70 protein-coding genes are annotated in these 85,802 nt (G+C 67.8%); 32 read left to right on the top strand and 38 right to left on the bottom strand.

The window, feature by feature from the left end; genetic code table 11:
* Positions 1-149: 149 nt before the first annotated feature.
* Complete coding sequence (locus AC1DXX_RS11810) at positions 150-782, bottom strand: YiiX family permuted papain-like enzyme (RefSeq protein ID WP_478134377.1); 633 nt, start codon at positions 780-782, stop codon at positions 150-152.
* 1 nt (position 783) lies between these two features.
* On the opposite strand from AC1DXX_RS11810, the gene AC1DXX_RS11805 reads away from it, so the two are divergent.
* The gene (locus tag AC1DXX_RS11805) at positions 784-1,410 is read left to right on the top strand and encodes a putative glycolipid-binding domain-containing protein (RefSeq protein WP_478134376.1); all 627 of its coding nucleotides are present in this window, start codon (positions 784-786) and stop codon (positions 1,408-1,410) included.
* A gap of 9 nt (positions 1,411-1,419) precedes the next feature.
* Here AC1DXX_RS11805 and AC1DXX_RS11800 read toward each other — a convergent pair whose 3' ends face one another.
* Positions 1,420-2,418: a Bug family tripartite tricarboxylate transporter substrate binding protein gene (locus tag AC1DXX_RS11800; RefSeq protein ID WP_478134375.1), complete on the bottom strand. Its 999-nt coding sequence runs from the start codon at positions 2,416-2,418 to the stop codon at positions 1,420-1,422.
* Positions 2,415-3,335 carry a LysR substrate-binding domain-containing protein gene (locus AC1DXX_RS11795; RefSeq protein ID WP_478134374.1) on the bottom strand — a complete coding sequence of 307 codons (921 nt, stop codon included), beginning with the start codon at positions 3,333-3,335 and terminating at the stop codon, positions 2,415-2,417. The genes AC1DXX_RS11800 and AC1DXX_RS11795 overlap by 4 nt, the downstream gene beginning before the upstream one ends.
* 120 nt (positions 3,336-3,455) lie before the next feature.
* Between AC1DXX_RS11795 and AC1DXX_RS11790 the strand changes: the two genes are divergently transcribed.
* The 3 genes from AC1DXX_RS11790 to AC1DXX_RS11780 are packed head-to-tail and all read left to right on the top strand — an operon-like array spanning position 3,456 to position 8,556.
* Entirely contained in the window at positions 3,456-6,206 is a 2,751-nt protein-coding gene (locus AC1DXX_RS11790) for a tannase/feruloyl esterase family alpha/beta hydrolase (RefSeq protein ID WP_478134373.1), read from the top strand.
* The gene (locus AC1DXX_RS11785) at positions 6,203-7,549 is read left to right on the top strand and encodes an alpha/beta hydrolase family protein (RefSeq protein WP_478134372.1); all 1,347 of its coding nucleotides are present in this window, start codon (positions 6,203-6,205) and stop codon (positions 7,547-7,549) included. The genes AC1DXX_RS11790 and AC1DXX_RS11785 overlap by 4 nt, the downstream gene beginning before the upstream one ends.
* Positions 7,550-7,581: 32 nt before the next feature.
* Positions 7,582-8,556, top strand: coding sequence for a tripartite tricarboxylate transporter substrate-binding protein (locus AC1DXX_RS11780; RefSeq protein WP_478134371.1), 975 nt, complete (start codon positions 7,582-7,584; stop codon positions 8,554-8,556).
* Positions 8,557-8,795: 239 nt separating this feature from the next.
* Here AC1DXX_RS11780 and AC1DXX_RS11775 read toward each other — a convergent pair whose 3' ends face one another.
* Positions 8,796-9,599: an IclR family transcriptional regulator gene (locus AC1DXX_RS11775; RefSeq protein WP_478134370.1), complete on the bottom strand. Its 804-nt coding sequence runs from the start codon at positions 9,597-9,599 to the stop codon at positions 8,796-8,798.
* A 161-nt stretch (positions 9,600-9,760) separates the two neighbouring features.
* Here AC1DXX_RS11775 and AC1DXX_RS11770 point away from each other — a divergent pair, with 161 nt between their 5' ends.
* From AC1DXX_RS11770 to AC1DXX_RS11735, 8 genes are all read left to right on the top strand, one after another.
* Positions 9,761-10,636, top strand: coding sequence for an amidohydrolase family protein (locus AC1DXX_RS11770; protein ID WP_478134369.1), 876 nt, complete (start codon positions 9,761-9,763; stop codon positions 10,634-10,636).
* A gap of 7 nt (positions 10,637-10,643) precedes the next feature.
* Positions 10,644-12,158, top strand: a complete 1,515-nt coding sequence (locus AC1DXX_RS11765) for a sugar ABC transporter ATP-binding protein (RefSeq protein WP_478134368.1) — start codon at positions 10,644-10,646, stop codon at positions 12,156-12,158.
* A gap of 16 nt (positions 12,159-12,174) precedes the next feature.
* A complete protein-coding gene (locus AC1DXX_RS11760; protein ID WP_478134367.1) occupies positions 12,175-13,200 on the top strand; it encodes an ABC transporter permease in 1,026 nt (341 codons plus the stop codon).
* A gap of 34 nt (positions 13,201-13,234) precedes the next feature.
* On the top strand, positions 13,235-14,185 hold the full coding sequence (locus AC1DXX_RS11755) for a substrate-binding domain-containing protein (protein ID WP_478134366.1): 951 nt from the start codon (positions 13,235-13,237) through the stop codon (positions 14,183-14,185).
* A 22-nt stretch (positions 14,186-14,207) separates the two neighbouring features.
* Entirely contained in the window at positions 14,208-15,488 is a 1,281-nt protein-coding gene (locus AC1DXX_RS11750) for an L-fuconate dehydratase (RefSeq protein ID WP_478134365.1), read from the top strand.
* Positions 15,489-15,517: 29 nt separating this feature from the next.
* A complete protein-coding gene (locus AC1DXX_RS11745; protein WP_478134364.1) occupies positions 15,518-16,294 on the top strand; it encodes an SDR family oxidoreductase in 777 nt (258 codons plus the stop codon).
* 39 nt (positions 16,295-16,333) lie between these two features.
* Positions 16,334-16,663, top strand: coding sequence for an L-rhamnose mutarotase (locus tag AC1DXX_RS11740; RefSeq protein WP_478134363.1), 330 nt, complete (start codon positions 16,334-16,336; stop codon positions 16,661-16,663).
* A 406-nt stretch (positions 16,664-17,069) separates the two neighbouring features.
* On the top strand, positions 17,070-18,362 hold the full coding sequence (locus tag AC1DXX_RS11735) for a hypothetical protein (RefSeq protein ID WP_478134362.1): 1,293 nt from the start codon (positions 17,070-17,072) through the stop codon (positions 18,360-18,362).
* A 20-nt stretch (positions 18,363-18,382) separates the two neighbouring features.
* On the opposite strand, the gene AC1DXX_RS11730 is transcribed toward AC1DXX_RS11735, so the two are convergent.
* The 3 genes from AC1DXX_RS11730 to AC1DXX_RS11720 all read right to left on the bottom strand — a co-directional run bounded on the left by AC1DXX_RS11730 (position 18,383) and on the right by AC1DXX_RS11720 (position 21,186).
* Positions 18,383-19,540 carry an alpha-hydroxy acid oxidase gene (locus tag AC1DXX_RS11730; protein ID WP_478134361.1) on the bottom strand — a complete coding sequence of 386 codons (1,158 nt, stop codon included), beginning with the start codon at positions 19,538-19,540 and terminating at the stop codon, positions 18,383-18,385.
* A gap of 136 nt (positions 19,541-19,676) precedes the next feature.
* Positions 19,677-20,561, bottom strand: coding sequence for a LysR substrate-binding domain-containing protein (locus AC1DXX_RS11725; protein WP_478134360.1), 885 nt, complete (start codon positions 20,559-20,561; stop codon positions 19,677-19,679).
* A gap of 25 nt (positions 20,562-20,586) precedes the next feature.
* Complete coding sequence (locus tag AC1DXX_RS11720) at positions 20,587-21,186, bottom strand: TetR/AcrR family transcriptional regulator (RefSeq protein WP_478134359.1); 600 nt, start codon at positions 21,184-21,186, stop codon at positions 20,587-20,589.
* Between the two features lie 87 nt (positions 21,187-21,273).
* Between AC1DXX_RS11720 and AC1DXX_RS11715 the strand changes: the two genes are divergently transcribed.
* The 7 genes from AC1DXX_RS11715 (at position 21,274) to cynS (ending at position 27,317) form a co-directional block, all read left to right on the top strand.
* A complete protein-coding gene (locus tag AC1DXX_RS11715) occupies positions 21,274-21,696 on the top strand; it encodes a nuclear transport factor 2 family protein (RefSeq protein WP_478134358.1) in 423 nt (140 codons plus the stop codon).
* A gap of 43 nt (positions 21,697-21,739) precedes the next feature.
* Positions 21,740-22,927, top strand: coding sequence for a sensor histidine kinase (locus AC1DXX_RS11710; RefSeq protein WP_478134357.1), 1,188 nt, complete (start codon positions 21,740-21,742; stop codon positions 22,925-22,927).
* A 1-nt stretch (position 22,928) separates the two neighbouring features.
* Positions 22,929-23,597 carry a response regulator transcription factor gene (locus AC1DXX_RS11705; protein WP_478134356.1) on the top strand — a complete coding sequence of 223 codons (669 nt, stop codon included), beginning with the start codon at positions 22,929-22,931 and terminating at the stop codon, positions 23,595-23,597.
* A 148-nt stretch (positions 23,598-23,745) separates the two neighbouring features.
* Positions 23,746-25,101, top strand: coding sequence for a CmpA/NrtA family ABC transporter substrate-binding protein (locus AC1DXX_RS11700; RefSeq protein WP_478134355.1), 1,356 nt, complete (start codon positions 23,746-23,748; stop codon positions 25,099-25,101).
* A 3-nt stretch (positions 25,102-25,104) separates the two neighbouring features.
* A complete protein-coding gene (ntrB, locus tag AC1DXX_RS11695; protein ID WP_478134354.1) occupies positions 25,105-25,983 on the top strand; it encodes a nitrate ABC transporter permease in 879 nt (292 codons plus the stop codon).
* 22 nt (positions 25,984-26,005) lie between these two features.
* The gene (locus AC1DXX_RS11690; protein WP_478134353.1) at positions 26,006-26,833 is read left to right on the top strand and encodes an ABC transporter ATP-binding protein; all 828 of its coding nucleotides are present in this window, start codon (positions 26,006-26,008) and stop codon (positions 26,831-26,833) included.
* Between the two features lie 40 nt (positions 26,834-26,873).
* The gene (gene cynS / locus AC1DXX_RS11685) at positions 26,874-27,317 is read left to right on the top strand and encodes a cyanase (RefSeq protein ID WP_478134352.1); all 444 of its coding nucleotides are present in this window, start codon (positions 26,874-26,876) and stop codon (positions 27,315-27,317) included.
* 31 nt (positions 27,318-27,348) lie between these two features.
* Here the strand turns inward: cynS and AC1DXX_RS11680 are convergent, their stop codons facing one another.
* Positions 27,349-28,098, bottom strand: a complete 750-nt coding sequence (locus tag AC1DXX_RS11680) for an SDR family oxidoreductase (RefSeq protein ID WP_478134351.1) — start codon at positions 28,096-28,098, stop codon at positions 27,349-27,351.
* A 257-nt stretch (positions 28,099-28,355) separates the two neighbouring features.
* Between AC1DXX_RS11680 and AC1DXX_RS11675 the strand changes: the two genes are divergently transcribed.
* Complete coding sequence (locus AC1DXX_RS11675; RefSeq protein ID WP_478134350.1) at positions 28,356-28,967, top strand: DUF4337 domain-containing protein; 612 nt, start codon at positions 28,356-28,358, stop codon at positions 28,965-28,967.
* 179 nt (positions 28,968-29,146) lie between these two features.
* Positions 29,147-29,686, top strand: coding sequence for a nucleoside 2-deoxyribosyltransferase (locus AC1DXX_RS11670; protein ID WP_478134349.1), 540 nt, complete (start codon positions 29,147-29,149; stop codon positions 29,684-29,686).
* Here AC1DXX_RS11670 and AC1DXX_RS11665 read toward each other — a convergent pair whose 3' ends face one another.
* The 4 genes from AC1DXX_RS11665 to AC1DXX_RS11650 form a co-directional block, all read right to left on the bottom strand.
* Positions 29,687-30,277 carry an NADPH-dependent FMN reductase gene (locus AC1DXX_RS11665; protein WP_478134348.1) on the bottom strand — a complete coding sequence of 197 codons (591 nt, stop codon included), beginning with the start codon at positions 30,275-30,277 and terminating at the stop codon, positions 29,687-29,689.
* Between the two features lie 5 nt (positions 30,278-30,282).
* Entirely contained in the window at positions 30,283-30,630 is a 348-nt protein-coding gene (locus AC1DXX_RS11660; protein ID WP_478134347.1) for a DUF1161 domain-containing protein, read from the bottom strand.
* 13 nt (positions 30,631-30,643) lie between these two features.
* Positions 30,644-32,881: an NADP-dependent isocitrate dehydrogenase gene (locus AC1DXX_RS11655; RefSeq protein ID WP_478134346.1), complete on the bottom strand. Its 2,238-nt coding sequence runs from the start codon at positions 32,879-32,881 to the stop codon at positions 30,644-30,646.
* A 135-nt stretch (positions 32,882-33,016) separates the two neighbouring features.
* Complete coding sequence (locus tag AC1DXX_RS11650; RefSeq protein WP_478134345.1) at positions 33,017-33,937, bottom strand: LysR family transcriptional regulator; 921 nt, start codon at positions 33,935-33,937, stop codon at positions 33,017-33,019.
* 117 nt (positions 33,938-34,054) lie between these two features.
* On the opposite strand from AC1DXX_RS11650, the gene AC1DXX_RS11645 reads away from it, so the two are divergent.
* On the top strand, positions 34,055-34,906 hold the full coding sequence (locus AC1DXX_RS11645) for an oxidoreductase (RefSeq protein ID WP_478134344.1): 852 nt from the start codon (positions 34,055-34,057) through the stop codon (positions 34,904-34,906).
* Between the two features lie 9 nt (positions 34,907-34,915).
* Here AC1DXX_RS11645 and AC1DXX_RS11640 read toward each other — a convergent pair whose 3' ends face one another.
* The 3 genes from AC1DXX_RS11640 to AC1DXX_RS11630 form a co-directional block, all read right to left on the bottom strand.
* Positions 34,916-35,551, bottom strand: a complete 636-nt coding sequence (locus AC1DXX_RS11640) for an ABC transporter ATP-binding protein (protein WP_478134343.1) — start codon at positions 35,549-35,551, stop codon at positions 34,916-34,918.
* A 72-nt stretch (positions 35,552-35,623) separates the two neighbouring features.
* Positions 35,624-36,940, bottom strand: a complete 1,317-nt coding sequence (locus tag AC1DXX_RS11635; protein ID WP_478134342.1) for a CynX/NimT family MFS transporter — start codon at positions 36,938-36,940, stop codon at positions 35,624-35,626.
* Positions 36,937-37,617 carry a FadR/GntR family transcriptional regulator gene (locus AC1DXX_RS11630; protein ID WP_478134341.1) on the bottom strand — a complete coding sequence of 227 codons (681 nt, stop codon included), beginning with the start codon at positions 37,615-37,617 and terminating at the stop codon, positions 36,937-36,939. The genes AC1DXX_RS11635 and AC1DXX_RS11630 overlap by 4 nt, the downstream gene beginning before the upstream one ends.
* A gap of 223 nt (positions 37,618-37,840) precedes the next feature.
* On the opposite strand from AC1DXX_RS11630, the gene AC1DXX_RS11625 reads away from it, so the two are divergent.
* The 5 genes from AC1DXX_RS11625 to AC1DXX_RS11605 all read left to right on the top strand — a co-directional run bounded on the left by AC1DXX_RS11625 (position 37,841) and on the right by AC1DXX_RS11605 (position 55,762).
* Positions 37,841-38,860, top strand: coding sequence for a LysR family transcriptional regulator (locus tag AC1DXX_RS11625; RefSeq protein ID WP_478134340.1), 1,020 nt, complete (start codon positions 37,841-37,843; stop codon positions 38,858-38,860).
* A 461-nt stretch (positions 38,861-39,321) separates the two neighbouring features.
* Complete coding sequence (locus tag AC1DXX_RS11620) at positions 39,322-39,915, top strand: hypothetical protein (protein WP_478134339.1); 594 nt, start codon at positions 39,322-39,324, stop codon at positions 39,913-39,915.
* Between the two features lie 136 nt (positions 39,916-40,051).
* Positions 40,052-42,997 (top strand): beta strand repeat-containing protein, encoded by a 2,946-nt coding sequence (locus AC1DXX_RS11615; RefSeq protein WP_478134338.1) that lies wholly within the window; start codon positions 40,052-40,054, stop codon positions 42,995-42,997.
* A 251-nt stretch (positions 42,998-43,248) separates the two neighbouring features.
* Positions 43,249-50,451, top strand: a complete 7,203-nt coding sequence (locus tag AC1DXX_RS11610) for a hypothetical protein (RefSeq protein WP_478134337.1) — start codon at positions 43,249-43,251, stop codon at positions 50,449-50,451.
* A gap of 22 nt (positions 50,452-50,473) precedes the next feature.
* The gene (locus AC1DXX_RS11605) at positions 50,474-55,762 is read left to right on the top strand and encodes a beta strand repeat-containing protein (protein ID WP_478134336.1); all 5,289 of its coding nucleotides are present in this window, start codon (positions 50,474-50,476) and stop codon (positions 55,760-55,762) included.
* Between the two features lie 10 nt (positions 55,763-55,772).
* Here AC1DXX_RS11605 and AC1DXX_RS11600 read toward each other — a convergent pair whose 3' ends face one another.
* On the bottom strand, positions 55,773-56,657 hold the full coding sequence (locus tag AC1DXX_RS11600; protein ID WP_478134335.1) for a hypothetical protein: 885 nt from the start codon (positions 56,655-56,657) through the stop codon (positions 55,773-55,775).
* A gap of 231 nt (positions 56,658-56,888) precedes the next feature.
* On the opposite strand from AC1DXX_RS11600, the gene AC1DXX_RS11595 reads away from it, so the two are divergent.
* Positions 56,889-60,053 (top strand): UDP-N-acetylmuramoyl-tripeptide--D-alanyl-D-alanine ligase, encoded by a 3,165-nt coding sequence (locus tag AC1DXX_RS11595; protein WP_478134334.1) that lies wholly within the window; start codon positions 56,889-56,891, stop codon positions 60,051-60,053.
* On the top strand, positions 60,050-61,027 hold the full coding sequence (locus AC1DXX_RS11590; protein WP_478134333.1) for a hypothetical protein: 978 nt from the start codon (positions 60,050-60,052) through the stop codon (positions 61,025-61,027). Before AC1DXX_RS11595 ends, AC1DXX_RS11590 begins: the two co-directional genes overlap by 4 nt.
* On the opposite strand, the gene AC1DXX_RS11585 is transcribed toward AC1DXX_RS11590, so the two are convergent.
* Together AC1DXX_RS11585 and pbpC are read right to left on the bottom strand one after the other, a co-directional pair.
* A complete protein-coding gene (locus AC1DXX_RS11585; RefSeq protein WP_478134332.1) occupies positions 60,958-61,536 on the bottom strand; it encodes a M15 family metallopeptidase in 579 nt (192 codons plus the stop codon). The genes AC1DXX_RS11590 and AC1DXX_RS11585 overlap by 70 nt on opposite strands.
* 27 nt (positions 61,537-61,563) lie before the next feature.
* Complete coding sequence (gene pbpC / locus AC1DXX_RS11580; RefSeq protein ID WP_478134378.1) at positions 61,564-63,828, bottom strand: penicillin-binding protein 1C; 2,265 nt, start codon at positions 63,826-63,828, stop codon at positions 61,564-61,566.
* 264 nt (positions 63,829-64,092) lie between these two features.
* On the opposite strand from pbpC, the gene AC1DXX_RS11575 reads away from it, so the two are divergent.
* On the top strand, positions 64,093-64,302 hold the full coding sequence (locus AC1DXX_RS11575; RefSeq protein ID WP_478134331.1) for a thrombospondin type 3 repeat-containing protein: 210 nt from the start codon (positions 64,093-64,095) through the stop codon (positions 64,300-64,302).
* An 80-nt stretch (positions 64,303-64,382) separates the two neighbouring features.
* On the opposite strand, the gene AC1DXX_RS11570 is transcribed toward AC1DXX_RS11575, so the two are convergent.
* The 16 genes from AC1DXX_RS11570 to AC1DXX_RS11495 form a co-directional block, all read right to left on the bottom strand.
* Positions 64,383-65,009, bottom strand: a complete 627-nt coding sequence (locus tag AC1DXX_RS11570; protein ID WP_478134330.1) for a LysE family translocator — start codon at positions 65,007-65,009, stop codon at positions 64,383-64,385.
* A gap of 49 nt (positions 65,010-65,058) precedes the next feature.
* Positions 65,059-65,460 carry a GFA family protein gene (locus AC1DXX_RS11565; RefSeq protein WP_478134329.1) on the bottom strand — a complete coding sequence of 134 codons (402 nt, stop codon included), beginning with the start codon at positions 65,458-65,460 and terminating at the stop codon, positions 65,059-65,061.
* Positions 65,461-65,547: 87 nt separating this feature from the next.
* Complete coding sequence (locus tag AC1DXX_RS11560) at positions 65,548-65,832, bottom strand: DUF2277 domain-containing protein (RefSeq protein ID WP_478134328.1); 285 nt, start codon at positions 65,830-65,832, stop codon at positions 65,548-65,550.
* Positions 65,833-65,867: 35 nt separating this feature from the next.
* On the bottom strand, positions 65,868-66,362 hold the full coding sequence (locus AC1DXX_RS11555) for an N-acetyltransferase family protein (RefSeq protein WP_478134327.1): 495 nt from the start codon (positions 66,360-66,362) through the stop codon (positions 65,868-65,870).
* The gene (locus AC1DXX_RS11550) at positions 66,359-66,943 is read right to left on the bottom strand and encodes a GNAT family N-acetyltransferase (protein ID WP_478134326.1); all 585 of its coding nucleotides are present in this window, start codon (positions 66,941-66,943) and stop codon (positions 66,359-66,361) included. Before AC1DXX_RS11550 ends, AC1DXX_RS11555 begins: the two co-directional genes overlap by 4 nt.
* A 56-nt stretch (positions 66,944-66,999) precedes the next feature.
* Complete coding sequence (locus AC1DXX_RS11545) at positions 67,000-68,349, bottom strand: amidase (protein ID WP_478134325.1); 1,350 nt, start codon at positions 68,347-68,349, stop codon at positions 67,000-67,002.
* Positions 68,349-69,062: a DUF2848 domain-containing protein gene (locus AC1DXX_RS11540; protein ID WP_478134324.1), complete on the bottom strand. Its 714-nt coding sequence runs from the start codon at positions 69,060-69,062 to the stop codon at positions 68,349-68,351. Before AC1DXX_RS11540 ends, AC1DXX_RS11545 begins: the two co-directional genes overlap by 1 nt.
* Before the next feature lie 7 nt (positions 69,063-69,069).
* On the bottom strand, positions 69,070-70,380 hold the full coding sequence (locus tag AC1DXX_RS11535) for an MFS transporter (protein WP_478134323.1): 1,311 nt from the start codon (positions 70,378-70,380) through the stop codon (positions 69,070-69,072).
* A gap of 60 nt (positions 70,381-70,440) precedes the next feature.
* Positions 70,441-71,118, bottom strand: a complete 678-nt coding sequence (locus AC1DXX_RS11530; protein WP_478134322.1) for a hypothetical protein — start codon at positions 71,116-71,118, stop codon at positions 70,441-70,443.
* A gap of 144 nt (positions 71,119-71,262) precedes the next feature.
* Positions 71,263-72,180 carry a LysR family transcriptional regulator gene (locus AC1DXX_RS11525; RefSeq protein ID WP_478134321.1) on the bottom strand — a complete coding sequence of 306 codons (918 nt, stop codon included), beginning with the start codon at positions 72,178-72,180 and terminating at the stop codon, positions 71,263-71,265.
* Positions 72,181-72,614: 434 nt separating this feature from the next.
* Positions 72,615-72,743, bottom strand: coding sequence for a hypothetical protein (locus AC1DXX_RS11520; RefSeq protein WP_478134320.1), 129 nt, complete (start codon positions 72,741-72,743; stop codon positions 72,615-72,617).
* Positions 72,744-72,752: 9 nt separating this feature from the next.
* Positions 72,753-73,478 carry a penicillin-binding transpeptidase domain-containing protein gene (locus tag AC1DXX_RS11515; RefSeq protein WP_478134319.1) on the bottom strand — a complete coding sequence of 242 codons (726 nt, stop codon included), beginning with the start codon at positions 73,476-73,478 and terminating at the stop codon, positions 72,753-72,755.
* 116 nt (positions 73,479-73,594) lie between these two features.
* Complete coding sequence (locus tag AC1DXX_RS11510; protein WP_478134318.1) at positions 73,595-74,026, bottom strand: GNAT family N-acetyltransferase; 432 nt, start codon at positions 74,024-74,026, stop codon at positions 73,595-73,597.
* Positions 74,027-74,060: 34 nt separating this feature from the next.
* Positions 74,061-74,429, bottom strand: a complete 369-nt coding sequence (locus AC1DXX_RS11505) for a SnoaL-like domain-containing protein (RefSeq protein ID WP_478134317.1) — start codon at positions 74,427-74,429, stop codon at positions 74,061-74,063.
* Between the two features lie 86 nt (positions 74,430-74,515).
* On the bottom strand, positions 74,516-75,073 hold the full coding sequence (locus AC1DXX_RS11500) for a hypothetical protein (protein ID WP_478134316.1): 558 nt from the start codon (positions 75,071-75,073) through the stop codon (positions 74,516-74,518).
* A gap of 46 nt (positions 75,074-75,119) precedes the next feature.
* Complete coding sequence (locus AC1DXX_RS11495; RefSeq protein ID WP_478134315.1) at positions 75,120-75,662, bottom strand: protein-tyrosine phosphatase family protein; 543 nt, start codon at positions 75,660-75,662, stop codon at positions 75,120-75,122.
* A gap of 45 nt (positions 75,663-75,707) precedes the next feature.
* Between AC1DXX_RS11495 and AC1DXX_RS11490 the strand changes: the two genes are divergently transcribed.
* Positions 75,708-75,830 carry a hypothetical protein gene (locus tag AC1DXX_RS11490; protein ID WP_478134314.1) on the top strand — a complete coding sequence of 41 codons (123 nt, stop codon included), beginning with the start codon at positions 75,708-75,710 and terminating at the stop codon, positions 75,828-75,830.
* Here the strand turns inward: AC1DXX_RS11490 and AC1DXX_RS11485 are convergent.
* Positions 75,823-76,473, bottom strand: coding sequence for a hypothetical protein (locus AC1DXX_RS11485; RefSeq protein WP_478134313.1), 651 nt, complete (start codon positions 76,471-76,473; stop codon positions 75,823-75,825). The two genes, AC1DXX_RS11490 and AC1DXX_RS11485, sit on opposite strands and share 8 nt — an antisense overlap.
* 63 nt (positions 76,474-76,536) lie before the next feature.
* Positions 76,537-82,563, bottom strand: coding sequence for an alpha-2-macroglobulin family protein (locus tag AC1DXX_RS11480; protein ID WP_478134312.1), 6,027 nt, complete (start codon positions 82,561-82,563; stop codon positions 76,537-76,539).
* 362 nt (positions 82,564-82,925) lie between these two features.
* On the opposite strand from AC1DXX_RS11480, the gene opgC reads away from it, so the two are divergent.
* A complete protein-coding gene (gene opgC / locus AC1DXX_RS11475; RefSeq protein ID WP_478134311.1) occupies positions 82,926-84,065 on the top strand; it encodes an OpgC domain-containing protein in 1,140 nt (379 codons plus the stop codon).
* Positions 84,066-84,086: 21 nt separating this feature from the next.
* On the opposite strand, the gene AC1DXX_RS11470 is transcribed toward opgC, so the two are convergent.
* Together AC1DXX_RS11470 and AC1DXX_RS11465 are read right to left on the bottom strand one after the other, a co-directional pair.
* A complete protein-coding gene (locus AC1DXX_RS11470) occupies positions 84,087-85,103 on the bottom strand; it encodes a hypothetical protein (RefSeq protein ID WP_478134310.1) in 1,017 nt (338 codons plus the stop codon).
* Between the two features lie 123 nt (positions 85,104-85,226).
* Positions 85,227-85,802 (bottom strand): SGNH/GDSL hydrolase family protein (locus AC1DXX_RS11465; protein ID WP_478134309.1); only part of this gene is annotated, 576 nt, incomplete at its 5' end.

Here is an 85,802-nt window from a genome sequence, read left to right as displayed (position 1 = left end):
CGATGGGGTGCCTTGCGCAGCGAAATAAAGGAGGAGGCCTGCGGCCCTAGGCCGCGCCGGGGGACATTCGCGGAGCAAGGTACCCCGTCGGCGTGATTGCGCCCTGAACATCAGCACCCGACGTGGCTCCCAAATACGTGGAGAGGCCATCAGCGGCTCTCGACGGTCACGAGCAGCGGCGAGTCGAACATCGCCACCGGCGAGATCACCGGCTCGTCCATCGGCACCTTGTCGCCGTAGCGCTCGCGCATCTTGGCGCGCACCGCGGGGTCGCCCAGGTTGAACTCGCGGATCTTCTGCAGCTCGCCAATGCGCACGCCCAACGCGCGCTGGTAGAGCTTCCACACGAGCTCGGAGCAGTAGATGCGCCCGTCCGACCATTCGAAGGTCAGGTCGTAGGGCCGGCCCGTGAAGTCCGAGGTGCGGGCGTGCAGGCGGGCCACGGCGCCGGGTGTCAGCAGCCTGTCGGCATCGCGCAGCCGCTTCACCACGTAGTGCCCGCCGTTGCCGCGCGCCGTCCATTGCGCGAGCGGCGTGTAGCGCACGGTCGAGACCGCCTCGAACACATAGGGCTTGCCGCCCTGCAGCAGCACGACGCCCATGTGGCTGTAGCGCGAGCCGGTGGCGCGCTGCACCGCCACGCTCTGGGCCGAGCGCGAAGTGTGGAAGACGATGTCGCCGTCCTTCAGCGCGGCCGCCGCGTGGCTGGCGCCGCTTGTCAGGACGGCGAGGAGCGCGGCCAGCGCCGTGAGCACCGTGAGCACCGTGGAAAAGGCTTTCATCATGCGGGGCATTTTGCGCGATGCCGCTTGCGCACCGCGGCGTGCCGGTGCCATCATCCGCGCCATGCAGACCGTTGCTTCCATTCTCTGGCGCAGGCTCGATGCACCGGGCCACGACGCCTGCCGGCTCGAGCGCAATGCCAGCGCCTGGCAGCTCGATGGCGCCGCCGTGTTCCGGCAGGAAAACGGCCGCATCGCCCAGCTGCACTACCGCGTGCGCTGCGACCTGCACTGGCATACCCAATGGGGCACGGTGCGCGGCTGGCTCGGCGATTCGGCCGTCGACCTGTCGATCGCGCGCGACGCGCACGGCCGCTGGAAGCTCAACGACGAGGCCGTGTCCGACCTGTCGCACTGCGTGGACCTCGACCTGGGCTTCACGCCCGCCACCAACCTGCTGCAACTGCGGCGGCTCCATCTTGCGAAAGGCGAGGGGGCCGATGCGCCGGCGGCCTGGGTCGACCTCGACGGCGGCGGCGTGCTGAGCGAGCTGATGCAGCGCTACGAGCGGCGCAGCGAGAGCGAATACGCCTATGAGGCGAAGCGCTTCGACTACGAGGGGGTGTTGAAGGTCACGGCGGACGGCTTCGTGCGCGACTATCCCCGCCTCTGGATCGCGGAAGGCTGATTCGAGCGATCAGTCGAATTGCGACCGGTCCCCTGCCACCAGCGCGCGGTTGCGACGCCGGTCGATGGCGATCTCGTGCGCGAAGTCCTCGATGCTCCCGCCGGCCGGGAGGTTGTACGCGCCGCGCAGCCGCGCGCGCACGGTGTCGCCGCGCAGCACGCGGTTGATTTCCGCATTCAGGCGCTGCACCACCGCCGCGGGCGTGCGTGCCGGAGCGAAGATACCGAAGAGCGAATCGCGGTTCGCCTTCTCGTAGCCCAGCTCCGTGAGCGTCGGCACCGTGGGCAGCGCCTCGATGCGTGCCGGCGCGCCCACCGCCAGCGCCTGGAAGCGCCCGCCCTCGATGTACTGCAGCTGCTGCGCCGCGACGTTGGTCGACAGCACCTCGAACTGCCCGCCGAGTGCATCGTTGAGCTGCGGGCCGCCGCCGGCATAGGGGATGTGCGTGATGTCGGTGCGGCTTTGCATGCGCACCTGCGCCAGCACCATGTGGCCGACGGTGGCCACGCCCGACGTGGCCCAGCGCACCGCGCCGGGTTGGCTGCGTGCGAGCGCGATCAGCTCGTCGAAGCTGCGGCCCGCAAAGGCCGGCGTGCCGGCCACCAGCACCGGCGTGCGCATCACGCTCGCCACCGGCGCGAAGGCGCGCAGCGGGTCGTAGGGAACGCGCGCGATCAACGGATGCAGCGTGATCGGGCTGATGGCGGAGAAGGCCAGCGTGCAGCCGTCGGGCGTGGCGCGCGCGAGCGCGTCCATGCCGATGCTGCCGCCCGCGCCGGCGCGGTTCTCGATCAGCACCGGCACGCCCAGCGATTGCGAGAGCGGCTCGGCCAGCACGCGGGCCATGCCGTCGCTCACGCCACCCGGCGGATAGACCACGATCAGGCGCACCGGGCGGTTCGGCCAGGGCGCCGTTGYGGCCCATGCCAGGCGCGGCACGGCGCATGCCGCGGCGAGCACCGTGCCGGCGCGGTGCAGGAGGTGGCGGCGTCGAAGCAGAAGGCTCATGACCCCGGGTTCTCGTGCGCCAGCCTGCGCAGCAGCGCGGCGAAGTACTGCGCGGGCAGGTTGTCTTCTTCCAGGCGCGACACCAGCGTGAGCGGTGCGTCGAGCTGGCCGCCGTCGGCGAGCCGGGCGTAGGCGATGGCATGCGCGTGCACGCCGGTCATCGAGGCCGGCACCACCGACAGGCCGACACCCGCGGCCACGAGGTTCAGGTTGGTCATCATGCGGTCCACCTCGGCCACCACGCGCGGGCGCAGGCCCTTGGCGTGGCACAGCGCCAGCAGTTCGGCATAGAGGCCGGGCGCGCCCGGACGGCGCACGAGGATGATGCCTTCCTCGCACAGCCGCGCGAGCGTCAGGGGGCGCGAGGCCTTGTTGCGCGCGAGGGCAAAGCGGTGATCGCTGGGCATGGCGACCAGCACCGGCTCGCGCAGCAGCGTCTCGAACAGCAGGTTCTCGGGCCGCGCCACCGGCACCCGCAGCAGGCCGCAATGCAGGCGGCCGGCGGCCAGCGCCTCGGTCAGCTCGGCCGCGTTGTTCTCGCGCAGTTGCAGCTCCACGCCCGGGTGCTCGCGGCGGAAGGCGCGCAGCGCCTCGGGCACGAAGCGGTGTGCCGCCGCCGAGCTGGTGAAGCCGACCGCGAGCGTGCCGGCCTGGCCGCTCGCCACGCGCGTCATGCGCTGCTTCATGGCTTCCATGTCCTGCAGCATGCGAAGGGCTTCGACCTGGAACAACCGGCCCGCATCGGTGAGCGCCACGCCGCGCGGATGGCGCCGGAACAGCAGCACGCCCAGCTCGCGCTCGAGCGCCTTGATCGCCAGGCTCAACGGCGGCTGCTGGATGCCCAGCTGCTCGGCGGCCCGCGTCATGTGGCCGGTCTCGGCGACGGCCACGAAGTAGCGAAGCGGTCTTATCTCCATACTTTTTTTATATAGCAAGTGCCTCTTTATTTTATTTGACCCAAGGTCACCCGTGCACCTATCGTCCGGCCGCCCATTCAAAAAAGCGGTCCACCGAGGCCGCATGCCGGAGACAAGTCCATGCGCACACAGCGCCCCCTCTCGATGATCGATGTCGCCCTTCGTGCCTGCCGTTCGTTCGCTCCCGCGATCGGCATTTCGCTGGTTCTGGCCGCCTGTGGCGGCGGTGGAGGAGGAGGGAGCGGCACCGGCGCCGGCTTCTTCCCGATCGTGTCGACCACCCCGCCATCGAGCGATGGCGGCGGCCCGCCCGACGCCGATCCGCCCGACAACCTGCCACCCCTGCCCGTGCAGCCGCTGGTGGCCTGCGCAGACCTTGCCGGCAAGAGCCTGCCCGCTTCGCTCATCAGCTTGCCCACGCAGGGTGCCACCGTCACCAGCGCCACGGCCGTGACCGGCGGCCAGCTGGGCGACTACTGCCGCGTGCGCGGCACCATCCAGCCGGTAGCCCCCGCTTCGCAGGCCATCAATTTCGCCGTCAACCTGCCCGAGAAGTGGAACCAGAAGACCATCCACTTCGGCGGCGGCGGCTTCGACGGCGTGCTGATCGACGGCACCGAGGTCATCCGCTTCGGCCCCGCCGGCAAGCCCGCGCCGCTCGCGCTCGGCTATGCGACCTACGGCGACGACTCGGGCCACCAGTCGAGCAGCATCACCGACGGGCGCTTTGCGGCCAACGACGAGCAGTTGGCCAACTACGGCGGCCAGTCGCTCAAGAAGACGCGCGACGTGGCGCAGGCGCTGGTGCTCGCGCGCTACGCTACCAAGCCCAAGCACGCCTACTTCCTCGGCACCTCGACCGGCGGGCGCGATGCGCTCAGCTACATCCAGCGCTGGCCGGAGGACTACGACGGCGTGATCGCCAACGAGCCCGCGCTCAACTACACCGGCACGCGCCTGTCGAACGTGGCCGTGGGCCGCGCGCTCTACAACAACGGCGGCGAGGGCTGGATGAACGTGGCCAAGACGCTGCTGGTGCAGAAGGCCGCGATGCAGGCCTGCGACAAACTCGACGGCGCGGCCGACAGCATCGTGAGCAACGTGGAAAGCTGCCGGCTGCTCAATGCGCAGATCCTGGCTTCGCTGCGCTGCAGCGGCGGTGCGGACACGGGCGACACCTGCCTGTCGGACGCACAGATCGCCACGGTGCGCACCATCGAATCGCCGCTGGACTTCGCGACCTACTCGCTCGCCAACGGCGTGAAGCGCGCGGGCGGCTACAACATCCTCGAAGGTGCGCTCGTGGCGGGGCCCTACACCACGCGCGACCTCGGCACGCGCAAGGTGCCGGCCAACCCGGCCACATCGGCCGACGCCAACATGTACGTCACCGGCGACCAGTGGGTGAAGTATTTCGTCACGCGCATCGCGGACTTCGACACGCTGACCTTCGATCCGCTGGCCCCCGCCGGCTATGCCGCGCGGGTGACCGAGGTGTCGAATCTCACCGACGCGACCAACCCGAACCTCGCGCCGTTCTTCGCGCACGGCGGCCGGCTCATCATGCTGCACGGCCTGGCCGACGAGGTGATCAGCCCCAACTCGACCATCGACTACTACAGGCAGCTCATCGCCACCGTGGGCCAGTCGGCGGTGGACCAGAGCGTGCGCTTCTACACCGTGCCCGGCATGGGCCACGGCACCGGCAGCTTCATTCCCAACTGGGATTCGCTGGCGGCGCTCGAAGGCTGGGTCGAGGGCGGCCTCGCGCCCGCCACCGGCGTGGCGGTGGACGCGGTGGCCGGCACCTACGGCCGCACGCGCCCGCTGTGCCAGTTTCCGTCCTGGCCCAAGTACCGCGGCAGCGGCAGCCTCGATGCGGCCGTCAACTACAGCTGCGTGACCGAGGTCGGCGACCCGCTGGCCTGCCCGAACCTGCCGGCCGCTGTCACGAGCTACCGGGGCGGCAACAGCTTCGGCGAGGAACTCCGCGTGCAGATAGCTCCCGCCGCCATGACCTACACCGTGACCATCGATGCCAGCCTGCAGCGCACGGCCGGTACGCAGCGCACCGGCTCGCTGGTGGCGCAGGGCAACTGCAGCTATGCGAGCGCGGAGAGCGGGGCGGTCTTCAGCTTCGCGCCGGGCGGCGTGCTGCTGGGCGGTGTGAACGCACCGAGTGGCGGCGGCTTCGCGCCCTTGCTGGCCTTCCAGAACACCTTCGACAACTCGGCGACGCCCACGGTGTTCAACCCGGTGGCGAACATCTTCAATGCGGTGGGCGTGCAGCAGGGCACGGGCGGCACGGCGGCGCATGCGTCGTCGGTGCGGCTGCGCAATGCGGGCACCTTCCAGTACTGCCGCGATCCGGTCACAGGCAGCTTCATGACCTACGACGCCGCATGCACCCAGACCGAGAAGGGCTACATCACCTACAACGCGACCCGCGGCGCCTTCGACCTGCGCACCACCTTGCCGACGGGCGGCGCCGTCACCACCGGCGGCACGCTCACCGGTTCGATGGTGATCGGGCTGGTCAACGGCACGGCCGTGCCGCTGCACCTGGTGCGCGAGTCGGCGGCCAATGCGGGCCTGCGGATGTTCGGACCGCAGCAGAGCCTGGTGTCGGGCGCGGCCGATGGGAGCTACGCTGTGGCCAGCGTGAAGGGCGAGAGCCGCGAGGCCACGGTGGCGGGCAGCAGCTTCAATCTCGGCGGTGCGGCCGCGGCCCTGAGCTACGACACACCGGTGCTCGGCGTGGCGCAGGCCGATGCGGGCCGGCCGGGCAATTTCATCTTCAACAGCGGCGTCCTCGGTTTCATTTCCACGGCAGGAGCGAACGCGGCGCTGGAACTCGGAGTACGCCATTGAAAAAACAACTGTCCAGTCTGGCTGCATTCGCAATGCTCGGCATGGCGCCGCTGCTGTCCGCGCATGCGGCGCCCGCAGCGCCGAAGGCCACGGCCTGTCCGTCACCCGTGCCCGAGGCCGCGCGCTGCTACACCGGTGAGGACGGCACAGGCGCGCTCTACTGGATCGCCATCCCGAAGGACTGGAACCGCGTGCTCGTGATGCACGCCCACGGCGGCCCCGAGACCGGGCCGCCCAAGCTGGCGCGCAGCGAGGAAGACCTGAAGCGCTGGGCCGTCACCGTGAAGGCCGGCTACGCCTGGGCCGGCTCCACCTACCGGCGCGGCGGCTACGGCGTGACGATGGCGGCCGAAGACACGGAGCGCCTGCGCCAGATCTTCGTGCGCCACTTCGGCCAGCCGCGCCGCACGCTGCTGCACGGGCAGAGCTACGGTGCGGGCGTGGCGGCGAAGGCGGCGGAGCTGCATGCGCCGGTAGGTGAAACGAAAAGCCCGTACGACGGCCTGCTGCTCACGAGCGGCGTGCTCGGCGGCGGCAACAGCGCCTACGACTTCCGGCTCGACCTGCGCGTGGTCTACCAGTACGTCTGCCGCAACCATCCGCGGCCCGACGAACCGCAGTACCCGCTGTGGATGGGCCTGCCGATGGATTCGAAACTCACGCGCGCGGAACTCGCCGAGCGCGTGAAGGCGTGCACCGGCGTCGGCATGCCGGCGGCACAGCGCACGCCCGAACAGGCGGCGCGGCTCAAGACCATCCTGTCGGTCGTGAAGATCCAGGAGCGTTCGCTGCTCGGCCACCTGAACTGGGCGACCTGGCTGTTCCAGGACCTGGTGCAGAAGCGCCTGGGCGGCCGCAACCCCTTCGGCAACATCGGCGTGGCCTACCAGGGCTCGGCCGACGATGCGGCGCTCAATGCCGGCGTGCTGCGCTATGCGGCCGATCCGCAGGCCAAGGGCGCACTGGCCACGGACAGCCAGCCCACCGGCCGCACGTCATTGCCCACGGTGGGGCTGCATGCCATCGACGACCCGACCGCGTTCGTCGAGCTGGAAGATTCGTACCGGCGCATCCGCGACGCCGCCGGCACCGGCGGCAACCTGGTGCAGAGCTTCAGTGCCGAGCGCGAGCACAGCTACCTGAGCGATTCGGAATACCCCGCGCTCTTCGCCGCGCTGCTCGACTGGATCGACAAGGGCGAGAAGCCCACGCCCCAGAGCCTTGCGCAACGCTGCGCGTCGCTGGCGCCGCGCTACGACACCGACGGCAAGAACGGCTGCCACATCAAGCCCGAGTGGCAACCACCCACGCTCGAGAGCCGCGTGCCTTCACGCACCCCCTGATTCCTTCTTTTTCCAACCTTGACGGAGATCTCATGAAAAAATTGTTCGCCCTTGCGGCGATGGCCGTGGCCGTTGGTGCGCATGCGCAGGACTTTCCCGCCGGCAAGCCCGTGACCATCGTCGTACCTTTTGCCGCGGGCGGCCCGACCGATCGCGTGGCGCGCGACCTGGCCGAAGCGCTGCGCAAGCCGCTGGGCGGCGCGAGCGTGATCATCGACAACGTGCCCGGCGCGGGCAGTTCCATCGGCGCGGCCAAGGTGGCGCGTGCCAACCCCGACGGCTATACGCTGCTGCTGAACCACATCGCGATGGCGACCGTGCCGACGCTGGTGCGCAATGTGCCGTTCAAGGTCGAGACCGATTTCGAGTACCTCGGCATCGTCAACGACGTGCCGATGACGTTGATCGCCAAGCCCAGCCTGCCGGCCAACAACTACAGCGAACTCACGGGCTGGATCGCGGCCAACAAGGGCCGGATCAACATCGGCAACGCGGGCATCGGCTCGGCCTCGCACCTGTGCGGCCTGCTCTACCAGAGCGCGACGAAGACCGAGATGACGCCCGTGCCCTACAAGGGCACGGCGCCGGCCATCACCGACCTCATCGGCGGCCAGATCGACCTGCTGTGCGACCAGACCACCAACACCTCGCCGCAGATCGAGGCGAAGAAGGTCAAGGCCTATGCGGTGACCACGCCCAGGCGACTCACGATGCCGCTGCTGAAGGACCTGCCCACGCTGGACGAAGCGGGGCTGAAGAACTTCCAGGTGACGATCTGGCACGGCCTGTATGCCCCCAAGGGCACGCCGGCGCCGGTGCTGAAGAAACTCGGCGATGCGCTGAAGACCGCGCTGAAAGATCCCGACTTCATCAAGCGCGAAGAAGCGCTCGGTGCCGTGGTGGCCACCGACGGCCGCATCGAACCCGAGGGCCACAGGAAGTTCGTGGCGGCGGAAATCGCCAAGTGGAGTCCGATCATCAAGGCTGCGGGCGTCTACGCCGACTGAGCGGCGGTTGGGTGCTTTGAAGGCAGGACTGGGGTTCGGGGCGCGCTCACGCCGACGGGGTACCTTGCTCCGCGAATGTCCCCCGGCGCGGCCTAGGGCCGCAGGCCTCCTCCTTTATTTCGCTGCGCAAGGCACCCCATCGGCGTGATCGCTCAGCGCAGCGGTTGATCGGCCGGCACGAGAGCACGCGCCCCGAAAGAAACGAAACCGTCAACCAACCAACTTGCTGGTGCCGGCAGTCAGCCCGCCACCAGCGACAGATCACGCGCTGCCTGCAGCATCAGCTCGCGTGCGCGGTCCAGCGATGGAATCGCGTGGCGGTCGATGCGCCGGATGTACGGCGTGGTGAGCACCGCCAGCGCATGGCCGTGCGGCCCGAGGATCGGGCACGAGATGTCGATCACGCCGAAGTACTGCAGGCTCTCGCGCTGCCGGTAGCCCGTGGCGCGCACTGCTTCGAGCATGTGCTCGAGTTCGTCGGGCGGGATCTGCACCTCGCCGTCGAGCGCGACGTGCTCGGCCAGCATCTGCTTGCGCCGCGCGTCGGATTCGCAGGCCAGCAGCACCTGGCCCGAGCCGGTGTCGAGCAGATTCACGCGCGTGCCGGGGCGCACCGTCATGCTGCTGGCGGCCGGGCTGTTGACCTGTGCCACGATCTGCACATTGCCGCGGTCGTACACGCCGAGGTGGCAGGCCTGCTCGGCCTCCTTGGCATAACGGTCCATCACCGGCAGCGCCTGCGTGACCAGCCGGTGGTTCGGCGGGTAGCGGTGCGCGAGGTCGAACATCTTCAGGCTCAGGCTGTAGCGGTCGCCCGCCAGCGAACGCAGCACGTACCGCCGCGCCACCAGACGTTCGAGCATGCGATAGATCTCGCTCGGGCCGCGCTCCAGCGCCTTCACGATCTCGCCGCGCGTCAGGCCCTCGGGCTGGTCGGCCAGCAGTTCGAGGATGTCCAGGCCCTTGTCGAGGGCGGGTGCGCGGTAGCGGTCGGGATCGTCGGAAGGCTTGGCCGCGACTTCGGATTGAAGAGATTTGTTCACTGGTGAATTTCACCAGCAGCCTTTGCTTTTTGCAAGTTTCGTTCTACGGGTAAGCCCCGACGGATCGCGCTTGACGCTGAAAGTTCGTATGTAAATACTCTGTTCGTATATGGACTAGAGAGGCAAGGCGTTCGACGGCTCCAGGCTGCCCGCGACCAGACATGATCCAGCGCATCGACTCGCATCAGCACTTCTGGCGGCCCGCGCGCGGCGACTACACGTGGTTGCGCGCCGACGTGCCGGCACTGGCGCCGCTGGTGCGCGACTTCCTTCCTGAACACCTCGCGCCGACATTGCACGCCCACGGTGTGGAGCGGACCGTGCTGGTGCAGGCCGCCGAGTCGGAGGCCGAGACGGACTTCATGCTCGAACTCGCCGCGGCCCACGAGGTGATCGGCGGCGTGGTCGGCTGGGTCGACTTGAGTTCTTCCGATGCGGTGGCTTCGCTGGAGCGCATGGCGCGGCATCCGAAGTTCAAGGGCGTGCGGCCGATGCTGCAAGACCTGCCCGACGACGACTGGATCGCGCGCAGGCCGCATCCCGCTGCGGTGCAGGCACTGGTCCGGCTGGGCCTGCGCTTCGATGCGCTGGTGAAGCCGCGGCACCTCGGCCCGCTGCTGCATTTCCTGCGCGACTGGCCGCAGCTGCCGGTCGTGATCGACCATGCGGCCAAGCCGCCCGTGGATGCGCAGGCTGGCGAAGTCTTCGCGGCATGGCGAAGGCAGATGGCGGAGGTCGCCGCATTGCCGCAGGTCTGCTGCAAGTTCTCGGGCCTCTGGACCGAGTCGCCGCCCGCGATGCATCGCGACGTCGATGCCCTTGTGCGGGCCGTGCGCCCGGTGTGGGAGCCATTGCTCGAAAGCTTCGGACCCGCCCGCCTCATGTGGGGCAGCGACTGGCCGGTGCTCACGCTGGCCGGTGACTACGCGGGCTGGATCGCGGTCAGCGAGGCCTGCATCGGCCGCCTGTCGGCCGGCGAGCGGGCGCAAATCTGGCGCGGCACCGCGCAGCGCTTCTACGACCTTCCGACCGGTTGAACATCGCATGCAGCAACCCATCGTCACCATCCGCGACCTCTGCAAATCCTTTGCCGGCGTGCGCGCGCTCGACAAGGCGCAGTTCGACCTGCTGCCCGGCGAGGTGCATGCGCTGATGGGCGAGAACGGCGCGGGCAAGTCCACGCTGATGAAGGTGCTTGCAGGCGTCTACAGCAAGGACTCCGGCGAGGTGACGCTCGACGGTCGTCCGGTGGACATTGCGAGCCCGCGCGCGGCCCAAGCCTTGGGCATCGGGATCATCCATCAGGAGCTGAACCTGATGAACCACCTGAGCGCGGCGCAGAACATCTTCATCGGCCGCGAGCCCCGCGGGCGCTTCGGCCTCTTCATCGACGAGGATGCGATGCGCGCCGAGGCCAAGCGCATCTTCGAGCGCATGCACCTGCGGCTCGACCCGCACACGCCCGTGGGCGAACTCACGGTCGCCAAGCAGCAGATGGTGGAGATCGCGAAGGCGCTTTCCTTCGAATCGCGCGTGCTCATCATGGACGAACCCACCGCCGCGCTGAACAACGAAGAGGTGGCCGACCTGTTCCGCATCATCGGCCAGCTCAGGTCGCAGGGCGTGGCCATCGTCTACATCTCGCACAAGATGGACGAACTCAAGCGCATCGCGGACCGCGTGACCGTGATGCGCGACGGCCAGTACATCGCCACCGTGTCGATGGCCGACACGCCGATGGACACGCTGATCGCCATGATGGTGGGGCGCCAGCTCACCGAGGTGGAGAACGATTTTCCCGACACCGCGGGCAACCAGATCGTGCTCGAGGCCCGCGGCATCACGCGCGGGTCGATGGTGCGCGATGCGAGCTTCGTGCTGCGCAAGGGCGAGATCCTGGGCTTTGCGGGGCTCATGGGCGCGGGCCGCACCGAGCTCGCGCGTGCGGTGTTCGGCGCCGATCCCATCGACGCGGGCGAGGTGCGCGTGCATGGCAAGCGGGTGTCGATCAAGTCGCCCGAAGATGCGGTGTCGCACGGCATCGGCTACCTCTCCGAAGACCGCAAGCACTTCGGCCTTGCGACCGGCATGGACGTGGAAACCAACATCGCGCTGCCGAGCATGAAGAAGTTCCTGTCGATGGGCGTCTTCATCGACCAGGCCGCCATCGAGGCGGCCGGCGAGCGCTACGTGAAGCAGCTCAACATCAAGACGCCCTCGGTGCGCCAGCAGGTGCGGCTGCTCTCGGGCGGCAACCAGCAGAAGATCGTCATCGCCAAGTGGCTGCTGCGCGACTGCAGCGTGCTCTTCTTCGACGAGCCCACGCGCGGCATCGACGTGGGGGCCAAGGCCGAGATCTACCGCCTGCTGAATGCGCTGGCCGGGCAGGGCAAGGCCATCGTGATCATCTCCTCGGAGCTGCCCGAGATATTGCGCGTGAGCCACCGCGTGCTGGTGATGTGCGAGGGCCGCATCACCGGCGAACTGGCGGGGCGCGAAGCCTCGCAGGAAAAGATCATGCAGCTTGCCACCCGGCGCGAGACTGCTGCCGCCCCATGACGATCGGAGACACCTTTTGACGACCCCCACCGCCACCACCGCTGCCGCGCCCGGCTTCTCGCTGAAGGCACGGCTCTTTCGTCCCGCCACGCGGCAGAAGCTGCTGGCCTTTGCCAGCCTCATCGCGCTGATGGTGTTCTTCAGCTTCGCTTCGCCGCAGTTCCTGCAGACCGACAACCTCGTGAGCATCCTGCAGTCAACCGCGGTGAACGGCGTGCTGGCCATCGCCTGCACCTTCGTGATCATCACCGCGGGCATCGACCTCTCGGTGGGCACATTGATGACCTTCTGCGCCGTCATGGCCGGCGTGGTGCTCACCTACATGGGCATGCCGCTCGCGCTCGGCATCGCGGCCGCGATCTTCTTCGGCGCGCTGGCCGGCTTCGTCTCGGGCGTGCTGATCGCCAAGCTCAAGATCCCGCCCTTCATCGCCACGCTGGGCATGATGATGCTGCTCAAGGGGCTGTCGCTCGTGATCTCGGGCACCAAGCCGATCTACTTCAACGACACGCCGGACTTCCCGGCGATCTCGCAGGACTCGCTGATCGGCTATTTCATCCCCTCGCTGCCGATTCCGAATGCGGTGCTGATCCTGTTCCTGGTGGCGGTGGCCGCGAGCATCGTGCTCAACAAGACCATCCTCGGCCGCTACACCTTCGCGCTCGGCAGCAACGAGGAGGCCGTGCGCCTGTCGGGCGTGAACACCGACTTCTGGAAGGTCGTGGTCTACACGGTGAGCGGCGGCATCTGCGGCATCGCGGGTTTGCTGATCGCCTCGCGCCTCAACTCCGCGCAGCCTGCGCTGGGGCAGGGCTACGAGCTCGATGCGATCGCTGCGGTGGTCATCGGCGGCACCTCGCTCAGCGGCGGCACCGGCACCATCGTGGGCACGATCATCGGCGCCTTCATCATGAGCGTGCTGACCAATGGCCTGCGCATTCTCTCGGTCGCGCAGGAATGGCAGACGGTGGTTACGGGCGTGATCATCATCCTCGCCGTGTACGCCGACATCCTGCGCCGCCGCAGCGGCAGCAGGCATTGACCGACCCCATTTCTACAACCACAGGAGACATTGCATGATCCAGAGAAGAGCAGTCACGACCACGCTGGGCGCGGCCCTCATTTGCTTGTCGGGGTTCGCACAGGCGCAAACGCAGGAGATCTACATCCCGCTCGTGTCCAAGGGCTTCCAGCACCAGTTCTGGCAGGCCGTGAAATCGGGCGCCGAGCAGGCTGCGAAGGACCTGAAGGTGAAGGTCACCTTCGAAGGCCCCGAGACCGAGGCGATGGTCGACAAGCAGATCGATATGCTCTCCGCCGCGCTCGCGAAGAAGCCGCAGGCCATCGGCTTTGCCGCGCTCGACAGCCAGGCTGCCATTCCGCTTTTGAAGAAGGCACAGGCCGCGAAGATTCCCGTGGTGGCCTTCGACTCGGGTGTGGACAGCGACATTCCCGTGACCACCACCACGACCGACAACAAGGCCGCCGCGGCGCTCGCGGCCGACAAGATGGCCGAGATGATCGGCAAGTCGGGCGAAGTGGCGCTGGTGGTGCACGACCAGACCAGCCGCACCGGCGTGGACCGGCGCGACGGCTTCGTCAACCGCATCAAGTCGACCTACCCCAACATCAAGATCGTGAGCGTGCAGTACGGCGGCGGCGACCAGCTGAAGTCCACCGAGATCACCAAGTCGATCCTGCAGGCCTCGCCGAACCTCAAGGGCATCTTCGGCGCCAACGAGGGCTCCGCCATCGGCGTGGTCAACGGCGTGAAGGAGATGAAGCGCAACGGCAAGGTCGTGATCATCGGCTACGACTCCGGCAAGCAGCAGAAGAACGCCATCATGGACGGCAGCATGGCCGGCGCCATCACGCAGAACCCGGTGGGCATGGGCTACAAGACCGTCGAGATGGCGGTGAAGGCGATCAAGGGCGAGAAGCTGCCCAAGGTGGTCGACACGGGCTTCTTCTGGTACGACAAGACGAACATCGCAGACCCGAAGATCGCTGCGGTTCTGTACGACTGATTCTTTCGACGAAGACTTGTTCATGACCATCGTCCGATCCATGCGCGTCCTGGACGTGCGCTTTCCCACCTCTCAGCAGCTCGACGGCTCCGACGCGATGAACCCCGACCCGGATTACTCCGCGGCGTATGTCGTGCTGGAGACCGACCAACCGGGGCTCGAAGGCCATGGCCTGACCTTCACCATCGGCCGCGGCAACGAGATCTGCTGCGCGGCCATCGAGGCGATGCGCCACCTGGTCGTCGGGCTCGACCTGCAGTGGGTGGCCGAGGACATGGGCCGCTTCTGGCGGCACGTCACCTCCGACAGCCAACTGCGATGGATCGGTCCCGACAAAGGGGCCATTCACCTCGCCACCGGTGCGGTGGTCAATGCGATGTGGGACCTGTGGGCCAAGTCCGAAGGCAAGCCGGTGTGGCAGCTGGTGGCGGACATGAGCCCCGAGGCGCTGGTGCGCTGCATCGACTTTCGCTACATCACCGACTGCATCACGCCCGAGGAGGCGCTCGCGTTGCTGCGCGATGCGGCCGTCGGCAAGGCCGAGCGTGTGGCCACGCTGCAGGCCGAGGGCTACCCCTGCTACACCACGTCGGCCGGCTGGCTCGGCTACTCCGACGAGAAGCTGCGGCGGCTCGCGCAAGAGGCGGTCGATGCGGGCTTCGATCACATCAAGCTCAAGGTCGGCCGCGACCTGCAGGACGACATCCGGCGCCTGAGGGTGGCGCGCGAAGTGCTTGGCCCCGATCGCCACCTGATGATCGACGCCAACCAGGTCTGGGAGGTCGACCAAGCCATCGACTGGGTGCGGCAACTGGCATTTGCGAAGCCATGGTTCATCGAGGAGCCAACGAGTCCCGACGACGTGGAGGGCCATCGCAAGATCCGCGAAAGCATCGCACCGGTGGTGAAGGTGGCCACGGGCGAGATGTGCCAGAACCGCATCATGTTCAAGCAGTTCATCATGCGCGGCGCCATCGACGTGGTGCAGATCGACGCGTGCCGGCTCGGCGGCGTCAACGAGATCCTGGCGGTGATGCTGATGGCCGCGAAGTACAAGCTGCCCGTGTGCCCGCACGCCGGCGGCGTGGGCCTGTGCGAGTACGTGCAGCACCTGTCGATGATCGACTACCTGTGCATCTCGGGGACGCGCGAGGGCAGGGTGATCGAGTATGTGGACCACCTGCATGAGCATTTCGTCGAGCCCTGCGTGATCCGCGATGCAGCATACATGCCACCGACGGCAGCGGGCTTCTCGATCACGATGAAGCCCGAGTCGCTCGCGCGTTATCGGTTTCGCGGGTAGATGGAAGAAATGAAAGGCATCGCGCAGTCATGGATCTGAATCTGAAAGACAAGGTGGTGATCGTCACCGGCGGCGGCAGCGGCATCGGCGCGGCCATCTCGCTCACGCTCGCGCGTGAGGGTGCGGTGCCGGTGATCTGCGGCAAGAATCCGCTCGAGGCGTCGTTCGAGGAAGAGCTGCGTGGGCTGCAGCCGCGGGCGCGATTTCTCCAGTTCGAACTGATGGAGGAAGCAGCCTGTGCCAAGGCGATCGAGAGCACCGTTGCGGAGTTCGGGCGCATCGACGGTCTGGTCAACAACGCGGGCGTGAACGACAGCGTGGGGCTGGAGGCGGGGCGCGAGGCCTTCGTCCGTTCGCTCGAACGCAACCTCGTCCACTGCTACGTGATGGCGCACTACTGCCTGCCTCACCTGAAGGCCAGCCGCGGCGCGATCGTGAACATCTCGTCGAAGACCGCGGTCACGGGGCAGGGCAATACCAGCGGCTATACCGCAGCCAAGGGCGGACAGCTTTCATTGACGCGCGAATGGGCCGCTGCGCTCGCGCAGGACGGCGTGCGCGTCAATGCGGTGATTCCGGCCGAAGTGATGACGCCGCTGTACCAGCGATGGATATCGGCGTTCGACGAGCCCGACCGAAAGCTGGCGGCCATCACCGACAAGATTCCGCTGGGGCGGCGCATGACCACGGCGCAGGAGATTGCGAACACCGTGGTGTTCCTGCTCTCCGAACAGGCATCGCACACGACGGGGCAGTGGGTGTTTGTGGATGGGGGGTATACGCATCTGGATCGGGCGTTGACTTGATCTCTCGGTTCATTTCATTGACTCCCGGATAGAACACCCATGCGCCACTGCCTTGCCCTCGATCTGAAAGAAGACCCAGCGCTCATCGCGGAGTACGAGGCGCATCACCGCAACATCTGGCCCGAGGTGCGCGCGCATCTGTACGCGCATGGCGTGACGGGCATGGAGATCTACCGGCTCGGGACGCGGATGGTGATGCTGATGGAGACGGACGACGCGCGGTATGACGCCGAGGCGATGGCGGCTGCGACGCGGGACGATCCGAAGATTCGGGCGTGGGAGGCGCTGATGTGGAAATTTCAGGCGCCTACGCCTTGGACGCCCGAAGGGGAGAAGTGGGTGACCATGACTCGGATATTCGAGTTGTAGGTGCTCGATCAGCACACCGGTCGCGGCCTGAGCGTTGTCTGCCCCAGTCGCCCGCAGTGACTTTTTTTGTCGGCCTCGACCTGAAAACTGGCCATAACTTGTCGCACGTCGAATCCGGAGCGACGCTCCGTGTTACTTACCGTGTCAATTCGCGTGTTCTTCCCTGGCAGGGACGTGGGCATGGATCGTGCACCTCGTGCCACGGCTGGCGAGTGGGTCTGTCGAGGGCCAGCGACATGCCGTTGGACATGAGTGCCGACAGCAAATCCCCGGCAAAGCGATCCAGGCGGCGGCTCACGACGGCCTTCAATGTGGAGGATGGACTCGAGCCGCCGGCAGATCCCCAGAAGCGAAGCACGCGCCGCGTGCGGCGGCTGGTTTTCTTTCAATCAAAAAAACGTTTTTCATGATCATGTTTCCCCGACGGTGCGTTTCTGCACTGATGCTTTCGGCGCTCCTGTCCAGTTGCGGTGGCGGAGGCGGAGGTACTCAAGGCAGTGGCTTTGCCGGTTTGATCGGCTTGGGCGGCAGCAGTGCTGGCCAAGGCGGTAGTGGCGTCAGCCAAGGTGGCGATAGCCAAAGTGGTGGCGGCACGGGTGCAGGCAACACAGGCAACACAGGCAACACAGGCAACGACGCTTCGCCCATCGCGGCGACCACGGCATTGGTGACCAAGCTCGGCAAGCCTGCCCGGGTGCTGGTCGGGCTCGGTTCGAGCAGCATCGATCAGATGAAAATCCAGGACATTCACCCGGACGTCGTGGACACCTACCTCGTGGGCGTCGGCGCAGGCGCCTGGCCCACCTGGAACAGCCCCGACGGGGCATACCTCACATACACCGCGCAGGCCATCCGGGCCTACGGCGCGATTCCCATGTACACGCTGTACCAGATGACGGCGAACGGCGAGGGCCAACTGAGCGGCATCAACGACGCGGCGTTCATGAACAAATATTGGGCGCAGGTCCGGCTCATGTACCAGCTCATTGCAAACCTCGATGGGCCCGTTCTGATCAATCTGGAGCCGGACTTCTGGGGCTTCGTTGCGTCGCAGGCGCCCAACCGCGATGCGACGCGGATGCCGGCCTCCGTGAACAACCAGCCCGAATGTGCAGGGTTGCCGAACACCGCCGCGGGCCTGGGCCAATGCCTGGTGCAGATGGGCCGACAGATCGCGCCCAAGGCGCTGGTGGGGTTCCCGCCTGCCTTCTGGAGCGGCACCCCCGCCGAGATCGGCGCGCAGATGCGGGCGGTCGGGGCCGATCGGGCCGATTTCATCGTTGCCCAGACCAGCGACCGCGATGCGGGCTGCAGGGAAGTCGCATCGCCTCCCGACGAATGCACGGGGCGAACCGGTCCGTTCTATTGGGACGCAAGCAACAAGACCAGCCCCAACTTCCACGAGTCCCAGAGCCAGATTTCGGACTATCGCGCCGCGCTGGGCAATGGCCTCCCGATCCTGTGGTGGCAGACGCCGATGGGCGTGCCGTCCGACACGCCCGGCGGCACCGACCAGCACTACCGCAACAACCATGTCGACTACATGCTGCGCAACACGCAGGAGTACGGCGACACCCACACGTTCGCGATCGTCTTCAGCCCGGGAGGGAGCCATCAGACCTCGATTGCCACCGATGGCGGCCAGTTTGCCCGCCTCTCGGGTCAGTACCTCGCACGAGGCGGCGCCGCTTTGAAGTAGCGATCGCCTGTTCGCAGGCCCTAGAAGGTGCCCGGCAGCAGGATGCTCGAATCGACCTCATCGATCTGCGTGCGGCCGCAGAAGGCCATGGTGATGTCGAGTTCCTTGTGGATGATCTGCAGCGCGCGCGTCACGCCCGCTTGACCGTGGGCGCCGAGGCCGTAGAGAAAACTGCGGCCGATCATCGTGCCGCGCGCGCCGAGCGCGCGGGCCTTGAGCACGTCCTGCCCGCTGCGGATGCCGCCGTCCATCCACACCTCGATCTCGCTGCCAACGGCCTCGACGATGGCGGGCAGCGCGGCGATGGAAGAGGGCGCACCGTCGAGCTGGCGGCCGCCGTGGTTCGACACGATGAGCGCATCGGCACCGCTGGATGCCGCGAGGCGTGCGTCTTCGACGTCCATGATGCCCTTGAGGATGAGCTTGCCGCCCCAGAGCTTCTTGATCCACTCCACGTCGGCCCAGCTCAGCGCGGGGTCGAACTGCTCGGCCGTCCATGACGACAGCGACGACAGGTCCTTCACGCCCTTGGCGTGGCCCGCGATGTTGCCGAAGGTGCGGCGCTTGGTGCCCAGCATGCCCATGCACCAGCGCGGCTTGGTCGCGAGGTTGATCAGGTTCTTGAGGGTGGGCTTGGGCGGCGCAGTCAGGCCGTTCTTGATGTCCTTGTGGCGCTGGCCGAGGATCTGCAGGTCGAGCGTGAGCTGCAGGGCCGACACGTTGGCGGCCCTGGCGCGTTCGATCAGGCGCTCGATGAAGTCGCGGTCCTTCATCACGTAGAGCTGGAACCAGAAGGGATGCCGGTCGGTGCCTTCGGCGATGTCCTCGAGCGAGCAGATGCTCATGGTCGAGAGCGTGAACGGAATGCCGAAGGCCTTGGCCGCGCGGGCACCGAGGATCTCGCCGTCGGCATGCTGCATGCCGGTGAGGCCGGTGGGCGCAATGGCCACGGGCATGGACACGTCCTGGCCGACCATGGTGCTGCGGGTGGAGCGGCCTTCCATGTTCACGGCCACGCGCTGGCGCAGCTTGATCTTCTGAAAGTCGCTCTCGTTGGCGCGGTAGGTGCCCTCGGTCCAGGCGCCGGAGTCGGCGTAGTCGTAGAACATCTTCGGCACGCGCCGCTTGGCGATCACCCGCAGGTCTTCGATGCTGGTGATCTTGGAAAGGTCGGGCACGGGGGAGTCTCCTGGGTAGTCTTCGATGGCTTGCTTGCGCCGGCGGGCCATTATCGGCAGGCTCCGCCGCGGGCCGAGTCTGGGTGGGAAAACCGCCGCCGATCTGAAAAATACCGGGGCAGAAACTGAAAAGAATTCAGTCGCGCAGCGCCTGCCGCAGCCATTCGACAAAAGTCGCACACTCCCAGCGCTCCATCGCCCCCGGCCGCCAGCAGAGGAAGTAGGCATTGGGAGAGGGCACGCTCTGCGCCGAGAGCCGCACGAGGCGGCCGCTTTCCAGCCAGGCGCTCCCGAGCTTCAGGTGCATCAGCACCACGCCGAAGTCTTCCGCCGCCGCATCGAGCGCCAGGCCCAGGTCGTTGAACTGGTGGCCCGTGGCCGGTTCCGGCAGGCCGATGCCGCAGGCCTTGAACCAGGTGCGCCACGATTCGAGCGGTGTGCGCAGCAGCTGGACGCGCGCCACCTCGGCATCGGTCGCGAAGCCGTCGAACGGCCCGTGGCGCTGCAGGTAGGCCGGGCTGCAGACCGGCGAGATCTCGTCGGCCAGCAGCTGGAACGACTCGCGGTCGTGAAAGGGCCCGGTGCCGAAACGCAGTTCGATGTCGGCCTCTTCGACCGTCATGTTGCGCACCGGCGTGGTCACCTGCAGCATCAGTTCGATGTTCGGGTAGGCGTCGCGAAACTGCGCCAGCCGGGGCAGCAGCATCTGGCGCGAGAAGGTGGGCGTGACAGCCACGCGCAGCCGCCGGATCTGCGATGCGGACTCGCGGCCCGGCACCTGCTGCAGCGCCGCGATGGCCTCGCGCACGCGCGCCAGGTAGGCGAGGCCGTCGGCGCTGAGGCTGAAGTCGTTGCCCGCAAAGAACTTGAGCGCGAGCTGCGTTTCGAGCTGGCGGATGCGGTGGCTCACTGCGCTGGGCGTCACGCTGAGCTCTTCGGCCGCGAGGTTCACGCTGCGCAGCCGTGCGACGGCCTCGAAGGCCTGCAGGCCCTGTGTCGAGGGGAGTCGCGTCGAAACCATGTGTTGTTGTTTCCGGGGATGGATGTTATCGAGTCGCTGACGGGCGCAAGGTGGCGACCAGTGCTTCGAGCAGCCGGCGCAGATCGTCGACCGCTTCGTGCGCCAGCGCTGCATCGCCCATCTGCGCCTTGACGATGGCGCCGTCGACGCCGAGCGCGGCCGCCTGCGCGATGACCATGCGCTGCGGTCCATCGGGCAACAGGCCGGCGATCACCTCGACCATCTCGCACTTGTGCTCGCGTGCGATGTCGGCGGCGCCGGCCACGCTCGCGCCGACCTCCACCACGGCGTTGATGAACGCACAGCCGCGAAAGACCGGGTCGGCAAACCACTCGGCCATCACATCGGCCAGCATCGGCAGCGCTTGCCCGTCGCCGATGCGCTGCTGCGCGTCGCGGCGGCCCAATGCATCGACGAACCATGCCATCCACCGCCCGTGCCGGTGATCGAGAAAGGCGCGCACCAGGTCGTCCTTCGACGGAAAGTGCCGGTAGAAGGTGACCTTGGTGACGCCCGAGGCGGCGATCACGCGGTCGATGCCGGTGGCGCGGATGCCGTCTGCGTAGAAGAGATCGTGCGCCGTGAGCAGGATGCGTTCGCGCGCGGGCAGTGCGGAGATGTCCATGCGGTGATTGTAGGCATGTAGACAGGTCTGTCTACATGTGGCACATTGCGGGCCTTCACCACCCCGTCACTACAAGGAAAGACCCTCATGGAATCCCGCCCGCCGCTGCCTCCCTTCACGCTCGAATCCGCCACCCGGAAAGTCCAGGCCGCCGAAGACGCCTGGAACACGCGCGACCCGGTTCGCGTGAGCCTGGCCTATACGCCCGACACCGAGTGGCGCAACCGCGCCGACTTCGTGAACGGCCGTGAGCAGGTGGTGGCGTTCCTCACCCGCAAGTGGGAGCGCGAGCACGACTACCGGCTGAAGAAGCAGCTCTGGGCCTTCATGGACAACCGCATCGCGGTGCGTTTCGAGTACGAATGGCATGACGCCGCGGGCCAATGGTTCCGCAGCCATGGCAACGAGAACTGGGAGTTCGCGGAGAACGGCCTGATGCAGAAGCGCTACGCGAGCATCAACGACCAGCCCATCCAGGAGTCGGAGCGCAAGTTCCGCTGGGACCGCTGAGGGAGCAAGACCGCCGGGCACGGGTGTTGCTTGCTTTTGGTGCATGGAAACGCCCGTCCTGAACCCCACCGCCAGCCATCCCCTCTGGCAGCACCAGCTGGGCCTGCTGCTGGAGTCCACCGGCGAGGGCATCTTCGGCATCGACCTCGACGGCCACTGCATGTTCATCAACCGGGCCGGCGCGCAGATGCTGGGCCACGAGGCGCGCGACGTGATCGGCTCGAACATGCACGAGCTCACGCACCACTCGCACCCCGACGGCTCGCACTACGCCGACACCGACTGCCCGATCTTCAACGCCTTCCGCCGCGGCCTGCCGTGCCGCATCGACACCGAGGTGTTCTGGCGCCGCGACTGCACCGCCTTTGCGGTGGAGTATTCGAGCCACCCGATCATGGACGGCGCGCAGGTGCGCGGCGCCGTCATCACCTTTGTCGACATCACCGAGCGCCGCCGCCACGCCGAGGCGCTGCAACAAGCCAAGGACGAGCTCGGCCTGCGCGTACAGGAGCGCACCCGCGAACTCAGCGATGCGCTCGTGCAGTTGCGCGAACTCTCCGCCTGGCTCGACAAGGTGCGCGAAGACGAGCGCACCCGCATCGCGCGCGAGGTGCACGACGAGCTCGGCAGCCTGCTGGTCGCGCTCAAGATGGACGTCAACTGGATCGGCAAGCGCCTGGGCGAGCAGCAAGAGCGCACGCCCGATGCCGCGCAATCCATGCGCGACCAGATGCGCTGCAAGTGCAGCAACATGAGCCAGCTGATCGAGCGCGCGGTCGACAACGTGGGCCGCATCATCACCGACCTGCGCCCCAGCATCCTCGATCACCAGGGCCTGTGGGCAGCGCTCGAATGGCAGGCCCACGAATTCGTGCAGTCGGCCGAGATGGAGATCGACTGGCGCTTCGACGTGCCGGCAGGTGTGGAGCTGCCCGAGCCCGCGGCCATTGCGGTGTTCCGGATCTTCCAGGAGATGCTGAGCAACGTCGGCCGCCACGCGAAGGCGCACAGCCTCGGCATCCGCATCGGTGTGGAACAACAGCAATTGAGCATCAGCGTGCGCGACGACGGCGTCGGTGCGCCGGCGCAGGCCTTCGAGGCCGCCACCTCGTACGGCGTGCTCGGCATGCGCGAGCGGGCGCGCCACTTCGGCGGGCGCATCGACATCGAAAGCCGGGTGGGCGTGGGCAGCACCTTCTGCCTGCACCTGCCATTGCCGGTGGATGCCTGAGATGAACGACATCCGCGTGCTCATCGGCGACGACCACCGCATCGTGCGCGAGGGCCTGAAGCAGATGCTCGGCGACCTCTCCAACGGCCTGCCTTCGATGACCGTTCGCGCCGAAGCGCAGACCGGTCCCGAGGTGCTGGCCGCCGTGCAGGAACTGGGCGGACCCGATGGCCTGGACGTTGTGCTGCTCGACATTGCACTGCCCGGCCGCGACGGCCTCGACGTGCTGCAGGCCCTGCGCAAAGAGTGGCCCACGCTGCCCGTGTTGATGCTCAGCACCTACCCCGAGAAGCAGTACGCGGTGCGCTGCATCAAGCTCGGTGCCTCGGGCTACCTGAACAAGAGCGCCGATGCCGACGACATGGTGAGTGCCGTGCGCAAGGTGGCGGCTGGTGGCCTGTACGTCTCTGCCGCCACGGCCGAGGCGCTGGCCGCTGCCGTAGGCCGCAACGCGGGGCAGGGCGCCGAGCAGCTCTCGCACCGCGAGCACCAGGTCTACCGCCTGCTCAGCGCCGGGCACAGCGTGAGCGAAATCGGTGCACAGCTCGGTCTCGCGCCCAACACCGTCAGCACCTACCGTGCGCGCATCCTTGAGAAGACCGGCACCAAGAACGACGTGGAGCTCGCGCTGTATGCCGAACGCAACGGCAAGGCCGCCCCCACGACCTGAAAACGAAGCCGGCGGTGGCCGTCTTGTAGTGCCAGCCCTACAAGCCCTCGACAAGCGCGGCACGATCTGAGCGCCGGGGGCCTTCGGGCCTCGCATCCGGCCCGGGCCTTGCATCGTGGCAAGCATCTTTTCACCGAGGTGCACCACCATGTCCAGCCCATCCGATTCGACCGCCTGCGATCTCTACGACGCCGACCGGCCACTGAACATGCGCTGCGCCTGCGGCCGCAACCACGGCCGCGGCGCCGAGATCGACGTCAGCCCGGGCGACAAGCTCGAAGCCAGCCTCATGAAGGCCCTGTTCCCAGACGACAGCGTGCGCCGCAACTTCCTGCGCGCCGTGGGCGCCGGCACCGCGCGCGCCGCCATCGCCTCGGTGCTGCCGCTGGGTGCGTTGCAGGCCATGGCGCAGGACAAGGCGCCGCTCGAAAAGACCAACCTGAAGATAGGCTTCATTCCGATCACCTGCGCCACGCCGCTGATCATGGCGCACCCCCTGGGCTTCTATCAAAAGCAGGGCCTCAACGTCGACGTGGTCAAGACCGCAGGCTGGGCGCTCATCCGCGACAAGATGCTCAACAAGGAGTACGACGCCACGCACTTCCTGTCGCCGATGCCGCTCGCCATTTCGATGGGCGCGGGCTCCAACCAGGTGGCGATGAATGTCGCGACCATCCAGAACACCAACGGCCAGGCCATCACGCTGGCCAACAAGCACAAGGACAAGCGCGACCCGAAGACGTGGAAGGGCCTGAAGTTCGCCGTGCCCTTCGAGTACAGCATGCACAACTTCCTGCTGCGCTACTACGTGGCGGAGGCGGGCCTGAACCCCGACACCGACATCCAGATCCGCGTGGTGCCGCCACCCGAGATGGTGGCCAACCTGCGGGCCGGCAACATCGACGGCTACCTCGGCCCCGACCCTTTCAACCAGCGTGCGGTGTTCGAGGAAATCGGCTTCCTGCACCTGCTGACGCGAGACCTGTGGAACGGCCACCCGTGCTGCGCCTTCGGCACCTCGACCGAGTTCATCGAGAAGAACCCCAACACCTTCGCCGCACTCGTGCGCGCGGTGCTCACCGCCTCGGCCATGGCGCGCGACCCGAAGAACCGCGAACTCATCGCCAAGGTGATCGCGCCCGCGCAGTACCTGAACCAGCCCGAGACCGTGCTCACGCAGGTGCTCACCGGCAAGTTCGCCGATGGCCTCGGCAACATCCGCACCGTGCCCGACCGCGCCGACTTCGACCCCATTCCCTGGCAGTCGATGGCGGTGTGGATGCTCACGCAGATGAAACGCTGGGGCTACGTGAAGGGCGACGTCAATTACAGGCAGATCGCCGAGAAAGTCTTCCTGCTCACCGATGCGAAGAAGCGCATGAAGGACCTGGGCCAGAGCGTGCCCGATGGCGCGTATCCCAAGTTCACCATCATGGGCAAGGTGTTCGACCCCGCGAAGCCCGACGACTACGTCAAGAGCTTCGCCATTGCGAAGATGGCCTGAGCCATGCCGAAGAAGGCCCTCTCGTTCAAGGCGGCGCTGGTGTCGCTGCTGATATTTCTGCTGCTGGTCGGCGTGTGGCAACTGGCGACCGCACCGACCACCGGTGCCTCCGCTGTGGCAGGCATGACCGCCGAGCAGATCGAGTACCAGAGGATGCTCGGCAAGGACCCCACGCAAGGCCAGCAGGGCCAGGTCAAGAGTTCGGGCTTTCCCACGCCGGCCGAGATGGGCGCCACCGCGTGGAAGCACCTGTCGAACCCCTTCTACGACAACGGGCCGAACGACAAGGGCATTGCCATCCAGCTTGCCTATTCGCTCGCCCGCGTGGGGCTGGGCTTTTTGCTGGCCTGCGTGGTGGCGGTGCCGCTGGGTTTCGTCATCGGCATGTCGCCGCTGCTGCACAAGGCTTTCGATCCGTTCATCCAGGTGCTCAAGCCCATCTCGCCGCTCGCATGGATGCCGCTGGCGCTCTACACCATCAAGGACTCTTCGGTCAGCGGCATCTTCGTGATCTTCATCTGCTCGGTATGGCCGATGCTGCTGAACACCGCCTTCGGCGTGGCCTCGGTCAAGCGCGAATGGCTCAACGTGGCGAGCACGCTCGAGGTGAAACCGCTGCGCCGCGCGTTCCGCGTCATCCTGCCGGCGGCCGCGCCCACCATCCTCACCGGCATGCGCATCAGCATGAGCATCGCGTGGCTCGTCATCGTGGCGGCCGAGATGCTCGTGGGCGGCACCGGCATCGGCTACTTCGTGTGGAACGAGTGGAACAACCTCTCGCTCACCAACGTGATCTTCGCGATCCTGGTGATCGGGGTCGTCGGCATGCTGCTCGACCAGGCCTTTGCCGGGCTGCAGCGGAAGGTGACCTATGTGGAGTGATCGATTTGCACAAGGCGCCCTCATGACACCCGCTCCCACGCCACTGCCCGCTACCGGCGGCTTCCTGCGCATCGAAGGCCTGGCCAAGGCCTTCGTGCCCGCGCGGCCCGTGTTCGCCGACGTGTCCTTCACGCTGGACCGTGGCGAGTTCGTCTGCATCATCGGTCACTCGGGCTGCGGCAAGACCACCATCCTCAACGTGCTGGCGGGCCTCGACCAGGCAAGCGCAGGCCATGTGTTCATGGACGGCCGCGAGGTCGCGGGCCCCAGCCTGGAGCGCGGCGTGGTCTTCCAGAGCCACGCGCTCATGCCCTGGCTCACCGTGCGCAAGAACATCGCCTTCGCCGTGTCCTCGCGATGGCCCGACTGGTCGGGCGCGCAGGTCGATGCGCAGGTGGAGCGCTTCGTGGCCATGGTGGGCCTGCAGGCCGCCATCGACAAGAAGCCCTCGCAGCTCTCGGGCGGCATGAAGCAGCGCGTGGGCATTGCGCGCGCCTTTGCCATCCAGCCCAAGATGCTGCTGCTCGACGAGCCCTTCGGTGCGCTCGATGCGCTCACGCGCGGCACCATCCAGGACGAGCTGATGACCATCGTGCGCCAGACGCAGCAGACCGTCTTCATGATCACGCACGACGTGGACGAGGCCATCCTGCTGGCCGACCGCATCCTGCTGATGACCAACGGTGCCGACCAGCCCGGCGGCAGCTACCGCGCCGGCAACATCGTCGAGACCGTGGTCAACCCGCTGCCGCGCGAGCGCACGCGCGCTTCGCTGCACCACCTGGACGGCTACTACGCGCTGCGCAACCACATCGTCGATTTCCTCGTCACGCGCGCCAAGGCGTCGTGATCCCATCACCATTCTCAATTTCAATCAGGAGCAAACCCACATGAACCGCAACGACGTCACCGAGAAGATCATCACCGTGAAGGTGTCCAAGGGCATCCAGTGGGCCGACGTGGCCAGGAAGGTCGGTCTTTCGAAAGAGTGGACCACCGCGGCCTGCCTCGGCCAGATGACGCTCGACGACAGGCAGGCAAAAATCATCGGCAAGATCTTCGGCCTCACGCCCGAGGAGCAGAAGTGGCTCAAGGTCGTGCCCTACAAGGGCTCGCTGCCCACGCCCGTGCCGACCGATCCGCTGATCTACCGCTGGTACGAGGTGGTGAGCGTGTACGGCACCACCATCAAGGAGCTGATCCACGAGGAGTTCGGCGACGGCATCATGAGCGCCATCGACTTCAGCATGGACATCCAGCGCCAGCCCGACCCGAAGGGCGACCGCGTCAACGTGGTGCTGTCGGGCAAATTCCTGCCGTACAAGACCTACTGACGCGGCGGCCGCAGCAGGGCCGGCAGTCCGATCACCACGCGTGCTCGGCCGGCCTCGGCCTTGCAGCCGACCGCATCGGCGCCGCGATGCCGTACCCCTCGATCGCCCCGGCGATCGACCGTGCGACGCCCTCGGCAGGCACCGCGAGGCGCCGCCGCGTGCGCATGCGCTCGAAGGTGTAGCTGGCCGCGATGCGTTCGGCCAGCGGGTCGGCGAGCCCGGTCACGTCGGGGCTCACCACCGTGACGTGCAGGCGCCCCTCGTGTTCCTGCCGCAGCCCTTCGGAGATCGCGTTCACCGCGTACTGCGTGCCGTGGTACACGGCCGACGCCGGCGACACGCCCTGCATCGCCACCGGCGCGACATTCACGATGTGGCCCCAGCCCTGCGCCTGCATCGTCGGCAGCACCGCCGCAATGCCGAGCAGCACGCCGCGCAGGTTCACGTCGATCATGAGTTCCCACTCCTCGATCTTGCGGTTCCACAGCGGCGACAGCGGCATCACGCCGGCCGCGTTGACCAGCACGTCGATCTGGCCGTGCGTGTCGAAGGCGAACTCGGCGAAGGCCTCCATGCTGGGCCGGTGCGTCACGTCGAGCCGCTGGAAGCTCGCCGTGCCGCCCGTGGCGTTGATCTCGGCCGCGAGAGCCTCCAGCCGATCGGTGCGGCGTGCACCGAGCACCACGCTGGCACCGCGCCGCGCCAGCAGCCGCGCGGTCGCTTCGCCGATGCCGCTGCTCGCGCCGGTGATGAGGACGACTTTTTCCTGGATTGCGCTCATACAAAACTCCTCGTGCGGGTCTGTGAACCATGGCGCAAAGCGTGCGCCGGGCATGGAGAGGAGTCTCGCGCCGACGGTGCTTCGAGCGGTATCCGGATTGAACGCGGTTCTTGCCTGATCCTGCGAAAACGCGGTGTGGATCGAACAGGCCCGCATGAGATCCGGCGGCTGGCCGGAGTCCTCGGTCGCGGGGCGGACGCGACAGGGCATACTGCGCCCGCTCCACCCCGTAATTTCAAGATTTCAAGAAGGATCCCATGTCAGGACACGGCTTTCACGTGCACGGCCCGCACGATCACGAACTGGAACACGCTGCATCCGGCGGCCACGCGCAAGGCGACGGTGCGGCCACGCATGCCGGCGGCATGGGCATGACAGGCAAGATCGCGGTCTGCACCGCAGTGATCGCCACCGTTGGCGCGATCTTCTCGTACATGGGCGGGGCCACGCAGGCCAATGCCGGGATCTACAAGAACAACGCCGCGATCAAGAAGACCGAGGCTTCGAACCAGTGGAATTACTTCCAGTCGAAGAGCACCAAGCAGGCGCTTGCCGAATTCGCACGCGACACCGCGACGGACGATAAAAAGCAGGGCTGGCAGGACAAGGTGACCCGCTACGAGCAGGAGAAAACCGTCATCCAGACCGATGCGAAGAAACTGGAGGCCGAGGCGAGCAAGTGGGATCTCCAGTCGGAAGAGCAGATGCACCAGCACCATCGCTGGGCCCAGGCGACCACGGTGCTGCAGGTGTCGATCGCGCTCGCAGCCATTGCGTTGCTGACCAAGAAGAAATGGCTGGAGCGCGGGATGTTCGCCGTGGCGGTCGCGGGACTGGCGGTCGGGGTCCTGGCAGCGCTTCATATCTAGCGCCGCCTCGGCGGCCCTCGCGGCTCTCAGCGCCGCGTCGTGCTTTCGCGGCGTTATATGGCTCCTGTCGAGTTCTTGCCTGTTTCTGGACAAGGGACCGGCCACGGATGTCGGCCAAGGCGTTACGCGATGCAATGGAGTGGTTGCGCAGCCGAACGCCCCATCTAAGATGCGCTTCGATGCCCGAAGCACCTGAAAACCCGACGCGCCCCCGGATCTACCTCGCCGGCCCGGACGTCTTTCGTCCGGATGCCAGGGACCATTTCATGCGGCTCACGGCGGCTTGCGAAGCGTTGGGCCTGGTGGCGCTGCTGCCGGCCGACGGCAACGAGGACCAGAGCCTCGAAGCGCCGGAGAAGCAGATCTACGAAGCCAACATGCAGCGCCTTCGCAGCGCAGACGGCGTGGTGGCGAACCTCGCATCCTTCAGAGGGCTGGAGCCGGATTCCGGCACGGTGTTCGAGGTTGGCGCCGCGGTGGCGCTGGGGATTCCCGTCGTGGCCTATGGCGTGCCCGCGGGCAGCTATGCGGACCGGGCACGGTCAGCGCTGCAATGCGGGCACGACGCGAGCGGCGTGCTGCGCGAGAGCGGCACCGGCATCGCGGTCGAAGACTTCGGCCAGCCGCTGAACCTCATGCTGGCCTGTTCGATCCACATCGAGCCGACGCCGGAAGCAGCCCTGAAGAAGATGGCTGAAGTGCTTGCCGGCCTGCGTTAGCTAGTAGGGCGGCGCCTTGCGCGCCCGCTGTGCGCGCGCCGCCTCGGTCCACCAGGCCAGGTCATCGGCAAACCGCCCGAACGACCGCTCCAGCGATTCCCCTGCACTGCCGATCGGCTTCCCGTGCGCATCCAGCGTCTGGGAAATCGGCCCCACCGCCAGCGTGCTCGACACCACCACCATCCCCATCTCCGACAGGATCGAATGCCAGATCGTGCCCGAGCGAACGCCTGAGAACCGCCCCGCCGAATAGCTGGCGACAGCGGCCGGCCGCCAGAACCACTCTTCGAGAAAGTGGTCCGTCAGATTCTTCAACCCGGGCTGCGGCCCCCAGTTGTATTCGCCGGTCACGAAGACGAAGCCGTCCGCGTTGCGGATCTTCTGCGCCAGTGCTTCCATGGCCGCAGGCGCCGTGCCCTTCGGATATTCCTTGTACATGCGGTCGAGCATCGGCAGGTCGACCGCCTTGGCGTCGATCAGCTCCGCCTCGGCGCCTCGCGCGCCGAGGCCTGCCACCACGTAGTCCGCGAGACGTATGCCCATGCGGTCCGAGCGGTACGAGCCATAGAACACCAGGATCTTGTCAGCCATCGTTGCTACTTCCTGCAGTCGCCGCCGACCGACACGGTGCCGTCCTTGCACTCGGTCAGGATGCTGTCGTCCTCGGGCGAGCGCGGGGGCACCGGCGCTGCACCCGGTGCCGATCCATCTTCACGCTGATAGACGATCTTCTTGGTGCCGAGCTCGCAGCTGCCCACCACCTGGCCAGCCGCTGGCGCGTTGGCATCGACGGTGAGCACCGCGAACCGCGTGACGCCGGCCGCGCTGATCTTCGATTCGATCTGGGCGCGCAGCGCCTCGCAGTTCTCGGCACCGTGGACCGCGCCGGCGAAGGCCAGCGCGGCGGGAAGCAGCCAGAGCTTCTTCATGACGGGCTTGCCCACGCGGCGGGTTTTCTCAAGCCTGCGCCGTCGCCAGCGCCGCGTTGAGCGTCGCGCTCGGACGCATCACCGCCTCGAACTTTTCCTTGTCCGCGAGGTAGTAGCCGCCGATGTCCACGGCCTTGCCCTGCACGGCCGAGAGTTCGTCGACGATCTTCTGTTCGTTGGCGGTGAGCGTCTCGGCCAGCTTCTTGAACTTGGCCTGCAGCGCCTTGTCGTCGGTCTGTGCGGCCAGTTCCTGGGCCCAGTACATGGCCAGGTAGAACTGGCTGCCGCGGTTGTCCAGCTGGCCGGTCTTGGGCGACGGGTTCTTGTTGTTGTCCAGCAGCTTGCCGGTCGCGGTGTCCAGCGTCTTGGCCAGGATCTTGGCCTGGGCGTTGCCGGTCTTCAGGCCCAGGTCTTCCAGGCTCACGGCCAGCGCGAGGAATTCGCCGAGCGAATCCCAGCGCAGGTGGTTCTCTTCGACCAGTTGCTGCACGTGCTTGGGGGCCGAGCCGCCCGCGCCGGTCTCGTACAGGCCGCCGCCGGCCATCAAGGGCACGATGGACAGCATCTTGGCCGAGGTGCCCAGCTCCATGATGGGGAACAGGTCGGTCAGGTAGTCGCGCAGGATGTTGCCGGTGGCACTGATGGTGTCCAGGCCGCGGACGACGCGCTCGAGTGTGTAGCGCATGGCGCGCACCTGGCTCATGATCTGGATGTCCAGGCCCGAGGTGTTGTGCTCGTGCAGGTACATCTTGACCTTGGTGATCAGCTGCGCTTCGTGCGGGCGGTAGGCGTCGAGCCAGAACACCACCGGCATGCCGGAGTTGCGCGCGCGGTTGACGGCCAGCTTCACCCAGTCGCGGATCGCGGCGTCCTTGACTTGGCACATGCGCCAGATGTCGCCCTGCTCCACATCCTCGCTCATCAGCACCTCGCCGGTGTCCAGGTCGGTGATGTTGGCGACGCCGTCCTCCGGAATCTCGAAGGTCTTGTCGTGCGAGCCGTACTCCTCGGCCTTCTGGGCCATGAGGCCCACGTTGGGCACCGTGCCCATGGTCTTGGGGTCGAAGGCGCCGTGCCACTTGCAGAAGTTGATGATCTCCTGGTAGATGCGGGCGAAGGTGGACTCGGGCATCACGGCCTTGACGTCCTTCAGGCGGCCGTCGGCGCCCCACATCTTGCCGCCGTTGCGGATCATCGCGGGCATGGAGGCGTCCACGATGACGTCGTTGGGCGAATGGAAGTTGGTGATGCCCTTGGCCGAGTCGACCATGGCCAGTTCGGGGCGGTTCTCGTGGCAGGCGTGCAGGTCGCGCTTGATCTCGTCCTGCGTGCTCTGGGGCAGCGCGGCGATCTTGTTGTAGAGATCGACCATGCCGTTGTTGACGTTGATGCCCAGCTCGTCGAACAGCTTGCCGTGCTTCTCGAAGGCGTCCTTGTAGAAGATCTTCACGCAGTGGCCGAACACGATGGGGTGCGAGACCTTCATCATGGTGGCCTTGACGTGCAGCGAGAACATGACGCCGGTCTTGTGCGCGTCCTCGATCTCCTTTTCGTAGAAGGCCAGCAACGCCTTCTTGCTCATGAACATGGAGTCGATGACCTCGCGGTCCAGCAGCGCGACCTTGGACTTGAGCACGACGGTCTTGCCGCTCTTGGTCAGCAGTTCCATCTTGACGTTGCGCGCGCGGTCCAGGGTCATGGACTTCTCGCCGTGGTAGAAGTCGCCGCCGTGCATGTGCGAGACKTGCGAGCGCGAGGCCTGGCTCCAGTCGGCCATGCTGTGCGGGTTCTTGCGCGCGTATTCCTTCACCGCCTTGGGCGCGCGGCGGTCGGAGTTGCCCTCGCGCAGCACCGGGTTCACCGCGCTGCCGGTGCACTTGTTGTAGCGAACGCGGATGTCCTTGTCCTCGTCGGTGGTCGGGTTCTCGGGGTAATCGGGGATCTTGTAGCCCTTGTCCTGCAGCTCCTTGATCGCCGACTTGAGTTGGGACACCGAGGCGCTGATGTTGGGCAGCTTGATGATGTTGGCGTCGGGTTGGAGCGTGAGCCTGCCCAGTTCGGCGAGGTTGTCAGGCACTTTCTGTGCGTCGCTCAGGAATTCGGGGAACTCGCCCAGGATGCGGGCCGCGACGGAAATGTCGCTCGTCGTGACGTTGATGCCGGCCGGCGCGGTGAAGGCGCGCACGATGGGCAGGAACGCGAAGGTCGCCAGCAGGGGCGCCTCGTCGGTGAGGGTGTAGACGATGGTGGGTTGCTTCGTGCTCATGCGCTTGCTTCCGTAAAGCTGAGGGGTCGGGTGGCAGGGACTTCCGGCTGGTTCTGGTGGCCGGAGTCCCCGATTGTCGCCCGGGCGAGCCGGGGATTGGCCGGCCAGCCCCTGAAGACCCCGCCTGGGGGCGTCTTAAGAGGGCGGGCGGCTCGTTGGGGCTGCGAGCATTTCCCGCGCCAGGTCGACAAAAGCGCGCAACTTCGGCGCCTGGGCCGCCCGCCGCGGGAAATACAGGAAAAGCCCCGGCTCGTCGAAGGCGGACTTGGGCAGCAGCTGCCGCAGCCGGCCCTCGCGCAGCTCGGCGCGCACCAGCGGCTCGAAGATGTAGGCGATGCCGACGTCGGCCAGCGCCAGTTCCCGGGCATACAGCGCGTTGGTGACGCGCACCGTGCCCTTCACCTCGACGGCCACGTCGGCACCCTTGTCGCGCAGGTCCCAGGCGTACACGCCGCCCGAGGTCACGAAGCGGAAGCCGATGCAGTTGTGCCTGGCCAGCGCGGCAAGGTTGCGCGGCTCGCCGGCCGCCGCCAGGTAGCGCGGCGTGGCCACCATGATGGCCTGGAACGGCGGGGTGAGCCGCACCGCAACCATGTCCTGCGCGACCGTGTGGCCGAGCCGCACGCCCGCGTCGTAGCCGCCGGCCACGATGTCGGCCAAGCCGTCGTCGGAAGCGATCTCGATCACGAGTTCGGGGTGGCGGCGCGACATCTCGGCCACCATCGGCGTGATGGCCAGCGGCAGCGCCACGTGCGGGGCATTGATGCGCAGCACGCCGCCCACGCGCCCGAGCGCTTCGCCGAAGCGGTCGACGGCATCGGCGATTTCGCCCATGGCGGGGCCGAGCATGCCGATGAAGCCCGCGCCGGCCTCGGTGAGCCGCACGCTGCGCGTGGTGCGCGCGAAAAGCGGCTGGCCCAGGTGGTCTTCGACGGCGCGCACGGCATGGCTCACGGCCGAGGCGCTCATGCCCAGTTCGGCGGCGGCCGCCGCGAAGCCCCCGCGCCGGTGCACCGCCAGCACGATCGCGAGATGCGGAAGCAGGGTGCGGTCCATTCATGCATCGTATCGCAAGGTGTATTCGATTTGAACCATCTAGTCGATGAATAAAATTGCGGGAATAGTCACGCCATGCCCCGGCCGCAAGCCGCAACCCACGAAGGAGCCACCGTCATGTCCAACGCCACCCGCACCGCCCAAACCTGGTTCATCACCGGCGCCGCCTCCGGCTTCGGCCACGCCTTCGCCGCGCACGCGCTGGCGCAGGGCCACAACGTGGTCGCCACCGCCCGCGATGCCGCCCGCCTCGCTGACCTGGTGGCGCTCGCGCCCGAACGGGTGCTGGCCGCGCCGCTCGACGTCGACGTGGCCGGCGCCGCCGAAGTCGCCGTGCAGGCCGCGGTGGCGCGCTTCGGCCGCATCGACGTGCTCATCAACAACGCGGGCTACGGCGTGGTCGGCGCGCTCGAGGAAACCCCCGACGCCGAACTGCGCGCGCTGATGAACACCAACTTCTTCGGCGCGATGGCGGTCACGCGGGCCGCGCTGCCGGTGCTGCGCGCGCAGCGTTCGGGCGCCATCGTCAACATCTCCAGCCTGGGCGGGCAGCTGTCGTTTGCGGGCTTCAGCGCGTACTCGGCCTCCAAGTTCGCGCTGGAGGGCGCCTCCGAAGCGCTGGCGCAGGAGGTGGCGCCTTTCGGCGTGAAGGTGCTGATCGTCGAGCCGGGCCAGTTCCGCACGCAGCTCGCGGGCAGCGGCATGCGCCACATGCCGGTGATCGAGGCCTACCAGCCGGTCGTGGGCGCCACGCGCGAGTTCGCGCGTTCGATGCACAACACGCAGGCCGGCGATCCGCGCAAGGCCGCGGCGGCCATCGAACGCGCACTGAATGCGCAACACACGCCGCTGCGGCTGCAGCTGGGCGACGACGCGGTCGATGCGGTGCGCGCGCATGCGCAAGCGCTGCTGAAGGACATGGAGGCCTGGGAGCCGGTGAGCCGCAGCACCAGCTTCGACGCGGCCTGAAGCCGCGCGTCAGCGAAGCGGCAGCCCGATGGTCTGCGCGAGCGGCACGGCGTCGACGGGCGCCGAACTCGCGACAACGACGGCCTGCCCCGGCCGTCCGGCGAAGCCCGCGAGCGCGGCCCACAGGCAGCGCGTCGACGGGCCATCGAGCCCGGCCGTCGGCTCGTCGAGCAGCACCAGCGGTCGGCCCGACGCGAGCCCTGCCGCCATCCAGACCTTGCGCTTCGAGCCGGTCGAGAGCATGAACATCTTCTTGTCGAGGTGCGGGGTCAGGGCAAAACCCTCGACCAAGGCTTGCCATCGGTCCGCATCGAAGTGCGCGTCGCCCTCGCGGAGTGTCGCGGTGCATTCCCGCGCGGTGACCTGGTCGAACCGGTCCGTCGCCGGTTCGACGAAGAACACGTTCCGGCGATAGGCCTCGGGCGAGGCGTCGAGACGCACCCCCGCGACCGCCAGCCGGCCCGTGGCGGGCAGCATGCCGGCGATCACCTGAAGCAGCGCCGACTTGCCGGTGCCGGTGTCGCCATGCAGCAGCGTGACGCCCGGGCCGATGGATGCGCTCCAGCCGGCGGCGATCGCGGGCTGGCCGGGGTAGGCGAAGGTCAGTGCCTGGAGCTGGAGGAGGGGAGGGGGAGAAGCGGTCATGGGGTGCCCCCGACTTTACGTGGCCGGAACGCCTGAACCGTTCTCCTGCGCGCCCCGGGGCGGCGGGTCCGCTCAGTGCTTCGCGATGGTCACTGCACCCACGTGCATCGTGCGCCCGGCCCCGAGCCCGGCGATCACCAGCGCGATGCCCAGTCCGATGAAAAGCCAGGCCGAGGCGCGGAAGCTGCCGGTCCATCCGTGCAGCAGGCCGGCCAGCAACGGCCCGAACGCGGCCACCATGTAGCCCACGCCCTGGGCCATGCCCGAGAGGTGCGCAGCGATGTGCGAATCGCGCGAGCGCAGCACGATCATCGTGAGGGCCAGCGCGAAGGTGCCGCCCTGCGCGATGCCCAGCAGCACGGCCCACAGCCACACGCCCGGCAGCGGCGCGAACAGCATCGCCAGCATGGCCGTCACGGTGAACATCGCGAGCGCCACGGCAAGGCCGCGCTGGTTGCGCAGCCTCACGGCCAGGGCCGGCACCACGAGGCAGGTCACCACCTGCGTCATGACCGACAGCGACACCACGTAGCCGGCCGTCTCGCCGCCGAGCCCGCGCTCGCGCAGGATGGGCGCAAGCCAGCCCATCACGATGTAGGCGAGGGCGGACTGCAGCCCCATGAAGAGCGTGACCTGCCAGGCCAGCCGGTCGCGCCAGAGGCCGCGCACGGTGAAGCCCGATTCACTCGCGACCGGCTTGAGCGGCAGGGCCTGCGGCGCCCAGATCAGCGTGACCAGCAGGGCCGGCACCGCCCAGATGGCCAGGGCAGAGGTCCAGCCGCCGCCCAGCGCATGCTCGAGCGGCACCGTGAGGCCCGCGGCGCTGGCGGCGCCGCCGCACACGGCCATGGTGTAGAGCCCCATCATCAGCGCCACCTGCTTCGCGAAGTCGCGCTTCACCAGCCCCGACAGCAGCACGTTCGATACCGCGATGCCGCTGCCCGCAATGGCCGAGGCCAGGAACAGCAGCGGGATGCTGCCGGTGCCGCGCAGCACCGTGCCGACCAGGATCAGCAGCATGCAGCCGAGCAGCGTGCGCTCGGTGCCGAAGCGGCGGCCGAGCCAGGGCGCCAGCGGCGCGAAGAGGCCCAGGCAGACGATCGGCAGCGTGGTCAGCAGGCTGGCGGCCGTGGCCGAGAGGCCGGTGGCCTTGATGATCTCGGGCAGCACGACCGAGAGGCTCGCGAACACGGGCCGCAGGTTGAAGGCGATCAGCACCACGCTGGCGCCAAGCAGGATGCGGCGGCCCAGGCTGGGGGCGGGCGTGGGGCGCGGCGCGGGCTGGCTGTCGACCTCGGCGTCGATCAGCAGCTCTTCGGTGGTGCCGAAGTGCGAAGGCGGGGCGCGGTGTGCGGCGGCGGCACCGGCAGGCAGGGGCATCGAACTCATGCGGTGCCCAGGGCCAGCGTGTTGAGCATGGGCGCCATGAAGCCGCGCACGGCGGCGGCGGCGCGGTCGGGATCGCGGCTGGCAATGGCTTCGACGATGGCGCGGTGCGCGGCCTCGTCGGGCTCGGGCAGGCTGGTGCCCATGCTGCTTGCGATCGTCTCCTTGATGTAGCCGCTGATGAAGCGGCAGGTCTCGGCGAGCGCGAGGTTGCCCGAGATGTCGGCAATGGCGAGGTGGAAGGCGAGGTCGCGCTCGATAAAAGCGGCGCCACCGTCGGCCGCGTCCGGCATGCCGCGCTTGTCGAGCAGGGTCTGCAGGCGGCGCAGGTCGCGGGCCGTGTGGCGCAGTGCGGCGAGCCGTGCGGCCTCGACTTCGAGCGCGCGGCGCACTTCGAACTGGTCGCGCAGGCTGGCGAGCCGCATCTTCTGCAGGCAGGAAGAAGGGTCGAAGCCCGAGCGCACATAGGTGCCCGATCCTTGGCGCACTTCGAGCAGCCCGCGCGACACCAGCGTCTTGACCGCTTCGCGCACCGTGCCGCGGCTCACGCCCAGCAGCTGCGCGAGTTGCGGTTCGATGGGAATTCGGGAGCCGATGGCCCAGCGGCCGTCCGCGATTTCGGCGCGGATGCTGTTCGCGGCGCTGTCTGCGAGCGAGGTTCGTGGGGCTTGGGCGAGCATCGGTGTGGCACCTATTCATTCAATGATTGGATGAATTGTGACCCAAATGCAAGACCAGGGGCCGTGCACGGATGGAAGCGCCACCCAATTCGGCCGCGTTCAAGCCCCAAACCCCGAGGATTCTGCAAGCGCGATTCACATGACTGCCGCCGAACAGTGAACTATTCCCGAATCGGTGAAATATTGTTGCAAAAGTTAACAAATCTTGTCTTGTTGACTAAAAATGAAACCAAAGGCCACTCGTTCATTGCGTAGGGTGCCTGACCTGCGGGGCGGCGCGGCCGCCCGAAACGCCGAAACGCCGAAACGAGCGTTCAGGGAAAAACAGACGGAGCACCCGGAAGTTGAAATGAAGGATTTTTCTTTGTCGGACGTCCGGCTTTTTACCAAAGCCGCCCAACTCGGAGGATTGACGCCGGCCGCCGATGTGCTGAACGTGCCCAAGGCGTCCGCATCGCGCCAGCTCCAGCGGCTGGAGGCGACGGTCGGACACCTGCTGCTGCATCGCGGGTCCACGCGCTTCGTGCTCACCGAGGAAGGCCGGGAGTTCCTGGTCGCGGCCCAGCATGTGCTGACCATCCTCGACGACGTCATGCTGAACCTGTCCTCCGGCAGCGGCGCGGTGGGCGGGCGGCTGCGCGTGGCGGTCCCTCACTACTACGGCAGGGAGGTGCTGGGGGCGCATCTGCCCGATTTCATGGCCGCCCATCCGCAGCTCGAGGTCGTGGTCGAAACGGGCAACGACCGGGCCGACCTGTTCCAGGACGAAGCCGACGTGGCCATCCGGCGTGGCCGGGAGGGCTGCGACGAGATGGTGGCGCGCCACCTGAAGAGCGAGCCGATGGTGCTGTGCGYCGCCCCGGACTACCTTGCAGCGCACCCCGTCATCGAGGACCTGCCCGATCTGGCGTCGCATGCCTTCCTGGTCACCGAGGGCGAGGGGCGCAAAAAGGAAGTCAGCCTTTCGACCACGGGCAAGATCCACCGGGTGCGGGTGGGCAGCGTATTCCAGTCGGACGATCTGGAATTGATCCTGAAATTGACAATAGCGGGCAAAGGAATTGGGCTGCTTCCTTTGTCGCTCGCCCAATCGCATATCGACAGCGGACTTCTGGTTCCTGTGTTGCCGTCGGTCAAATTGAAGCCGCAGGAGATCAATCTCGTGTATTTGCCGTCGCGCCGCAATTCTCCAAAGATCAAGGTTTTTGTCGATTACGTCTTGAATATTTTCAAGCCTTCTTGATGCAGGCAGAGGCACCGGGCTCGCAGCGCTGAGCCGGGCCCGATCTTCCTACCACTTTTTTCTGCGTCCCAACCGGGGCCGCGGCGGGCGCGTGGGCGGCCGTTTCGCACGGCCTTCAGAGGGGAAAGTGCGGTTTTCGGCCTGCAGTTGTCGAAAACGGAACTGTCGTTCCGAATGGCGGGTTGTCGGATTTGATGGATACGAAAGCATTCATTCTTGCCTACACTTCGTAACCAAAAAGAGATAATTGATAACAAGTTGAGACCCGACTGAACGCGACAGAGAAATCGCAGCAGTCCTGAGGGTGGTGCCTGCCCCGATGCAAATCGGAAAGGCGTCGATCGCTCATTCCAATGCCGGCGCCTGCAATGCCGGCGATTCCTTCCCGCGGCCCGAGCCGCTAATTTCATCACCGGCATGCGCCGGGGTGGACGCCTGCGTGTCTTGAATCCGGAGCAACCATGTTCATTGAAAAACCGACTCAAATCCTGAATTTCCGCATTTCCAGCCTGGGCGCCTGCGCGTTCCTGCTGGCCGCGCTGGCCGGTTTCGCCGGCGCTGCCGCGGCCCAGTCCGCACCTGCCGCCGCCCAGGCCGCCCAGAAGAAGGCCGTTGCCGTCGTCCTCACCCAGTCCAAGGTGGTGAAGGACGCGCAAGGCAAGGAACAGCTGGTCGATGCCAGTTCGGTCAAGCCCGGCGACATCGTCGAGTACCGGGCTACCTACACCAACAACACCGGCAAGCCGGTCACCGGCCTGGTGGCGGATCTTCCGATTCCCGAAGGCCTGGAGTACCAGCCGCGCAGCGCCAAGCCGGGCGCCAGCCTGGTGCAGGCCGCGACCAAGGACGCCGTGTTCGGCCCCGAGCCGCTGATGCGCAAGGCAGCCGGCAACAAGACCGAGCCGGTGCCCTATGCCGACTACCGGTCGCTGCGCTGGACGCTGGGCCAGCTACCCGCCAACGGCAGCACCGCCGTGAGCGCGCGCGCCAAGGTCGAGGTGGCCGTGCCACCGCCCGCGGCGGCGGTGCAGGCCGCGTCCGGCGCTGCGCGCTGATCCGGCGCTTCGCCCCTTTCACCGTGCCATCCGATTCTTTCGAGTGCAACCCGGCCACCGCGATTTCGAGCAACGAAACACGGCAGCCGGGTTTTTTCATGTTCCCGCCCCTTTTTGACAACCGAGGAGAAACCACGTGATTTCCACCCTGCCAACCCGGCGCAGCAGCGGCTTCATGCCGCCTGCGTCGTGGGCCGGCGCCGCAGCCTTGACGCTGGGCTTCCTGTTCGGAAGTTCAGCCGCACTGGCCGCCGCACCACCAGCCAATACCGTCATCGGTAACCAGGCTTCAGCCACTTACTCCGACGCGGCCGGCACCACCCAACTGGCCACGTCCAACCTGGTTCAGACCACGGTTCAGCAGGTAGGGTCGTTCACGCTCGACTCGGTTGGCAGCCTTACCACCACGGTTGTCAACACCAAGATCGGTGCGGTGGGCTCGACGGTTTACGCACCGCATACGTTGATCAACACCGGCAACGGCAGCGACACCTTCGCGATCAAGATCGATGCCGACACGGACAAGTTCTCCAAGGTCGAGGTCTACGCGGATGCCAACGGCGACGGCGTGCCCGACAGCACCACGAACCTTTGCACCGCCACGGGGGCGGCTACTTGCGATGTTCCCGTACAGACCGTGGCCGGCAACAATGGTGTGTTCAGCTTCGTCGTGGCCTACACGATCCCCGGAACGGCCAGTGGTGCCAGCACAACCCCCGTCACTTTCGACACGGCCACCATTACCGCCACCCCCGGTACTCCGGCGCTGTACGCTGCGTCGAACACCTCGGCGGCCGTCAAGGACGACATCAAGCTGACGACAGCGGCGGCGTTCAGCATCACCAAGGCGATCGGCATTCCGGCAGTGAGCGCCCCCCTCCCTGGCGATGGCGCATGGCCGCTTCCGAGCAGCAGCAGTGCGCGGACGACTGGAACGAACTGCGCCACGGCCTGGGCATCCGGTCTGAATTCCAGCGCGACCTGCAAGTACACGGTCTACACATTGACCTTCAACAACACGGGCGGCGCTCCTGGCAAGTTGGCGATGTCCGACACGCTGCCCACCGGCATGACCTACGTCACGGGCTCCGCTGTGTGGAGCAGCCTGCCCGGCAAGGGGTTGGCCAACGGCGACGAAATCTCCGGCCAACCCGGCATCGACTTTCTCGCCAGCGGCAACACCGTGAATGTCGTGATCAAGTCGCTGGGTCAGAACGTGACGCAGACCGTGAGCTTCGTTGCCCTGGTGAACAGCACGGCAGCAATTGGTACGTCGACCACGACCAACGTGGCCAGATTCAACCCGGCGGATTCGCCCACGGCCAGCGCGTCAGCGATCGGCGCGGTCAACTCCAGCACCAATCCGGCGGTCTACACCGTGCTTGCGAGCTACGGCATCGTCCTGGGTACCGACCACGCCTCCGCTTCCGCCACGGCATCCGTCGACACGACGCCCGGTACGCCAAACACCACTGATGCCGACACGAAAAAGCAGCCTTCGGTGGTCGCGGGCGGCAGCGTCAAGTTCGTACAAAACGTGTTCAACACCGGCAATGCCACGGACACGGCGAATCTGACGGTGAGCACCGTGGTGCCATCGGGCTACACCGCGTTCCCTGCCGGCACGACCTTCACGTTCTTCGCGGCTGATGGCGTGACGCCGCTGCTCGATACCACGGGTGACGGCGTGCCCGACACCGGGCCAATCCCGGCAGGCGGAACTTTCAGCTTCCAGGTTCAAGCCAACGTGCCGGCCACCACAGCGGTGGGCACGACGCCTTTCACGGCCATCGTGACGGGCCGTTCTTCGGCCGACACGAGCAAGTTCGATGCTGTGCGCGACACGGTGGAGAAGGTCGTCGGTTCGCTGGTCGACCTGACCAACACGGACGTCGGTACGGGCACGGGCTCGTTGGGCAACGGCGACCTGGGCCCCGGCCCGAGCCCGGACCCAACCACGATCAACGCGACGCCAGCCGGCACAGGAACGACCTTCAAGCTGTTCGTCAAGAACAACGACTCGACGCCCAACAGCTACAACTTCGCAGCCAGCCAGTCGACCAGTTTCCCCGGCACCCTGCCTGCTGGCTGGACCGTGAAATTCGTGGCCGCAGGCGGCAGCTGCGCCTCCCCCGCCCTGACCGGCAGCCTGGCCGTCAATGCAGGTCAGCAGCAGGAGGTTGGTGCCTGCGTGACGCCGCCTGCCACGCAATCGCCTGTCACCGCGCAGAAGATCTACTTCCACGTGCAATCCACCGTCACAGCTTCGACCGGTGTGATCGTCTCTGACACGAAGACCGACGCCGTGACCGTGACCGCTGCACAGACGCTGAGCGCCACGCTCACGCCGAACAACAGCGGCCAGGTTGCACCGGGCGGCACCGTGGTGTACCCGCATACGCTGACCAACACCGGCAGCCAGAGCTGCGGCGCCTACACGCTGACGGCCACCGTGCCGGCGGCCGACGCCGCGCTCGGCTGGACTACATCGATCTACCTCGACGTCAACGACGACGGTCAGATCAATGCCGGCGATACGCTGGTGACGGGTCCCATAGCTGACTTGCCCGTGGGTGCCAAGCAGAAGCTGTTGGTGCGCGTGTTCGCACCTGGCGGTGCCAGCGCCGGTGTGACCGACACCACGACCGTGACAGCGACCTTCAGCGGCGCGGCGAGCTGCGGCGCACCGTCGGCCACCGACATCAGCACAGTCATCACCGGTCAGATCCGTGTCGTCAAGACACAAGCTGCCGATGCCAACTGTGACGGCGTGGCGGATGACCCATCCGCGTTCGCAGCAACACTGCTGACGCTGAAGCCCGGCCAGTGCATCGTCTACAAGGTCGTCGCCACCAACGAAGGCACGGCATCGATCACCAATATCGCCATCAACGATGCGGTGCCTCCGTACACGACGCTGAGCTCCGCACAGCCTGCAACGCAGTGCGCTTCGACCGGCGTGACTGGCACGCCGGTCGCCTATCTGCCGACCGCCACCTCGGTGAAGTGCGGCAGTACCTCCAACACCGTGGCCCCGAGCGGCACGGTCACGCTGACCTTCGCCGTGAAGATCAACCAGTAAACGACAAGGGTTTGAGTCGCCGGCGGGCCTCGGGGTCCGCCGGCTTTCGCGAGGCGCCGCCTGTCGGCGTACCTCGCCTTTTTCCCTTGCCGCTTCCACGCAGCACGCGACCGCGCCTGTCCAGCAGGCGGCAAAGGAAAAAGTTCTTTGAGTTTTGACGGCCCGCGCCGCGCGCGGGCCGACGGAAGGTTCGTGGCGTGCAATTTCTTCTGGCGTATCTGAGCACCTGCTCGCAACGATGGCGAGGCGGCATGGCCGCAGCCGTCGTGGCGATGGCTGTCCTCGGCTGCACGCTCGCCGGAACCGCCGCCCACGCCGCGCCCCCGCCCGGCGGCACCGTGATCCGCAACGTCGCCACCGCCACCTACGTGCCGGCCGGCCTGTCGCAGACCGAGACGGCGAGCTCCAACGGCGTCAGCGCCAATGTGCTGCCGGTCGAGGCGCTGGTGCTCACGCAGGACCAGTCCGTCAGCCGGCCGCCGGCCGCCGTGGTCACGTTGAGCCACCTGCTCGCCAACACCGGCAATGTGCCGTCGAGCTACACCATCGGACTCGTCAACAGCGGCGCGGGCTGCCCGGCCGGTGCGCTCGACCTGTCGGCGCTGCGCGTGGTGCGCGACACCAACAACAACGGCGTAGTCGACGCAGCCGACCCGGTGCTGCCGCTCGGCGCCGGCGGTGCCATCGCGCTGCGGTCCGGCGAAACCGCAGCGCTGCTGGTGCAGGGCACCATCCCTGCCGCGGCCAGCGGCAATGCCTGCGTGGCGCTCACCGCCACCACCGCGCTGCAGAAACTCAGTGCCGTCAACCGCGACACCGTCACGGTGGGCGACGTGGCGGTGCTGGCCATCACCAAGTCCGCGAGCTATCCGGGCTTCGTGGTTCCAGGCACCACGCGCATCGACTTCACCGTGTCGGGCACCAACATCGGCGCGCGCGACGCACGCCCCGGCAACACCGCCGCACCCGCCGGAACGCCGGTGCTGGTGAACGGCACGCCCACCCCCTTGCTGCTGGTGCGCGACCTCGTGCCCGCGGGCACGCGCTACATCGCGGGCAGCCTGCAAAGCACGGCGGCCGGCGCGGTGCGGCTGTTCCGCCTGCCGGGCGATCCGGACTTCAGCTACCGTACCGCCGAAGACGCCTCGGCCGTCGAAGTGGCCATCGGCGTGCCGACTGCGCTGTCGCGCAACGCATCGATCGCCATGCAGTTCGCGGTGCAGGTCAAGGCCGACCAGAGCGGCGACATCCGCAACACCGCGCAGAGCTACTACAACGACGGCGCGGCGCCCGCGATGTCGCCGTCGAACACGGTGGTCATCACCTCCAGCCAGAGCCGCATCGGCGTGGCCAAGGCGGCCTCGACGCCGCGCCTGAACCGCGGCACCGACGGCCAGCTCGACGGCACCGCCACCGTGAGCTTCAGCGTCAATGTGCGCAACTACGGCGCCGTGTGGCTCTACGGCGTGCAGGCGACCGACGTGCTCGAAGGCAGCGGTGCCACGCAGTTCGGCAGCTTCACCTCGGCGGCGGTGCCTGCCGCCAACCAGTACACCATCGTGCCCGGCTCGCTGGCCATCGCGAGCAACCAGGGCAACGGCGTGGGCGGTACCGTGGTCGCGACCGACGGCGCGTTCAACGGCACCGCCGCCGCGCAGAACCTGCTGGCGCCCGGTGCCGTGCTGCCGGTGGGTGCGCAGTTCACCGTGCGCTTCGATGTGCGCTTCAACATCGGCGGCCGCGCCGGCACGCTCTACAACACCGTGCGCGCCCAGGGTGCGCTCACGGCCGGCGGCCCGCCGGTGGCCTTCGACGACTCGGTCAACGGCGGCAACCCCGACGCCGACGGCGACGGCAATCCGAACAACGACAGTTCGCCCACGCCGGTGTCCACGCAGTTGCCCGCGCTCACGCTGGTGAAGACCGCTTCGGCGCCGCGGCGCGTGTCGCAGGGCGTGTACGAGCTCGACTACCGCCTCAAGGTGAGCAACACCGGCGTGGCCTCGGCGCCGAACCTGCGCCTCATCGACAACCTCAACTGCACCTTCGACATGGACAAGCCCGACGGCCTCGTTGCCGCCTGGGAACTGGCCGGTCCGCCGAAGGCGCGCAACGGCATCCTCCATGCCGCGGGCGGCTTCACGGGCCGTGCCACCTGCGACCGCGAAGCGCTCGCCAGCAGCGATCCCTTCAGGCTGCCGACCGAAGCGGTGCTGAGCGTCACCGACGGCAGCCGTGCGCTCGCGCCGGGCCAGAGCGAAGAACTCTCCTTCACCGTGCGCATCACGCAGAAGCCCGGTGTCGTGGGCGGCCGCATGGCGCTCACCAACAAGGCCTGGGCTGCGGCCTTCGACCAGAACACCGTCAACGTCACGCCGGCCATGCTGGTGGTGGCCAGCGCCAGCTCGGCGCAGTCGCTGCTGGCCGACCCGCAGGGCACGGTCTACAACGCCGTCACGCGCCAGCCCGTGGCCGGCGCGGTCGTCACCTTCACGCGCCAGTCGTGCAGCAGCGGGCCGGTCACGCCGATCACCGCGGAAGAGCTGTATGGCGGCTCGTCGGGCATCTACACGGTCAACGCCAACGGCAGCGTCTCCATGGTCACCGGCGCCGACGGCGGCTACCAGTTCTTCCTGCAGTCGCCGCCGGTCACCGGCTCTTGCACCTATGCGCTCGGCGTGGTGCCGCCCGCGGCCAGTGGCTACGTGGCGCCGTCGCAGCTCATTCCGGCCACGGCCGGCACCTTCAACAGCTGCGGCGCCATCGCACCCAATGCCGGCCCGCCGCAGGGCGCGGACCCGACCACCTATTACTTCTCGGTCAACGCGGGCTTCGATGCATCCGGCGCCGCCTGCGACGTGGTGCACAACCACATCCCGCTCGACCCGGGCAATGTGCTCGGGCTGGTGCTGCGCAAGGAAGGCAGCAAGCGCCAGGTCGAGTTCGGCGACTTCATGGACTACGCGCTGGTCGTCACCAACAAGACGGGCTTTCCGGTCACCGGCGTGCGCCTGGCCGACACCCTGCCGCCGGGCTTTGCCTATGTGGCCAACAGCGCGCGCCTGAACGGTTCGGCCGCGGTCAACCCGGCCGGCGGCGCGGGCCCGCAGCTGGTCTTCGACTACCCGGCGCTGGCGCTGGGCGTGGACCAGTCGGCCACGGTGCGCTACCGCGTGCGCATCGGCGTGGGCGCGCCCACCAATGGCGACGCCGTCAATCGCGCCCGTGCGAGTTCGGGTCCGATGCAGTCGAACCTGGCCAACTGGACCGTGCGCGTGACCGGCGGCGTGTTTTCCGACGACGCCTTCCTGTTCGGCAAGGTCCACATGGACTGCAAGCGCGACGGGCGGCAGGAGGGCGGCAACGAGATCAGCGAAATCGGCGTGCCCGGCGTGCGCCTCTACATGGAAGACGGCACCCACGTCATCACCGACGTGGAAGGCAAGTGGAGCCTCTACGGCCTGAAGCCGATCACCCACGTGCTGCGCGTCGACCAGACCACGCTGCCCGCCGGCGCGCGGCTCGAGGCGCTCGACAACCGCAATGCCGGCCGCCCCGAGAGCCGCTTCGTCGACCTGAAGAAGGGCGAGTTCCACAAGGCCAACTTCGCCGTCGCCAACTGCGACACGCCGGGCGTGATGGCCGAGGTGGTGGCACGCCGTGCAGCCATCGCCGCCATTCCCGACACCGAAGCCGAGGCGCAGGTGCGCATGCGCCTCGACCCCGAAGGCAAGATCGTGCCGGTGGGCGACGTGCGCTCGCTGCCCGCCAGCGGCCAGGCGCTGGCTACAGGAAGTACAGGCAGTACGGGCGGCACCGGCTCCACGCTCGCCAACTCGGCCCCGTTGATCGCGATGCCCGTGCCGCCCGCCAACGCCAGCAGTTTCGTCAACGGCGCATCGGGCACCCTGAGCGGCACGCTCGGCGCCGGTGCGGCACCGGCGCCCACGCCCGCAGGCAGCCTGTTCGCGGCGCTGAACGGCCTGCCCACCAATGTGCAGGGCGCGTCGGCCATGGGCGGCGGCGCCACCGGCGTGGGCGCATTCGCGAGCCGCCCGGTCAACACGAACACCGCCATGCTCGAGCCGCGCCAGAACGCGGTGGCGCCGCTGCTGCCGCAGGCCGTGCCCAGCCCGATCGAGCTCGAAGCCCTGTTGCCGCAGATCGAAGGCAACGCCCTCGGCTTCATCGACCTGAAGGACGGCGACACGCTGCCGGGCCGGTCGGTCAACGTGCGCGTCAAGGGCGAGGCCGGCCTGGCGCTGCGCCTCACCGTCAACGGCAAGGCCATCGAGGAGCGCCGCGTCGGCAAGAAGACCGCGCTGGCCGGCAAGAAGCTCGGCGCCTGGGAATACATCGGCGTGGTGCTGCAGCCCGGCGCCAACCGCCTGCAGCTCGAGGGCGTGGACCCCTTCGGCAACGCGCGCGGCGCCGCGCAGCAGATCAGCGTGATCGCGCCCGACCAGCTCGGCGCGATCCGGATCGAGGTGCCCGAATCGGCGAAGGCCGACCTGCGCACGCCCGTGATCGTGAAGGTGCGCCTGACCGATGCGGCCGGCGTGCCCGTGACCGCACGCACCCAGCTCACGCTCGAAACCGACCGCGGCCGCTGGCTCGACGAAGACCTGAACCCCGCCGAGCCCGGCACGCAGGTGTTCATGGAAGGCGGCGTGGCCGAGTTCCGCCTGCTGCCGCCCGGCGAACCCGGCGATGCCCGCCTGCGCGTGACGGCCGGCAGCTTCGTGAAGGAAGTGCGCCTGGCGCTCTTGCCCGAGATGCGGCCGATGATCGGCGTGGGCATCGTCGAGGGCGTGCTCGATCTCACCAGGCGTGGCGGCGTGCCGCTCGGTGCGATGCCCGCCGGCGCCGCCTTCGAGGCGGAACTCACCGGCCTGGCCGACGAGAGCAAGAACCGCCGGGCCGCCGCCCGCACCGCCTTCTTCTTCAAGGGCACCGTCAAGGGCGAGTACCTGCTGACCGCCGCCTACGACTCGAACAAGACGCGCGACGACCGCCTGTTCCGCGACATCCGGCCCGACGAGTTCTATCCCGTCTACGGCGATTCGTCGGTCAAGGGCTTCGACGCGCAGAGCACGCAGAAGCTCTACGTGCGCATCGACAAGAACCGCTCCTACCTGCTGTACGGCGACTTCACGACCGCCAGCAGCACCGAGGTGCGCAACCTGAGCCAGAACAACCGTGCGCTCACCGGCCTGAAGCATGTGTACGACGACGGCAACGTGCGCGCCACCAGCTTCTTCTCGCGCACCGCGCAGACGCAGCAGGTGGAAGAGTTCCGCGCGGTCGGCACATCGGGCCCGTACTACCTGAGCGCCACGGGCGGCGAGTTCGTCGACAACAGCGAGCAGGTCGAGGTCGTGGTGCGCGACCGCAACCAGCCCAACCTGGTGCTGCAGCGCACGACGGTGGCGCGCTTCGTGGACTACACGATCGAGCCGCTCACGCGCCGCATCCTGTTCACGCATGCGATCTCGTCGGTCGATGCGAACCTCAATCCGCAGTCGATCCGCGTGACCTACGAGGTCGACGCCGGCGGGCCGAAGTTCAACGTGGCCGGCACCGACGTGCAGGTGAAGGTCGGCGACAACCTGCAGCTCGGCGTGGTCGCGAGCACCGACGAAAACCCCGAGAACCGCCGCAAGCTCGGCGCGCTCACCGCGGTGGCGCGCCTGGGCGACAACACCACCATGGCCGGCGAGTGGGTGCGCACCGAGTCCGACAAGAACGGCAAGGGCAGCGGCGGCCGCGTCGAGCTGCGCCACCAGACCGAAGACCTCGCCGTGGTCGCGCTCGCAAGCAAGACCAGCACCGGCTTCGACAACCCCGGCGCAAGCTTCTCGGCCGGCCGCACCGAGGGCTCCGCGCGCGCCGAGTACCGCATCGACGCCACCACCGCGGTGCGTGGCGAAGCGCTCTACAGCCAGGACGCGCTGCTGGGCGGCAGCCGCCGCGGCTTCACCGCCAGCGTGCAGAAGAAATTCGGCGAGCAAATGGCCGCCGAAGTGGGCCTGCGCCACGGCCAGAGCGGCGCGGGCCTGGGCACCAGCTCGGGCTTCGACTACGGCCAGATCTCGACCTACAGCGGCAACCTCGGCAGCGGCGTCGGCGCCAGCAACGTCACCGCGCTGGGCGCCGCAGCCACCGCCAATGCGAACGCCGAAGACCTGACGACCGTGCGCGCGCGCCTGTCGGCCCAGGTGCCGGGCCTGCCGCAGGCCAACGTGTTCGTCGAGGGCGAGCAGGACATCCGCAAGTCCGGCCGCCATGTGCTGGCCGTCGGCGGCAACTATGCCGTGACCGACAAGACGCGCATCTACGGCCGCTACGAGCTGGTCTCCAGCCTCTACAGCCAGGACGAACTCGGCACGACCGGGTCGAACAACGTCGGCATCCTCGGCATCGAGAGCAGCTACATGGAAGGCGGGCGCGTGTACAGCGAGTACCGCCTGGCCGACAGCATCGACGGCCGCGCCGCGCAGGCGGCCACCGGCGTGCGCAACACCTTCAAGCTCAACGACCAGTGGCGCCTGACCGGCGGCATCGAGCACACGCGCCAGCTCGGCGGCCTGCACAACAGCGGCAACACCGGCACCGGCTATGCGGGCGGCCTCGGCCAGTCGACGGCCATCACCGGCGGTGTCGAATACATCGCCGAGCGCATCAAGGCGAGCGGCGTGCTCGAAGGCCGCCGCGGCGACGATGCGAACACGCGGCTCTTCAGCGCCGGCTTCGGCTACAAGATCGACCGCTCGTGGAGCCTGCTCGCGCGCAGCGTGATGAGCGACAGCGAAGGGCAGGGCACCAACGCCGGCAACGCGCATCACCTCGCGCGCCACCAGATCGGCCTGGCCTATCGCCCGGTCGACAGCGACAGCTGGAACGCGCTGATGCGCTACGAGCGCCGCTCGGAGCGCGTGGTGGGCACGGGCAGCTCGACCGGCGCGCTCGACGGTTCGAGCGTCTTCGGCGCGGGTTCGGGCAACGCCAGCCTGCCCGGCACGACGAGCGCCGACATCGTCTCGGCCCACCTCAACTACAACCCGCGGCCCGGCACCGTGATCAACGGGCGCTATGCGGCCAAGTGGTCGCGCGCCGACGACGGCTGGCTCAGGAGCACCTACTGGGCCCACCTGCTGCAGGCGCGCTACACGCAGGACATCGACAAGGACTGGGACTTCGGCATCCAGGCCGGCCTGCTCTACGGCAAGGGCGGTGCGCTGCAGAAGACGGTGGGCGCCGAGGTGGGCTACCAGGTCATGAAGGACCTGTGGGTGTCGGCCGGCTACAACTTCGTCGGCCTCAAGGACCGCGACCTCACGGCCAACGAGTACACCAGCAAGGGCGCGTACATCCGCCTGCGCTTCAAGTTCGACGAGACGGGGCTCGGGTTCTCCTCGGCCGGCGCTGCGGCGAACGCCAATGACAAGAAATGATTCGGCCGCCATGGCAGGACAGATGACTCACATTCCATCCTCGATCGCCCGGCGCATGCGCGGCCTGTGGGCGTGTGTCCTGGTGCTGCCGGCGTTGTTGATGTCGGCGCCGGCCGTGGCTGACCAATTGGCGTGCGTGCCGCAATCGGGCTACAACGCCTGTGTCCAGATCACGTACACCGGCGCCAACCAGACGTTCACCGTGCCGACCGGCGTGAGCTCGGTGTTCATCAAGGCATGGGGCGCGGGCGGCGGCGGACCCAACACCGGCTACTACACCGCGCAACGCGGCGGCGGCGGCGGTGGCTTTTCCTCCGGCACGCTGACGGTGACCGCGGGCACGGCGCTGGGCGTTCGCGTCGGCGCAGGCGGCGCGGTCAACGATCTCACCGGCACCTATGGCGGCGGCGGCGCGGGCGGCAACGGACAGGCCACGGCCATCGGTGCGAGCGGCGGCGGCCTGTCGGGCGTGTTCGCCACGACGACCTACACACAGGGCAACGCCAGGCTCATCGCCGGCGGCGGCGGCGGTTCGTCACCGGGGGCGGACGTCGGCACGCCCGCGGCCGGCGGCGGCGGCGGAACGACCGGGCGCGACGACAACGTGGCTGCCAGCGGGCGGCCCGGCACCCAGGCAGGAGGGGGCGCGGCGGGAACGGGCGGCACCTGCAATCTCGGTGCGCCGACGGCCGGCACGGCGCTCCAGGGCGGCAGCGGCGGCTCTACCAACGAGAACCAGAACGAAGGCGGCGGCGGCGGCGGGGGTGGCTACTTCGGCGGCGGCGGCGGCCTGTGCCAGGGAACTTCGCCCAACGGCATGGGCGGCGGGGGATCCGGCTATGTCGGGGGCGTGAGCGGTTCGACCACGGCCATGGGATCGAATTCGGCGTCCGACAATGTCGGCGGCGCGGCGGCCACCACCGGCGACACCCACTACGTCGCTGGCATCGGCACTGGCGGCGGCGGCGACCTCAGCGGCGGCAACGGCCTCGTGGTGATCCAGTACAACCTGCCGGTGATCACGCTGAGCAAGACGGCGCCGGCGACAGTGTCGTCGGGAGCCGCCATCACTTACACCCTCAGCGTGGCCAACAGCGGTGCGGTCGCCACCGGCACGACGGTGATCGTTCGCGATCAACTGCCGGCGGGCGTGATCGCCACGGCGGTCACGCCCGGCACCAACGTCAACGCCGTGAACTGCGGCACGTTGCCGAGCACGGCCGGCGCGTTGCTGACCTGCACGATGACGCTGCCCGCCGCCGGGCTTCCCGCCGGGGCGACGCGCAACTTCACGCTCACCGCCACGGCGACCACGGTCGCAGGCACCGTGCTCACCAACTACGCGAGCACCAATGTCGTCGGCAACGGAACGCCCGCCACGAACCCCGGTGCGGGCTGCGTGTCCAACGCCACGATCAGTTGCGGCAGCGCCGCCACCACCGTGGTTGCCGGCGCAGCCGCCCTGGCGCGCTCGGGCGAGCGCACGGTCACCAACAACCAGGTGGCCAACGGGAGCGCGCAGGACGTGCTCGAAGCCATCGTGCGCGACGCTGCCGACAACCCGGTGGCCGGCACGGTGGTGACCTTCGCCGCGACCGCCGGCGTGGCCTTCAACGGCGGCACGGTCGGCGCGGCCGGCAGCTGCACCACCGGTGCCGGCGGCCTCTGCCAGGTGACGGCGACCAGCACCGTGCCAGGAACCAAGAGCAGCGCCGTCAGCATCCCGGCCGGCGCGCTGACCGGTGTCTTCACCGCGGGGGGCCAAAGCTACGGCGCGAGCCCGGCGGCCTATGCCTTCGTGGTCGGCGCGCCGAGCGCCGCGCAGTCGGGCCTGCGCATCGTCACCGACGGCCAGCTGGCCAACGGCAGTGCGCAGGACGTGCTGCAGGCCTTCGTGCGCGATGCGAGCGGCAACCTGGTCGGTGCCGGCGTGGTCGTGAGCTTCGGCGCCACGCCCGACGTGGCCTTCAACGGCGGCACGGTGGGCGCGGCGGCCAGCTGCACCACCACCGCCGCGAGCCTCTGCCAGGTGACGGCAACGAGCACCGTGGCCGCGACCTACAGCGCCACCACGGTCACGCTGGGCGGCGTGGCACTGGGCGGCATTTTCACGGCCAGCGGCAACAGCTACCTGCCGAGCCCGCAGACCTACAGGTTCCTGTCGCTGCCGACGGTGACCATCCGCAAGACCTCGCTCAACGGCGTCGGCACCTTCGACTTCACCGGCAGCAACGGGCTCGCCGCGCAGAGCATCACCACCACCGTGGCCGGCACGCCCGAGAGCGCGCCGGTGCAGACGCTCACGGCCGCGAGCACGGCCACCACCATCACCGAGGGCGTGCCCCCGGCGGGCTACACGCTGACGGCCGCTTCCTGCACCGGCCTGCCTTCCGGCGGCACCGCCACGCTCTCGGGCCGCACGCTCACGCTCAATGCCGCGGCCACAGCGCCGGGCGCCAACCTGGTCTGTACCTTCACCAACACCGGCGACACCGGCGGCACCTCGCCGCCCATTCCGCCGACGGTCAACTGCCTCTCGAACGCCGCGATCTTCAACACCGCCTACAACGGCGTCAGCGGCCCGCCGCTGAGCACCGGGCGCGACACGGTGTGGGAGTCGGGCGAAGGCGCCGCCAGCGGCGGCCCCGGCACCGTGGCTTCGTGGCAGCGTGCCTACGTGGGCAACAAGGCCCCGGGTGCCTGGATCAATTCGCCCTTCGGCAACGCCAACTGGAATTCCAACTACAACCCGAACCACGCCGGCAACGTCGACGTCTACCACCGCTTCACCTTCAACATGGCGGCGTCGGTGAACCCGGCGACCTTCTCGCTGAAGCTGGACTTCTATTCCGACAACTCGGTGGCCGAGGTGTTCGTCAACGGCGTGCTGCAGACCGTGCCCGGCGTGCCGCAGGGCGGCAGCGACCCCTACAACTTCCGCGGATTCGACGCTGGCAGGCAGGCGAGCGCGACGCTGTCCAGCAACTGGCGCACCGGCAGCAACACCGTGGTGGTGCACATCAAGAGTGGCGCCAACGCCGAAGGCTTCCTCGCGCAGGCCACCACCACCGCGGTCTGCACCCCGCCCACCGTGGCCCTGTCGAAGACCACCACCGGCGGCGCCGGCGGTCCCTTCAATTTCACGCTGAGCAATACCACCCAGACCAACGGCGTGGTCAGCACGGTGGCGGCGGGCACGGCGGTGCAGGTCGACGGCAACACGGCGACGGCCGGCACGCAGCCCTTCTCGGCCACGGCCCAGGGCACCGCGATCACCATCGCCGAGCCGGCCGTGCCGGGCTGGAACCTGGCCGGCGCAGCCTGCACCGATGCCGGCACGCCGGTCGGCAGCCTGGGCACCGGCGCCGATGCGCGCACCTACACGATCCCCGCAGCCAGCGTGCAGTACGGCAGGCCGCTGCTGTGCACCTTCACCAACGCGGCCTCGGCCACGGTGACGGTCAGCAAGGTGAGCAACGGCGGCGTGGGCCCCTTCGGCTTCACCGGCAGCAACGGCCTCGCGGCGCAGACGATCACCACCGTCACGGCCGGCACCGCGGCCGCGGGCGCGATCCAGACGCTGGCCGCACCGGGCATCGCCACCACCATCACCGAAGACCCGCTGCCCGCCAACTACGCGCTCACCGGCGTGAGCTGCACCGGCCTGGGTGCGGGCGGCACCGCCACGCCCGACCTGCCCAACCGCAAGGTGACGCTCGATGCGGCCGCCACCGCCGCGGGCAGCAACATCGCCTGCACCTTCACCAACACCTTCACGCCGCCGTTCCCCCGGTTGCAGATCGTGAAGACCACCACCGGCGGCAGCGGCGCCAACCTGTTCGGCTTCGCGCTCAGCGGACTCTCGGCCGCCACCGACAGCATCAGCGTCACCGGTGCCGGCACCGCGAGCGGCGCCGCCAACCTGACCGGCACGGCCGGCGTGCTGGCGACGATCAAGGAAAGCGTGCCCGCCGGCTGGCCTGCCAACCCGATCAGCGCGAGCTGCCTGGATGCGGCCAGCGCCACGCCCACCGTGCCCTTCGGCACGCTGGCCGGCAACGAGCTCACCGTTCCCGCGGCCAACATGGTGGCCGGCGCCAACATCACCTGCACCTTCGTCAACGGCTTCGGCTACACCGTGACGGGCCGCGTGTTTCTCGACAACGGCACGGGCTCGGGCGTCGCGAACGACGGGTTGATCAACGGCAGCGAGGGCGGCATTGCCGGCGTGAGCGTGCAGCTCACCAACTGCAGCGCCGCGGTGCTGTCGACGGCCACCACCGACGGCGCCGGCAACTATGCGCTCGACGTGCCCTTTGCCACCGCCGCGAACGCGCCGCTGTGCGTGGAAGAAACCAACACCGCGTTGCGCCTCTCGACCGGCGCTTCGTTCGGTGCCGTCCCGCTGCCTTCGGGCTCGACGGTGGCGAGCGGCGGCACCAGCTACACCTATACGCGCACCGGAACGCCCGACCGCATTGCCTTCGCCTGGAACGGCACGGGCCACACCGGCCTCAACTTCGGCGACGTGGACCGCAACACCTTTGCGGCCGACGGCGCCAAGAGCGGCATGCCGGGCAGCACCGTCAGCTATGCGCACACCTTCATTGCGCGGACCGGCGGCACGGTGAGCTTCGGCATATCGAGTTCGGTCGACGCGCCGGCCGTGAGCGGCTGGAGCGGCAAGATCTTTGCCGACACCGGCTGCACCGGCGCGCAGCAGGCCGGCGCCGCGCTGCTGTATCCGCCCGCGGCGCCGGTCACGGTGGTGGCCGGGCAGAACGTGTGCATCGTGATGCAGGAGTTCATTCCCGCCAACGCGGCCAACGGCAACAACAACCAGAGCACGGTGCAGGCCAGCTTCGGCTTCACCAACGCCGGCCCGGCCCTGAGCGCGAGCTACACGGTGCTCGACACCACGACGGTGTCGAACAGCGCGCTCGAGCTCAAGAAGGAAGTGCGCAACGTCACGCAGGGCGGCAGCTTCGGCGTGAACAACCAGGCCAAGTCGGGCGAGACGCTGGAGTACCGCGTCACCTACACCAACAACGGAACGACCCCGATCTCCGACATGAAGATCAACGACGCGACGCCGCAGTACACCAGCTTCGGCGCCGCACAGGCCGGCACCACGCCCGCTTCGCTGACCGGCTGCCGGAAGAACACGCCTGCCAACGCCACCCCCGCGCCTTCGGTGGCCTGCGCGGTGGCGCAGACCGCCGGCGGCACCGGCACGCTGAGCTGGGAGTTCGTCGGCTCGCTCGCGCCGGGCGGATCGGGGTCGGTGCTCTTCAGCGTGAAGGTGGATTGAGCGGGCGCGATCACCGCGGCCTGGGGGCGTCCAGCTGCGCCATCAACTCGGCGACCGCGCCTGCCACGCGGTCCTGTTGCTCGGCCACCGCGTCCGCATAGGCGTCGAGCTGGTTGTCGATGTGCAGTTCGCGCCGGATGGCGACCATGACCGGTTGCATCTTCGTGTTGATCGCCTGCAGTCCCAGCATCAGGTTCTTCACGAACTCCCCGTGCAGCGCATTCCGCTCGAGATGGAGCGCCTGGCGTGTTTCGCTGTGGTCTCTGAGGAATTTCGTCTGGGTGTCGAGCGTGAGGTCGAGCGCCCTGCGCCTGGCTTCGTCCCTTTCCATGTCGCCGGATTCGACGAACTGGGCGATCGCCGAGAGCACGCGCTTCTGTTCGGCCAGCGCGCCTTCCCAGAGCGTCGTGTAGAAATCGATCTCGCTCAGCAGCTGCCGTATCGGCTGGGCGGCCCCGATCAGCCGCAGGTGAAGCACGCCGAAGGTGCCGATCAGGTCGGACACCAGCGCGGACGTCCGGCTCTCCGAAACCATCTGCAGCTTGGCGGCCGCCGCGAAGAAGCCTTGCAGGGGCTGCGCCGTCTCGGCCTTGTTCAGATCCGTGGCCGGCAGCGAACCCAGGTACGAGCTGGCATGGACGAACTGCTCGATCGCGTGCAGATAGACATCCCTGCGAAGGTCGGCCAGCCGCTGGGCCGCCTTCTCTTCCCTGTCGTGCCGCAGCCGCAGCATGAGGCGCCGCGTGTTGTCCCGGTTGGCGACCTTCACGCCCGACAAGGTCAGGAATGATGCGATCGCCCCGGCCCAGACGACGTCGGGCACTTTTCGCAGGATGCCGAAGAGGACACCCGTGAAGATGAGGAAGTCACCCCAGAGTGCGGGCAATGAATCCATGAGGCCGCCGTGGAAGTGGAGGGCGGGGCCATCCTAAGACACCCGCGCGAGGGTGGAAAGCTGGCGTATGGCCGGTTGCGTTTGCAGGTTGGCGGTCCGATATTTTCGTTGACAGCATGCGGGAAATCGATTCCAGTCGTTGCAGCCGCGAGAGCGCGGCGTCTAAGAAGCCGGTTTGGAGCTCGCAGGACACAGAGCCTGCGAGGGGAACTTTCAGAAGGAAAAGCAGGCATGCAGTTGCAAGTGGCAAGCGCGGCTGCCGCATCGGATGCCATGCCCCCAGGTCTGCACATCGACACGCTCCTGATGAACGCCCGCAAGGCCTTGCAGGAGTTGCCGGGCGACGAATTGCGCGAGCCGGACACGTCGCACGAGGCCGGATGCGTGGTGTTCCTCGCCATGGGCGAAGGCCAAAGCCGTGCCCGCGTGGTGTCGGGGCGCGGCCCGGACATCGACACGGCATGGCGGCAGGCCGCCGATGCGCTGGCTGTCCAGGTGCAACGCGCCGACCGGCCACCCGAGCGTTTGCGCGCCGAGGTGGTCGACCAGGTGGAGCCGCTGACCTGGGGCGAACTCAAGGCCCGCCTGGCGAAGACCAAGCGCAACTATTTCAACCAGGGCATCGCCTTCGACGCGCGCTTCGAGACCGCGCTGCTGGCGCAGGAGATGCACGGCGGCGCCATCCTCTACAACGGCGAGTTCGAGCATGCGGTGCCCAACCCGGCCAATCTGCGCCTGCACACCAAGCGCCGCTTCGGCACGGAGATCGACTTTCCCTCGGACGATGCTGCGCCCGTCTGGTGCTTCACCACCCGGGGCGTGTACGCCGATGCCGGTGGCACCTGGCCCCTCACCGCCCGGGGGCAGGCCGCAGGCTACCGCCGGCTGGACACCTGGGATGCGGCGCAGGTCCGTGCCATGGTCGATGCGGCCAGCGACTACCTCGCCGGGCAGGTCCAGCCCACGGGCGAGTTCCACTACGGCTGGTTTCCCTGCTTCGACCGCGCCATCCCCACCTACAACACCCTGCGCCACGCCAGCTCCACCTACGCCATGCTCGAGGCCTGGGAGCTCACGCGCAGCGCCACGCAGAAGGCCGCCATCGACCGCTCGCTGGGCTTTCTGACCCAGCGGCTGATCCGGCCGGCCGTGCTGCCCGACGGCACGCACGCGGCCTTCCTGGTGGACATCGGCGACGAGATCAAGCTCGGCGGCAACGCCGTGTGCCTGCTCGCGCTGGTCAAGTACACCGAGCTCACCGGCGACGCGCAGTACCAGCCGCTGATGGCGCAGCTCGCGCTGGGCATCCGCGCCATGCAGGACCCCGCGAGCGGGCGCTTCGTGCATGTGCTCCACCATCCGGGGCTCGGCGTCAAGGACGCGTTCCGGGTCATCTACTACGACGGCGAGGCCGCCTTCGGGCTGATGCGCCTGTACGGGCTCACGCGCGATGCGCGCTGGCTCGCCGTCGTGGAGAAGGCCTTCGAGCATTTCATCGCCGCCGAGCACTGGCGCGCGCACGACCACTGGCTGAGCTACTGCGTGAACGAGCTCACGCGCTACCGTCCCGAGACGCGCTACTACCGGTTCGGGCTGCAGAACGTGGCCGGCTACCTGGACTTCGTGCTGGAGCGCATCACCACCTTTCCGACGCTGCTCGAACTCATGATGGCCGCGCGCGAGATGCTGCAGCGGATGGAGGACGACCCCGCGCTGCGCCCGCTGCTGGACGGGTTCGACCGGGACAAGTTCGACCGCGCGCTGGCGCACCGTGCGCGCTACCTGGCCAACGGCCACTTCTGGCCCGAGCTGGCGATGTTCTTCCGCAATCCCGAGCGCATCGCGGGCTCGTTCTTCATCAAGCACCACAGCTTCCGCGTGCGCATCGACGATGTGGAGCACTACCTCTCGGGCTATGTGGCGTACTGGAAGCACCTGACACGGGAAGTCCCCGCCGATCGGCGCGCCGGACCCGCGGGCCATCCGCCGAGGGACGAACGGTGGAATGCCGCCAACGTGCGGGCCGCAACCCGCGGCGAGTGGTTGCGCGCCCCGTTGTCGAGCCGGTGGCGCGCGACCGGGCTCTGCACCTGGCCCGCGGCGATGCAGGCGGGCCACATGGTGGCGGTGCGCGGGCCCGGAGGCCCCAGGGGCGTGGACCGCGCATCGCTGGTGCGCCTGCCGTTCCTGCCCCAGGCCCTGATCACCGAGGGCGGGCTGGACGATCTGCCCGCGGGCCAGCCGGTCTTGCGCGTGGCCGACGTCGGTGCGGCGATCCTCGCACTGGGCGCCTATGCCAGAAGCCAGATGACCGGCCGCCTGATCGGTGTCACCGGAAGCGCGGGAAAAACGACCACCGTCGCCATGCTGAGCCATGTGCTGCGGCCCTGGGGCGACGTGGGGCAGACCGCGCAGAACGCGAATCTGCCGCACGGCATTGCGTGGAATTTGTCCTCGGTGCCCTGGAACGCCCCCTTCACGGTCGTCGAGATGGCGATCGGGCGGATGCGCGAAAGCGCCCGCCTGGTTCGCCCCGATATCGCCATCGTGACCACCATCACGTCGGCGCACCTGGCGTACCACGACAGCATCGAGGAGGTGGCAAGGCGCAAGGCCCGGATCTTCACCGGCATGCAGCCGGGCGGCCTGGCGGTGCTGAACAGGGATCTCGCCCAGTGGTCCATCCTTGCCGAGGAAGCCGGGCGCCATGCATTGCGCATCGTCAACTACGGCAGGCATCCCGACGCCGATGTGCGTCTTGTCGGATACGACGCGGCGCTGCGGGAAGTCCATGCAGAAACCGGCGGGCGCGTCGTTCGCTACACGCTGGGGGCGCCGGGCGAGCACATGGCGCTCAACAGCCTGGCCTGCGTCGCCGCGCTCGAGGGCCTCGGCCTGTCGCTCGACGTCGCGCTGCCGATGTTCTCGCTGTTCAAGCCGGTTGCCGGGCGCGGCAGCGTGTCCGACCTGAAGATCGGCGAGAAGCAGCTGCGCATCCTCGACGAAGCCTACAACGCCAACCCGGCATCGATGACGGCTGCGCTGAGCCTGATCCGCGAGGTCGAGCCGCCGGTCGCGAACGGCCGCCGGGTCCTGATACTGGGCGACATGCTGGAGCTGGGCCCCGGGAGCGCGGACCTGCACGCGGCGCTTGCCGAGAGCGTGCAGCAGGCGGCGCCCGACCTGGTCCTGCTGTGCGGCGGCGAGATGACGAACCTGCAGGCGCGGCTCCATGGAACGCTGCCATTGCACTGGTTTCCCGACGTCGACCGCCTCAAGGAAAAGCTGCCCGAGCTCCTTGCGCACGGCGACCTTGCGTTGGTCAAGGGGTCCGGCGGCACGCGGCTGGGCGAACTCGTCGACATGCTCAAGTGCGGCGAGGAGGTGCCCGGATGAAAATCCGTCCGGGCCATCTCGCCGCCGTCGCGGTCGCGGCGATCGGGATCCTCGGCTTGCGGCTGGCATGGGCGCAGGGTGCGGACGGTTCTCCCGGGCGCTGCCGCGCCAGTGCGTCCGGCATGCAGACGCGGCTGAACAGGACGCTGAAGGTCGACGAGTTCCGGATCCGCTATGCGACGGAAGGCCCCGATGCCCTTGCCGATCCCACCGATGCGAACGGCAATGGCATTCCGGACGCGATCGACGACCTGGTCATCCAGCTGACCACCGCGCGCTCGGTCTACACCGACGTGCTCGGCCTTCGCCATCCGCTGCGCCAGCCGCGCTACCGGCTGGCCGAGGCCATCAACGTCTTCGTGATGGCGATGGAACAAGGCAACGGCCTGGCTTTCGACGAGGTCAGCCGCGAAAAATCCCAAGGCGGCGGCGCGGGCGGGGACTGCGCCCTGTCGTTCGCGGTCAACGGCCGCCTGCAGCCCAGCCGGAACATCACGCCCGCGCACGAGCTGTTCCACCTCTTCCAGTACGGCTATGCGATGTTCAAGACCCGCTGGTACCTGGAGGGCATGACGCGGTGGATGGAGACCGCGTTCGTCGACAACAGCGTGGTCGACCGCGATGCGCTCCGCACCCGCCATGCGCGTTGCGAGGATGTCTTCGGCAGCCCCCTGTCCGCATCGCCGTACTGGCGGATGAAAGCCCGTGCGGCAGGCCGAGGCGGCGCCGTGCAGATACCGCCTGCGCTGTTCTCGCGCACCTACGTGAATGGCCAGCGCGTGTTCGACAGCCCCGTTTTCGAAGGCGGGCGTTTCGCCCTGCCTGCGCTCGAGGCGCTGCAGAAACTCAGTGCCGATGTCGCCGTGCAGAACGGCCTTCCGCTCTACAACTGGCCCGAGGACGTTCAGAGAAGCAATCGCTTCGACGCACTGATCTGCGAGTCCATCGAAGCGCTCGGCAGCGCCCCGAGATAGGCAGGCGCCTCGTCGCCCGCGCAATAGCGCCAGTGCCAGGGTTCTTCCGCGAACTCTCTCCACCAGCCGAATTCATGGGCGTGGTTTCGCAGCCATTGCGCGCGCGGGCGTTCGCTGGCGTGGCGGACGTCGACCGCCAGTCCCAGCCCATGGCTCGACGTGCCTGGTACCGCCGCAGGTGCACAACCCGGCTTGAGCCACCAGGTCTTTCCGTCCCAATTCACAGGAGCGCGTTCGTCCTGCTGTGGCTCGTTCGCATACCGGCGCAGGAAAACCCTGACCTGCACGGCCAGAGGCCGGTAGGTATCGACGCTGTGCGTAGGCTCGAGGTGAATGCCGTCCCTGCCGGCCGCCTCCCGCATGGCAACCCAGGCGATGGCTGCGCAGCGGTGCAACTGGCCACCCGGGACCGGCCGGAGCAGGCTGCCATCCAGCTCGCCGTTGCGGCAGCCGCGCAGATCTGCGGGCGTTACTTGAAGACGGCGGGCATCGTCATCGGTGGGCAGCATGCGTTGATTCTGGCATGCGGGCCGCCCTCATCGGCGCGCGCTTTTCGTCACGACGCCCGCACCCCGCACCTCGAGCTTGCGCTGGTCGACCACCTTGCCGCCGGCGTCCACCAGCTCGATCACATGGCGCCCGGGCCAGGGCAGCCATTGCGCGCTGTTGCCGCGCGCGAAGAACTTGCCGTCGATGCGCCACTGCACGCCGCGGCCTTCGGATTCGAAGCGCACGCGCTGGCGCAGCGGGGGAATGTCGGGGTCGAGCGCGATGATGGTGCCGTCCGCGGGTGCGGTGATGCGCGCGGCCATGGCATCGGTCGCCATGCGGGTGTCGAGCGCGAACAGCGGTTGCTCGGTGCCCTGCAGGAACCACTCGCTGCGCGCGGCCTCGATGGCGTTGCCGTCGGCGGCGGGGCCGAATTCCACGCGCGCCTCGACCAGGCCGGCGGGCGGCGCGGGCGAGCGGCTCGGTTCGCGCGCGTGCAGGAAGCGCATCACCTCGGCCCAGATCGGCGCAGCGCCGCTGGTGCCGCTCACGTCCCACATCGACGCGCCACTCGCATTGCCGACCCACACGCCGACCGTGTAGCGCTGCGACCAGCCCACGGCCCAGTTGTCGCGCATGTCCTTGCTGGTGCCGGTCTTCACCGCGGTCCAGAAACGGGTGGAGAGGATGCTGTCGAGCCCGAAGGTGCGCGTGCGCGCGTTCGGGTCGGAGAGGATGTCGCCGACGATGAAGGCGGCGCGCGGATCGAGCAGCGGCGGCGCGCCGGCGGCCCTGGCCTTGTCGGCCGGCGACGCAGGCGGCCGCGCGGTCAGCGTCGTGGGGCCGTAGCGCCCGCCGTTGGCCAGCATGCGGTAGGCATTGGCGAGCGACAGCAGCGACACCTCGGCGCTGCCGAGCGCGAGGCTGTAGCCGTAGTAGTCGCCGCTTTCGCGCAGCGGCAGGCCGGCGGCGCGCAGTTCGCGCGCGAAGGACTCGGGCGACACCATCACCAGCGTGCGCACGGCCGGCACGTTGAGCGAGGCGGCCAGCGCGGTGCGTGCGGAGACCGGGCCCTTGAACCGGCGGTCGTAGTTCTGCGGAATGTAGAGGCCGCTGGCGGTGTTGATCTGGGCCGACGAGTCCTCGATCAGCGAGGCCGCGGTGAGCCGCTTCTCGGCGATCGCCTGGCCATAGAGCAGCGGCTTGAGCGTGGAGCCCGGCTGGCGCAGCGCGGTCACGCCGTCGACCTCGGCCGCCTGGCTCAACGGACCCGAGGAACCGACCCAGGCCAGCACCTCGCCGCTCGCGTTGTCGAGCACCACGAGCGCGCCGTCTTCCACGTGCCGGTCGCGCAGCTCGCGCAGGTGGCGGTGCAGGGTGTCGAGGGCAAAGCGCTGCAAGGGCGCGCGCAAGGTCGTCCGCACGACCGCTTCCTTGTCTTTTTCCCTCCCTCTCTGGGGGAGGGCCGGGGTGGGGGCTGCCCCCGCATTCGCATCCCGCATCTCGCGCAGCACCCGCCGCGCTGCATGCGGCGCGATGCCTTCGTTGGCATCGAAGGCCCGCCGCTGCACCGCCGCGCTGGTGAACATGTCGATCGCCCCGCAGTCGACCTTCTGCTCGGGCTCCATCGCGCGCAGCACCTCGCAGGCGCGCTGCGCGACGAGCGCGGGCGTGGCATTGGGTGCACGCACCAGGGCCGCGGCCACGCTGGCCTCTCGTGCGTCGAGGCCGCTCGGCGCCTTGCTGAACAGCGTGCGCGAGAGCGCATCGATGCCCACGATCTCGCCGCGGAACGGCACGGTGTTGAGGTAGGCCTCGAGAATCTGGTCCTTGCGCCAGCTGCGCTCCAGCTGCGTGGCCGCCACCGTCTGGCCGATCTTCTGCGTGAAGCTGCGCCCGCCTGCGGCGCGGCGCAGGTCGTCGTCGAGCAGGCCCGAGAGCTGCATCGTGATGGTCGATGCGCCGCGGGTGCGTGTGTTCCAGAGGTTGCCCCAGGCTGCGGAAGACACCGCGCGCCAGTCGATGCCGCTGTGTTCGTAGAAGCGCCGGTCTTCGCTGAGCACCATGGCCGTGCGCAGGGCCGGCGACACATCGGCCAGCGCGGTCCACTGGCCGCGCCGCACGGTGGCGTCGGTGCGCACGCGCTGCAGCAGCTCGCCGTTGCGGTCGAGCACGGCCGTGTCGGAGGAGCGGAACTCGCGCTTGACCTCCTCGAAGCTGACGAGCGCCCAGGCCGGGTGCGCGCAGGCCGTTGCCAGCAAGGCCGCGGCGAGGGCCCTGCGGGTGGGCATGAAAGGCGCAGGCGGCTGCATCGAAAGGTGTTTGTCCATCTGGAGGGTGCTCGCATTCTCGGCGATGCACCACGGGAACTGCACCTACTCCGGGACGGGCGGCTTGCCGCCTTGCCGGGGTGAAAACTTCAGCCCAAAGTTCACAGCAGATTCCACATCCGGTAACGAACTTCACGCAACGGCCTTCATGGAGAAACCCAATGCGTACCGGTGTGGCCTTCAATGCAGTACCGGCTCGCAGGAGGCGAACCCCGGTTTCATAACCACTCCAAGGAGAAACGCATCATGACGAAGATATTGGCGATCCTGCTGGCCGCATCGGCCGTCCTGGCCGGCTGCGTGGCCGTACCCTACGACCGCCCGCCGCCGCCGCGCGGCCACCAGTACGGCGACCGCGACCGCGACGGTGTGCCGAACCGCTACGACCGCGACCGCGACAACGACGGCGTGCCCAACCGCTACGACCGCAGCCCGAACAACCCGTACCGCTACTGATGCAAAAAGGGCCGCGAAGCACCGTGCTTCGCGGCCCTTTTTTTCGTGAAGGGTGTCAGCCGCGCGTCTTTACACCGGCCTCACACCGGCCGGCGCGCCATCAGCGCCCAGATGCCCGCCGCACTCAGCAGCGACCCACCCGCGAGGTTGAAACGCCGCTGTGCACGCGGCGACGAGAGCAGCTTGCGGGCCGAACCGGCGAACACCGCATAGAGCGTTGCGTTCAGCGCCGCCATCGCCACGAAGGTGGCGGCCAGCACCCAGAGCTGGCGGGTCACGTCGGCCGCGGGACTGATGAACTGCGGCAGGAAAGCCACGAAGAACACGATGCCCTTGGGGTTGAGCGCTGTCACCAGGTAGGTGTTGGCGAACAACCGCCAGCGCGAGCCGGGCGCTTCGGGCGCCGCCATCTCGGTGGAGGCGATGCCGGCGCGCAGCAGCCGGATGCCGAGGTACAGCAGGTACAGCCCGCCTACCCACTTGACCGCCGTGAACCAGAAGGCCGAGGTCGCCAGCAGTGCGCCCAGGCCCAGCAGCGAGACGACCAGCGCGGTCGAGTCGCCCAGCGCCACGGCCGCCACCAGCGGCACGTTGGCGCGGCGGCCGTGCGACATGGAGTAGCTGATCACCGTGAGGATGGTCGGCCCCGGAATGATCAGCAGGATGGCAGAGGCCGCGACGAAGGCGAGCCAGAGTTCGACGGGCATGAAGTTGTCTCCAGGTGGTGGTTGTGTTCGTGGGAAGCGATTCTCTTCGTCAGGCCCCGATGGCCGTGCGCGCGACATGCCAGGTGCCGCGATGCCCGTCCACATAGCTGATCGGCGAGCTGGCGAGGTCGTCGAGTTCCACGTCGTCGAGGCAGGTCACGTTCACGCCGTAGGCGCTCGCGCCGGTCTCGGGCGAATGGCCCACGCCGAAGGAGCGCACGCCGCAGTGTCTGCACACGATGTAGTGGCTGTTGCGGGTGTCGAGCATCTGCTCGCTGAGTTCGGATTCGCCTTCGAGCAACCGGAAGGCGTCGGTCGCGACGATGGCCGGCCAGAAGCGTGTCTGGGTGCAGATGGCGCAGTTGCACCGCAGGGTGCCCAGGCTCAGGTCGATGTCGGCTTCGAATCGCACGGTGCCGCAGTGGCAGCCGCCGGTGTAGGTCTTTTTCATGTGCTTTTTGGCCGCCCTCGATCGATGGGGGAGCCGCAGGCAAACACCATATCAAATGCCGGGCCAGCGAGTGTCGGCGGGGGCTTTTCAGGCGGATGCGGTTGCGGTGCCGAACCGGGCGGCCGACCTGGCCTTTGCACGTTCCGCCTCGATGGCGCGGTCTTTCGGCTCGGCGGTGGTGACGAGCGAATCGATCAATCGCGCCGCGGTGGCGGCCACCTCATCGACCGCGCGATCGAAAGCTTCTTCGTTGGCCTTCGACGGCACGCTGAAGCCGCTGAGCTTGCGCACGAACTGCAATGCGGCGGCGCGTATCTCCTGCTCGGTGGCGGGGGGCTCGAAGTTGTAGAGGGTCTTGATGCTTCTGCACATGGGAACGCTCTCCGGATTGCAGTGAATGTTTCAGTCTAGCGAAGCAAGGCCATCTTGAAGGCATCGTGGTAAATGCCGTCGATCAGGCTGGCACGGCGCGCGAGTCCCTCGTGTTCGAAGCCGAAGCGCTCGTACAGCGCCTTGGCATTCAGGTTGTCCGCGCGGACGGCCAGTTCGATGCGGGTGAGCCCGCACGACCATGACTTGTCGATGGCAGCCTGCAGCAACTGCGCACCGAGTCCCAGGCCGCGCGCCTCGGGCAGCAGGGCAATGCCCAGGATGCCGATGTGGGCCCGCGAATTTCCGAAGACCGGCGACACATCGCACCAGCCCACGACCTTGCCGTTGCCATCGACCGCCACGAAATGCGGGAATTTCCTGGCGAGCACGTTGCGGTAGAAGGCGATCGATTGCGCCAGCGGCGGCGCCTGGGTCTGCGCGAGATACTTTTTTTCGCGCGCCACGATGTCGAGCGCCTTGTGCAGGCTCTCGAAGTGGCGCTCTTCAGTGGCGACGACGGAATGGGTCATGCGCGAAGCCTCGCTTCCAGTTGCTCTTTCACCGCCGGCCACTCGTCGTCGATGATGCTGAAGCGCACCGAGTTGCGCTTGCGGCCGTCCGGCATGATCCGTTCGTGGCGAACAATGCCTTCCTGCTTCGCACCGAGCCGCAGGATGGCCGCACGGGACTTCGCATTGATCTCGTCGGTCGTGAACTGCACGCGCACGCAGGCCATCTCTTCGAAGGCATGCCGCAGCATCAGGTACTTGGCCTCGGTGTTGACGAAGCTCTTCTGCCACGAGGCAGCAATCCAGGTGCTTCCGATCTCGAGCTTGCGGTGGACGCGGTCGATCTTCCAGAAGCGCGTCGAGCCGATGACCTGGCTGGTTTCGCGCAGCACGGTCGCGAAGGGCATGACGGTGCCCGCGGCTTGGCCGGCGAGCGCATGGCCGATGTAGGCATCGACCGTCTCGGCCGAGGGAACGACGGTGAAAGGCAGGCTCCAGAGTTCGCCGTCTGCGGCGGCGGCGACAAGTGCCGCCGCGTCGGAGGCGAGCAGCGGGCGCAGAAGAACCCGGGGACCGGTGAGCGAAGGTTGCGAAGGCGGCATTCGCAAGACGATAGCCGAATCGCCGCCGCGTTGGCGGCGCAGCCCCGCTGTCCGGCTCAGTGGATGCGCAACACGGGCTCGACGGCCAGCGCCACAGCCGCCAGCCGCGCGTCGTCGCCGCGCACCGACGAGAGCATCAGGCCCACCGGCAGTTCGCCGGGCACATGGCACGGCAGGCTGAATGAACACCCGTCGAGCAGGTTGATCGCGAAGGTGTTGCGCAGCAGCAGGCCGTTGGCCTGGAAGAAGGCGGCGTCCTCGGCCAGCGCCGCGATGGGCGGCGCAACGATCGGCACGGTCGGGCAGACCAGCGCATCGAAGCCTTCGAGGGCGCGCTCGACGCGGACGATCCAGTCGCGCCGGCGGTCCTGCATGGCGATGTAGTCGGCAGCGCGCACCTCGGTGCCGAGCGCGATGCGTGCGGCGACGCGGGCATCGAAGCCTTCGCGTCGGGCGGCAAATCGCTCGCGGTGCACCGCCGACGCCTCGACCGGCGAGAAGCCGCCGGGCGCGTTGATCGACGCGATCTCGGCGAGTTCGGCCAGCGTGATGTCGACCACCTGCGCGCCCGCCGCCGACAGGGCCTGCACCGAACGCTCGAAGGCGTGTGCGACCGCCGGTTCGATGCCGTCGAACATCAGCGTTCGGGGCACGGCGAGGCGCAGGCCTTCCAGCGGGCGTCTGCGCACCGCCAGCGGCGCGTCGGCAATGGCCGCATCGGCGATCAGGCAGTCTTCGACGCTGCGCGCCATGGCGCAGACGGTGTCGAGCGAACGCGCGAGCTCGAAGGCACCCGTGCGCGGAACGCGCGACTGCGTGCTCTTGAAACCCACGAGCCCGCACAGCGCCGCGGGGATGCGGATCGAGCCGCCCGTGTCCGAGCCCAGCCCGGCGACGGCAAGACCGAGCGCCACCGACACGGCCGCGCCCGACGACGAGCCGCCCGGAATGCGCGGCGTGTCCGCATCCGCCGGGTTGTGCGGCGTGCCGTGGTGCGGGTTGATGCCCACGCCGGAGAACGCGAACTCGGTCATGTTGGTCTTGCCGACGACGGCCGCGCCTTGCGTGCGCAGCCGCGTCACGGCCACAGCATCGCGCACGGCGGGCGGCTCGCCCGCGCAGACGGCCGAGCCGGCCATCGTGGTTTCGCCGGCGACGTCGTACAGGTCCTTGATCGACACCGGCAGGCCCGCGAGCGCGCCGAGCTGAACGCCCGCCTTCTGCGCCGCATCGGCATGCCGTGCCGAAGCGCGCGCGGCGTCGGCGTAGAGCCGCGTGAACACATGCGCCGCCGAAGGCAGGGCGGCCGCTTCGAGCACCTGCTCGATCAGCGCTTCATGCGACAGCCCGCCGCGCGCGATGCGCTCGCGCAGGGCGGCGATGGTGAGATGGCCGGTGCCGCGCATCACGCCACCACCGGCAGTGCTTCCACCGCGTAGCGATGCACGATGCGGCGTTGCAGCCGCGGGTCGTGCAACTCGATTTCCATCTGCGCCGCGGGCCGGATGCCTTCGCCCCTGGCATTGGGCAGCGCACCCAGCGTGCCGCAGGTCATGAACAGGCCTTCGGGCGCAGCACCCGCACCGGGCATGCCGTCGCGCAGCGCGGCCAGCGGCCGGATCGATGCGAGCGTGCCGCGCTGGTAGTCCACCCAGCGGCCGCCTTCGAAGATGCGCGAGTGCAGTTCCACTTCATCCTGATGCGCCTGCAGGTCGCGCCAGCGCCAGGCCACCTGGGCCACCGGCTTGGCGCACATCTGCTTGGAGACGGCGACGGAATAGCTCTCGACATGGCGGTCGGTGTGGTCCGAGGCCACGCTCAGCCACCACTCGCCCTGCGAGAAGAAGAGCACGGGCTCGGCCTCGCCGGAACTCCGGTCGCCCAGCGCCTCGATGGCCGGCGACTGGGTCAGCAGCTGGGTTGCCACGCGGTAGTACAGCGGCACGCTGGAAGGACGCGGCACGCCGAGCGCCGCCAGTTCCTCGATGTGGTGTTCGATGGCCGCGATGTCGCGGCCGGTCCATCCCGCCACCACCAGCGCGGTGGGCTCGACGGAACGCAGTTCGATGGACCGTGCGCCGTCGGCGTTCACGGTTTCGCAGGCAAAACGCAGGTGCATGGTCGTCTCAGGCTTCAAGGGGGCGCTTGGCGGTTTCTCGGGCGATGAAGAGGGCGATCAGCGTGACGCACAGGGCGCCCGTCACATACAGCGACACGGCCACCGTGCTGCCCCACGACTTGAAGAGGGTCGCAATGATCAGCGGCGCGAAGCCGCCGCCAAGGATGCCGGCCAGCGTGTAGGCCAGCGACGAGCCTGCGTAGCGCACGCGGCCGGGGAACTGCTCGGTCACGAAGGCGGCCTGCGGGCCATACATCATCGCGTGGATGATCAGGCCGACCACCACCGCCGCGCAGATGGCAACAGGGTGTGCGCTGTTCATCAGCACGAAGAAAACGAAGGCCCAGACGATGCCCAGCAACGCGCCGGCGATGTACACCGGCCGGCGGCCGATGCGGTCCGACAGGCTGCCGAACCACGGCACCGCGACCGCGTTGCAGGCCGCGCCGATCATCGTGGCGGTGAGCGCGAGCGGCCGGGAGAGATGCAGCACCGTCGTCACGTAGGTGAGGGTGAACACCACGACCAGCGCATAGAGCACGTCGGAGCCGATGCGCGAGCCGCCGGCCACCAGCAGGCGGCGCCAGTGCTGCGTGAGCACTTCCTTGATGGGGGTCTTGGCGGTGGCCTTCTTCTGTTCCATTTCGAGGAAGACCGGCGTCTCGTCCACGCCGCGGCGCAGCCACAGCCCGAACAGCACCAGCGCGACGCTGGAGATGAAGGGAATGCGCCAGCCCCAGGCCTGGAAGTCTTCCGGGCTGAGCCAGGCCGACACCACGGCGATGAAGCCGGTGCCGATCAGCGTGCCGCACGACGGGCCGACCTGCGTGTACGAGGCGTTGCGGCCGCGCTCGTCGGGCTTGCCGTGTTCCATCGACAGCAGCACCGCGCCGGCCCATTCGCCGCCGAGCGCCACGCCCTGCACGAAACGCAGCGCAACCAGCGCCACCGGCGCCCAGATGCCCCAGGCCGCGTAGGTCGGCAGCAGGCCCATCAGGCCGGTGGACACACCCATGATGACCAGCGTGGCCACCAGCACGAAGCGCCGGCCGAGCCGGTCGCCGAGATGGCCGAACACCACGCCGCCCAGCGGACGCGAGATGTAGCCGACCGCGTAGGTCGAGAAGGCGAGGATGGTGCCCGTCAGCGGGTCGAAGGACGGGAAGAACACCGCGTTGAAGACCAGCGCGGCCATGATGTTGTAGACGGTGAAGTCGTACCACTCCAGCGTGGTTCCGATGGAGCTGGCCATGGCCAGCCGGCCCATCCGGGGCGGTGCCGCGGCGATGGCCGGGGCGGTGAGAACGTGTTCGGTCATGGGAATGCCCTTGTTCAATGGAGAGAAGGAGAAAGAAGCAGGAAATGCGGCGAGGCGGGATCAGTTCAGCTCGGCGGCGTTCAGCTTCCAGCCGAGCGCGAGCAGCCATGCGGCCGCCGGGTCGGCATCGAGTGCGGCGGTTGCAGAAGTGCGTGCGGTGCGCGCTGCATCGGCGCTGCTGGTTTCCACCACCAGCATCGGTTGCAGCACGCGGCCTTCGACAGCTTCGCGCGGCAGCGGTGTGCTGAGCGTGGCGTCGGGTGCCAGCAGGTACGACTGCACGAAGCCTGCCTGCTCGGCCAGCTGGCGGCCGGTTTCGGCGGCGCGTGCAACCAGCGCCTCGACGTTGCCGGTGACGGCGAGAGGCAGCACGGCCACATGGCTGCCGCTGCCGAAGCCGGTGACCGCGCGCACGGCGCACACGCGGCGAATCGGCTGGCGCATGCGGTCGAGGTTGGCGACGGACCACGGCGTCTGCTTTTCGAATGCGGCGCGGTAGCCAGCCGAGCCGAACACGGCCAGCGATTCGGTGCGGTACAGCCCGAGGTACTTGCGCCCCCCTTCGAGCGAGAAGTAGCGCGCGCCGGACAGGAAGCCGGGAATGCGCACGCGCTCTTCCACATGTTCCCTGTCGTACCAGCGGTTGAAGTCGGCTTCGTCGGCCGGTTCGACATCGGACGCGACGAACAGCAGGCCGTTCGCGTTCGCTGCAGGGGAAGAAGAGTCAGGGGTGTTCATGGCGACGGAAGAAAGGGCGGGCCTTCGAAAAATGAAGGCGCGATCTTCCGTCGCAGGGGCGTGCTGTCACAAACGAGTTTTTATGGGCGACAGCCACAAGAATTACTGGCCCCTTTATGGGGCTGGAATGCGCGATCTTGAGGGTTAACCCTCTGCTGCGGCGCTCCAGGTTGGTGCAACGGCCGACGTGGTGAACTGGTCGGACGCCCGGCAGGCCAGCTCGGCCACGAGGCGGATGGCATCGGAGTCGGCGGCCTCCAGGTGGCTCACCACGATGCGCTGCGGCGAGATGAGCGCATCGCACTCGATGATCCGCACATCGCCGCTGGCCACGTATTCATAGCAGGGCGGCAGCGGCACCAGCGCGTTGCCGAAGCCCGCCTTCACCAGCCGCGCGAGCGCCGAGATCGAGCTCACGCAGTGCACCTTGCCCAGCGGAATGCCCGCCGCGCGGTAGAGGTTCTTGAGCGCCTCGTGCGGCTGCGAGCGGGGGCTCATCGTGAGCACGGGCTGGCGCAGCAGCTGGTCGACGGTCTGCGTTCCTTCGGCACCGATCGGGCCGACCCAGCCCATCGGCATCGGCAGGCAGGGCGTGCTCACGATGCCCGCGCCGGCGATGTGGTCGGTCTGCAGCGCGATGTCGAGTGCGCCTTCGCGCAGGTCGCGGTGCAGGGCCAGGGTGGTCTCGGAGGTCAGCTGCACCTCGATGCCCGGATAGGTGGAGCGCAGGTTCGTCAGGAAGCCCAGCAGCCAGGTGTGGACCACCGTCTCGATGGCGCCGATGCGCACCAGCCCGAGGATGTCGCCGCGCGGGCGGCCCAGCGAGACGATCTCGCGGCGCAGTTCGAGCAGCCGCTCGCCGTAGTCCATGAGCCGCACGCCCACGGGCGTGAGCCGCAACTCGCGCGCGTCGCGCTCGAACAGGCGCGCGCCGATGTCTTCCTCGAGCGAGGCCACGCGGTTGGACACGGCCGCCTGCGTGATGTGGAGCCGGTCGCTCGCTGCGCGGAAGCTGCCGAGCCGCGCGGCCCAGAGGAAGGCTTCGACAAATCGTGTATTCATGAGGGCACCTGCGGGGCATTTTGCCCGCAACGTGTCTGCGCGAGGGGATGCCTTCCAAGAGCCCGTTTGCGACCTTGGGGCCACATTGAGGCTTGTTGTTCAGGGCGCGATCACGCCGACGGTGTACTCTGCTCCGCGAATGTCCCCCGGCGCGGCCTAGGGCCGCAGGCCTCCTCCTTTATTTCGCTGCGCAGAGCACACCATCGGCGTGATCGCTCGGAGCAGTCGTTGATCGGCTCGCACAGGCGCTGCGCTCATCGTGCACAGGGCACCGGGTGCTCCCCGCAGCGAAATAAAGGAGGAGCGAAGCGGGGGACATTCGCGGAGGGGAGTACCCGGTGTCCTGTGCACGCGTCCCGAATCGGTCGAAAATCACGCCGTGCAGCTCACTCCAACAAGCATCTGCATGGTCCCAAGTAGATCGTAAACAGGCTCTAAGCCGGAAGCACGTTCATCTGCGTCAGCAGCGTGCGGCCCAGCGGGATGCGCTTGGCGACATCGGCTTCGCCGTGCATGTCGATGTTGAGCGCGAAGCTCTTCACGCCGCCATCTGCAAGTGCCACCCAGCCCACTCACCAGCCGAGCGAGAGGCTTGGCGCTTCGTACCAGCCGGTCTTGGCGTGCAGCGCATGGGCCGGTGTCTGCTCGATCAGGGTGATGTCGTGCACCATGTCCTGGCTTCGCTGGGACATCGGCAGGCTGCGCTGCGCGAGTCGCATCAGGAAGCGCACCTGCTCGACGGCGGAGATCCTCAGCTTGTCGTTCACCCAGAACTGATCGACCTCGGTGCCCAGGGTCTCGTTGCCGTAGTGCAGCCTGGCGATCCATTCGTTCATGCGCGCAAGGCCGATGCGGCGCGCCACCCCGCGGTAGATCGGCAGGTGCGAGACGCGGATCGCGTCGCGCAGATTCATGTCGCGCTCCCACTCCTTGCGCTTGTAGGTTCCGCCGCCATGGGGAAGGATCTCGTCGATGTCCTTCACCGCGCCGCTCTCCAGCGCAATCAGGCTGTTGGGAATCTTGAAGGTCGAGGCCGGGCTGTAGCGCCGCTCGGCGCGCCGGCGGTCGACCACGGTGAGCTTCGAGGTGGCGCTGTCGAGCACCACCCAGGTTCCGGACACGCCGGCTTCCTTGAAATATCTGGCGAGGTCCGGCCGCTCCTCGACGTGCGCGACGGGCGTGGCCGCATCGGCGAAGCGCGTGGCGCCGAGGGCGGCGAGCAGGCCGCAGCCGCTCCGGGCGAGGAAGGCGCGGCGGGGGGCGGTGCGGGTCGTGAAGGGGGCTGGAACTCGAGGCATGGCGCGTGCTGTGTGTGATGGACGGTGCTGGATCATCTGGCGCACAGCCGCCATTCACAACGCCGCAGGCCCCGTGCTTCGTCACGCGCGTAACGGCCGTAACCGTACCGCGGTCGTCAGCTCTCGTCGATCAACCCGCCATCGAGCGCCTGCTGCTCGTTCCTGAAGATCGCCATCGCGGTGCGCATGCGCTTGAAACCGAGCTTCTTGTAGAAGGGCTCCTTGCCCGCCACCGCGTACAGGATGATCTTGCGGTGCCCGCGCGAAAACTCGACCAACTGCGCGACGATCGCCTTGCCCAGGCCGATGCCCTGGTGGTCCGGGTGCACCGCCACGTCGCAGATATAGGAGCAGTCGAGGCCGTCGGCCACCGCGCGCCCGGCGCCGATCAGCCGGCCGTCTACATAGACCAGGCACTTGAACAGGCTGTTCGAGAACACGATCTTCAGGTCGGCCGGTTTCTTGTTCCCCAGCGGGGCGATCTCGTAGAGGCGGGAGAGCTCGTTCCAGTCGAGCGCTTCGAGCGTGTGTCGCCATTCGAGGGTCATGGGGCTCGCCGCGTCTTCTCCGGCCTCGTTGTTGTCAGGGCGTGCCCGAATAGAAGAATTCTTCCCGCACGATCTTGCCGTCCTTGACGGTGTAGAGCGCCATTTCTTCCATCGTGAAGCGCTTGCCGGTGGGCTTCATGGTCACGTCGAACCGGAAGCCGACGATGAAGCGGTCGTCATGCGGCCACGGACCGGCGACCTGCATGGAATGCACCTCGTGGTTGGCAACCCACCATTCGCCCTTGGCCTTGATGGCCGCGAGGCCGACCGCTTCGCGCTGCCCACCGGGCGGGGCGCTGGCCTCGACGCTCACGGCGTCGGGGGCGTAGAGCACCTGGGCGTCCTCGAATTTCCCTGCCTTGCACACCGCCACGAGCTTGTTGGCGATTTCCTGGGTGTTCATGCATTTCTCCTGTGAACTGAGAGAGAGAGGGGTGATGACCGAGGCGGGAGTGTAGGCCTGTGTGCCCATCGAAGGCTAGGGCCTGTTCATCCTATGCAAGGGGCCGCGACATCGAAGAGGGTGGCGGTGAATGTGCGATCGAACTCGGGGTCTCCACCGAAGCTCAGCGCGATCTTTCCGGTCCAGACGATGTTGAAGCGATCGGTGTCTGCGATCCGCTCGAACCGGATGCGATGGTGCGCCACCGCGCCATGGCTGAAAAGGTAGATGTGGAAGGCGTTGTCGCGTGGGTCTTCGGACGGTGCATCGTCCACGCAGGCCTCGAAGCCGTCGATGCGTTCAAGGCTGAACTCCGACAGGGGACAGACGGCAAAGCCACGGTAGTTCGGCCATTGGGTCGAGGAGAGCGTGCAGCGGTGGTAGTTGGTCCAGACGCCGGGGGCTTCCCAGTCGCTCGGGAAGTCGTCTTCGTCGTCTTCTTCAGGCTCTTCGATTTCGCGCTCTGCTTCGTAGTCTTCGCTTCGCAGGTGTAGGTCGAACCACACCTCGTTGTCTCTGACGGAAGCGGTCCAGCGGAACTCCTCGATCGGATGGCCTTCGGGCCAGGGATTGCCGGGGAAGAAGATGCGGTTGCGTGTTGTCATGCGGGCATGATTTTGTGCGATCGGGAGGACGCCCAGCGGTGGTTGCCTAGGCGCCTTGGTCTCGAGATGGAGGGCCGGGATCGCGAGGAGGGCTGGAAAGCTCGCGGGCGTAGCGCCCGAACCAGTCGACCTGTGCAGAGGTATCCGGCATCGCGATGCCGCGGGAGCGGCTCAGTGTGTGAAAGATGTCATTGAACGGAACACCCAGCCTGTGGAGCAGGCAGCCCGCGATCAAACCCGTGCGGCCAATGCCCGCTCGGCAGTGGATGGCAATCGCCTTGCCGTCCGTGAGTTCGGCGTGCAGTTTGGCGATCAGGACGGAGACCTCCTTGTTCGATTGCGGCGTTCCCCTGTCCGGGATCGGAAAGTGCATGAACTCGATGCCGTGCGCCGCGCAGAGCGACGGCTCGTCCCGAAGTTCAAGCTCGCGGATCTCCTCTGCTTCAAGCAGGCAGACCACCATTCCGATCGAGGCCCGTTGCCAGGAGGCGATTTCTTCGTGCAGAAATTCGCCCCCACGCGGCCGCGCCATCAACCCGAGCCGGTGCGGCTCGATATTTTTGACCCAATGGACTGTCGTTTCGAACATCGCGCCGACTCCTCAGTCATCGAGAGCGATGATGAACTCGGGCGCGTGGGTCTTCAAGTCGACCAGCAAAAGCTCGATCGACTTCTTGTCGAAGGCCCCGAATTCGACGGCCTTGCCATCGAGAAGATCGCGTTCCTTTCGCTCACCCGCTGGATCTCGATCAGGTGAAAACGATCGCCGTCTTGTGCGCAATGCTCAGCCGCGCCGATTCGTACAGCAGCAACCACGACACGTATTCACGGTACAGGCCGCCGTCGTCCTCGATCAGCGCATCGATGCGTTCCGCTTCCTCGTCCGAGAGCTTGCCGTCCGTGAGCCGGATGCCGAGGGCAGGGGCCACGAACACGAGTTCATCGAGCAGCCGGTAAGACGAGCCGAGCATGCCGCCGGGGAGGCCGCTCTCGTCGCCATCCTCTTCGTCGAAGAGCACGTCCTTGAAATCGACGGGCACGTAGAAGCCCTCCGCATCCGAGTGGCACAGCAGATGGCTTTCCGAGCCGTCGAGCAGCACCTGGATCTTCGGGTCTTCCGTGGGGTCGACATCGTCCGGCAGCGGCGTCGCCACCCAGTCGGGCGACAGCACGCGGTGGGCATACGCGCGGCGCAGGTAGTGGATGAAGGAATAGGGAAAGCCGTCGATCGACGCGCGCGAGTCGAGTTCGAGCGGCCCGCGCGGCTCCGTGTGCTGGGGGAGTCCCGCGGCGGCCAGCACGCGGTTGGCTTCGGTCAGGTCCTCCTCGAAGGCCTCGGCACCTTCGGGATCTTCTTCAAGCAGTTCGGCAAGCATGCCGACGCAGACGGCGAGACCCATGATGTCCTCCAGGTGGTTGGTTCGTTTCGATGGTGGCGAAGGCAGATGAATGTGCAATGACGGCTACTTCGCCGCCTCCACCTTCACCCGCGCATTCGGCGTCTCGCCGAACATCTCGGGCGCATACATCGCCTCGACGCGGCTCGGCGGCAGTGCGAAGTCGCCGACGTTGTTGAGGCGCACGGTGTATTCCATCTTCACCACGCCCTTGGGCAGGTACTCGTAGTAGCTGCGGAAGGCTTCGAAACTGCGTTCCTCGAAGGCCGGCCAGCCTGCGCCCGACTTCTTCTCGCCCTGGGTGGCGATCTGCGAGTCGCGGCCCAGGCCGCCGCCGAGGATGGTGGCGCCACCCGGGATCGGGTCGCTGATCACCACCCAGGTCATGTCGGCGCTGGCGTTCACCTCGATGGTCACGCGCAGCACGTCGCCGCGGGTGTACTTGCCCGCGGTGGCCTGCTCGACCGGCGTGACGGTCTTCTTGAGCGCATAGCCCGCGGCGAAAGGCGCCTTCAGCTGCACGGCGGCAATCGACTGCAGCGTGAGCCACGGCTTGCCAGTGCCTTGCTGCGTGACCAGCAGGGTGTCGCGCGCCGGTGCGCCCGAAGGCGATGCAGCCCACGGCAGGAACATCGCGTTGTTCTTCAGGTTGCCCGGCGATGCGGGTGCGCCGAAGAAGGTGGTCTGGTTCGGTGCGCCGGCCGGGTCGCTGGTCTTCACGCGTTCGACCTTGTTCCAGTCGACCTGCGCCTTGACGGCACCGAGCGTCGCGGCGGTCACGCCGGCCACCGGCGTGCTCTCGAACACCTTCGAGAACTTCTCCAGCGCCAGTCCGCCCCACAGGTTGGCGGTGGTAGTGTGCCAGGCGCCGTTCTGCTGGCGGCCGATGAAGCCGTTGGCGAGTTTGCCGATGTCGTCTTTCCACGCCGGGTCGTCCATCACGCTGAGCAGGAGGCGCGCGGTGTTGACGTCGCCGTTGGTCATCAGCCACCACCAGTAGTCGTCCTGCTCGGTGCTGAAGATCAGCTTGGTGCCCTGGTACGACAGGCGGGCCTTCAGCACGTTGTTGGCTTCGTCCAGGCGCTGCTGGCGCTGCGGCACGTCGTTCACGCGCTTCAGGATGTTGAGCCAGTCGATCACCGCGCTGGTGGGCCATTGGTTGGGCGCGATGGTGATGCTGCCGAGCATGCTTCCCTTGGCCTTGCCGTAGCGCGAGAGCGCTTCGAGCGCGGCGAGCTTGCGCACGTCCAGGTCCTTGCGCGGGCTCCAGAATTCGCGCGTGATGCGGCCTTCGACGAACGCGATCAGGCCCGACTCCATCGGCGCACGCACATCGTCGGCGAGCGCGAAGGCGGGGTTGAGCTGCGCGGCCTCGTTCGTCGCTGCGAGCAGGTACGAGGTGAGGATGTCGCTGCCGCGGTTGGCTTCGCCGTCGCGCGGCGGGAAGTAGTTGGCGAGGCCGTCGCTGTCCAGGTAGGTCGGCAGCTGGGCCAGCACGCCCTGCCACATCTTCGCGTCGCGCAGGCCGACCGACTTGCTGGTCTTCTGTTCGAGGCAGATGAAGGGGTAGTTCGCGAACCAGTCCCGCACGCCCGGCAGGCCTTCGGCCAGCTTGGGTTGCAGGGACAGCTTGAGGCCGCCGCGGCCGGGCAGGGCGTCGGCGGGCGGGGCCACGTCGAGGGTGAACGGGCCGTCGATCTGCACCAGCGTGGCCTGCTGCACCGTGAGCGGCACGGAAGGCACGATGCGCTGGCGCACCTTGAGCGCGTCGCGCGCGCCGCCGAGGGTGTCCTTGGCTTCGATCTCCCACAGGATGGCTTCGGCGCGCGTCTGCGCGAGTTGCGCAGGCGCGGTCACGGTCCATGCCACTTCACGCGCTTCGCCGGCCGGGATGTCCACGGTCTGCGTCTCCAGCGTGAGCAGCGTGGCGCGCGGCGTGGCCTCCACCTTCATCGGCTTCTGCGTGGTGTTGCGCAAGGTGATCTGGGCGCGGAACTGGTCGTCCTCGCGCACCAGCGGCGGCAGGCCGCTGATGATCTGCAGGTCCTGCGTGGCCTGGATGCTGGCCTGCCCGGTGCCGAACAGGCTGGCACCCGAATCGGCCACGGCCACGATCTTGAAGGTGGTGAGCGCATCGTTGAGCGGCACCGTCACCACGGCCTGGCCGTTGGCATCGAGCACGATCTTCGGGTTCCACACAAGCAGGGTGTCGAGCAGTTCGCGCGTCTGGCCCTTGCCGCCGCCGCCGCCCGCCGGCACGGCCTTGCGGCCGTAGTGGCGCCGGCCGACGATTTCCATCTGCGCGGTGGAGGTGCTCACGCCCCAGCTGCGCCGCTGCAGCATCGCATTGAGCAGGTTCCAGCTGTCGTTGGGCATCAGCTCCAGCAGCGCCTGGTCGACCGCGGCCAGCGCCACTTCGGCGCCTGCCGCCGGCTTGCCGTCGGGCAGCTTGGCGGTGATGGTGACCTGCGCCTTGCTGCGGATCGGGTAGCTGGGCTTGTCGCTGGTGACCGTCACGTCGAGCTGGTGGGCGCGCGTGCCGACGCGGATCTCGGCCATGCCGAGGCGGTAGGCGGGCTTGCTCAGGTCGACCATCGCGGTGGGCGCGACGTATTCCTTGCCTTCGTACCAGAAGGCAGTCCACCACTCGCGCGGCGCCTTGAAGCCCCAGGTGAAGAAGCTGTACCACGGCACTTCGCGCAGGCGGCCGCGCAGCGCGAGCACGCTGACGTAGGCGTTCGGGCCCCACTCGGGCTTGACCTGCAGGGTGACCGTCGGGTCCTTGCCGTCGAGCTGCACGACGTGGGTTTCGATGATGCCTTCGCGTTCCACCGAGACCAGCGCGGTGGCAAAGCGGAAAGGGCTGCGCACCTGGAACTTGGCGACTTCGCCGGGCTGGTAGCTCTTCTTCTCGGGCAGCACGTCGATGCGGTCGTTGTCCTCGCCGCCGAACCAGAGTTCGCCCTGCTTGGTGACGTAGACGGAGCTCACGGCCTTGCTGTCGCGGCCCTCGCCGTCGGTGGCGCTGGCGATGAGTTCGACTTCGCCGGCTTCCTTCAGCTCCGATTCGCACAGAAGCAGGCCGCGTGCATCGCTCTTGCCGCTGCAGACGGTGCCGATGTCTTTGGTTTCGGTCTTGTTGTCGTAGGTGTAGAAGCCGCCCACCATGCGCTTGCGGCTGGTGGTGGTGATGCGCGCCACGGCGCGCACGTTGAGCGTCACGCCGGCCTGGGGCTTGCCCGTGAGGTCGAGCGCGAGTGCCTGGAACTTGAGCTTCTGGCTGGTGGAGACCCAGCCTTCGGTCTTGATGCCGGCGATGACGGAAGCCGGCCACAGCGTCTGCGTGCTGCGGATGGTCTGCACTTCGCCGTTCGGGTCGGCATACGTGGCTTCGAGCAGCAGCTCGCGCGCGGCCTTGACCTTGGGCACCTTGTCGATCGTGACCTTGCCCGCGCCGTCCTTGTTCAGCGTGAGCGGCAGCTTGTCGGCGATCACGCGGGTGTCGCTGGCGCTGTTGAGGTCTTCCTCGCCGCCTGCGGTGTCGGCCGCGGCCGCGGCCTGCGTGCCTTCGCCCTGTTCGGCGCGCGGCGGGTTGAAGCTGAAGGCGTCGTAGTCGGAAAAGCTCAGGCTCTTGCCGCGCACCATGGCCGACACGCGCACCGGCAGGTTGGCGGCGCCGCCGCCGGCCACGTAGTTGATCTGCACGTCGGTCGGCACCGTGGTGGCTGCGACCAGCGGTTTCTTCTCGGTGGGCGCGATGCGGCCTTCGAGCACGGGCAGGCGGAATTCCTCGACGCGGAAGATGCCGGTGCTGAAGCTGCGGCCGTTGCCGCCTTCGTCGCTGTCGCCCTCACTGTCGCTGTTGGYGTCCTTGCCGGCGCCGGTGCGCAGCATCACTTCGTACGCGCCGAGCTTGGCCGCGGGCGGAATGGGGAAGGTGTTCTCCGCGCTCAGGCCGCCGGTGGCGGTCTTGCGCCAGTTGAGCGGCTGCGTGAAGCGCTGGCCGCTGCCGACGTGGGTGATGACCAGCGTGTTCGGCCGGTTCTCCGGCAGGCCGAAGCCCTTGCTGGTCTGGGTGCGGATCAGGCTTTTCATCGACACCGTTTCGCCGGCACGCAGCAGCGTGCGGTCGAAGATGGTGTGGGCCACGCGGTCGGCTTCGGGCTGCAGGCTGGTGGGCACGTTGAAGCGCCAGGGCTCGATGCCGCGCTGCCAGTCGCTCCAGGTGAAGGCGAGGTCTTCGACGCCCTTGTCGTCCTTGGCGCGGGCGCTGACGAACCAGGCGCCGCTGTCGTATTCGTTGGGGCCGTTGCAGCTGGGCGCCTGCGGCGAGATGCCCTGCAGCGTGACGATGCCGCTGGCGTCGGTGGTGCCGGTGGCCACGGCCTTGCCGTCGCAGCCCGACACGCGCACCTCGGCACCCGCCACCACCTTGCCCTTGTCGAGCGTGGTGACCCAGGCCACCGAGTTCTCGCGGCCCAGCTTGAAGTGCACCGCGAGGTTGGTGGCCAGCGCGGTGGTGCGCACGTACATCGTGCGGCCGGCGTTGTAGCGCTCGTCGAGCAGCGCTTCGCCGAGTTTCTGCGAGGCGATTTCGAGCACGTGGAAGCCCGGCGTCAGCGGGATGCCGATGACCTCGAAGGGGCGCGGATCGCCGCTCTCGGCCTTGGGCATGTCGAGCGCCTTCACGCCCGGCTGGCCCGCCAGCAGCGACAGCATGCGGGTCTGCACGCTGGTGCGGTCGTCCTTGTCGATGACCGGCGGCAGCGGCCCCTTCACGTCCTTGCGTGCGACATCGCGATTGACGGTGTAGTTGTTGTCGTAGCGGCGCACCTTGCGGAACCACGCGATGATGTCCGCGTCGGTCTTCGGGTTCATGTCGCTGACCTTGCCGGGCGTGAGCGCCTGCACCATCAGCTGCGGCTCCACGCGGCGCACGGTCACCGGCATCATCGGCGGCGTGCCGGGCTCGGCCAGCCGCTCGATCACGCCGAAGGGCGAGGCCGCGAACTTGGCCAGCGGCGGCATCGCGCCGGTCGCCACCTTCAGCGGGAAGGTGCCGGGCGTGGCCAGCGGGCGGCCCGAGGCGTCTTCGAACTTGGACGGCAGCTCGATGCTGTACTGGGTGCTCTCGGCCAGCGGCGGGCCGAAGCTCACGCCGTTGACCACGTCGTCGTCGCTCTGCGTGCCGCCGTCGTTCTCGAGCTTGGCCTTGGTCGTCTTGCCGTCGCCCTTGAGCGTGATCTGCGAGGCCAGCTTGCGGGTGACCGGCGCGTTGAATTGCAGCTGCATCGGGCGCAGCGGCAGGCAGGCGGCCTGCGCGTTCTCGCGCTCGCAGGTGAAGGAGACCGCAAAGGGCTCGCGCACCTGGTAGTCGAGGCGGCGCTCCACGTTGTTGGCGACGCCCGACGGCGTGGCCACGCCCTTGCCGTAGACGATCTGCATCTTGCTGCCGGGCGTCAGCGTGCGGTTGCACTGCATCGTGATGAAGCGCAGCGGGTCTTTGGCGGCTTCCTTCTCGCGGCTGAAGGCCTTGAGCAAACCGGCGCGCTGGTCGCCGTCGAGCAGCTTGACGGGGATGCGTTCGCCCACGCCGTCGGCCGTGCACCAGACGTTCTGACGCACGCTCTCGAGCGTGGCCGCGCCGTTGAGTTCGAGCACGAACATCTGCTGCTCGTCGATGCGCGCGTAGTTGCCCGGCATGTAGCTGCGAACGAACGGGCCGCCGCTATTGAATTGGTAGCGCTCCGGGCCAGTCAGCTCGCCGCCCGCGCTGGGCTTGAAGGTCGGAATCCGCGTGACGGTGCAGCGCACGCCGGGTGGCAGGTCGTTCTCGAAGTCGTACACCCAGGCCTTCGCATCGGTCCAGCGGCCGGTGCCCTTGCCGGCCTGCGCGTCGGTGCAGCTCACGGAGAGCGGCGCGGGTGCCTTCGGATCGCCGAAATTGACGGCGGCCTGGTCGAACTTGGCGACGATCTGGCGCACGCGCGCCACCTCGCCCTGCGGGGTCAGGCTGGTGATCTGAAGGGCAAAGCTCGGGCCGGCGAGCAGCGCGCTGCCGGCCAGCAGCCATGTGGGAACGAAACGGGTCACGGAATCTCTCCTCCTTGGGGCAGCGCGCAGCGTAGCCGATTTGCGCGTCAATACGGCGGTGCCAACAGTCATATGGCGTTGGTGTGGCCGCTTTGTTCGGGGCGTGATCGTTCAGAGCACTGGTTGATCGGCCGCAAACCGGCAGCGTGCCCTCGTGCACGGGGCACCGGGTGCTCCCCGCAGCGAAATAAAGGAGGAGCGAAGCGGGGGACATTCGCGGAGGGGAGTACCCGGTGGCCTGTGCACGCACCCCCGAACGTGACTTCAAGGCCCGCACAGCGAAGCTTTACGCCGGCCTTCTTACAATCCCTACCGTCGTGCGTGCGCCGCGCAGACCGCCACCAAGACCTCGCCGCCGACCGATGAAACGCTACTGGGAAATAGACGCCTTGCGCGGGCTGATGCTCGTGCTGATGACCGTCACCCACCTCCCCACCCGATTGACCGATCCGCTGGGCCAGCCGTTCGGCTTCGTCTCGGCCGCCGAAGGCTTCGTCTTGCTGTCGGCCTTCGTGGCGGGGCTGGTCTACAGCCGCATCGGCTACGCCCGCGGGGTGGACTCGATGCGCATCGCGTTCTGGCGGCGCGTGGTCAAGGTCTACCTCTGCCAGGCGGCGATCCTGCTGTTCCTGTTCACCGTGATCGCGGCGCTGGGGCTGCACATCGACCAGCCGGCGGTGAAGAACCTGGTCTCGTACTACCTGGCGGAGCCGCGCGACGGCTTCCTGTTCGGGCTGCTGCTGATCTACGAGCCGGCGCTGCTCGACATCCTGCCGATGTACATCTTCTTCATGCTGATGAGTCCCTGGGTGCTGGCCTTCGCCATGCGCCACGGCTGGACGCTGGTGATGGTGGCGAGCGTCGCCGTGTGGGCGGCCGCCCAGTTCGGCATCAGCGAATGGATCTATGGGCTGGCTGTGCGCTACCTGGGCATTCCGGTGCCGTTCCACGAGATGGGCGCCTTCAACACCTACGCCTGGCAGTTCCTCTGGTTCGCGGGCCTGTGCATCGGTGCGACGCGCAACGGGCCGGATGCGCGGCCGCTGCGCTTTCCGTGGTGGCTGCTGGTGCCGGCGGCGGGCATCGCGCTCTATGGGCTCTACTGGCGCCACACCGGCATCAACGGCCAGGCGCCGTTCGGCGGCGACGTGGAGCTGAACCTGCTGTTCGACAAATGGCAGCTCGGGCCGCTGCGCCTCGTCAACCTCGTGGCGCTGGGCATCCTGGCCGTGCGCTTCGGGCCCTGGGTGATGCGCAAGATCCCGCGCCTGCATTGGCTCGAGGCGATGGGCTCGGCCTCGCTGCCGGTGTTCTGCGCGCACCTGGTGGCGGTGCTGCTGGTGCTGGCCTTCTATGGCGACAGCCAGACCGCGCGGCCCTGGTGGGGCGACGGCCTCTTGCTGCTGGCGGTGTTCACGGGGATGTACGTCGTGGCGCGGTTCACGCGCGGCGCCGATGTGCCGCCGGCGGACGATGTGCCGTCGGGGCCGGCACCGGCCTGAGGGCGGCCGCCGTCGGCGCTTCTACTTCTGTCGTTGCAGGAACGACTCCATCAGCTGCACTTTCTGCTGGTATAGGTCCAGGGCACGGCGATTGCACGGGGCATCCGCAATGGCGATTCTCGTGGCTTGATTCGCGGCAAAAAAGCTTTCCCCGTATCGCGCGGCGATGCCCTTTCTTGCCGCCTCAAATCTCGCGTTCATCGTGACGACCAGCGGCCCGTCCATCGCGTCGCACTGGCGCTGCTTGATGACCACGCGCAGATAGTTGGCCTGCGTGAAAACCGACACAGCCTCTGCTTCCACAGGCACCGAGACGTTGGGAAACCGAGCCTTCTGGTTCTGGATGTGCCGGAGCTCGTTCAGCGACTTCTCGTTCCCGGGGTCCAGTTGGAGCACGCGTTCGTGCAGCGCCTTCGCCGTATCGAGATTGCCGAGTTCGATCTGGGCGAAGGCCATGCCCCGCAACGCGCGCGTCGTCTCCGCGGTCTTGCGTTCGGGTGGGGAGATCCCCGCGGTGTCCAGGGCTTTCTGGAATATCTCCAGCGCGCTTTGCCAATTGTGTTCGGCAATATCGGTTTCCGCCCGCTCCGAGAGGTACGCAGAATTGTGCGGAGAGAGCTTGATGGCGGCGTCGTACGCAGCCCTGGCCTCGGGAATGCGGTGCAGGTCGACCAGCGCGAAGCCTTTCAGAAAATACGCGAGGCTCCACTCGATGCCGTAGACCTGCGCTGGCGTTTTCTCCTCGTACCCCTGCATCGCGTAGAGCAGGCTCTCGGGCGCCGAGCGTGCGGCGTACGCGAGAACGCCGCTCTTGCGGTAGGTGCTCTCGTAGTAAGCGATGGCCTTGTCGGCCAGGAGCAATGCCTGCGCCGGCTTTTTCGCGGCCACGGCCTCGCTCGCCTGTTGCACCAGCGCGGCGCCGGCGTCCGTCTTCGGGACGGCGATCACAGGCGGTGGCGGGCTGGAGGCTTCGGGTTTCGTCGCGCAGGCGGACAGGAGCAGCGACAGCACGATCGCCGCGGAGAATTTCATGACCATCGAGGCCCTTCCTTGCCGCGCCAGGCGGTGAATTTTTCGTTGAGTGCGCAGGTTTCGATGGCGCCCGCGCAAGTCCGGCGCGAGTCTAGCGAACGCATGTATCTGCCGAAGGGGCGGACGCAATCAGGGCAGGGCGGCAGCTGGCGCCGGTGCCGGCGCGGCGGCACCCGGCAGGTGCGGCGCGATCACCGACTGCCAGAGCCGGTAGCCTTCATCGGTCATGTGCAGCCTGTCGCCGCGAAACAGCTCCATCCGCGGCCGGCCGTCGACGCCGAGCATCGGGGTGTAGATGTCGATGAACTCGCTGTTGGGCAGCAGGTTGAGGTAGGCCGAGATCACGTGGTTGGTTTCGCGGATCTGCGGCATCAGCTGCTCGCGCGAAGGGCTGGGCTTGACCGAGATGAAGCTGATGCGCGTGTTCGGGAGTTCGGCGCGCACCGTGTTGGCAAAGCGGGCGAAGCTGTCGAGCACCTGCAGTGGCGTTCGGCCTTCGGCCAGGTCGTTGTCGCCCGCATAGACCATCACCTGCCGGGGCTTGTAGCGCACCACCAGCTCGCGGGCGAACAGGCTGCAGTCAGCCAGCGTCGAGCCGCCGAAGCCGCGGTTGACCACGCCGCCGGGCACGCGGGCGAAATCCTGCGCGAGGCGGGTCCACATGCGCACGGTGGAGCTGCCGACGAACACCACGCCGCCCGGGGG

Source organism: Variovorax sp. P4_B10, from assembly GCF_056402375.1.
Note: the sequence above shows the minus strand (reverse complement) of the source record. Positions and strands in the feature narration are given on the sequence as shown.

Excerpts from the sequence above, each read along its gene's own strand:
- AC1DXX_RS11650 (WP_478134345.1), bottom strand. The coding sequence starts at position 33,937 with ATGGACCGCACCCTGCTTCCGCATCTCGCGATCGTGCTGGCGGTGCAC.
- AC1DXX_RS11585 (WP_478134332.1), bottom strand. The coding sequence starts at position 61,536 with ATGCTGCCCACCGATGACGATGCCCGCCGTCTTCAAGTAACGCCCGCA.
- AC1DXX_RS11790 (WP_478134373.1), top strand. The coding sequence starts at position 3,456 with ATGCGCACACAGCGCCCCCTCTCGATGATCGATGTCGCCCTTCGTGCC.
- AC1DXX_RS11770 (WP_478134369.1), top strand. The coding sequence starts at position 9,761 with ATGATCCAGCGCATCGACTCGCATCAGCACTTCTGGCGGCCCGCGCGC.
- AC1DXX_RS11670 (WP_478134349.1), top strand. The coding sequence starts at position 29,147 with ATGCCCGAAGCACCTGAAAACCCGACGCGCCCCCGGATCTACCTCGCC.
- AC1DXX_RS11550 (WP_478134326.1), bottom strand. The coding sequence starts at position 66,943 with ATGCCGCCTTCGCAACCTTCGCTCACCGGTCCCCGGGTTCTTCTGCGC.
- AC1DXX_RS11575 (WP_478134331.1), top strand. The coding sequence starts at position 64,093 with ATGACGAAGATATTGGCGATCCTGCTGGCCGCATCGGCCGTCCTGGCC.
- AC1DXX_RS11740 (WP_478134363.1), top strand. The coding sequence starts at position 16,334 with ATGCGCCACTGCCTTGCCCTCGATCTGAAAGAAGACCCAGCGCTCATC.
- AC1DXX_RS11710 (WP_478134357.1), top strand. The coding sequence starts at position 21,740 with ATGGAAACGCCCGTCCTGAACCCCACCGCCAGCCATCCCCTCTGGCAG.
- AC1DXX_RS11630 (WP_478134341.1), bottom strand. The coding sequence starts at position 37,617 with ATGCTCGCCCAAGCCCCACGAACCTCGCTCGCAGACAGCGCCGCGAAC.
- AC1DXX_RS11505 (WP_478134317.1), bottom strand. The coding sequence starts at position 74,429 with ATGAACACCCAGGAAATCGCCAACAAGCTCGTGGCGGTGTGCAAGGCA.
- AC1DXX_RS11700 (WP_478134355.1), top strand. The coding sequence starts at position 23,746 with ATGTCCAGCCCATCCGATTCGACCGCCTGCGATCTCTACGACGCCGAC.
- AC1DXX_RS11720 (WP_478134359.1), bottom strand. The coding sequence starts at position 21,186 with ATGGACATCTCCGCACTGCCCGCGCGCGAACGCATCCTGCTCACGGCG.
- AC1DXX_RS11705 (WP_478134356.1), top strand. The coding sequence starts at position 22,929 with ATGAACGACATCCGCGTGCTCATCGGCGACGACCACCGCATCGTGCGC.
- AC1DXX_RS11470 (WP_478134310.1), bottom strand. The coding sequence starts at position 85,103 with ATGGTCATGAAATTCTCCGCGGCGATCGTGCTGTCGCTGCTCCTGTCC.
- opgC (WP_478134311.1), top strand. The coding sequence starts at position 82,926 with ATGAAACGCTACTGGGAAATAGACGCCTTGCGCGGGCTGATGCTCGTG.
- AC1DXX_RS11635 (WP_478134342.1), bottom strand. The coding sequence starts at position 36,940 with ATGAGTTCGATGCCCCTGCCTGCCGGTGCCGCCGCCGCACACCGCGCC.
- AC1DXX_RS11645 (WP_478134344.1), top strand. The coding sequence starts at position 34,055 with ATGTCCAACGCCACCCGCACCGCCCAAACCTGGTTCATCACCGGCGCC.
- AC1DXX_RS11540 (WP_478134324.1), bottom strand. The coding sequence starts at position 69,062 with ATGCACCTGCGTTTTGCCTGCGAAACCGTGAACGCCGACGGCGCACGG.
- AC1DXX_RS11600 (WP_478134335.1), bottom strand. The coding sequence starts at position 56,657 with ATGGATTCATTGCCCGCACTCTGGGGTGACTTCCTCATCTTCACGGGT.
- AC1DXX_RS11515 (WP_478134319.1), bottom strand. The coding sequence starts at position 73,478 with ATGCCTCGAGTTCCAGCCCCCTTCACGACCCGCACCGCCCCCCGCCGC.
- ntrB (WP_478134354.1), top strand. The coding sequence starts at position 25,105 with ATGCCGAAGAAGGCCCTCTCGTTCAAGGCGGCGCTGGTGTCGCTGCTG.
- AC1DXX_RS11510 (WP_478134318.1), bottom strand. The coding sequence starts at position 74,026 with ATGACCCTCGAATGGCGACACACGCTCGAAGCGCTCGACTGGAACGAG.
- pbpC (WP_478134378.1), bottom strand. The coding sequence starts at position 63,828 with ATGCAGCCGCCTGCGCCTTTCATGCCCACCCGCAGGGCCCTCGCCGCG.
- AC1DXX_RS11560 (WP_478134328.1), bottom strand. The coding sequence starts at position 65,832 with ATGTGCAGAAGCATCAAGACCCTCTACAACTTCGAGCCCCCCGCCACC.
- AC1DXX_RS11595 (WP_478134334.1), top strand. The coding sequence starts at position 56,889 with ATGCAGTTGCAAGTGGCAAGCGCGGCTGCCGCATCGGATGCCATGCCC.
- AC1DXX_RS11795 (WP_478134374.1), bottom strand. The coding sequence starts at position 3,335 with ATGGAGATAAGACCGCTTCGCTACTTCGTGGCCGTCGCCGAGACCGGC.
- AC1DXX_RS11690 (WP_478134353.1), top strand. The coding sequence starts at position 26,006 with ATGACACCCGCTCCCACGCCACTGCCCGCTACCGGCGGCTTCCTGCGC.
- AC1DXX_RS11605 (WP_478134336.1), top strand. The coding sequence starts at position 50,474 with ATGACTCACATTCCATCCTCGATCGCCCGGCGCATGCGCGGCCTGTGG.
- AC1DXX_RS11725 (WP_478134360.1), bottom strand. The coding sequence starts at position 20,561 with ATGGTTTCGACGCGACTCCCCTCGACACAGGGCCTGCAGGCCTTCGAG.
- AC1DXX_RS11485 (WP_478134313.1), bottom strand. The coding sequence starts at position 76,473 with ATGGGTCTCGCCGTCTGCGTCGGCATGCTTGCCGAACTGCTTGAAGAA.
- AC1DXX_RS11735 (WP_478134362.1), top strand. The coding sequence starts at position 17,070 with ATGATCATGTTTCCCCGACGGTGCGTTTCTGCACTGATGCTTTCGGCG.
- AC1DXX_RS11675 (WP_478134350.1), top strand. The coding sequence starts at position 28,356 with ATGTCAGGACACGGCTTTCACGTGCACGGCCCGCACGATCACGAACTG.
- cynS (WP_478134352.1), top strand. The coding sequence starts at position 26,874 with ATGAACCGCAACGACGTCACCGAGAAGATCATCACCGTGAAGGTGTCC.
- AC1DXX_RS11545 (WP_478134325.1), bottom strand. The coding sequence starts at position 68,349 with ATGCGCGGCACCGGCCATCTCACCATCGCCGCCCTGCGCGAGCGCATC.
- AC1DXX_RS11525 (WP_478134321.1), bottom strand. The coding sequence starts at position 72,180 with ATGAATACACGATTTGTCGAAGCCTTCCTCTGGGCCGCGCGGCTCGGC.
- AC1DXX_RS11535 (WP_478134323.1), bottom strand. The coding sequence starts at position 70,380 with ATGACCGAACACGTTCTCACCGCCCCGGCCATCGCCGCGGCACCGCCC.
- AC1DXX_RS11745 (WP_478134364.1), top strand. The coding sequence starts at position 15,518 with ATGGATCTGAATCTGAAAGACAAGGTGGTGATCGTCACCGGCGGCGGC.
- AC1DXX_RS11750 (WP_478134365.1), top strand. The coding sequence starts at position 14,208 with ATGACCATCGTCCGATCCATGCGCGTCCTGGACGTGCGCTTTCCCACC.
- AC1DXX_RS11610 (WP_478134337.1), top strand. The coding sequence starts at position 43,249 with ATGGCCGCAGCCGTCGTGGCGATGGCTGTCCTCGGCTGCACGCTCGCC.
- AC1DXX_RS11590 (WP_478134333.1), top strand. The coding sequence starts at position 60,050 with ATGAAAATCCGTCCGGGCCATCTCGCCGCCGTCGCGGTCGCGGCGATC.
- AC1DXX_RS11620 (WP_478134339.1), top strand. The coding sequence starts at position 39,322 with ATGTTCATTGAAAAACCGACTCAAATCCTGAATTTCCGCATTTCCAGC.
- AC1DXX_RS11495 (WP_478134315.1), bottom strand. The coding sequence starts at position 75,662 with ATGTTCGAAACGACAGTCCATTGGGTCAAAAATATCGAGCCGCACCGG.
- AC1DXX_RS11805 (WP_478134376.1), top strand. The coding sequence starts at position 784 with ATGCGGGGCATTTTGCGCGATGCCGCTTGCGCACCGCGGCGTGCCGGT.
- AC1DXX_RS11755 (WP_478134366.1), top strand. The coding sequence starts at position 13,235 with ATGATCCAGAGAAGAGCAGTCACGACCACGCTGGGCGCGGCCCTCATT.
- AC1DXX_RS11715 (WP_478134358.1), top strand. The coding sequence starts at position 21,274 with ATGGAATCCCGCCCGCCGCTGCCTCCCTTCACGCTCGAATCCGCCACC.
- AC1DXX_RS11500 (WP_478134316.1), bottom strand. The coding sequence starts at position 75,073 with ATGACAACACGCAACCGCATCTTCTTCCCCGGCAATCCCTGGCCCGAA.
- AC1DXX_RS11530 (WP_478134322.1), bottom strand. The coding sequence starts at position 71,118 with ATGAACACCCCTGACTCTTCTTCCCCTGCAGCGAACGCGAACGGCCTG.
- AC1DXX_RS11680 (WP_478134351.1), bottom strand. The coding sequence starts at position 28,098 with ATGAGCGCAATCCAGGAAAAAGTCGTCCTCATCACCGGCGCGAGCAGC.
- AC1DXX_RS11570 (WP_478134330.1), bottom strand. The coding sequence starts at position 65,009 with ATGCCCGTCGAACTCTGGCTCGCCTTCGTCGCGGCCTCTGCCATCCTG.
- AC1DXX_RS11665 (WP_478134348.1), bottom strand. The coding sequence starts at position 30,277 with ATGGCTGACAAGATCCTGGTGTTCTATGGCTCGTACCGCTCGGACCGC.
- AC1DXX_RS11765 (WP_478134368.1), top strand. The coding sequence starts at position 10,644 with ATGCAGCAACCCATCGTCACCATCCGCGACCTCTGCAAATCCTTTGCC.
- AC1DXX_RS11780 (WP_478134371.1), top strand. The coding sequence starts at position 7,582 with ATGAAAAAATTGTTCGCCCTTGCGGCGATGGCCGTGGCCGTTGGTGCG.
- AC1DXX_RS11640 (WP_478134343.1), bottom strand. The coding sequence starts at position 35,551 with ATGACCGCTTCTCCCCCTCCCCTCCTCCAGCTCCAGGCACTGACCTTC.
- AC1DXX_RS11555 (WP_478134327.1), bottom strand. The coding sequence starts at position 66,362 with ATGACCCATTCCGTCGTCGCCACTGAAGAGCGCCACTTCGAGAGCCTG.
- AC1DXX_RS11810 (WP_478134377.1), bottom strand. The coding sequence starts at position 782 with ATGAAAGCCTTTTCCACGGTGCTCACGGTGCTCACGGCGCTGGCCGCG.
- AC1DXX_RS11565 (WP_478134329.1), bottom strand. The coding sequence starts at position 65,460 with ATGAAAAAGACCTACACCGGCGGCTGCCACTGCGGCACCGTGCGATTC.